The sequence below is a fragment of the Lactobacillus sp. ESL0246 genome (genome assembly GCF_003692965.1).
GTDB lineage: Bacteria > Bacillota > Bacilli > Lactobacillales > Lactobacillaceae > Lactobacillus.
In genome coordinates this window covers 230,685-346,027 of the sequence record NZ_REHC01000006.1, presented here as the reverse complement: position 1 = coordinate 346,027, position 115,343 = coordinate 230,685, and the positions used below count along the sequence as shown (strand labels likewise).

Annotated in this window: 110 protein-coding genes, 2 tRNA genes and 4 pseudogenes (2 of these 116 cut by a window edge); 22 read left to right on the top strand and 94 right to left on the bottom strand. The window is 34.2% G+C overall.

Annotation, left to right across the window (positions count from 1 at the left end):
• The 8 genes and pseudogenes from F5ESL0246_RS03465 to typA all read right to left on the bottom strand — a co-directional run.
• Positions 1-1,678, bottom strand: the 5' portion of a protein-coding gene (locus F5ESL0246_RS03465; protein WP_122018122.1) for a DNA internalization-related competence protein ComEC/Rec2. The gene continues 614 nt to the left of window position 1, outside the view; 1,678 of the gene's 2,292 nt are visible here — the first part of the coding sequence; the start codon lies at positions 1,676-1,678; its stop codon lies off the left edge, out of view.
• Positions 1,647-2,341 (bottom strand): annotated as a pseudogene (locus F5ESL0246_RS03460) (helix-hairpin-helix domain-containing protein). The gene F5ESL0246_RS03465 and the pseudogene F5ESL0246_RS03460 overlap by 32 nt, the downstream one beginning before the upstream one ends.
• Positions 2,342-2,401: 60 nt before the next feature.
• Complete coding sequence (locus F5ESL0246_RS03455) at positions 2,402-3,445, bottom strand: SepM family pheromone-processing serine protease (RefSeq protein ID WP_122018121.1); 1,044 nt, start codon at positions 3,443-3,445, stop codon at positions 2,402-2,404.
• The gene (gene coaD / locus F5ESL0246_RS03450; protein ID WP_122018120.1) at positions 3,435-3,929 is read right to left on the bottom strand and encodes a pantetheine-phosphate adenylyltransferase; all 495 of its coding nucleotides are present in this window, start codon (positions 3,927-3,929) and stop codon (positions 3,435-3,437) included. The genes F5ESL0246_RS03455 and coaD overlap by 11 nt, the downstream gene beginning before the upstream one ends.
• Positions 3,929-4,480 (bottom strand): 16S rRNA (guanine(966)-N(2))-methyltransferase RsmD, encoded by a 552-nt coding sequence (rsmD, locus tag F5ESL0246_RS03445; protein WP_122018119.1) that lies wholly within the window; start codon positions 4,478-4,480, stop codon positions 3,929-3,931. The genes coaD and rsmD overlap by 1 nt, the downstream gene beginning before the upstream one ends.
• Positions 4,477-4,821, bottom strand: coding sequence for a YlbG family protein (locus tag F5ESL0246_RS03440; protein WP_122018118.1), 345 nt, complete (start codon positions 4,819-4,821; stop codon positions 4,477-4,479). Before F5ESL0246_RS03440 ends, rsmD begins: the two co-directional genes overlap by 4 nt.
• Entirely contained in the window at positions 4,818-5,996 is a 1,179-nt protein-coding gene (locus tag F5ESL0246_RS03435) for an FtsW/RodA/SpoVE family cell cycle protein (protein WP_122018117.1), read from the bottom strand. Before F5ESL0246_RS03435 ends, F5ESL0246_RS03440 begins: the two co-directional genes overlap by 4 nt.
• A 93-nt stretch (positions 5,997-6,089) precedes the next feature.
• Entirely contained in the window at positions 6,090-7,931 is a 1,842-nt protein-coding gene (typA, locus tag F5ESL0246_RS03430; protein ID WP_122018116.1) for a translational GTPase TypA, read from the bottom strand.
• A 255-nt stretch (positions 7,932-8,186) separates the two neighbouring features.
• On the opposite strand from typA, the gene def reads away from it, so the two are divergent.
• From def to F5ESL0246_RS03405, 5 genes are all read left to right on the top strand, one after another.
• Positions 8,187-8,741, top strand: coding sequence for a peptide deformylase (gene def, locus F5ESL0246_RS03425; RefSeq protein WP_122018115.1), 555 nt, complete (start codon positions 8,187-8,189; stop codon positions 8,739-8,741).
• Between the two features lie 170 nt (positions 8,742-8,911).
• Positions 8,912-9,136 carry a DNA-dependent RNA polymerase subunit epsilon gene (locus tag F5ESL0246_RS03420; protein WP_122018114.1) on the top strand — a complete coding sequence of 75 codons (225 nt, stop codon included), beginning with the start codon at positions 8,912-8,914 and terminating at the stop codon, positions 9,134-9,136.
• A 5-nt stretch (positions 9,137-9,141) separates the two neighbouring features.
• The gene (rnjA, locus tag F5ESL0246_RS03415) at positions 9,142-10,821 is read left to right on the top strand and encodes a ribonuclease J1 (RefSeq protein ID WP_122018113.1); all 1,680 of its coding nucleotides are present in this window, start codon (positions 9,142-9,144) and stop codon (positions 10,819-10,821) included.
• Positions 10,822-10,860: 39 nt separating this feature from the next.
• Entirely contained in the window at positions 10,861-11,808 is a 948-nt protein-coding gene (locus tag F5ESL0246_RS03410) for a diacylglycerol kinase family protein (RefSeq protein ID WP_122018112.1), read from the top strand.
• 185 nt (positions 11,809-11,993) lie between these two features.
• Positions 11,994-12,686: an alpha/beta hydrolase gene (locus F5ESL0246_RS03405; protein WP_255409496.1), complete on the top strand. Its 693-nt coding sequence runs from the start codon at positions 11,994-11,996 to the stop codon at positions 12,684-12,686.
• A gap of 153 nt (positions 12,687-12,839) precedes the next feature.
• On the opposite strand, the gene F5ESL0246_RS03400 is transcribed toward F5ESL0246_RS03405, so the two are convergent.
• The 29 genes from F5ESL0246_RS03400 to F5ESL0246_RS03260 all read right to left on the bottom strand — a co-directional run bounded on the left by F5ESL0246_RS03400 (position 12,840) and on the right by F5ESL0246_RS03260 (position 40,873).
• The gene (locus tag F5ESL0246_RS03400; protein ID WP_122018110.1) at positions 12,840-13,307 is read right to left on the bottom strand and encodes a GNAT family N-acetyltransferase; all 468 of its coding nucleotides are present in this window, start codon (positions 13,305-13,307) and stop codon (positions 12,840-12,842) included.
• Positions 13,308-13,599: 292 nt separating this feature from the next.
• Positions 13,600-14,823, bottom strand: a complete 1,224-nt coding sequence (locus tag F5ESL0246_RS03395) for an MFS transporter (protein ID WP_122018109.1) — start codon at positions 14,821-14,823, stop codon at positions 13,600-13,602.
• Between the two features lie 286 nt (positions 14,824-15,109).
• A complete protein-coding gene (locus F5ESL0246_RS03390; RefSeq protein ID WP_122018108.1) occupies positions 15,110-15,499 on the bottom strand; it encodes a DUF1828 domain-containing protein in 390 nt (129 codons plus the stop codon).
• 13 nt (positions 15,500-15,512) lie between these two features.
• The gene (locus tag F5ESL0246_RS03385; protein WP_122018107.1) at positions 15,513-17,864 is read right to left on the bottom strand and encodes an ATP-dependent RecD-like DNA helicase; all 2,352 of its coding nucleotides are present in this window, start codon (positions 17,862-17,864) and stop codon (positions 15,513-15,515) included.
• Complete coding sequence (locus tag F5ESL0246_RS03380; RefSeq protein ID WP_122018106.1) at positions 17,857-18,507, bottom strand: lipopolysaccharide assembly protein LapB; 651 nt, start codon at positions 18,505-18,507, stop codon at positions 17,857-17,859. Before F5ESL0246_RS03380 ends, F5ESL0246_RS03385 begins: the two co-directional genes overlap by 8 nt.
• A complete protein-coding gene (locus tag F5ESL0246_RS03375) occupies positions 18,504-19,163 on the bottom strand; it encodes a histidine phosphatase family protein (RefSeq protein WP_122018105.1) in 660 nt (219 codons plus the stop codon). Before F5ESL0246_RS03375 ends, F5ESL0246_RS03380 begins: the two co-directional genes overlap by 4 nt.
• A 167-nt stretch (positions 19,164-19,330) precedes the next feature.
• Positions 19,331-20,458 (bottom strand): tRNA 2-thiouridine(34) synthase MnmA, encoded by a 1,128-nt coding sequence (mnmA, locus tag F5ESL0246_RS03370; RefSeq protein ID WP_122018104.1) that lies wholly within the window; start codon positions 20,456-20,458, stop codon positions 19,331-19,333.
• The gene (locus tag F5ESL0246_RS03365) at positions 20,459-20,800 is read right to left on the bottom strand and encodes a DUF1831 domain-containing protein (RefSeq protein WP_122018103.1); all 342 of its coding nucleotides are present in this window, start codon (positions 20,798-20,800) and stop codon (positions 20,459-20,461) included.
• 49 nt (positions 20,801-20,849) lie between these two features.
• A complete protein-coding gene (locus F5ESL0246_RS03360; protein WP_122018102.1) occupies positions 20,850-22,007 on the bottom strand; it encodes a cysteine desulfurase family protein in 1,158 nt (385 codons plus the stop codon).
• 3 nt (positions 22,008-22,010) lie between these two features.
• On the bottom strand, positions 22,011-22,706 hold the full coding sequence (locus F5ESL0246_RS03355; RefSeq protein ID WP_122018101.1) for a 5'-methylthioadenosine/adenosylhomocysteine nucleosidase: 696 nt from the start codon (positions 22,704-22,706) through the stop codon (positions 22,011-22,013).
• 16 nt (positions 22,707-22,722) lie between these two features.
• Positions 22,723-23,034 carry a hypothetical protein gene (locus F5ESL0246_RS03350; RefSeq protein WP_122018100.1) on the bottom strand — a complete coding sequence of 104 codons (312 nt, stop codon included), beginning with the start codon at positions 23,032-23,034 and terminating at the stop codon, positions 22,723-22,725.
• Position 23,035: 1 nt separating this feature from the next.
• Entirely contained in the window at positions 23,036-23,599 is a 564-nt protein-coding gene (locus F5ESL0246_RS03345; protein ID WP_122018099.1) for an NUDIX hydrolase, read from the bottom strand.
• Positions 23,600-23,611: 12 nt separating this feature from the next.
• A complete protein-coding gene (locus F5ESL0246_RS03340; RefSeq protein ID WP_122018098.1) occupies positions 23,612-23,821 on the bottom strand; it encodes a cold-shock protein in 210 nt (69 codons plus the stop codon).
• A complete protein-coding gene (gene ileS, locus F5ESL0246_RS03335; protein ID WP_122018097.1) occupies positions 23,821-26,610 on the bottom strand; it encodes an isoleucine--tRNA ligase in 2,790 nt (929 codons plus the stop codon). The genes F5ESL0246_RS03340 and ileS overlap by 1 nt, the downstream gene beginning before the upstream one ends.
• 216 nt (positions 26,611-26,826) lie before the next feature.
• On the bottom strand, positions 26,827-27,603 hold the full coding sequence (locus tag F5ESL0246_RS03330; protein WP_122018096.1) for a DivIVA domain-containing protein: 777 nt from the start codon (positions 27,601-27,603) through the stop codon (positions 26,827-26,829).
• Entirely contained in the window at positions 27,573-28,286 is a 714-nt protein-coding gene (locus tag F5ESL0246_RS03325) for an RNA-binding protein (protein ID WP_233559206.1), read from the bottom strand. The genes F5ESL0246_RS03330 and F5ESL0246_RS03325 overlap by 31 nt, the downstream gene beginning before the upstream one ends.
• 261 nt (positions 28,287-28,547) lie before the next feature.
• Positions 28,548-28,850, bottom strand: coding sequence for a YggT family protein (locus F5ESL0246_RS03320; RefSeq protein ID WP_122018094.1), 303 nt, complete (start codon positions 28,848-28,850; stop codon positions 28,548-28,550).
• On the bottom strand, positions 28,850-29,287 hold the full coding sequence (locus F5ESL0246_RS03315; protein ID WP_122018093.1) for a cell division protein SepF: 438 nt from the start codon (positions 29,285-29,287) through the stop codon (positions 28,850-28,852). Before F5ESL0246_RS03315 ends, F5ESL0246_RS03320 begins: the two co-directional genes overlap by 1 nt.
• 14 nt (positions 29,288-29,301) lie before the next feature.
• The gene (ftsZ, locus tag F5ESL0246_RS03310) at positions 29,302-30,618 is read right to left on the bottom strand and encodes a cell division protein FtsZ (RefSeq protein WP_122018092.1); all 1,317 of its coding nucleotides are present in this window, start codon (positions 30,616-30,618) and stop codon (positions 29,302-29,304) included.
• Positions 30,619-30,633: 15 nt separating this feature from the next.
• Complete coding sequence (gene ftsA, locus F5ESL0246_RS03305) at positions 30,634-31,992, bottom strand: cell division protein FtsA (protein ID WP_122018091.1); 1,359 nt, start codon at positions 31,990-31,992, stop codon at positions 30,634-30,636.
• Between the two features lie 62 nt (positions 31,993-32,054).
• A complete protein-coding gene (locus F5ESL0246_RS03300; protein WP_122018090.1) occupies positions 32,055-32,906 on the bottom strand; it encodes a cell division protein FtsQ/DivIB in 852 nt (283 codons plus the stop codon).
• Positions 32,907-32,928: 22 nt separating this feature from the next.
• On the bottom strand, positions 32,929-34,029 hold the full coding sequence (gene murG / locus F5ESL0246_RS03295; protein ID WP_122018089.1) for an undecaprenyldiphospho-muramoylpentapeptide beta-N-acetylglucosaminyltransferase: 1,101 nt from the start codon (positions 34,027-34,029) through the stop codon (positions 32,929-32,931).
• 1 nt (position 34,030) lies between these two features.
• Positions 34,031-35,410, bottom strand: a complete 1,380-nt coding sequence (gene murD / locus F5ESL0246_RS03290; protein WP_122018088.1) for a UDP-N-acetylmuramoyl-L-alanine--D-glutamate ligase — start codon at positions 35,408-35,410, stop codon at positions 34,031-34,033.
• A 5-nt stretch (positions 35,411-35,415) separates the two neighbouring features.
• Entirely contained in the window at positions 35,416-36,375 is a 960-nt protein-coding gene (gene mraY / locus F5ESL0246_RS03285; RefSeq protein WP_122018087.1) for a phospho-N-acetylmuramoyl-pentapeptide-transferase, read from the bottom strand.
• A 6-nt stretch (positions 36,376-36,381) separates the two neighbouring features.
• Complete coding sequence (locus tag F5ESL0246_RS03280; protein WP_122018086.1) at positions 36,382-38,547, bottom strand: penicillin-binding transpeptidase domain-containing protein; 2,166 nt, start codon at positions 38,545-38,547, stop codon at positions 36,382-36,384.
• Positions 38,547-38,909 carry a cell division protein FtsL gene (gene ftsL, locus F5ESL0246_RS03275; RefSeq protein ID WP_122018085.1) on the bottom strand — a complete coding sequence of 121 codons (363 nt, stop codon included), beginning with the start codon at positions 38,907-38,909 and terminating at the stop codon, positions 38,547-38,549. Before ftsL ends, F5ESL0246_RS03280 begins: the two co-directional genes overlap by 1 nt.
• Before the next feature lie 13 nt (positions 38,910-38,922).
• Positions 38,923-39,870, bottom strand: coding sequence for a 16S rRNA (cytosine(1402)-N(4))-methyltransferase RsmH (gene rsmH, locus F5ESL0246_RS03270; RefSeq protein ID WP_122018084.1), 948 nt, complete (start codon positions 39,868-39,870; stop codon positions 38,923-38,925).
• A gap of 3 nt (positions 39,871-39,873) precedes the next feature.
• Positions 39,874-40,305: a division/cell wall cluster transcriptional repressor MraZ gene (gene mraZ / locus F5ESL0246_RS03265; RefSeq protein ID WP_122018083.1), complete on the bottom strand. Its 432-nt coding sequence runs from the start codon at positions 40,303-40,305 to the stop codon at positions 39,874-39,876.
• A gap of 241 nt (positions 40,306-40,546) precedes the next feature.
• The gene (locus F5ESL0246_RS03260) at positions 40,547-40,873 is read right to left on the bottom strand and encodes a DUF3397 domain-containing protein (RefSeq protein WP_122018082.1); all 327 of its coding nucleotides are present in this window, start codon (positions 40,871-40,873) and stop codon (positions 40,547-40,549) included.
• Between the two features lie 99 nt (positions 40,874-40,972).
• Between F5ESL0246_RS03260 and F5ESL0246_RS03255 the strand changes: the two genes are divergently transcribed.
• Positions 40,973-41,113, top strand: a complete 141-nt coding sequence (locus tag F5ESL0246_RS03255; protein ID WP_122018081.1) for a DUF4044 domain-containing protein — start codon at positions 40,973-40,975, stop codon at positions 41,111-41,113.
• 27 nt (positions 41,114-41,140) lie between these two features.
• Here F5ESL0246_RS03255 and mreD read toward each other — a convergent pair whose 3' ends face one another.
• From mreD to ezrA, 10 genes are all read right to left on the bottom strand, one after another.
• Positions 41,141-41,674 carry a rod shape-determining protein MreD gene (gene mreD, locus F5ESL0246_RS03250; RefSeq protein ID WP_122018080.1) on the bottom strand — a complete coding sequence of 178 codons (534 nt, stop codon included), beginning with the start codon at positions 41,672-41,674 and terminating at the stop codon, positions 41,141-41,143.
• Positions 41,674-42,525, bottom strand: a complete 852-nt coding sequence (gene mreC, locus F5ESL0246_RS03245) for a rod shape-determining protein MreC (RefSeq protein ID WP_122018079.1) — start codon at positions 42,523-42,525, stop codon at positions 41,674-41,676. The genes mreD and mreC overlap by 1 nt, the downstream gene beginning before the upstream one ends.
• A 50-nt stretch (positions 42,526-42,575) precedes the next feature.
• On the bottom strand, positions 42,576-43,580 hold the full coding sequence (locus F5ESL0246_RS03240; protein ID WP_122018078.1) for a rod shape-determining protein: 1,005 nt from the start codon (positions 43,578-43,580) through the stop codon (positions 42,576-42,578).
• 97 nt (positions 43,581-43,677) lie between these two features.
• On the bottom strand, positions 43,678-44,301 hold the full coding sequence (locus F5ESL0246_RS03235) for a RadC family protein (protein ID WP_122018077.1): 624 nt from the start codon (positions 44,299-44,301) through the stop codon (positions 43,678-43,680).
• Positions 44,302-44,339: 38 nt separating this feature from the next.
• Positions 44,340-45,017: an HAD family phosphatase gene (locus F5ESL0246_RS03230; protein ID WP_122018076.1), complete on the bottom strand. Its 678-nt coding sequence runs from the start codon at positions 45,015-45,017 to the stop codon at positions 44,340-44,342.
• Positions 44,998-46,275, bottom strand: a complete 1,278-nt coding sequence (locus tag F5ESL0246_RS03225) for a folylpolyglutamate synthase/dihydrofolate synthase family protein (RefSeq protein ID WP_122018075.1) — start codon at positions 46,273-46,275, stop codon at positions 44,998-45,000. The genes F5ESL0246_RS03230 and F5ESL0246_RS03225 overlap by 20 nt, the downstream gene beginning before the upstream one ends.
• Before the next feature lies 1 nt (position 46,276).
• Entirely contained in the window at positions 46,277-48,916 is a 2,640-nt protein-coding gene (locus F5ESL0246_RS03220) for a valine--tRNA ligase (protein WP_122018074.1), read from the bottom strand.
• A gap of 271 nt (positions 48,917-49,187) precedes the next feature.
• Positions 49,188-50,405 (bottom strand): tRNA uracil 4-sulfurtransferase ThiI, encoded by a 1,218-nt coding sequence (gene thiI, locus F5ESL0246_RS03215; RefSeq protein WP_122018073.1) that lies wholly within the window; start codon positions 50,403-50,405, stop codon positions 49,188-49,190.
• A gap of 6 nt (positions 50,406-50,411) precedes the next feature.
• Complete coding sequence (locus tag F5ESL0246_RS03210) at positions 50,412-51,569, bottom strand: cysteine desulfurase family protein (protein ID WP_122018072.1); 1,158 nt, start codon at positions 51,567-51,569, stop codon at positions 50,412-50,414.
• Between the two features lie 936 nt (positions 51,570-52,505).
• Positions 52,506-54,221: a septation ring formation regulator EzrA gene (gene ezrA, locus F5ESL0246_RS03205; RefSeq protein ID WP_122018071.1), complete on the bottom strand. Its 1,716-nt coding sequence runs from the start codon at positions 54,219-54,221 to the stop codon at positions 52,506-52,508.
• Between the two features lie 423 nt (positions 54,222-54,644).
• Between ezrA and rpsD the strand changes: the two genes are divergently transcribed.
• From rpsD to F5ESL0246_RS03190, 3 genes are all read left to right on the top strand, one after another.
• On the top strand, positions 54,645-55,256 hold the full coding sequence (gene rpsD, locus F5ESL0246_RS03200) for a 30S ribosomal protein S4 (protein WP_122018070.1): 612 nt from the start codon (positions 54,645-54,647) through the stop codon (positions 55,254-55,256).
• 65 nt (positions 55,257-55,321) lie between these two features.
• Positions 55,322-55,792, top strand: a complete 471-nt coding sequence (locus tag F5ESL0246_RS03195; protein ID WP_122018069.1) for a YueI family protein — start codon at positions 55,322-55,324, stop codon at positions 55,790-55,792.
• Positions 55,789-57,099 carry a replication-associated recombination protein A gene (locus tag F5ESL0246_RS03190; protein WP_122018068.1) on the top strand — a complete coding sequence of 437 codons (1,311 nt, stop codon included), beginning with the start codon at positions 55,789-55,791 and terminating at the stop codon, positions 57,097-57,099. Before F5ESL0246_RS03195 ends, F5ESL0246_RS03190 begins: the two co-directional genes overlap by 4 nt.
• A gap of 571 nt (positions 57,100-57,670) precedes the next feature.
• Here F5ESL0246_RS03190 and F5ESL0246_RS03185 read toward each other — a convergent pair.
• The gene (locus tag F5ESL0246_RS03185) at positions 57,671-61,816 is read right to left on the bottom strand and encodes an SLAP domain-containing protein (protein WP_122018067.1); all 4,146 of its coding nucleotides are present in this window, start codon (positions 61,814-61,816) and stop codon (positions 57,671-57,673) included.
• Entirely contained in the window at positions 61,743-62,243 is a 501-nt protein-coding gene (locus F5ESL0246_RS03180; protein ID WP_122018066.1) for a YSIRK-type signal peptide-containing protein, read from the bottom strand. The genes F5ESL0246_RS03185 and F5ESL0246_RS03180 overlap by 74 nt, the downstream gene beginning before the upstream one ends.
• A 670-nt stretch (positions 62,244-62,913) precedes the next feature.
• On the opposite strand from F5ESL0246_RS03180, the gene F5ESL0246_RS03175 reads away from it, so the two are divergent.
• Positions 62,914-63,192, top strand: a complete 279-nt coding sequence (locus F5ESL0246_RS03175; RefSeq protein WP_233551577.1) for a hypothetical protein — start codon at positions 62,914-62,916, stop codon at positions 63,190-63,192.
• Positions 63,193-63,237: 45 nt separating this feature from the next.
• On the top strand, positions 63,238-63,699 hold the full coding sequence (locus tag F5ESL0246_RS03170; RefSeq protein WP_122018065.1) for a universal stress protein: 462 nt from the start codon (positions 63,238-63,240) through the stop codon (positions 63,697-63,699).
• 413 nt (positions 63,700-64,112) lie between these two features.
• Here the strand turns inward: F5ESL0246_RS03170 and F5ESL0246_RS03165 are convergent, their stop codons facing one another.
• The 18 genes from F5ESL0246_RS03165 to F5ESL0246_RS03080 all read right to left on the bottom strand — a co-directional run bounded on the left by F5ESL0246_RS03165 (position 64,113) and on the right by F5ESL0246_RS03080 (position 78,093).
• Positions 64,113-65,306 carry an FtsW/RodA/SpoVE family cell cycle protein gene (locus F5ESL0246_RS03165; protein WP_122018064.1) on the bottom strand — a complete coding sequence of 398 codons (1,194 nt, stop codon included), beginning with the start codon at positions 65,304-65,306 and terminating at the stop codon, positions 64,113-64,115.
• 16 nt (positions 65,307-65,322) lie between these two features.
• A complete protein-coding gene (locus tag F5ESL0246_RS03160; protein WP_122018063.1) occupies positions 65,323-65,550 on the bottom strand; it encodes a DUF2969 family protein in 228 nt (75 codons plus the stop codon).
• A gap of 8 nt (positions 65,551-65,558) precedes the next feature.
• A complete protein-coding gene (gene yidD, locus F5ESL0246_RS03155; RefSeq protein WP_122018062.1) occupies positions 65,559-65,852 on the bottom strand; it encodes a membrane protein insertion efficiency factor YidD in 294 nt (97 codons plus the stop codon).
• Between the two features lie 14 nt (positions 65,853-65,866).
• On the bottom strand, positions 65,867-66,856 hold the full coding sequence (locus F5ESL0246_RS03150) for a rod shape-determining protein (RefSeq protein ID WP_122018061.1): 990 nt from the start codon (positions 66,854-66,856) through the stop codon (positions 65,867-65,869).
• Positions 66,857-66,938: 82 nt separating this feature from the next.
• A complete protein-coding gene (locus tag F5ESL0246_RS03145) occupies positions 66,939-67,169 on the bottom strand; it encodes a DUF1146 family protein (protein WP_122018060.1) in 231 nt (76 codons plus the stop codon).
• Between the two features lie 70 nt (positions 67,170-67,239).
• Positions 67,240-67,677 (bottom strand): F0F1 ATP synthase subunit epsilon, encoded by a 438-nt coding sequence (locus F5ESL0246_RS03140; protein WP_122018059.1) that lies wholly within the window; start codon positions 67,675-67,677, stop codon positions 67,240-67,242.
• Between the two features lie 11 nt (positions 67,678-67,688).
• On the bottom strand, positions 67,689-69,128 hold the full coding sequence (gene atpD / locus F5ESL0246_RS03135) for a F0F1 ATP synthase subunit beta (RefSeq protein ID WP_122018058.1): 1,440 nt from the start codon (positions 69,126-69,128) through the stop codon (positions 67,689-67,691).
• 22 nt (positions 69,129-69,150) lie between these two features.
• Positions 69,151-70,113, bottom strand: a complete 963-nt coding sequence (locus tag F5ESL0246_RS03130; protein ID WP_122018057.1) for a F0F1 ATP synthase subunit gamma — start codon at positions 70,111-70,113, stop codon at positions 69,151-69,153.
• Between the two features lie 10 nt (positions 70,114-70,123).
• Positions 70,124-71,635: a F0F1 ATP synthase subunit alpha gene (atpA, locus tag F5ESL0246_RS03125; RefSeq protein WP_122018056.1), complete on the bottom strand. Its 1,512-nt coding sequence runs from the start codon at positions 71,633-71,635 to the stop codon at positions 70,124-70,126.
• A gap of 14 nt (positions 71,636-71,649) precedes the next feature.
• Complete coding sequence (atpH, locus tag F5ESL0246_RS03120; protein WP_122018055.1) at positions 71,650-72,198, bottom strand: ATP synthase F1 subunit delta; 549 nt, start codon at positions 72,196-72,198, stop codon at positions 71,650-71,652.
• On the bottom strand, positions 72,198-72,710 hold the full coding sequence (atpF, locus tag F5ESL0246_RS03115) for a F0F1 ATP synthase subunit B (RefSeq protein ID WP_122018054.1): 513 nt from the start codon (positions 72,708-72,710) through the stop codon (positions 72,198-72,200). The genes atpH and atpF overlap by 1 nt, the downstream gene beginning before the upstream one ends.
• Before the next feature lie 41 nt (positions 72,711-72,751).
• Positions 72,752-72,982 (bottom strand): F0F1 ATP synthase subunit C, encoded by a 231-nt coding sequence (gene atpE, locus F5ESL0246_RS03110; RefSeq protein ID WP_122018053.1) that lies wholly within the window; start codon positions 72,980-72,982, stop codon positions 72,752-72,754.
• A gap of 19 nt (positions 72,983-73,001) precedes the next feature.
• Entirely contained in the window at positions 73,002-73,715 is a 714-nt protein-coding gene (gene atpB / locus F5ESL0246_RS03105) for a F0F1 ATP synthase subunit A (RefSeq protein ID WP_122018052.1), read from the bottom strand.
• A gap of 115 nt (positions 73,716-73,830) precedes the next feature.
• A complete protein-coding gene (gene upp, locus F5ESL0246_RS03100; RefSeq protein ID WP_122018051.1) occupies positions 73,831-74,460 on the bottom strand; it encodes a uracil phosphoribosyltransferase in 630 nt (209 codons plus the stop codon).
• An 85-nt stretch (positions 74,461-74,545) separates the two neighbouring features.
• A complete protein-coding gene (locus F5ESL0246_RS03095; protein ID WP_122018050.1) occupies positions 74,546-75,550 on the bottom strand; it encodes an L-threonylcarbamoyladenylate synthase in 1,005 nt (334 codons plus the stop codon).
• Positions 75,550-76,398: a peptide chain release factor N(5)-glutamine methyltransferase gene (prmC, locus tag F5ESL0246_RS03090; RefSeq protein WP_122018049.1), complete on the bottom strand. Its 849-nt coding sequence runs from the start codon at positions 76,396-76,398 to the stop codon at positions 75,550-75,552. The genes F5ESL0246_RS03095 and prmC overlap by 1 nt, the downstream gene beginning before the upstream one ends.
• The gene (gene prfA, locus F5ESL0246_RS03085; RefSeq protein ID WP_122018048.1) at positions 76,391-77,479 is read right to left on the bottom strand and encodes a peptide chain release factor 1; all 1,089 of its coding nucleotides are present in this window, start codon (positions 77,477-77,479) and stop codon (positions 76,391-76,393) included. The genes prmC and prfA overlap by 8 nt, the downstream gene beginning before the upstream one ends.
• Before the next feature lie 14 nt (positions 77,480-77,493).
• Positions 77,494-78,093 (bottom strand): thymidine kinase, encoded by a 600-nt coding sequence (locus F5ESL0246_RS03080; protein ID WP_122018047.1) that lies wholly within the window; start codon positions 78,091-78,093, stop codon positions 77,494-77,496.
• A 145-nt stretch (positions 78,094-78,238) separates the two neighbouring features.
• Between F5ESL0246_RS03080 and F5ESL0246_RS03075 the strand changes: the two genes are divergently transcribed.
• The 4 genes from F5ESL0246_RS03075 (at position 78,239) to F5ESL0246_RS08130 (ending at position 80,548) form a co-directional block, all read left to right on the top strand.
• Positions 78,239-79,591, top strand: a complete 1,353-nt coding sequence (locus tag F5ESL0246_RS03075; RefSeq protein WP_122018046.1) for a Mur ligase family protein — start codon at positions 78,239-78,241, stop codon at positions 79,589-79,591.
• Between the two features lie 202 nt (positions 79,592-79,793).
• Entirely contained in the window at positions 79,794-80,015 is a 222-nt protein-coding gene (locus tag F5ESL0246_RS08510) for a helix-turn-helix domain-containing protein (RefSeq protein ID WP_122018027.1), read from the top strand.
• A gap of 108 nt (positions 80,016-80,123) precedes the next feature.
• Positions 80,124-80,327 (top strand): hypothetical protein, encoded by a 204-nt coding sequence (locus F5ESL0246_RS03065; RefSeq protein WP_122018045.1) that lies wholly within the window; start codon positions 80,124-80,126, stop codon positions 80,325-80,327.
• Positions 80,328-80,368: 41 nt separating this feature from the next.
• A complete protein-coding gene (locus F5ESL0246_RS08130; protein WP_147441058.1) occupies positions 80,369-80,548 on the top strand; it encodes a hypothetical protein in 180 nt (59 codons plus the stop codon).
• A gap of 300 nt (positions 80,549-80,848) precedes the next feature.
• Here the strand turns inward: F5ESL0246_RS08130 and F5ESL0246_RS03060 are convergent, their stop codons facing one another.
• The 9 genes and pseudogenes from F5ESL0246_RS03060 to F5ESL0246_RS03025 form a co-directional block, all read right to left on the bottom strand.
• Complete coding sequence (locus tag F5ESL0246_RS03060) at positions 80,849-82,210, bottom strand: MFS transporter (protein WP_369916902.1); 1,362 nt, start codon at positions 82,208-82,210, stop codon at positions 80,849-80,851.
• 130 nt (positions 82,211-82,340) lie between these two features.
• Positions 82,341-82,514 (bottom strand): annotated as a pseudogene (locus F5ESL0246_RS08505) (hypothetical protein); the annotation flags it as partial.
• Positions 82,515-82,960: 446 nt separating this feature from the next.
• Positions 82,961-83,131, bottom strand: a complete 171-nt coding sequence (locus tag F5ESL0246_RS08195) for a hypothetical protein (protein ID WP_158592786.1) — start codon at positions 83,129-83,131, stop codon at positions 82,961-82,963.
• 324 nt (positions 83,132-83,455) lie between these two features.
• Positions 83,456-83,737: a type II toxin-antitoxin system YafQ family toxin gene (locus tag F5ESL0246_RS03050; RefSeq protein ID WP_122018043.1), complete on the bottom strand. Its 282-nt coding sequence runs from the start codon at positions 83,735-83,737 to the stop codon at positions 83,456-83,458.
• Entirely contained in the window at positions 83,734-84,003 is a 270-nt protein-coding gene (locus tag F5ESL0246_RS03045) for a type II toxin-antitoxin system RelB/DinJ family antitoxin (protein ID WP_122018042.1), read from the bottom strand. Before F5ESL0246_RS03045 ends, F5ESL0246_RS03050 begins: the two co-directional genes overlap by 4 nt.
• Positions 84,004-84,101: 98 nt before the next feature.
• On the bottom strand, positions 84,102-84,314 hold the full coding sequence (locus F5ESL0246_RS03040) for a hypothetical protein (protein ID WP_122018041.1): 213 nt from the start codon (positions 84,312-84,314) through the stop codon (positions 84,102-84,104).
• Between the two features lie 565 nt (positions 84,315-84,879).
• A pseudogene (locus F5ESL0246_RS03035) lies at positions 84,880-85,011 on the bottom strand (site-specific integrase); the annotation flags it as partial.
• Between the two features lie 305 nt (positions 85,012-85,316).
• Positions 85,317-85,388, bottom strand: a tRNA-Gln gene (locus F5ESL0246_RS03030).
• 8 nt (positions 85,389-85,396) lie between these two features.
• A tRNA-Glu gene (locus F5ESL0246_RS03025) sits at positions 85,397-85,468 on the bottom strand.
• A 207-nt stretch (positions 85,469-85,675) separates the two neighbouring features.
• Between F5ESL0246_RS03025 and F5ESL0246_RS03020 the strand changes: the two genes are divergently transcribed.
• The 3 genes from F5ESL0246_RS03020 to F5ESL0246_RS03010 all read left to right on the top strand — a co-directional run bounded on the left by F5ESL0246_RS03020 (position 85,676) and on the right by F5ESL0246_RS03010 (position 87,654).
• Positions 85,676-86,119 carry a LytTR family DNA-binding domain-containing protein gene (locus F5ESL0246_RS03020; RefSeq protein WP_122018040.1) on the top strand — a complete coding sequence of 148 codons (444 nt, stop codon included), beginning with the start codon at positions 85,676-85,678 and terminating at the stop codon, positions 86,117-86,119.
• Complete coding sequence (locus tag F5ESL0246_RS08500) at positions 86,116-86,559, top strand: DUF3021 domain-containing protein (protein ID WP_122018039.1); 444 nt, start codon at positions 86,116-86,118, stop codon at positions 86,557-86,559. Before F5ESL0246_RS03020 ends, F5ESL0246_RS08500 begins: the two co-directional genes overlap by 4 nt.
• An 84-nt stretch (positions 86,560-86,643) precedes the next feature.
• Positions 86,644-87,654, top strand: coding sequence for a serine hydrolase (locus tag F5ESL0246_RS03010; protein ID WP_122018038.1), 1,011 nt, complete (start codon positions 86,644-86,646; stop codon positions 87,652-87,654).
• A 38-nt stretch (positions 87,655-87,692) separates the two neighbouring features.
• Here F5ESL0246_RS03010 and F5ESL0246_RS08290 read toward each other — a convergent pair whose 3' ends face one another.
• The 6 genes from F5ESL0246_RS08290 to F5ESL0246_RS02985 form a co-directional block, all read right to left on the bottom strand.
• Entirely contained in the window at positions 87,693-87,860 is a 168-nt protein-coding gene (locus F5ESL0246_RS08290) for a hypothetical protein (protein WP_199688554.1), read from the bottom strand.
• A 273-nt stretch (positions 87,861-88,133) separates the two neighbouring features.
• Entirely contained in the window at positions 88,134-88,787 is a 654-nt protein-coding gene (locus tag F5ESL0246_RS03005) for a hypothetical protein (protein WP_255409427.1), read from the bottom strand.
• 114 nt (positions 88,788-88,901) lie between these two features.
• Positions 88,902-89,204: a PTS sugar transporter subunit IIB gene (locus F5ESL0246_RS03000; protein ID WP_122018036.1), complete on the bottom strand. Its 303-nt coding sequence runs from the start codon at positions 89,202-89,204 to the stop codon at positions 88,902-88,904.
• A 19-nt stretch (positions 89,205-89,223) separates the two neighbouring features.
• Entirely contained in the window at positions 89,224-90,657 is a 1,434-nt protein-coding gene (locus tag F5ESL0246_RS02995) for a glycoside hydrolase family 1 protein (protein ID WP_122018035.1), read from the bottom strand.
• Positions 90,650-91,933: a PTS sugar transporter subunit IIC gene (locus F5ESL0246_RS02990; RefSeq protein WP_122018034.1), complete on the bottom strand. Its 1,284-nt coding sequence runs from the start codon at positions 91,931-91,933 to the stop codon at positions 90,650-90,652. The genes F5ESL0246_RS02995 and F5ESL0246_RS02990 overlap by 8 nt, the downstream gene beginning before the upstream one ends.
• Positions 91,934-92,097: 164 nt before the next feature.
• Positions 92,098-93,108 carry an AraC family transcriptional regulator gene (locus F5ESL0246_RS02985; RefSeq protein WP_122018033.1) on the bottom strand — a complete coding sequence of 337 codons (1,011 nt, stop codon included), beginning with the start codon at positions 93,106-93,108 and terminating at the stop codon, positions 92,098-92,100.
• A 179-nt stretch (positions 93,109-93,287) separates the two neighbouring features.
• Between F5ESL0246_RS02985 and F5ESL0246_RS02980 the strand changes: the two genes are divergently transcribed.
• From F5ESL0246_RS02980 to pgmB, 3 genes are read left to right on the top strand one after another with little or no spacing between them, the layout of a single operon-like run.
• On the top strand, positions 93,288-94,991 hold the full coding sequence (locus F5ESL0246_RS02980) for a glycoside hydrolase family 3 protein (RefSeq protein ID WP_122018032.1): 1,704 nt from the start codon (positions 93,288-93,290) through the stop codon (positions 94,989-94,991).
• An 18-nt stretch (positions 94,992-95,009) separates the two neighbouring features.
• Positions 95,010-97,826, top strand: a complete 2,817-nt coding sequence (locus tag F5ESL0246_RS02975) for an alpha-L-rhamnosidase (RefSeq protein ID WP_122018174.1) — start codon at positions 95,010-95,012, stop codon at positions 97,824-97,826.
• The gene (pgmB, locus tag F5ESL0246_RS02970; RefSeq protein ID WP_122018031.1) at positions 97,807-98,466 is read left to right on the top strand and encodes a beta-phosphoglucomutase; all 660 of its coding nucleotides are present in this window, start codon (positions 97,807-97,809) and stop codon (positions 98,464-98,466) included. Before F5ESL0246_RS02975 ends, pgmB begins: the two co-directional genes overlap by 20 nt.
• Positions 98,467-98,553: 87 nt before the next feature.
• Here the strand turns inward: pgmB and F5ESL0246_RS02965 are convergent.
• The 9 genes and pseudogenes from F5ESL0246_RS02965 to F5ESL0246_RS02925 all read right to left on the bottom strand — a co-directional run bounded on the left by F5ESL0246_RS02965 (position 98,554) and on the right by F5ESL0246_RS02925 (position 110,485).
• Positions 98,554-99,922, bottom strand: a pseudogene (locus tag F5ESL0246_RS02965) (IS3 family transposase).
• Positions 99,923-100,031: 109 nt separating this feature from the next.
• A complete protein-coding gene (locus tag F5ESL0246_RS02960; RefSeq protein WP_122018030.1) occupies positions 100,032-101,627 on the bottom strand; it encodes an ABC transporter ATP-binding protein in 1,596 nt (531 codons plus the stop codon).
• 16 nt (positions 101,628-101,643) lie between these two features.
• The gene (locus F5ESL0246_RS02955; RefSeq protein WP_158592785.1) at positions 101,644-103,893 is read right to left on the bottom strand and encodes a lanthionine synthetase LanC family protein; all 2,250 of its coding nucleotides are present in this window, start codon (positions 103,891-103,893) and stop codon (positions 101,644-101,646) included.
• Between the two features lie 991 nt (positions 103,894-104,884).
• Positions 104,885-105,112 carry a hypothetical protein gene (locus F5ESL0246_RS02950; RefSeq protein ID WP_122018028.1) on the bottom strand — a complete coding sequence of 76 codons (228 nt, stop codon included), beginning with the start codon at positions 105,110-105,112 and terminating at the stop codon, positions 104,885-104,887.
• 108 nt (positions 105,113-105,220) lie between these two features.
• Positions 105,221-105,427 (bottom strand): helix-turn-helix domain-containing protein, encoded by a 207-nt coding sequence (locus F5ESL0246_RS08495; protein ID WP_369916906.1) that lies wholly within the window; start codon positions 105,425-105,427, stop codon positions 105,221-105,223.
• A gap of 230 nt (positions 105,428-105,657) precedes the next feature.
• Complete coding sequence (locus F5ESL0246_RS02940; protein ID WP_122018026.1) at positions 105,658-106,743, bottom strand: PTS sugar transporter subunit IIC; 1,086 nt, start codon at positions 106,741-106,743, stop codon at positions 105,658-105,660.
• 192 nt (positions 106,744-106,935) lie between these two features.
• Positions 106,936-108,321 carry an MFS transporter gene (locus F5ESL0246_RS02935; RefSeq protein WP_122018025.1) on the bottom strand — a complete coding sequence of 462 codons (1,386 nt, stop codon included), beginning with the start codon at positions 108,319-108,321 and terminating at the stop codon, positions 106,936-106,938.
• 110 nt (positions 108,322-108,431) lie between these two features.
• Positions 108,432-109,781: a glucose-6-phosphate isomerase gene (locus F5ESL0246_RS02930; RefSeq protein WP_122018024.1), complete on the bottom strand. Its 1,350-nt coding sequence runs from the start codon at positions 109,779-109,781 to the stop codon at positions 108,432-108,434.
• 80 nt (positions 109,782-109,861) lie between these two features.
• A complete protein-coding gene (locus F5ESL0246_RS02925; RefSeq protein ID WP_122018023.1) occupies positions 109,862-110,485 on the bottom strand; it encodes a VanZ family protein in 624 nt (207 codons plus the stop codon).
• Positions 110,486-110,628: 143 nt separating this feature from the next.
• Here F5ESL0246_RS02925 and F5ESL0246_RS02920 point away from each other — a divergent pair, with 143 nt between their 5' ends.
• Positions 110,629-112,824: a sulfatase-like hydrolase/transferase gene (locus tag F5ESL0246_RS02920; RefSeq protein ID WP_122018022.1), complete on the top strand. Its 2,196-nt coding sequence runs from the start codon at positions 110,629-110,631 to the stop codon at positions 112,822-112,824.
• 122 nt (positions 112,825-112,946) lie between these two features.
• On the opposite strand, the gene F5ESL0246_RS02915 is transcribed toward F5ESL0246_RS02920, so the two are convergent.
• The 3 genes in view from F5ESL0246_RS02915 to F5ESL0246_RS02905 are tightly spaced (each overlapping or abutting the next) and all read right to left on the bottom strand, a layout consistent with a single transcriptional unit that may run on beyond the window.
• Positions 112,947-114,401, bottom strand: a complete 1,455-nt coding sequence (locus tag F5ESL0246_RS02915) for a HAMP domain-containing sensor histidine kinase (RefSeq protein ID WP_122018021.1) — start codon at positions 114,399-114,401, stop codon at positions 112,947-112,949.
• Positions 114,398-115,144 carry a response regulator transcription factor gene (locus F5ESL0246_RS02910; RefSeq protein ID WP_122018020.1) on the bottom strand — a complete coding sequence of 249 codons (747 nt, stop codon included), beginning with the start codon at positions 115,142-115,144 and terminating at the stop codon, positions 114,398-114,400. The genes F5ESL0246_RS02915 and F5ESL0246_RS02910 overlap by 4 nt, the downstream gene beginning before the upstream one ends.
• On the bottom strand, positions 115,141-115,343 hold the 3' portion of the coding sequence (locus F5ESL0246_RS02905; protein ID WP_122018019.1) for an SdpI family protein. The gene runs 193 nt beyond the window's last position; the window shows 203 of its 396 coding nt (coding positions 194-396); its start codon lies beyond the right edge, outside the window; its stop codon occupies positions 115,141-115,143. Before F5ESL0246_RS02905 ends, F5ESL0246_RS02910 begins: the two co-directional genes overlap by 4 nt.

The following is a 115,343-nucleotide window of genomic DNA, read 5'->3' as shown; positions in this document are numbered from 1 at the left end:
CATTAAGATGGGTAATTCCTTGAGCTTTCAATAATGGAATTGTAATCTTGTTAACCTGTGGTATTACTTTTCGACCACTAAAATTTAGTTTACCACCAGTATCAATTAAATAAACACGTCTAGGAAAGGGTGTAGTAATCAAAATACTGTCACCTTGTCCAACATCAATGAATGTCACTTGTCCTGTTAATGGAAAATGAATCAAAATAAACAATGCAAAATAAAGCCATCCAATCGTTTTCAATAATTTTTTTTGATTAATTTTTTTAAGCCACGGTTCATTTAAATCTGCTATTAAAACTGTCGTTAAAATGAGCAAAAGTAAACATTGCCACCAATTAATTTTCCCAAAGGTTAGCAAACCTAATTTCGTAGATGATATGGTACTAATTACTCTTTCCCCTGATTCTAGAATCATTTCCAAAAAACCACTTAAAGCTGGATCAATTTTGTATATAACCAAATTAAAAAATGTCAATGGCATAATAACCAAATTAAAATAAGGTACAATTAAAAGGTTAAAAATAACAGTTAATAAATTAAACTGAAAAAAGAAGCATAGCAAAAGGGGAGCTAACAAAATATTTAACGCTACAGATTGTTTAAAATTAGATAACTTACCAGTAACTACTAATCCCAAACTAAGTACGTAGCTTAGTAAAGCACCTACTTTCATCATTAATCTCGGATCAATTAATAAATGCAATAAACAGGTTAGACCTAATAAGTCAAACTGACTAATTGGTATCCGTTTAAATTTAAAAAGTTTACTTAAAATAAATGTTAAACTAGCACGAACAAACCCAGCTTGACCGTTACTAAGAAAAACTCCAATCGCTAATATTATCAGGCAACACGAGAAAGCTTCGTCTTCTGTTAACTTAAAGATGTAGCAAAGAGTACTAATTATCATCGTATAGATGCCCACATGTAATCCCGATATGCTTAGAATATGAATAACTCCTAAATCACGATAATTATCTAAAATTTCTTGATTATCAGAATTGGGATTTTCTCCCAAAATTAACTCACTACTAAAAAAATTTAATATTTGGGGCATCTCTTTAAAATAAGACTGTAGTTCAAAGCGAAAATGATGTAAACAATCTTCTAATCCACCCTTTTCTACTACAAAATGGCAGCTCTTTAACTTGACTTGCTGTGTAATATTTTTGCTCAAATAATATTTTTTTAAATCAAATTGTCCATAATTAGTAGCCGATTCAATTGGTTTTACCTCACCATCTAATCTTGATAAAACAACCCGATGTCCCCATTTTAATTGCTTTTTTTCATTATCTGAAATCGTTGCCGTAACAAGAACGTGACCCCCTTTTATTTGGCCAGTTCCAGAGAGCCAATTATCATTGATTTTAATTTGATCGGGATACAGTTTAATTTCTGAATTATCATTAATTGAAAAATTAGTTTGCTTTTTGTTTAATCCTATACATAAAATAGCTAAGGTCAAAAAGATTTCAAGTATTCCCATTAATGTTGGATATTTTTTTAAAAGCAAATAAATTAAGTATAATCCAATTAAGCAACAAACTACCTTTTGCGTTATTTGCGAACATTGATATATTAAAAAACTTAAATCAATAAAAAGTAAGGAAGTAATAAATAGGAACCCAGGAATTAAAATATCAGACTTCCAATTGGTTTTTAAGAGCCGCAAAAGTCTTATCTCCAATTCCTGACACTTTTTTTAAATCCTCAATTCTTTTAAATTGACCGTTTTTTTGGCGATAAGCAATTATTTGCGCTGCTTTTTTTTCGCCAATTCCATTTAATTTTTGTAAGTCCTGAGCGCCTGCAGTATTTATATTCACTTTACTATTTTTTCCACCACTATAGTATCAACTGATTCTGTAGTTTGTGCACCATCTTGTCCCCCAACAGAAGTAACAATTTCACCCTGCTTAATTTTTTCACCAGTATAAGGAATATGAATTTTATCTTGGTCTTTTAGAATTAAAGCACGATTTACATTATTTAATTGAGCCCGTTTAGTTGTTCCACCTGCTACTTCAATTAAGTCTTCTAATCGTGCTCCTTTTTTTAACGTGTAAACTCCTTGATGCCGAATAGCACCAGAAATATCGCAGGTTACTTCCTGGGATTTTGCTGTTGCTTGTGACTCGGTAGAAGTTTTGGTATTTGCCTTTTCTAATTTAGCGTTCTGCTCAGCTCTTTTCGTTTGGCCGATTAAATCAGACTGATTATTATTTTGTATACTGATATCATGCTGATACCATAAAAAAAATCCAAGCACAATAATACCAACAAATACATACATCTTGTACTCAATTAAAAGGTTTTCGATTTTTTTCCAATCCATTATCCTATCCTCCATAAATTAAGTACGAAAAAAAGCTCAGATATTTTCTGAACTTTTTTATCAATAATGTTTTTTTAAATAATTTAAAGCATCGTCAACTGTTCTAATTGGAACAATCTTCATTTTAGTACCGATTTTTTGCGCTGTTTTTTTTGCTACAACATAATTACTCTCTGATTTTTTAACTATAGAAGTATCAGTTGGGGCAAAAAAGACTTCTGCACCAGCTTTATCAGCTGCAACCACTTTTTTATCAACGCCACCAATGACTCCAACCTTTCCGCTTGGGCTTACGGTTCCAGTTCCGGCAATTTTATGTCTTGTAGCTAGTTTCTTTTGAGTAAAAACCTCATAACTAGTCAAAGTGAACATTAATCCAGCTGAAGGTCCTCCAATTGCCCCAGCATTTATATTCAGCTTAGGTTTAGTACTAACTTTAACATGTTCTACCAGTTGAATACCAATTCCTGGTTTATTCGTTCCAGCAACTTTGACAATTTTTCCACTAATATTATATGGCTTGTGTTCACGCAAAATCATAACATTAACGTTTGAACCTATTTTTTGCCTTTTAAAATAAGCCAACATTTCCTCAGTCGACAGAAACTTATGACCATTAGCACCAAGAACTGTATCACCAATCTGTAATTTACCCTTAAAGCTGGAATTTTTTTGAACCTCCATTACATAAACGCCTTCATACTGCAGTTTAGGCTTTAATCCTGCCTTTTTAGCGGCACAATAAATAGCATTTTGTTGGCTTGTTTCCATATACCACTTTTGTAATTCCTGATATTGACTGCTAGTTGTGTCACCCAGCACTTCAGCTTTTGGAACGCGACTTGCAAACTTTTGTGTATAGCTCAAAAGGTATTCTAAAACGGTGGCGGGATCACTCGTTTCACTAATAGTTACTAAATAAAAATTATTTGGTACCGGCTTTTTGCTTTTAACAAATTGACTAATTTGAATAGTTTCTCCTGGCATTTGAATATAGTAGTTAGTTGGCCAACTTAAGCCAATTATTGCAATAACTATGATTAAAATCGTTAGTAACCAATTACGAATCCGATGTTTTTTTGGCTTTTTGTAGTTATAATTCATCAATATTTTTCATCTTTTCCTTGAGTGCTTTAGCAGCCTTATTGGGTAAAAAAGCAGTAACATCTCCACCAAATCTTGCTACTTCCTTAATAATGCTGGAAGCAACAAAACTTTCCTGAGGTTTAGTAAACAGTAAAATTGTTTCAATATTAGGTGCTAACATTTTATTCATTGCCGCAATTTGCTGTTCATACAAAAAATCAGTACTATTTCTAACGCCTCGAACAATTACCGTGGCATTTAATTCTTGTGCTGCATTAATCGTTAACTCATCTGGTTTTTTTAAAATTCTAACATTCGCAATTGTTCCTACAGCATCCTGAACAAATTCCATTCGTTCATCAACAGAAAATAGATAGTGCTTAGTTGAATTGGTCATTATCAAAACAGCAACTCTATCAAATAAATTAGCAGCTTGCTTAATAATATCAACGTGACCATTAGTAATCGGGTCAAAACTACCCGGTAAAAGAGCCGTTTTCATTAGTTCTCCTTCCGATAAAACCGCACAAATGTCTTCCCTAAATGGTGTTCTTTTAGTAAAGCAAATTCCGAAATAGGTTCTAAAAATGTTGCATCATCGGTTTCTGCAACAATAAGTGCATTGTCATTTAACAACTGCAATTTAAGTATTTTTTTCATGTCAGCAATAATGTGTTGCTTTGCATAGGGGGGATCCAAAAAAACCAAATCAAACTTTAGTTGATCATGAGCAAATTTTTTTAGTGCTGCTTGACTTGACATTTTATAAACAGAAAACCTATCTTCTTCTTTAGTTAATGTAATATTTTTTCGAATAATCTCAACAGCCTGATAATTAATATCAACAATTTGAGCGTGATCCATACCACGTGAAACAGCTTCGATCGCTAGTGCCCCGCTCCCAGCGTAAAGATCTAACACTTGTCCTCCATTAAAAAATTGGCCTAAAGTATTAAAAAGGGATTCTTTAACCTTGTCACTTGTTGGTCTAGTTTTTTGGCTTTTTAAAGTAAATAAATTACGTTTGGCATATTTGCCCGAAATAATTCTCATAATAATTGATCCAAACTTTTCTTTTCTTTTGCTTGTAACTTTTCCTCAGCCTCATGTGCCAATTCAACGATTTGCTGCTCAATATGTGGGGTGTCCAAATTAACACTATCACTCAAAGCTTTTTCAACTCGTTTAACAAAATCAAGATTTACTAGTGTAGCAATTACTTCATCACACTCTTTTCGATTAACGTATAAAATACAGTAACCCATTTGAGAAGAAAAATAAACAATGTCTCCATACCGTCTCAGTTTATATTGCTTGCTTGCAGAATTAAAATAAACTATCAACCCTTGTCTTTGAGCTATAGAAGTATTACTTAAATCCTTGCATATACTCATCTAATCGCCTCCTCTTGCTTAATCTTCTCGTTAGCCGAGATATTAAGTACTAATCCAATTGCAATAGATAAAACAATTAATGACGAACCACCATAGGAAATAAATGGTAATGTTACTCCAGTAATTGGCAGCAACCCCAAAACAGCTCCAACATTAAATAAAGTTTCAGTAAAAATAATTGTCGTAATCCCAAAACAAATTAAAGAATTAAATTGAGAACTGGAATGAATTCCAACTTCCATAATTCGCCACATTAAATAAAAAAGTAATCCTAAAACAACCAATGCGCCTACTACCCCAAGTTCTTCAGCAATGATAGATAATATGAAGTCAGTATACGGCTCAGGTAAATAACCTCTTTTTTGCATGCTATTGCCTAACCCTACACCGAATAATCCCCCATTATGAATAGCATAATATGAATTAACTAACTGAGCACCACCTTTTTGTTCTAATTCAAACGGATGCAAAAATGACATTAGTCTTTGATATTGATAATTTGCTTGTAAAAATTTGGGATTCCACGTAATAATTAAATACACAAGTATGAAAACCGTGATACCAATAATGATTAACCAGAATACTACTTTTTTAGCTGAAATTCCAGATAGTGAAAACATCACTATCACAATCATTGCTAAGATAGCGGTACCACCAAGATCGGGTTCAATCAAAACCAAAAACATCATCACAGCAGCTAAAATTGCTGGTCTAGATAATGTATTCATAATATTTCCTTGGTTAAAAGTTCCATCATGACGATCTAAAAAATATGCCAAATAAATAACCAAAGCTAATTTAGCAATTTCTAATGGCTGAATTTTAATAATCTTCAAATCAATCCAACCAACAGCACCATTAACTGCTACTGCTGATCCTTTGAAAATTTTCAATAAAATTAGATAAAGCAACATCACAATGCTAAGTGCTACGAACCAAATAACAAACTTCTGGCTTTTAAAGATATCTAACCGTAAAGCAAAAGTTGCATTTGCAAAAATGAAAATCGCAAAAAATGCATAGTACATTTGGCGAATTCCGTAAGTTGACGGCTTAAAACCATTTACAAGCAAAATATCAGAGCTTGCAGAGTAAACCATAATTATTCCAAAAGCGACTAACAATAAATATGGTAGCAAAATTTGATAATCTATATGAAGTAATTTTTTTCGCACAAGTTGCTCTCCCTTTATAATAAAAACTTGTCCTTATTATAAAACAAAAAAAGCACCACTTCATCAGTGATTACTTTTTTGGAATAAATTAAATTATTTACGATTGCGTTTTTTATCAGCTTTTTGACGCTCCGATGTATTCAAAATTTTCTTTCGTAAGCGAATTGATTCAGGTGTTACCTCACAATACTCATCATCATTTAAGAATTCTATTGCTTCTTCCAAAGTTAACGTTTTTGGTGTTCTAATTGCTGCGGCATGATCTTTACCAGCTGCACGAGTGTTCGTTAAATTTTTACCCTTGATTACATTTACTGCAATATCCCGGTCACGAGAAGATTGACCAACTATCATTCCCTCATAAACTTCAACACCAGCACCAATAAAGAGTTCTCCACGTTGTTCTACTGTTTGTAAAGAATAGGTTGTCGATTTACCTTGACTAATTGATACCAAAGCACCATTTTGTCGACCGGGTTCCCAATTCTTAACAACGGGTTTATAAGAATCAAAACTGTGGTTTAAAATTCCATATCCACCAGTTTGCGACATAAATTCATTGTTATACCCAATTAGGCCACGTGAAGGAACTAAAAAGTCTAAGCGAGTTTGATTATTACCTGTTGACTCCATATTCTTCATTTCACCTTTTCTTTGTGAAAGAGAATCGATAACGGAACCAACATATTCGTCAGGAGTATCAACTTGAACAGCTTCAAACGGCTCAGACATAACACCATCAATTTCACGGTAAATTACTTTTGGACGAGACAATTGTAATTCAAAGCCCTCACGACGTAATTCTTCAACCAAAATTGATAAGTGTAATTCACCACGGCCTGAAACAGTCCAAGCATTGATTTGATCTGTTGGCTCAACTTTGAGTGAAACATCAGTTCTAGTTTGCCTAATCAAGCGGTCTTCTAACTTTTTAGGTGTAACCTTATCACCTTCGCGACCAGCAAATGGAGAATCACTAGCCACGAAATCCATTTGTAAAGTTGGTGGATCTATTTTTAGAAGTGGCAATGCCTCTGGTTCTTCAGCAGAAGCAATAGTTTCGCCTACAAAAATATCGTTAATTCCACTAATAGCAATAATATCGCCAGCAGTAGCTTCTTTGATTTCGTTTCGTTTTAAGCCAAAGAAACCAAATAGTTTAGTCACACGGAAATTTTGTGTTGAACCATCCCGCTTCATAACGGTAATATTATCACCAACTTTAACACGCCCACGGTAAACACGACCAACGCCTATCCGGCCAACATAATCATCCCAATCAAGCATAGTAATTTGAAATTGCAATGGTTCATCTGCATTATCAAGTGGTGCTGGAATCGATTTTATGATAGTTTCAAAAATGGGATCCATAGTTTCTTTTTGTGTTGCAAGATCCTCATCATATGAAGAAGTTCCATTTAATGCAGAAGCATAAACAACAGGAAAATCAAGTTGTTCATCATTTGCACCTAATTCGATAAATAATTCAAGGACTTCATCAAGAACTTCCTTAGGACGAGCACCTGGACGATCAATTTTATTAATGACAACAACTGGCTTAACTCCAGCTTCAAGAGCCTTTTTAAGGACAAAACGAGTTTGTGGCATTGTACCTTCGTATGCGTCAACCAAAAGCAAAGCTCCATCAACCATGTGCATAATCCGTTCAACTTCACCGCCAAAGTCAGCGTGTCCTGGAGTATCTAAAATATTAATGGTCGTATCACCAAACTTAACCGCAGTATTTTTTGACAAAATAGTAATACCACGCTCACGCTCAATATCATTTGAATCCATTGCACGATCTTCCAGAGCCATATGTTCAGGGAGAGTGTCGGATTGTTTTAATAGTTGATTAACTAACGTTGTTTTACCATGGTCAACGTGAGCTATAATTGCTATATTTCTAATATCGTTTCTTCTTTTTTCTGACAAAAGTATTCCTCCTCCACTCCTCAATAAAAAAACTGTGACGCTGTCACAGTTTCGGTGGCACGTCAAAAACATGCTTATCGAAGTGTTTCATATCTGTATAGTTACGCTCATTGATTTTAACACCTAACTGTAATACTGGTCAACGTTTATCCCCTCTTTTTCAAAGTGAAAATTTAGTATAGAATAAAAAGCAGACAAATTAATCTAAATTATGTTAAAAATATATGTATAAATTTTATGAAAGAGTGATGACAATTGATTTTAATGAAAAATATTACCCGAGATGGTAATCCAGTACTGCGCAAAGTGGCACAACCACTAACATTTCCATTAAACGAGCATTATCGCAAATTAGCAGATGACATGATGGAGTATTTAATTAATTCTCAAGATCCAAAAATTGCCGAAAAACATCAACTACGTGCAGGTGTTGGTCTTGCAGCACCACAAGTTGGTGAAAGTGTACAAATGGCTTCATTACTTGTACCAAATGACAAAGGTGAAATTGTATTTAAAGAAACTTTTGTCAATCCAGAAATTCTGTCGGAATCGGTTAGACAAGCTTGTTTGAGTGAAGGTGAAGGTTGTCTGAGTGTCGACCGTGTAATTGATGGTTATGTACTTCGCCCAGATAAGCTTAAAATTCGTTATTATACGGTTGATGGAGAAGAAAAAACAATTCGTTTAAAAGATTACCCTGCTATTGTTGCTTCTCATGAAATTGAACATCTACGCGGTCATTTATTTTATGATCGAATTAATAAAAAGCAACCATTTAAACTAGATGATGATACTGTTGTAATTTATTGATAAATTAACCGTCGCCAATTAGTTGGCGACTTTTTAGTTAAAGGACAACAACTTATTTCTATACTTGAAATAACAATTATGTTAAAATTTTTATTAACTATTGGGTTTTTAGTTTCTTACTACATGCCCAAATATGAACGTTTTAACAATTTAATAAGGAGAATACAAATATGATCTACAAAGTTTTGTATCAAAAAGACAAGGTTGTCAATCCAAGAAGAGAAACAACCAAGACTCTTTACTTAGAGGCTGAAAATATGGTCAACGCTAGAACTTTAGTTGAAGATAATACCCCCTACAATATCGAATTAATCCAAGAACTAGCTGGAAACTCATTAAAATACGAAAAAGAGCACGCTGATTTTAAATTAACGTCCTTTGAAAGTAAGAAGTAATCTAATTGCGTATAAAAAATAATGAAGTTGCCATTGTTGCAATCGGGGGGTTGCATGAAATTGGCAAGAATATGTATTGTGTTCAGTATCAAGATGAAATTATTATCATGGATTGCGGAATTAAATTCCCAGAAGATGATTTACTTGGTATTAACTATGTTATTTCTGATTATTCTTATTTAGTAAAAAATCGAAAGAAAATTAAAGCATTGGTTGTCAGTCACGGCCATGAAGACCATATTGGTGGAATTCCTTTCTTACTTGAAAAAATACCAGAAATTCCCGTTTATGCTACGCCATTTGCGCTTGCTTTAATTAAGGGCAAACTTGAAGAACATGGTCTTTTAAGAACTACCGAATTACATGAAGAACATGAAGATACAGTTCTAAAATTCAAAAAACTTAGTGTTACTTTTTTTAGGACTACTCACTCAATTCCAGATACATTAGGAATTGCTATCCATACTCCACTAGGGGCTGTTGTTTTTACCGGTGACTTTAAGTTTGATTTAACTCCTGTCATGAATCAACCAGCTCCAGACTTTCAAACAATGGCTAAACTCGGTAACGAAGGAGTTTTAGCACTTTTGTCAGATTCTACAAATGCTGAAGTTTCACAATTCACGAAATCAGAACGATTCGTTGCTAAATCATTGCATGATATCATTACTGGTATTCATGGACGAATAATTTTTGCTACATTTGCCTCAAATTTATATCGAGTTTCAACAGCAATTCAAGCTGCAATCGATACTGGAAGAAAAGTTGCGATTTTTGGTCGTAGTATGGAAAATGGTGTACAAAATGGAATTGATCTTGGTTACCTCAACGTTCCAGAAGGATTAATTGTTGATGCAAATGAAATTAATCACACTCCTGCTGATGAAGTTATGATTCTGTGTACTGGTTCTCAAGGCGAACCACTCGCTGCTCTGTCTCGAATTGCTAATGGTACTCATCGGCAGATCAGCCTTCAACCTGGTGATACGGTTATTTTTTCATCCAACCCTATCCCTGGAAACACCTTAAGTGTCAATCACTTGATCAATAAATTAATGGAGGGTGGAGCAAATGTCGTTCATGGCCGCATTAACAATGTTCACACTTCTGGTCATGGCGGACAAGAAGAGTTAAAGATGATGGTTCGTTTAACAAAACCTAAATATATGATCCCAGTTCATGGTGAATATCGTATGCAAGTTATTCATACTGAACTAGCACAAGCAGCAGGTGTACCTGCTGAAAATACCTTTGTCTTGGAAAATGGCGAAGTAATTTGCTTTGGTCCTGAAGGATCTCGAATTGCTGGTCATGTTCCTGCTGGAGATGTTTATGTTGATACATCCGGAACTGCCGATGTTGGCAACGTTGTGGTTCACGATCGACAAGTTTTATCAGAAGATGGCATTGTGATCGTAGTAGCAACTGTTGATTATAAACATAAACGTGTTTTAGCTGGTCCAGACGTTTTAAGTCGTGGTTTTGTTTACATGCGTGAATCAACCGAGTTAATTAATCAAGCTCAAAAGCATATTTACCACATATTAAAAACTGAAATGGATAAAACTGATAATCCAAAAGATAGTATCATTCGTAAGGCAATTGTTGAAAATCTTTCTGATTTTTTATATTCAAAGACTAAAAGAAGACCAATGATTTTGCCAATGTTAGTTGAAAAGAAATAAAAAAGCCCTAAGGGGCTTTTTATTTAAAGAACAAAATTGATGAATAACAAATTAAAAATACATCTCTTAGTGAATGAAACAGCCGGTAACGGTCATGCCAAAAAAATAATGGATCAAGTTGTCTTGCTCTTAGTTAACGAAAATATACATTTTGATATAAAAAAAAGCACTTATGCTGGTGAGTTAATCAAACTTGCTCAAGTTTACGGTGAGCACAAACACCAAAAAAATGAAGTTTTGTTAATAATTGGCGGCGATGGGTCGCTTAATGAAGCACTTAATGGCATTAAACGATCAAATAATCCTCAAACACCTTTTGCATATTTGCCTGCTGGTACAGGAAATGACTTTGGACGTGCAGCCAATTTAACGTCTAATCCCAAAAAACTACTTAAGCATTTCAAAAACGGTTTAACAGCTGATCGTATTGACTGTGGTTCATTTAAATTATCTCCTTCTAGTCACCAAAATTATTATTTTGCTAATAGTTTTGGTATTGGTTTCGATGCTTGTGTAAATCATTTTAGCAATATCTCTGAGTTCAAAAAGATTTTAAATCGAATTAATGAAGGCAAGCTAATTTACAGTCTTAATATTTTATCTAGTTTGCGTAAGCAGGACACATTTAGTGTTGAAGTCGTAGGCGATGGTAAGAAACGATATTATAATAAAGCCTTTTTAGTAACTACAACAAATCATCCATATTTGGGTGGTGGTATTTCTCTTTTGCCCTCTGCAAGAATTGACAGCCACAAACTCGATACAGTTGTAATTGAAAAGTTCACAATACGTAAATTAGCTAAGTTGTTTATCAAACTTTTAAAGGATGGTTCACATGTGCATGACCCACAATTTCATTACATTGAAGCTGACAAAATAACAGTAAAAACCAATAAAAAAGAATTTGCTCAGCTTGATGGTGAGGAAATACAATTGAGTTCTTTTGAACTAGAATTTGCAATTGATCACTTTAATTTATTACGATAAATAAATGCACTGAAACAGTTTAATAATTATGAACCCCTAAGATAAATTAATCTTGGGGTATTTTTGTTTACCTAAACATTTAAATAGTGATTTTTACATAAAATTTTTTATGAATTTAAAAAATCATAATTATATATAACCACCGCAATTAGCATGATGGCTTAAATTTAGCAGCTAAACTTTCAATCCCAAAGACAAATAAATATAATGCAGCAATTTTGGCTTATGGATTTGTAGGAATGATGGACCCTAAAGTTAATGACTTATTACCAGTTTTAGCAAAAAAATTACAAAACAAAGGAATTGCGACTATCAGGTTTGACTTTAACGGTCATGGGTTGAGTGATGGTGCACTGGACAATATGACTATTTATAATGAACTAGAGGATTTTCATGCAATTTTACAATACGTTTTTGATAACCTTCAAGGGTTAAACAAATTATTTCTTATTGGTCATTCTCAAGGTGGTGTCATAGCATCAATGATGGCAGGATTTTACCCAGACAAAATTGATAAATTAGTACTTATGTCACCCGCAGCTACTCTGGTTGATGATGCAAGAATAGGTACTTGTATGGGGATTAATTATGATCCCGAGAACATTCCTAAAAAACTGAAGTTTGACGGTTTCAGTATAAATGACTGGTATTTTAGAACTGCCAAGTTTATTAATATTTATAAAATAGCTCAAGCTTTTCATGGACCTGTTTTAATTCTGCATGGTGAAAATGATAAGATTGTCAATAATTACGCTGCAATTCATTATCAAGCAGTACTTGATAATTCTAAATACTATCTAATTCCTGGTAGCGATCACGGTTTGCATATAAACAGAAATGAAGTTTACAAACATACAATAGCATTTTTAGATGAATAATTAAGGTTATTTGGATTTTGTCAGTTAAAAAAATTATTTTCCTATTGTAAACAATGTTTACACGCATTAATCAAAATTTTCTATGACTTGTATTTTTATTCATTTATTTCTAACTTCAAAATCTTAAAATTATTTGTCATCCTTTACTTGAGTTTATTCAATTTTAAATTTATATAAATTAAACCCCATATAATTCAATAATTGACTAAGTGCATTTTTATCAAAATTTCCATCACTAGTCAAAATAGTAAACCTGCCACCATCATCTTTTAGCGTTCTCCGTGTAACACTAAATCCATTTCTCTCATAGAAATGCAGTCGCATAACACGCTGCTCATAATTAGGTGCAGTTTTGATCACAGGTTCAATATCTAAAATTATTTGTTTACCAATAAATCGCTTACGTAATATTTGCAAAACCTGTGAACCATAGCCATGTCCATGTTGATTGGATGTGATCGCCAAAAATCCCAAATACACAGCTATTTTACCTTCAACTACAAAAATCAAACCTATGAATTGATCATCATTATAAATTGCTTGAAAGTAAATGTTTTCTCTCAATGATTTGATAACTAATTGAATTGTCGGAATACGTTCCTCTTTAGGAAAAGCTGTCACATACAATTCTTCAGCTTGGAAATAATCTTTACTTCCCCATTTGATATTCTTAAAATGTAAAATAGTATCCTAGCTTTCTTTTTAATATTTAACTTTACTACGCTATTAGTATAGCAGAGATTAGTTGAACAGTAACAAATAATTTAATAAATCATTCATCGCAATTAATATTGTATATATTAAAAGTGACGATGAGTTGTATAAAGGTTTAAATAAAATTAATTATAAAAGTCCCGAATCACTTGACGCTAAAAATGCGATTTGGGAACTTTTTATATTTTTTTATGCTTTATCACCGTGATAACCTCTTTAATCCTGGCAAGTTGATCATCACTATAAAACTAATAATATACAAGGCTGATAGAAAACCCATTACAACTGTTAAATTATAATGATCCATCAAAATACCAATTACAACAGATGAAAATCCACCGATTGCTCGCCCAATGTTAACAATAATATTATTGGCACTGGATCTAACTTCAGTTGGATAGAGTCGACTAATTACAGCACCATAGCCACCAAACATCCCATTAGAGAAAAAGCCAACTACTGCACCAATTAGCAGTAAAGTGATCATATTAGTAGCTAAGCTAAGGGTATAAACCATAACTGCAGAGCCAATTAAGAAAATGCCAAAAGCCCTTCTAGGTCCAAAATAATCAAAAATTGAACCAAATGTCATCATCCCAATACTCATCCCAACAATTGTAGCAATCATCCATAAACTAGAATTAGCAATATTTAAATGTAATTGCTTTTGCACAATGGTTGGCAACCAGTTCATTAATCCAAAATAGCCAGCAATCTGCACTGTCATCATCAACATTAAACCTAAACTTTGAAAAGTTAACTGTGTTGTAGCAAACATTTCTTTAAAAACGTTCGACAATAAAGAACCTTTTCTCTCAGTTTTTGCTGATAAAAACTGTTCGCTTTCATGAAGATGTTTCCTAATAAAAATTGTTAAAATTACTGGTACAATACCAATTAAAAAGAGCATATGCCAACCGACTGCCGGTATAATCACAGCTGCAATTAATGCAGCTAAAATCGCTCCTATTTGTCCTCCAATTGCCGCAACGGAAGTCATTTTCCCTATTTGTGATTTTGGAAAATTTTCAGCAATCAGCGCAATGCCAACTCCGTATTCACCCCCAGCTCCAATTCCAGCCAAGAAACGCAAAGCATAGATCAAATATAAATTATTGGCAAATGCCATACAAGCTGTTGCAACAGCAAATATAATAACTGTATGGCTGAAAGTTTTCACTCGCCCTATTTTGTCGCCCAGAATTCCGAATACAATTCCACCAACTAGCATACCCAAATTAGTGATTGAGGAAATCAATCCTGCTGCCCCACCGGATAAATGTAGATCAACAATCATCGAACTCATTGCAAAAGATAAAAAAAGCACATCCATATTTTCTAAAGCAAATCCTGAAGAGGTCGATGCAATCGTCCACTTTTGATTTTTAGTTAGACCTTGACTGTGCTGTTTTGATAAATCCATATTTAATTCCTCCAAAACGAACGCTCTCTGTCGTTCAATTATTTCTTTAAAAGACAATTTTACTCTTTTTTTAACTTTTTACAAATTTAATTAATAAAATGACACATAATTTTAAAATAGAAGAAAAAAGATACATTTATTTTCTAATTGTACTAACGTCAATTTTACTAAACTTGCTTAAATAATTTAGCCATAATAATAATTTATCTTTATATTTTTTAGTTATCTTTTTCCTAAAATCACAATATATATAGTTATAACAATTTTTGAGTTTTTAAAGTAAAAGTTACACTAAATATGAAATAGCTGCCTGTATATATGCCAATCTCATGATTGTTTCCATCAGATTCTTCTCGTCTGTCAAAGTACTAATTATCCAATTATCAATATTTATCTTAAATTTTGCATTTGCTACAACTTCTGCTGCTTCTTCAAACAGTTCACTATTGCTTGCACTTGGATCTAACTTAAAAAGGCATCTTCCATCATCGCTAACCTGATAGCCTTTTGTTTTTTTGGTAACAAAACAATAAATGTCATCTTTTAATGCGTCCTTTACAGGTGTCATAATTTCTATAGTTTCATCATCGAACTGAATAACTTGCGTGTTAGCCGCCAGCCAGTCAACCAACTTTGTTTTTAAATTATCATATCCTAAAAATATTTTTGCTGCCATTTTTCTCCTCTGCTTACGAATTTGATTGCAACGTAATTTTTTGCATCCCAATCATTGGATCAATCTGTCCTGAATAAATCATTTCTGCTGTTAGAATATATTCATTTTTCTCCTGTTTTAGAATTGTTTGCTCAGATACAGAATTGGTTTGTAATTCTTTTTTTGAGATATTTGCACCAAGAAATTCCCGTAACTTTATACTTAGTCCTGTTTGTCTATCATTACCTGATGTTTGTAATGCCAGAGTATACGCACGCGGGTCACCAATTAAAACCAAATTTTTTTCAGCCCGAGTGACGGCTGTATATAATAAGTTCCGCTTAAGCATGACGTAATTTTGCATTGTTAAACTTAAAATCACTAGTGGAAATTCTGATCCCTGCGCTTTATGTATGGTAATTGCATATGCACGGGTTACATCAAGCAAATCTTTTTTACTAAAAATAATCTCACGTCCGTCAAAATCAGCAGTCATACATTTTTTTGAATTTTTATCATCAATTGATAGTATTTTACCAATTTGCCCATTGTAAATATCTTTTTCAGGATTATTTTGTAACTGCAAAATGCGATCACCAATGCGAAAAGTTTCATCATGTATATCAAGAGTTTTACTACTGGGCTTAGCAGGATTCATTATTTCCTGAATCACATTATTTAAATTGATAACACCACCATCACCTTGATACATTGCGCCCAATATTTGCACATCATCTTGCTTAAAACCGCGCGCAAGTGCACGTTCAACTATTTGACTAACCACATGGTCAACCTCATGTGGAGGGCAAGAAATAAATGAATAATTTTGAGTTTTGGTAAATAAAACTTGTTGATCTTGCCCTTCATTAATTGCATGTGCCAAAGTAATAATACTTGAATCATCACCTTGACGATGAATTTGTTTCAAAACAGTTGTTGGAAAGACATCAGCCTTAATTAGATCACCAAAAACGTTTCCCGGTCCTACAGAAGGTAATTGGTCTTTATCTCCCACAAATACCACATGCTTAGTTTCGTTGATACTTGATACTAATTGCTTAAACAAAAACATATCAACCATTGACATTTCATCAATAATTAAAATTTCACCATTTAACTCATTTAAATCCATAGCTTCGTTTTCACCGATTCCTAGCCCCAGCAAGCGATGAATTGTTTTGGCAGTAATCCCGGTAATTTCCTCCATGCGCTTTGCAGCTCTTCCCGTTGGTGCTGCTAATAAAAATGGTGGATCACTACTATAAAGTGTTGAGGCAGGAATTTCTGCCAAATTTCGTAATGCCAACAAAATTCCATTAATAATTGTTGTTTTACCAGTTCCTGGTCCCCCTGTTAAAATTGAAATTGGATTAGTTAAAGCGTTAATAATCGCAACTCGTTGTATATCATCATAGTGAATATTAAGTTGTTTTTCAGCTTTTTTGATTGCTTTTTGAACATCTTTTACAGAATAATTATCTGTTTTTTGTTTTTCAAGTAAATTTTTCATTGTTAAGGCAATGTCATTTTCTGTTTGAAAAATATTTTGTAATGCTGCATTTTCACCTGCGACAACAATTTTACCTTCATGCTGCAGATCATTGACACATGTTGCAATTACATCATAGTTATCAAATGATAATAATTTACCAGCATTTGTCAAAAGTAATTTTAGTTTAATAAATGTATTACCAGCTTGACTTAATTCATCAGTTAAAATCTGAAAAAGAGCACCCTTAATTCTACGAGGATCATCATTTGCTAGACCTAATTCCATACCCATTCGATCAGCACTTTTAAAACCGTATCCAGTCACTTCCGCTATCATAGCATATGGGTCTTTTTGAAGTTTACTCAAAGTTTCACCATGGTAAATCTGATATATCTTATTTGAAACCTTTCTGTTTAAACCAAATTGAGCCAATTTCAGAATAATTTCAGAATAGGAGTCCATTGCATTGATACCATTTAACAAGCTATCCTTTTGCTTTTTAGTCAGTGATAATGTAGCAATCTTAGTGGGATTATCCTTTAAAATACTTAAAGCATTAATTCCTAATGAAGCAACAATTTTATTTGCGGTTTTTTTGCCAATACCTAGAAATTGTTTAGAACTCAAATAATTAACCAAACTGCCCTTTTCGTGTGGTAAAGCTTGCTTATAACTTTCACACTTAAATTGTTGTCCAAACTTATTATGAATAATTAAACTACCGTGAAATCGATAAGTGCCACCAATTTGAATATCACCGAAATTACCTGTTACCTTGATTTCTTCACGATCATAACCATCTATTGAATCAATAATTGTTACATCAAGAATTTTGTACAAATCCTGATCATTTTCAAAGATGGTACGATTTATTTTTCCAGTGAACTCAACCATTAAACTTGTCCTTATCCCCGATTATTTTTAAAAGTGCATCATACTTTTTTTGAGCTTGCTCAAAATATTTAATATCTTGCTTTTGAGAGATGGTAAAATATTTTTCTGCTAAATCACGATTTTTAGTTAAAATCGTGATTCCTAACATAAAGTTAACCTTAGCACTGCGCTGGTCCTGCGAAATTGTTGTATAACTCTTTTCCGCCTGGTCAAATTCTCCCAAACCAAGCCAAATATCTCCTAGTAATTCTAGGACGCGATCATCAGTTTCACTAATTGTCAAAGCATAGGCAAGAGCCTTTTGTAGTTGTCCCATTTTCATTAAAACTAATGATTTTTGGTATAAAACCAGATCATCATTTGGAATATGATCGAGTAGCTTCAGTGCTTGATCATATTTTCCCTGCATGTAATAACACACTGCCAAATCATAATCTAAATCTTGTGGATTCTTAACTGCATTTTTAGCTTGCTCAAGCAGCTGCGTAGCTTGGTCAAAGCTACCTTCTTCGATCAAAATTGTTGCTAATTTTAAATAATTTTCTGATTCCTGTGGATGGTTATCAATTTCACTAATTAAATTATCTATCCGTTTTTTGATCATTTTATTGTCATCTTTTTTTGGAAATTTATTACTTTTCATAATGAATCTGAATCCACCAATTTTCTTTCTAAAAAACTAGTTTCATTCCATACAATTAAGTGAAAGTTTTTTCCTTGGTCTATTGTTTCCAGGATTGTTAAACTAGTATTACTCAGCCCACCATGTTGACGAAGATTATTTAGAGAATATCCTAACAACCCGCCTAAAATTGCCGCAAGTGCAGCTCCATGACTAATTACCAAAACTTTCTGATCTTTTTTAGGATATTTTTGGACAATTTCTTGGGTAAAATTTTTGCCTCGCTTGATTACATCACTATAATTTTCTCCACCAATACTTTTGCCATCATAATTTTGAGGGTGATGCCATAAATTATTTATTTGTTCAGGGTATTTAGCTAACGCGTTTGAAAAATGTAACCCTTCAAGTTGGCCTAAATCAAATTCTCGTAAACGCTCATCAGTTTTTATAATCAAATTTGTTTCCAATTCTTGTTGAAGTCCCTTTGCTGTTGTAACTGCTCGTTTTAAAGGACTAGTATAAATTGCAGAAAAGTCTGTTCCTTTTAAGTAATTTCCTAATTTTTTTATATCAATTAAACTTTGAAGCAATAATGAAGAATCACCGTGTGCTCCTTGAAATATCTGTGCTTGGTTCCATTGTGTTTTCCCGTGACGAACAAAATAAATCTGCATTTAAAACTATCTCTCCTGTATTAGTTACTGTTTTAGTTTATCATTTTATCAAATTAAAATAAAAAGACTTAATTAAAGAAAAAAGAGCAGTACTCTTAAGAAATTTCAAAAGTTAAAAAACATTTTAAAACCCCATTTAGACACACTACTCTTTTTATTCATTTAAATTAAACTAATTGAAGCTTACACCCATTTTGATAGGCACAATCAATGTTGCCACCGCCTAAACATTCTTCGCCATCATATAGTACCAAGGCTTGTCCTGGAGTAACCGCCCGTGCAGGCTCATCAAAATAGACAGTTATTGTATTAGTCTTAGAGTGATAATGAACATTTACACTGACATCAGGCTGACGATAACGAAATTTTGCAGTACAGCGCATCTTAAAGTCGTGGTTTGGTTGACCTGTAAAAAATGACATTTGACTTGCTTCAAGCTGAGTCGCATATAACAGCTCACTGTCATAGCCCTGCTCAACAATCAGTTCATTGTTTTTCAAGTCTTTACCAACAACAAACCAAGGAGCTGTTGATTCTTTAGTTGAACCAAGACCTAAACCCGAACGCTGACCGATTGTATAGTACATTAAACCTGCATGTTCTCCGACAATTTTGCCTTCAGGAGTAACCATCTTACCAGATTGTGCTGGTAAAAATTCACTCAAAAATTTACGGAAATTCCTTTCACCAATAAAGCAAATTCCAGTAGAATCTTTTTTCTTAGCTGTAGCTAACCCACTCTTGATTGCAATCTCACGAACTTGAGGTTTAGTTAAATTAGCTAAAGGAAAAATCACCCGACTAATTTGTTGTTGACTAAGTTGACTCAAAAAATATGTTTGATCTTTGTTGCCATCTTTAGGTCTCATCATATGAGTAATACCGTTTTGATCTGTTGCCGTTTTGGCATAGTGCCCCATTGCAATGTAGTCAGCATCCAAGTTCATAGCAAATTCTAAAAAAGACTTAAACTTGATTTGGCTATTACACATTATATCTGGATTGGGAGTTCTTCCACGCTTATATTCCTTTAAAAAATACTCGAATACACGTTGCCAGTATTCTTTTTCAAAGTTAATTGAATAGTAGGGAATGCCAATTTGATCCGCCACTTTTTTAACATCTTCATAATCTTCTGTTACTGTACATACTCCAGCATCATCGGTATCGTCCCAATTTTTCATAAAGACTCCGATAACATCATACCCCTGCTCTTTAAGGAGCAAAGCTGAAACGGAAGAATCCACTCCGCCACTCATTCCGACAACTACTCTGGCTTTTTTTGCCACTTTCAATCAATCCTTTACTGGAATAATAATTTTGCGTTCTTCCAAATCTTTAAGAATATAATTCAACAGTTCAACTGTAGGCGCTAATTGTTTATTCTTAAAAATATTAACTTTCTTTAAACCATTACGATCAGTCACAACCATTGTTAAATGCATCATGTCTTTATCAATCGTCATTTTCAACTTAGTGGGCGCATTGTATGGAGAATCATTGTATAACGGATGCTCATAATTGAAATTACCCCGTTTAGTCTTCACAAATCCTACATCAATCAACGCATAAAGTTTTAAATCAGGACTAAGTGTAAACTTACGATTATCACCATTAATTATCGCTATATTTGCCATAATTTATCTCCCTCTTACAAATAATAAGTGATTTTAAAAAATAAAGCAATCATTTTTCTCTTGTTTGTAACTTGCAAGCAATTTTTGCTAACTGAAGTGCAAAAGACTTAATCTCTTTCGCAGTATTATATCGTCCAAATGATATTCGAATTGATTCATCTATTCGTGGTGAGTTTGAACCAAACATAGCTTGCAAAACATGTGATGGCTCAAGTGAGCCAGCAGTACAAGCAGAACCTCCCGAAATTGCAAAACCAGCTAAATCAAGACTAGTCAGAAGTAAAATTGTAGAAACTCCATTAATGTGCAAATTCAGAATATGATGTGAGCAATATTCTTTAACGCCACCGTTAATTTCATAACTAACTCCAGCTTGGTCAAGCTCAAACAAAACCAATTTTTGAAAATATCGGTATTTAGCCTGTAATTCAGCCTTATCAATTGTTGTAATTTCTTCGACTGCTTCGCCAAATCCAGCAATCCCTGGAACATTTTCGGTACCGGCTCGCCTCTTAGTTTCCTGTTCACCACCAAGAATTAAAGGAGGTAATTCAACTTGCGAATTTTCATATAAAAATCCTAAGAACTTCGGACCATTAATCTTATGAGCTGATGTTGACAATAAATCTATCTTCATCTGTTTAACATCGATCTCTATATTTCCGAGTCCTTGTACAGCGTCAACGTGGAAGTACGCATTGCTTTTAGCTACGATAGAACCAATTTTAATAAGTGGATTAATTGTTCCGATTTCATTATTAACTGCCATCACAGAAACCAAAATTGTTTCAGGTGTTAACGCTGTTTGCAATTGATCAAGTGAAATACGCCCATCAGAATCAACGTCCAAATAAGTAACGTCATATCCTTCTTTTTCAAGTTGTTTCATTGGTTCTAAAACAGAAGGATGCTCAATTTTAGTAGTAATAATTCGGCTCCCATTGTTTTTTTTGCTGTGTGCAATACCTAATATGGCAGTATTATTGCTTTCTGACCCCCCTGATGTAAACACAATTTCATTATCTGCAGCATTAATTGAAGCCGCAATTTTTGATCGTGCCTGATCAATTGTATGTCTCGCCTTACGACCTATTTCATAGGTACTAGAAGCATTACCAAAATTATTCTTCATTTCAGTAGTGATTTTCTCAATTACTTTGGGAGACATTGGTGTCGTTGCGGCATTATCTAAATAGATTTCTTTCATGAACTATTTCATCTTCTCCAGGTATTTACAAATTATCTTGGCTGCCTTGGCGGCAGATTTTTGGGCAAATAAATCAAAATCATCATTTGCACCATCATCACCATTATCTGAGATTGCCCGAATAGCAATGAGCGGTTTCTTGAAATGATGACAGACTTGGGCAAAGGCTGCACCCTCCATTTCTACACCTAAAGCATTTGGAAAATTACTTTTAATTTGATCTTTTTGCTCTTGAGAACCAATAAATGAATCACCTGTTACAATTAGCCCCTCTTGATAGGATAAATTTTGTTCATGGATAAACTGAATAAAATTATTTCGTTCACATGAATCTAGATCAAAAACAGCTGGCTCTCCAGGAATTTGACCTTCAACATAATCTCCAGCAAGTGTATTATGCGCGTCATGATAAGAAAAAGTTTTAGCAATAACCAAATCTCCTTGATGAACTTCTTGCTGTAATGACCCAGCGGTTCCAGTCATTAATATTAAATCTATATTTACTTGGCTCAGTAAGCAAGTTAAATTGATAGCCGCTTGAACCTTACCAATACCACTAAGTCCCAGATAAATATCATTCTGATTAACGTAAAAATGCTCGAATACTGTCGATCCGAACATTTTCCTGCTACCAGAGTGAAAATATTTACGATAATATTCTGCCTCAATTTCCATTGGGACAACTATTGCTATTTTCATTTTCCCCTCGCATCTATTATAAGTGAAATAACGCAAATAATACCAAAATTATCAGAGTCAACACAATTAAAATTGCATGATTTAATTTTCGCTTAAGTCGTAATCCTTTTTCTTCAGAAAGTTGATTAATATCCTGAGTCCTACTGTATTGCTGACTTTCGCGTCGTCCCACAGATTCGCTTACTGAAGAGTCTTTTTCTGTTTCTCTTGTAAATGCAGGATTAACATCAACTTCATTATCCTCAAATGCGGTCTTAATTGAATTTAAAAATTGTTTATTTTTCTTGTGTTTGATTTTTTTACGGTAATCAGAACGCTTTTCAGTCATCTTATTCCTTTGTGTTAGCACCAGTTAACAGCATGTTTTCCCATACACTCATTGCATATAAGGTTTTAGCATCAACAATCTTTCCTTGAGAGATTAACCGCTTTAATTCTTCTAAATTATACCAATGTCCTGTTAAAAACTCATCGTCGTCAAGAGGTAATTTGTCAGTTACTTTTGTCAATGTATCACAATAAAATAGATATAACTTTTCATCAGTAAATCCAGGTGAAGAATAAAATTCGGTGATTGGCTCCCAATAGTCTGCATGATAGCCTCCCTCTTCATTTAATTCCCGTTTCATTGCATCCAAAGGACTTGCATCCTTTTTATCAATTAAGCCTGCTGGAATTTCTAAAGTTAATTCCTTTATCGGTTCTCGCCATTGCTCAACTAGAAGCATTTCCTGCTTGTTATTAACTGCAATAGCCGCTGCTGCTGGCTGATGTTTTACCACTTCTCTAGTAGCAGTCTCACCATTAGGTAATCTAATTGTCTTAACTGAAAGGTCAACAATTCGACCCGAAAAAATTTGTTTTGTAGAAATTTCGGTTTCTGTTAAATCCATTTATTCTCTTTCCTAAACATCGGCTAAATATACATTAACACATTGTAATCCGTTTTTACCTTGCGCAAGTTGGTATTTGACCTTTTGTCCCACTTGAAGCCTGCGATAACCCTCTTCTTTAATCGCAGTATAAAAAACAAAATAGGATTTATGATTCTGTTCGTCTTCAATAAAACCAAAACTGCTATTTTGATCAAACTGTTTGACTATTCCTAAACGCATTATTCTTCTAATCCTTCTTGAATTGCTTCTGGAAACTCAGACTTAACAATTGCAGCACACCGACCACAAATCATTGACAAATCGTTATCTTTACCAATATCTGTTCTAATCATTCGACAACGTGGACATACTTCTCCATCAGCACGTTTAACAATTATTGAGGCACTTGAAAATTGTTCTGCTTCTGTAGGTGCATTATCCTGAGCAATTATTAATTTAGAAACAATTAATATCTGTCTAAAATCTGCATCCAATTGTTTTAGGGCATTCATAACTTTTTCAGTTGGATATATTGTTACAGCAGCTTCAAATGACTTTCCAATCAATTTTTTATTACGTGCTTCTTCAAGCGCTTTGAGAACATCATCGCGCAAGTCCATAAAAATATTCCAATATGATAATAGTTTATCACGATTATCATATTGTTCAACAACTGGCATTTCAGAAAGTTGAATGTAGTCTTCTTTTTCTTTTAAAAATGTCCAAATTTCTTCCATAGTGTGTGGCAAAATTGGAGTTAAAATTTTTGCTAATTTAACTGCTGCATCATAAATTACAGTTTGCATTGAACGTCTAGCATGACTATTTTTACCTTCAATGTATAAGACGTCCTTAGCAAAATCTAAATAAAAAGCCGATAAATCGTTCGAAATAAATGCAAAGACACGTTTATATACCATGTTAAAATCGTATAATTCATAACTTTTTAAACAACTCTCAACTAAATCATTTAATCTAACCTCTAGATATTGATCAATTGAATTTAATTCTTGATAATCAACTCGGTCTTTTATAGGATCAAAATCATTTGTATTTGCAAGTAAATAACGAAAGGTGTTTCTAATTTTACGGTAACTTTCAGAAGTTTGACTCAAAATTTCTTGTGAAACGGCTACGTCAGAGGTAGCATCAACTGAAGCAACCCAAAGCCTGATAATTTCTGCGCCCATTTTTTTAATGATATCACTAGGCGCAATAACATTGCCTAAAGACTTAGACATTTTATGTCCCTTGTCATCTAGTACGAATCCTTGAGATAAAATTGAATGATACGGAGCTTTTCCAGTTGTTGCAACCGAAGTAATTAAACTTGAATTAAACCAACCACGGTATTGATCACTACCTTCAAGATATAAATCCGCTGGAAAGTGCAAATCTGGTCTTTTAGCCATCACTGCTTGATGAGATGACCCTGAATCAAACCAAACGTCAAGGATATCAGTTTCCTTTCTAAATTCTCCATGGGGAGAATGTTCAGATGTGAAGCCTTCTGGTAACAAGTCTTTAGCACTATATTTGTACCAGGCATTCGATCCCTCTTTTTCAAAGATTTGTGCAATATGTTCAATCGTTTGAGGTGTAACAATTGGTGTATCATCCTCTGCATAAAATATAGGTAGTGGTACTCCCCATGCACGTTGCCTAGAAATTACCCAGTCGCCACGATCCTTAATCATATTATGCAAACGTAATTTACCCCATGAAGGCTTAAAATCAACTTGATTAATTTGACTGAGAATTTGTTCACGACATTTATCAATTGAAGCAAACCATTGTGTTGTTGCTCGATAAATCACTGGCTTTTTTGTCCGCCAATCATGTGGATAAGAGTGAGTAAAGTAACTTAATTTTAATAAATTACCAGATTTTTTTAGCTTTTCACTAACAATTTTATTAGCATCAGCATAAAAAATACCAACTAAATCAGGATCAGGAATCTCATCAGTAAAGCATCCTTTATTGTTCATCGGACTAAATACCGGTAACCCATATTTTTGGGCAACATTATAATCATCTTCACCAAACCCAGATGCTGTATGGACTAATCCTGTTCCATCATCTGCAGTTACATGCATAGCATTCATTAGTAACACATCTTGACCATAAAGAGGATGTGTTGCTAACATTCGATCCATATCGCTTCCCTTCAGATGTTGAACAATTTGGTAATCTTTCCAACCAAGTATTTCAGCAACGGTACTTAGCCGTTGGGTACCAATGACATATTTTTTATTGTCAACCTTAACAACTGAATAATCAAAAGCTGGATTAACAGTAATACCTTGATTAGAAGGGATGGTCCATGGAGTCGTCGTCCAAATTACAAAATAAGTATCTTTTTCGCTTAGAATTCCTTTACCATCTTTGACAGGAAATGAAATATAAATCGAGGGAGATTCGATGTCATGATATTCGACTTCTGCTTCAGCCAAGGTAGATTCACTCGATGGTGACCAATAAACTGGCTTTTTACCCTTATAAATAAAGCCTTTTTCATACATTTTACCAAATAGGCGAATTTCTGTTGCTTCATATTCTGGTTGTAAAGTAATATATGGATGATCCCAATCAGCCATGACTCCTAAACGCTTAAAGTCAGCCATTTGCTTTTTAATTTCCTTATTTGCGTAGTCTTGACACAATTGGCGATACTTTGAACGACTCATTTTTTCACGTTTTATGCCCTGTTTTGCCAATTGTTGTTCAATTGGTAGACCATGAGTATCCCATCCTGGCACAAACGGAGCATAATGTCCACTCATGTTTTTGAAACGAACAATAATATCTTTGGAAACTTTATTTAGAGCGTGTCCCATATGAATATTGCCATTAGCAAATGGTGGGCCATCATGCAAGTCAAATCTTGGCTTGCCCGCATTTAGTTTTAATCGTTGCTCGTATAACCTGTTTTCGTCCCAACTCTTTTGCCACTCTACTTCACGAACCGGAAGATTTCCCCGCATCTTAAATTTGGTTTTACCTAAATTTAATGTATCTTTTACTTTCATTTGGATTCCTTTCTATATAAAAAACTCACCCTAAAAATTAGGGCGAGCTTTTAATCGTGGTACCACCTAAATTGAGCTTATTAAGCTCCACTTATAATTGCATATCGTGCAATGACGCAATAAACCAATAAGACAGCTGATCAATCTATGGTATCTTTGACTAGCCTCCCACCATCGCTAATTCGCTGAGTCTACCTCAATTTTACTATCGGTCTATTAATTGTGATTCTTATAATCATCAGGAAAAATAAATGAATTTGCTCCTGAATCATTATCGTGCACATCGATCGTTGTATTATTAGAACTATCGCCCTCCATTGGGCGCGGCTCATCATTATCAATGTCTTCACCAAAGTTTACTTCATTTGGGTTATCATTGTCAACCTCATCATCTTCGTCATCAACATCTTCCTCAGCAGAAGTTAAAGTTAACGGTTCCCCACCATCTTGTGGATAGAAGCGCTCAGTTCCAAAATATTTATCAAGTGCTTTTTGCCACTGTTCATCGTTTAAATTATCAATTGCTTGCTGCAATAACTTTTGAATGTAGCTTCGATAACTTGCCACTTCTTCTTTAACATGTTTATAATCGGCCTTAATTGTTTGAAGTTGCTGTTTTTGATAATCAGTGTCGACCTTAGCTTGAGCAATTTGATCGTTAGCATTTTGCGTAGCTTCATCAACAATTTGTCGCGCCCTTACCTGGGCCTGGGCAATTGTTTCTTGTGCAGCTCGTTGAACTCTTTGGTAGTCTGCTACTTGTTTATTCAAACTATCAATTTGTTGCTGTGCCTCACTTTGTTTTTGCTTCAATTGCAATATTTCATTTTTTAAATCTACAGTTTGATCAAGAGTATCACCATAATCATCAACAATTTGATCTAGAAACTGATCAACATCATGTCTATCATAACCACTTAATCCTCTTTTTTTAAATTCCACATCATGAATATCCATTGGAGTTAATTTCTTCTGTGTTTCTTTGTTTGCCAAAGTTTCAGCACCACCTTGTATTTACCTTTTCGAGTTATTAAAATATCTAAAATTTGACTTCTACCAAAAAATCTCAAACTTAGAATATCATCTTTTTTTACTATTATATTAGAATCAATCACATAATGCCAATTTAATTTAATTAAATTATTTGCAAAAGCATCCTTCATTTGTCTTCGACTATGACCACTAATTCCAGAAAGAACTGCATCAATCCTAAGAGAAGATGTGATAATTACTACTTCCTTACTATTATCTTTTGGCAATAACACTTGAGAAAGTTTAACTGACTTAATTTCCACTTTGGTTTGGCCAATTCTATTAATTTCCTTCTCAAAAAAAGGCAATAGCTCTTTTTTAACCATAAATTGCCAATTTCCGTTACCATCCGTGATTATATCACCAAAAGTATCAGTTTCAACACCGGCATTGGCTAGAGTCCCTAATATCATGCTATGATTTAATTGAGCAAATTTTGATGGATAATTAATTTGACAAATCGCAATTTGAAAATCGAAAATTGATCGTTTAGACTTTTTTGGAGTTAAATAGAGCCTCCTTTTTTCAGCTCTATTGTAACCACCATATTCTTGAACATAAATTTCAGTCCCTGCTATTGCTTTTAGCATTGCAATTTGTCCAGGATCAAGAAAATCAGTCAAAATGATTTCATTCCTAAACACAACATTATTAAAAAAACTAATTATCTTGTTATTAAACTTGTGATCAGACTGTTCATATTGACTTAAAATATTTTTAGCATACTGTTGCTGTCTCTTTAATTTTTCTAAATTCGTTATAATTCACCAACTTTAATTCAATCTTTGAACTTTTATTTGTCAACAATCTACCTGAATTTAAAATTCTTTTTATAAAAAAAAGTCACCCCAGTAACAACTGAAAAGACTTCTTTAACTTTATTAAGTTTATAAAATAGTATGTTCCTAATTAACTAGTCTTAGTAAAATATTGGCTATCCAAATGATAACATGATCTTGTACAAAATAAAGTAGTAATAGTCCTAATATGAAAGATAAATCTAACCCAGTTGAGCTAGATAAGCTTTCAATTGGTCCTTTACGAAAAATACTCAAATATGGTTCAATCAAACGATCAATTAACCGACCTACAGTTGAATTCCTCATAGCTGGAACCCAACTCATAATCGCATCAATTACCATTATAATACTATATATCCAGATTAGTTGCCGAATTAGGGTTATTACACTATAAATTACTGTTGTCATTAACTTAGGTTATCTTTCTTGTCAACTAAATCGCTAATTTTACCATTAGTCACAAATTTAGGTGGTGTAGCTAAAAAAATCTTATCTCCAATGCGTTGAATTTCACCACTAAGAGCATAAACAGTACCCGTAATAAAATCAACAATTCTTCGCGCTGAAGCATCTTCCATGCGACTAAAGTTAATAATCACAGCTCTATTATTCAAAAGATTTTGAGCAACATCTTTTGCATCAGAATACACACGCGGTTCATAAAGAACAATCTTACTTTTAGTAGAACTTATCCCAGATTTAATTGAGACAACTTTATCATGATCAACTCCGTTAGTAATAGCCGTATTCTCTTCATCAACAGATTGATCTTCAAGATAATCTTCGTCATTAATCATCTCATCATCAGAAACGCCAAAAAATTTACCTATTTTACTGAAAGCCATTCTTCTGCCTCCTATTAATTTTCACCACGGTGTTTAAAAAAAGGTATATCATCTGTATCATCATCCATCGCACTTGTTTCAATTTGTGAGATACTACTTTGATCATCTACATCAAAAGGACTTTGATTTTCATCTTGATCAAGATTTAATGGGGTTGTTCTTCTGCTTTCCTGATCCTCACTGTTTAACCCCCATACGCTTGTAGGATCAACCATTGACTTATGCTTAGGCGCAGTCTTGACTTGCTCTGAAGGTGGCATTCTAGTTGGTTGTGGGACTGCTGAAACATTATCACCTGAACTTTTTGTTTGTTCAGCTTCCGCTTTAATTTGATGACTCCGTCCAGGCAACTGTTTAGATGCTTCTTCTTCCGCTTGAGAACTAATTCCTGTTGCAATTACAGTCACAACAACTTCATCACCTAGGTTGGGGTTAATAGATGTTCCGAAAATGATATTAACATCGTCACCCGCAGCTTTAGAAACTATTTCCGAAGCGTCTTGAGCTTCAAATAAAGTTAAATCAGGACCACCAGTAATATTAAGTAATACTTGTTTAGCACCGTCAATTGAAACTTCTAATAGAGGTGAAGAAATAGCCAATTTAGTAGCTTCTACCGTTCTATTTTCACCACTAGCACGACCAATTCCCATCAAAGCAGCACCTTGGTTAGCCATAACTGTCTTTACATCTGCGAAGTCCAAGTTAACATAATCAGTTGAAGTAATCAAATCTGAAATACCTTGAACACCTTGTTTTAAAACATTATCTGCTTCTTTAAAGGCATCCATCATCGGAGTCTTCTTATCAACCATTTCAAGTAATCGGTTATTTGCAATAATAACTAATGTATCAACATATTGTTTTAATTGTGAAATTCCTTCAGCAGCGTTCTTTGACCGTTTAGGGCCTTCAAAAGTAAAAGGACGTGTCACAACACCCACGGTTAACGCTCCGGTTTCACGTGCAATTTTGGCAACAACTGGCGCTGCGCCTGTACCAGTTCCACCACCCATTCCAGCTGTAATAAAAATCATATCTGCACCCTTTAGTGCATCTTCAATTGTTTGTTCACTTTCTTCAGCTGCCTTTTGACCAACTTCTGGATGCGAACCAGCTCCCAAACCTCTCGTTAATTTTGGCCCCAATTGAATTTTGGTTTCAGCTTTATTACTATTAAGAGCTTGTACATCAGTATTGGCAGCCACAAAGGATACCCCTTGAACACCATCATCAATCATCCGATTGACTGCATTACCACCTGCGCCGCCAACACCAATGACTTTGATGACAGCATTTTTATTGTCGTCTGAGTCAAATGTAAAATCCATCTATATTAACCACCTTTAATCAAAGAACTTCTTGAAGAAACTCTTAATGCCTTTTTCTTTATTATCTGTATTATTTTTTTTCTTGCTTTGCGACTTATGTTCTCGCTTCAACAACTCACGTCTATTATATTCTTCTTTTACTTTTGTTTCATCTGTAGTATTCACTCTTTTTAAATTTTTAGTCAGTTGTGAGTCGGATTCAGTAACTTGGCCTAGAGAGTTTTTACCATAAATTGCATCAATAACTAAAAAATCAATATCAGACATTTTATAAGCATAGTTGACAATACCATATGCTGCTGAATAAACAGGATTACGCATTCCAATTTGATCTGGCTGATAAATGCGCGTTTTTACATTAAGTGTATCGGAAATTATTTTATCTGTTCCCTGTAATAAACTATTACCACCAGTAATTACAACTCCTCCAGGTAACTTCAATGCATCATGCTTGACCAAACCTTTTTTGATTCTATCAACCATTTGAATAATCCTAGCATTAATAATTTTACTTAAATAAACTTCGTCAACCATTTGTTGCCCATTAGTGCCAACACTATTAACAGCAAACTTATTCTTAACAGAGGCAAGATTGGGATCAGCATAACCATAATCTAACTTTAATTGATCGGCATCTTTTTTCGAAGTACTTAAAACAGTAGAAATATCATTACTAATATCACCACCGCCCTCAAAGTCAATATTGGCATACTTAATCTGACCATTGTGTATGACAGTGGCTGTGGTTACACCTCCACCTAATTCAAGGATAATAGATCCGAAAGTACGCTCACTTTCGTCAAGGGCTACACTAGAAATAGCAAGAGGGGTTGGTATAAAGAAATTGTTTTGATAACCTGCACGTTCAATTGCCTTTTTTATATTGTGCAGAGGACTAGCTGGTGCAGTTAGCATAATACCTTGAACTGATAGTGAGTGAGCAATCATTTTACGCGGATCATCAACTTCTGTTTTGCCATCAATCAAGAAACGACTTGGTAAAAAAGCAATTGGTTCCCGTTCATTCTTAACGGCGGATCGAATTGATGCACGAATAACACGCCTAACATCATTATTGCCAACTTCTTGGCCATTATCACTAACGTTAATCAAATCACTTGCTGCTTCTAACTGTAACATTCCTACTGGAATACCAGTTACAACACGATAAATATTTGCATTAGTTTTTTTGGCGATTTCTTTTAAGGCTTTATTAATTGCACTTGCAGTTTCATCGATGTCAACAATGTTTCCATGTCGCATACCTTTATTTGGTACCGCTACTGCACCAATCACTTTTCCTGACTCAGCAACTACAGCCTTCACACTTGTAGTTCCTAAATCTAAGCCCACCAAAAGATTTGTATTGTCCAAAAATTAACCCCCCGTCGATAATCTTTTCAAAAATTTTACCATAAAATAAACATAATTTCAGCCTACAAAATACCGTAAACTCTCTTTTCATTTGTAGTTAAAGGACGACTATATGCCCCTACTTCTAAATCGATTAAACTTTCTTTTCCAGCTTTATCTTTTATATCATTATAATACTTTAGTTTGCTTTTGAGTGTGTCAATATTACCAATAATAACATTATTGTCTTTCATGACGAAAATAACTTGTGACTTTCTTCTAGTCTTTCCACTTAAAAGTTTAATCTGATCACGAAATTCTTTTGGTAAACTATTAAATAAATGTAAATTGTTTTTCAAAGACACTTCGTGATTATAACCAATAAAAATTGGCTGATTTCGACTGATTTTATTCCAAGGCAATAACTGGGATCCTAAATTTCCATTAATTAAAATTTTACGATATCCCGCCTCTTTTTTTATGTAACCTATTGTTTGGTATTCGTTAATTTTTAAAGTTAACTGGTTAAAATTACTAATATTTATCTGTATGCTCTTAATCTCAGGATAATGGCGCATCAATTTATATTTGATATTGCTTTGATGTAAAAGATAATCAATTACCTTATCACTTGCTTTGATTTCTGATGTCTGTACTACATCTTTTACAGGAAGATCAGTTTCACCAATAATTTTCACACTATTAACATTTGCTAGAGGCGAAATATAGTAACCAAGCATAATTAGTGCAATAAGTGAAATAACAAAAATCAACCCCAATTTTCTGACCAGAGCTGTCTTACGTTCATTGCGCAATTTAGAAAGCGAGGCAGAAACCTTGGTTCTTTGTTTATTCTTAGTTTGATTAGACTGATAGTTTAAATAGCGTGATAATTTTTCTTGAGGGTCAATTTTTGTTACACGTTTTTTTTTCAACTACCTCACCTTCTTATTCCAGTTATTTAGAGATTTCTTTCATAACTTTAATTACTTGATCTGAAGCATCTGGGACGCCCAATTTTTTAGAAGCATCACTCATTGCATTAGCATATTTGCCGTCAAGTAAAATATGATCAATTGAAGAAATAAAATTATTAGGATTCAAGTCATTTTCAGCAATGACAATGGCAGCTCCAGCTTTTTCTAAATCCAGTGCATTTTGCATCTGATGGTTATGTGTTACATTAGGACTTGGTATGAGAATTGCAGGTACTCCGAGAGCAGTAAATTCAGCAATACTTGTTGCTCCAGACCGTGAAACAACACACGTCATTTTTGGTAATAATGCAGGCATATCATTGACGTACGGTAAGATTTTTATATTATCTCCATAATCAATGCCGGTCAATTTTGCTCTAACTTTATCATAATAAAGCATCCCAGTTACCCAGATAGTTTGATATGGCTTATGTTTTAACTTTATTATGGACTTTAGCATTATTTTATTAATAGCCAAGGCTCCTCGTGAACCTCCAAAAATCAACACCGTTGGTCTTGGAGAATTTAGTGACGAGCGAATATTATAATCTTCGGAAAATAAACTTAGTACCTGTTGAGAGCGCGGATTCCCAGTTTTCACCAACTTTTTCTTTTCAGTGAATTGTTTAGCAGCATCATCAAAAGTGTAGCAAATTTTATCAACATAATGGCCCAAAAATTTGTTAGCAATACCAACCACTGAATTTGATTCATGAATCATTGTTGGGATATTCATTTTTGCAGCTGCAAAGACAAGCGCGCCACTGACATAGCCACCTGTCCCCATAACAACATCTGGTTTAAATTCACTAATGATTTTTTTGGCAGTTTTAGTTGCCCTAACAAACATTTTAAGTGTTGAAAAGTTAGTCATTATATGTTTGCGACTGAACCCTTGAATTTCAATTGTTTTAAAATTAACACCAGCATCTGGAACAATCTTAGCTTCTAAACCGTTTTTTGTTCCAACAAACAAAATTTCATCATTTGTTGCTAATTTACGCTCCTTTAACCTTTCAATAATTGCCATAATCGGATAAATGTGGCCACCAGTTCCACCACCTGTAAAAATAACTCTCATTTTATTTAGTCTTCAGTTCCTTAATAAATTTTATAAAATAATCGCCGCGTTCTTCGAATGTTCTAAATTGATCCCAAGAGGCACAAGCTGGAGAAAATAACAAGACATCACCAGATTCACTAACCTGATATGCTTCAGGTACTGCTTCTTGTAAAGTATCTTTAATAATAATTTGTTCAACGCCAGCTTTACGAGCAGCATCTGCCAATAAATACCTAGTTTCACCATACAAAACAGCAACTCTAACATGTTTTTTTATAAGTGGAACAAGTTCATCAAAATCAAAACCTCTATCTAGCCCTCCAGCTATCCAAACTTCTGGTTCATTAAAAGAAGGAATTGCTACTGATGCGGCTTCGATATTGGTTGATTTAGAATCATTATAAACCTGGCGCCCTTCAAGAGTCATCACATATTGTAAACGATGTTTAGCACCTGCAAAAGATGCTAATGTAGTACGAATATCATCAAGGTTAGCACCCATTATCAAAGAAATTGCACTAGCAACTAAAGCATTCTGCTGATTATGAAGTCCTGGTAACTTCATGTCACTCGTCTTTATAATTTTTTCTTTTTTGCTTTGCAAATAACCATCTGCAATAAAGAAATCGGCTGCATCTTCTTTTTCTGAAAAAGTCAAAATATGTGCTTTAGAAGCATCTTTTTCCTGAATCAAAATATCTTTTTGATCATAATTTGCCAAAAAATATTGCTCAGAAGTTTGAGTTTTGGTGATGTTTAACTTAGCATTCACGTAGTTGCTAAATGATCTATGATAATCAAGATGTACATTATTATAAATATCAACAATTGCTGCCACTTTGGGTTTAATATCTCTTACACCTAATAGTTGAAAACTAGATAATTCAACTACTAGAATATCATCTTTAGTTGAATAAAGAACAACTTCAGAAATTGGGACACCGATATTTCCAACGGCATATGCATGGTGCCCGTACTTTTTCAAATGATGGTCAAGGATTTGCTGTGTAAGCATTACAGTCGTTGTTTTACCATTTGACCCCGTGACTCCGACATATGGTGTATCGCTTACATTTAAAGCAATCTGTGGTTCTGTAATAATTGGTATCGCAACTTCTTGCGCCTTTTTTACCATCGGATTATCATACGAAATTCCAGGGTTTTTAACCAAAAAATCAAACTGCTCATGGTCAAACAAATTAACAGGATGAGTTCCGCTAATAATGCGAACCCCAAGATCACGTAATTTTTTTGCATGTTCGTTATTTGTCAGATCCGCTTGATCATTTAATGTTAATTTAGCCCCAAGTTTAAGGAGTAGCTTACTAACTGCAAAACCACTTTTTCCTAATCCAAGAACCAGAATATTTTTATTTTCATAAGTTTTGATTTGCTTCATTTTGTTTACCCCCAAATCATAAGATACAAGATACTTCCTAGTAATCCAACTATCCAGAAAATAAAATCAACTTTCCATTCTGAATATCCCAGCATTTCAAAATGATGATGAATTGGAGTCATTTTGAAGATTCGTTTTCCAGTAGTTTGAAAAGAAATGACTTGCAAAATTACACTTGCAGTTTCACAAACAAAGACAATTCCTATTAGTAACAATGACCATGGGCGATGTAAGAATATGCTGACAGCAGCTAGGCCTCCACCAAGAGCTAATGAACCAACATCTCCCATAAAAATCTTGGCTGGCTTATGATTGAAAACGAAAAATGCTAGTAGGCCGCCTAATACGCTCATACAAAATATTAAAACTGCTAAATTTTGTTGTTTAAACGCTAAAACTGCATAAGTTCCATAAGCAATTACTGACAATCCGGTGGCTAATCCATCTAATCCGTCTGATAAGTTCACTGCATTTGAAAAACCAACCAACCAAAAGACAATAAACACAATAAATAAAAAAATATTGCTGACAACACCAAAAAATGGCAAATAAAGACTAAATTTGAAATGATCAGCAGTCGCAAGTACAACTATCAGTAATGCAATTAAAATCTGAAGAGTAAATTTTTGCCAAGCTTTTAATCCTAAATTACGCTTATAAACAAGTTTTATACCATCATCAAGAAATCCAATTAAGCCATAACCTAATAAACTTAACACCAATATTAAAATCAATTTACTAAATTCATGCTGCCATAATACAACCCATAACGTTGAAACGACAGAAGCAAGTACAAAAACAATACCACCCATTGTTGGTGTTCCTGATTTTTTCTGATGCCACTTAGGACCTTCATCACGTATTTCCTGTCCTTCATGGTGTGATCGCATCAAAATGATCATCCATGGTAAAAGAAGACTTGTAATTACTAATGAACTGACTAATGCTATGATGCTAATAAGCATAAGGTGCTACTCCTTTAATTTTATCTTTATTTTATCTTTTGACTTAATCGGTAATTTTGGCAAAATACTCTGATCTTGAACCCTGCCTGACCCACTAATAATTAGATTTAGATCAGTTAATTCAGAAAATTGATGAAGATCATCAAGTGTCCAACCTTTCATATTTGGACAAATCATTTGCCCTGAAGTTTTAACAAATAGCCGTGACCCAGGCAATTCTTTTTTACCAGGAAGATAAGCCTGTGCCGTTATTTTATCACCCTTACCAATTTTTTCTAGTTCAAGGCCAACCTGATTCGCTTTTTTTACAGCATCAGAATAATTCAGCCCTTTAAAATTGGGTACCTTAACATATAGTGAACTATTCAGTCCACTTTGCGACATTAAAATAATTCTCTTCATTAGGGGCTTGAAAATAGATGCCAAAATCACTTCAGCGGGTTTACTCATTCTGCGTGGTTGTTTCATTGTAATATAGATACAATAACGCGGATTTTTGGCTGGCGTAACACCAACCACCGAAAAAATATAATTACTATCACCTTTTAAATAGCCTCCGCCTTTAAGATTGGCGATCTGAGCTGTACCAGTTTTAGCTGCAATACTTTCATGATCAATTCTATAAATTGATCCAGTACCAATGCGCTTATTCAAAACCTGCTTCATGTTAGACAAGACTACTTGCGCAGTTTCAGGAGAAAATACAGGCTGGCCAACTTTTTTAATTTGATAATTAGTGATTGTTTTCCCTGTTGGATCGCATGTTTTATCAACAAATTGTGGTTTAACCATTTGTCCATTATTTGCCAAACTACTGAATGCCTGCATCATTTGCATTACATTAACATTTACACCTTGACCAAAACTAGTTACTGCCTGATCAATTGGTGAATTAAAAGTCAAAAAGCCTGGTTGCTCGCCCGGCAAAGTTACTCCTGTTTTTTGACCAATACGGAATTTTTTCAAATAGCTATACCAAGTCTTGGCCCCCATTTGTTGTTCAATATGAACAAATCCTGTATTGCTGGATCGCGCAAATGCTTGTGAAAATGGTATACTTCCCCAGCCATGCGCCTGCCAGTCATGAATAGCTGAACCTTTAACTAGCACAGAGCCAGAATTGTAATATTGATTAGGATGATAATTACCACTATTAGTAGCGGCTGCTAGTGTTAAAACCTTAAATACTGATCCAGGTTCAAAAGTGTCCTGAATCAAGATATCACGATATGAGTGACTTAAATTTTTTTTCGTTTGCGGATTGAATGTTGGTCTTTGTGATGCAGCTAATACTTTACCAGTTTTTAAATCTTCTACTACTGCTGTCATTGATACAGGGTCGTAGTTTTTTTGAACATAAGTTAACCTACTTTCCAGATAAGTTTGTAGCTGTGAGTCAATAGTTAAGTAAATATTATTTCCATCAACTGGTGCTTTGTATGTTTGAACACTGTTTGGCGCTTGATAATTTGCAGCATCAACCGATGAAATTTGATAACCATCCCTACCAGACAGAGTATTATCATACCATGCCTCAAGTCCCATAGTTCCTACCAAATTTTCTTTTTTGGTCTTCTTATTATATTCTGGAGTTGCTAATCCAATCACATGAGAAGCAAAATTACCATTTAAATAGAGTCGAGACTGTGTCTCAAAAAATTTGATTCCTGGCAATTTCATCTTTTCAATTTTATCCTTTTGTTTCTTATTTAAACCAATACCAGCATTACCAAATTGTACTTGAAAAGCTGGATGTATTGGAGACAAATAATGTAAAATTTGATTTTTGGATAAAGGCAGAACTTGAGCTAATTTTTCAGCTGTTATTTCTTTATTTACAACATATTCCGGTTTGTTTTTGTAATTAATTGACGACTTATCCAAAATGGCATAAACAGTATACAATTGAGAATCTTGCGCAACTGCTAATCCATTGCGATCATAAATCGTTCCACGATTTGCTTTTAATACTTGATTGCGCATATACAACTGTTCAGTTTTCTGGTTTAAATTTTGACCATTAACAGTTTTAGATATTCCAATATATAAAAATCTACCCATAAATACAAGAAAAACCAAAGCTACAGTTACCTGAAAATATCTTCCAACTGTAAAACGGTATCTGTGAGCTTTGGATTTTTGTGATTCTAAATTTATAACGCGTTTTTTCATTAGCGAATAGTCCTAATATTTTTATCGATTAAAGTCAACCCATTGTTACGAGCAATCCTGTTCATTCTACTAGTCGAAGTTAACTCTCCCATTTCCTGACGTAAATCGCTAACTTGACTCTGCTTTTTTTCAACTAAACGCTGTACACTGGTAAGTTCATGCTGGGCTGATGTTGCAGAAATACTAGAAGAAACTAAAATAGCCATTAAAACAACTGTAATAATTGCTCCCACAGTCAATAAAGTCTTCTCGAAAACAGACCAAGAAACTTGATGATAATCAAGAACTTGCCGCTGCCTATTTTGTGGTTTTGGCTTTTCATTAGGATTAAATTCTATTTTTCTTGCTAAACTATCAGCCATTGCTTTTCCCTCTTCACAATTTTTCTGCTACCCGCAACTTGGCACTGTGTGAGCGGTTATTATTTTTTAATTCTTCATCTGAAGCAACAATTGGTTTTCGATTAACCAAACGCATTCTTGCTTTTAAAGTATCTGGTATCATTGGCATTCCCCTTGGAACTTCAACTTCAGAATACTTTTTAAAAATACTTTTGACGATTCGATCTTCGTCGGATTGGAAAGTAATTACACTAATTCTGCCACCCGGCTTTAGTAAATCAATTGCCTCTTCAAGTGATTCATTTAATACTTCGAGTTCATGATTTACAGCTACACGTAAGGCTTGAAAAGTTTTCTTTGCAGGATGTCCACCGCTACGACGAACATACGCCGGAATAGCTTCTTTAATTATTTCCACTAGCTCAAAAGTTGTTTCAATCGGCTTTTTTTGTCTGCTTTCAATGATTTTGTGAGCAATTTGACGTGAAAATTTCTCATTACCATATTTATATAAAATATTTGCTAAGTCTTTTTGACTTGTTTCATTTACCAGTTGATATGCATCGAGGCTTTGCCTCTGATCCATTCGCATATCCAGTCTGGCATCAAAGCGATACGAAAATCCACGTTCAGCTTGATCAAATTGTGGAGAAGAAACTCCTAAGTCATAATAGATACCATCAATACCATCTTGATAACCTAGCTTAACCAGATTCACATTCAGATGGCTAAAATTATCGTGTACCAATTTTAATTGCGGTCCGGTTTTCGAAGCTAATAAATTAGCAAAGTTTAACTTTGCTGAATCTATTGCATATTGATCTTGATCAAAACCGATTAACGTTCCTCTATCAAGTTTACTTAACAAGTACTTTGCATGTCCGCCTCCACCAAAGGTTGCATCCACATAAAGCCCATCATTTTTTGGTTTTAATTCATTAATTGTTTCGTGTAAGAGTACACTGGTGTGTTTGAATTTCATAATTTATAGTTCAATATTATCAAAATCTTCAGCAATGTCATCATAATCTTCGTTAGCCTGTATGCTAAAATCTTCCCAACGATTTTTTGACCAAATTTCTATTCGATCTGAAACGCCAACAATGACACATTCTTTAACCAAGGAAGCGTGATTCTTTAATGTTGTGGTCAGATTGACACGCCCTTGTTTATCGAATTCACACTCCATCGCACCAGAATAAAACAAACGTGTAAAACTACGTGCATTTCTCTTAGTCAAAGGAAGTTGTGCTAATTTGGCTTCAATTTTCTCCCATGCCTCAGTGGTATAGCCGAATATACAGCCCTCCATTCCACGCGTAAAAATCATCTTGTCACCAATCTGACTTCGTAAACGAGCAGGTATAATTAAGCGTCCTTTACTGTCAAGATTGTGATGATATTCACCCATGAACATGGCTTAGCCTCCTTCCTAAGAATAATTTACCACAATTCACCACTTCCTACCACTTTTTTAGTAATAAAAGATGAATTATTTAATTTTTTATTTTGAAATAAGTAAATTACCTTTATTTTTCAACTTTTTTATTTAAGAAAAATGTGGGGGTCTCATTGTTTCCAAATAAAAAACTGCTAAACTAATACTTTTAAAAAGCAAAATTTAGCAGTTTTTTATTTTATGTTCGAATTACTTAGAGTTAGATCATCATAAATAACAAGCCAAGATACCAAAATATTGTATTGACAGTAAGATAATCCCAAATTTGACGGATTAATTTAATTAAAGAAATATTTTTATTTTTAATTGCTTCAACAGCAGCTAAAATCACAATCAGAATAAAAAAAGTGAAAAAGCCATAAGGCAAGAATTCTGGCTTATCTTGCTGAACCGAAATTAAGTGACATGCCATAATAAAAAATAAAGGTAAAACATCATATCCTCTAAATTTTGCTTTTGGAAAAAAATGAGCTAGTCCAAAAGCAATAATTAATCCAATTAGCGGTAGTAAAAAAATATAAAGCATATTGCACCTCGATAATTTAATTATGCCTCTTATTGCTTTTCCTAATTGAAAAAAATAATCAAGTAGAATAAAATATTGTTCAAATAGGAGGACGAATTTATGGCACGTAGACATAAAAAGAAAAGATCAAAATTTCAAAGACTAACAATTGTAATGGCTTGGTTAATGGCACTCATTACCTTGGTAGGCATTATTATGCAGGCAGTTAGTTCATTAGCTAGCATGGGAATGCTAGGATAAAAACGTGAAGGCAGTGGCTTCACGTTTTTATTGTTTGTAATTATCAAGATTAACCATAAAGGGATAATTACTAGCCAAAACGTCCCAAAGTTTGTAAGTAATTATTGTAAATAAAAGCGACCAACAAAGAGTAGGTATGATGCTTGTAAGTAGTTTGGTAACCGAAATACTACTAATGCCGACCAAATTTATAATCATCCAAGTATAAGAATCAAGCAAAATTACAGTTAACAAAACAACCAGAATCCTAACCCAAAAAACTTCTGGCAAAAAACGAGCTATCCGTTGTAATCCCCAGCAAATAATTGGTAAAGAAATAGTATAAATGCCAATGATTCCAAAATAATACAAATCAGCAATAATTCCACTACATAGGGAGAGCCAAATTTCATTTTTATTTGTATCATCAAATAATGCAATCAGCATAATACCAATTGGCATCAACAAATTAGAACCACCTGTATTGGCAAAAAATTGATGCAAGAAAAAAGAGAGACTCGCATTAGTAACTAAGGCAACATATAAAGCAAATGCCAAGGTGAATTTCTTGAAGACATGCATTACTCGGCTACCTTTCTTTTTATCACAGTAACAATAGACGGATCATTTAATTCACCAGCTGGATTAATTTTTATCAAATTAGACAAACCAAAAGTATCATGTGTTGTAGTAGCAATTGAACCAATTAATAATCCTTTTGGTGAATTCCCCCCCATACCACTTGTATATACTTTGATTCCTGCTTTAAGCTTATGAGCGTCAATTGCTTGAGTAAAGGCTAAAGTATTAGATCCAATTACAGTGATAACTCCATGAACTTTTTTTCCATTAGTCGCTTCCGCTTCAACCGCAAAACGATTTGCTGATTTATCACTAGTTGTAATTAATTCAACTTTAGCAGAAGCAGCATTAGTTTCAACAATTCGTCCAATCACACCACCACCTGACATGACTGCCATGTTTTTTTGTAAACCTGAAGTAGTACCTTTATTGATCACCAGCAAATCAAGCCAGCTATCTGGTGAACGTGAGATAACTGAAGCCTGTACCGTGTCATAGTCGGTCATTGTTTGTTTTACTTTTAATGCTGCCTTTAATTGTTGGTTCTCCGCTTCAAGCGCTTGATTGCGGGTTTTAGTCTGTTGTAATTCAGTTACACGACTCTTTAAATAATTGTTTTCATCTTGCGTTTTTAATAAATCATAAACACTGTTTAAATTACCTGAAACTATGCTAATCGGAAAATTAACTATTCTGGTACCAACTGCTACAATATCATTTCCAAAGCTTTGTATAAGTAGTGGTGTATTTCGATTATTACGTAAACTTACGCTACCACCTATGATGGAAAAAGCAATAATAATAACTATACAGACTGATAATAATTTTTTATTTTGTAAAAACTTCTTCATATGGAATTTATCCCTAAAGAAAAGTCGGCAAAAATAGCCGACTTTCAAGATTATCTGCGACTTTTGCGCATTAGTTCAATGTTTTTAAGAGATTTGCCAGTCCCTAACGCAACACAATCAAGTGGATCCTGAGCAATAAAAACTGGGACTTTAGTTGCTTCTGAAATAACATCTGGCAAATTCTTCAGCAATGCTCCACCACCGGTTAAAACAATCCCATGGTCAATAACATCTGCCGCAATTTCTGGAGATGTTTGTTCAAGTGTCTCTTTAATTGCCACAATGATATCCTGAACAACATCTTGAATAGCATTAGCAACATCAACAGCTTTTACATCAACAGATTTTGGTAAACCACTAACTAAATCACGACCACGAATATTAATCGATTCAATATTCGTGGCTTTTTCAACTGAAGCCGAACCAATTTGAATCTTAATATCTTCAGCAGTACGCTCTCCAATTAATAAATTAAAATTAGAGTGCACATAGTTTATAATTGCAGAATTAAACTTATCTCCAGCCTGCCGAATTGATGTAGAGGAAACAATGCCACCAAGTGAAATTGTGGCAACATCTGTTGTACCTCCACCAATATCAACAACCATGGATCCAGTAGGATCCATGACTGGAAGCCCAGCACCAATAGCAGCAGCAAAGGGCTCTTCAATTACAAAAGCTTCACGAGCACCAGCAACCCTCGCGGCGTCAATGACAGCACGCTTTTCTACCTCGGTTACACCCGATGGCACACAAATCATTGCTGAAGGCTTAGCATTTCCCACTGTTTTCTCAATAAAGTATTTTAACATGGCAGCTGTAGTATCGTAATCCGCAATCACTCCATCTTTCATTGGTCGAATGGCAGCAATATTAGCTGGCGTTCTGCCGATCATTTCACGAGCTTCTGAACCAACTGCGATCACTTTATCAGTTTGAGTGTTTTTTGCCACAACAGAAGGTTCTCTAAGAACAATTCCTTTTCCTTCCATATAAACAAGAGTATTGGCTGTACCCAAATCGATACCAATATTTTTAGCTCCTAATCCAAACACGAAAATCTCTCCTTAATAACTGCAGTCTCTAAATCTTGAATAATTATAGCATAAAGTACGGCTTAAAATAGATTTCCGAGTTAAGTTTTAGATGATTTTAAAATAATTGTTTCTCTTTCAAGCTGAGATATTTGCCTTTACCGACAATAAAATGATCTAAAAAATCAATGTGCATTACTTGAGAAATTGATATTAAGCTCTTAGTTAATTCAATATCACTCTTAGATGGTAACAAATTACCACTAGGATGATTATGAACAACAAAAATTCCTGCACAAGCATATATCACGGCCCAACGAAAAATTTCCCGTGGATGCGCAATTGACTTATCCAAGGTTCCACGAAATAGGCACTTTTCTGCAATAATATGATTACTGTTATCAATATACAGAACCCATAATTCCTCCTGTTGGTGACCTGCCAACTTATCCATTAAATACATCCCTACTTCATTGCTGGAGGTCAAAATAGCCTCACGATCAGGCACAGCTAATCTCAATCTTTCAAGCAAATCTTCACAAATAATTGCAAGATCATCATCACAATTAGCGCCAGAAAGATAAGCAAACAGATCACTAAAACTATTCACTTGAAGTTCTGTAAGTTTTTTAATTAACTCATCAAATCGACTAATTCCATTATCATTCAGTCGATTAAATAAGTTACACAACAATTCCATATCTGTGTCTACGCAAAAGTGACTGGATTTGATATACTTCATTAAATCATTCCTTTCACTAATTAGATACGTAGAAAAGACTAAATTTTTTCTAAAAACTCAGCAAAACTTGAACAAACATCCACTGCACTATCCTTATCTTGATTATTTGCAGGCAATAAATTAGGAATCATTACACACTTTATTCCAGCACTAGTAGCAGATTTCACTCCAGAAGAAGAATCTTCAAAAACAAGTAAATTACGTTTGGGTAATCCCATTCTTTCGACAGCTAAAAGATAAATATCTGGTTCTGGTTTTGGCTTGATATGATTTCTATAAATGTCAGCAGAATTCAAATGAAAATCAAAGTAATTTCGAATACCAGTTACCCACAAATTATGTTCAACTACTTCCTCTGTATTACTTGTCACGATTGCCATCGAAAGTGCAAGATGCTGAAAGCAATCCAAAGCTCGCTGAACTCCGGGAAGTAACTTTAATTTACCCTCATCAGTCCATTGCCAAACCAATTCATTTGTACGTTTAATAAAACGATTCCGTTGCTCATCGCTACTAAAATAGCGATGATAAAAATGATTCATTTCATCTTCTGATGACCCAACAAGTTTTAAATAAAGATCATCTGGAACATTAATATGAGCTTCTTTAGCAGCCACTATATTAGCTTGCCAATACAGCTTTTCAGAGTTCATCAATAATCCATCCATATCGAACAGAATTCCCCTAACACGCTCGTTAATCCCTTGAACTTTCATTTGATTCCTCCAGCCGCAAAATATTACCAACTAGGTAAAATGATCCCGTTACTACTAGTATATCATTTGATTTACTCTCATGTTTTAAGGAAGCATATGCAACTTTCCAATCTAGCCAATAAGGATATTTATTTTTGATTTTTTTCGGAAAATCTTCCAATTTAGCGGCACGTGGATAATCAATCGTTGTTAGATTTACCCGATCCGTTTCTTTGAACAAAGAAAAAATAGGATCCAGATCTTTATCCCGCATTATCATAATTAAAATTCTCACTGTAGCTTTACGCAAATTTTGCTGTTGATGAACAAAATTCAGCAAATTTTTCATTGCTTGCTGATTATGCGCCCCATCTAAGATAATTAAAGGTTGGGCCTGTAATATTTGATAACGTCCTGGAATTACAGTTTGATTAATCGTATCTATAATTTGCCTATCTGATAGTTGTAGCTGCAATAAAAAAAAGGCCTTAAGTGCAACAGCAATATCATAACTTTCTACCTTAGGTCGTGGTAAAAAACTAAGATGATGCTCATTATCTTGATAGATCAACTTTTTATTAAGAAAAATTTTAAAATTTTGCCCCATTTTATAGCATGCAGCATGTTGTTTAACCGCCCTTTTATTAATTATAGGCATAACTTCTCGTGGAATATTCCCCACAACTAACGGGCGATTTTTTTTAATTATGCCACTTTTTTCATAAGCAATATCTTGAATAGTCGGACCGATAATTTTCTCATGATCCAATCCAATTGTAGTAATAATGCTGACCTCTGGAATAATTACATTCGTTTTATCATGTTGACCACCAATGCCAACTTCAATAACCGCAAAATCACATTTTTCCTTGGCAAAGTATACAAAGCTCATAGCAACTTCATATTCAAAAGTTACTAATGAAAAATCCGGGTCAAGTTTTCTTATTTTGTATAGAGCATTTTCAATTTGATTAGCTGTTTTAAGCATGGCAGAATCTGTCATGTTTTTACCATCAATTTGCATTCGTTCACCAAACTCAAACACATAAGGTGAAACAAAAAGACCAGTCTTTTGACCGGCCTTTTCTAGCAAATGGCTTAAATAATACGATGTCGACCCTTTACCATTAGTCCCTGTTACGTGGATTGTTTTAACCCGGTCTTGTGGATCACCAAGGACATGTAAAATTTTTTGAATGTAACTTAAATCGGATTTAGAGTGTTTTTTAGGTAGAGCATATAAATATGACAAAAAGGTTTTCGTATTATTAAAAATCACTTTATTCACTCTTCTTCAATTCTTTAATTCTTTGCCGTACACCATCAAGTTGACTTTCATAATCGGACAACTTTTCTTTTTCCTTGTCGATAACAGCTGCTGGTGCATGTACCACAAAGCCCTGATTACTCAACTTCTTTGTAGCCCGTTCCACCTCAGCTTCAAGATCTGTTTCTTCTTTTCTCATCTTCTTAATTTCATCTTCAACATTAACTAAATCAGCTAATGGTATAAAAATTTGCGCTCCCGAAACAACGGCGGTCTTAGCCAATTTAGGCGCTGAAATTTTAGTTGCAATAGTTAATTCTTTTGGATGCAAAAAGTTTTTAACATAGTCAGAATTATCTATTAAAATGTGTTCATTTTTTGCATCTTCTAATTGAATCATGATATCAATAGAAGATGATAACGGTGCATTAACTTCCATTCTAATATTACGAACAGCCTTAATAATTTCAATTAAGAAAGCCATATCATGCTGAGCAGTATCATTAACAAATTCATTATGTTGTTCAGGGTACTTAGCAACCATAATTGACTTACCATCGTGTGGCATTGACAACCATAATTTTTCAGTTACAAACGGCATGATTGGATGAAGTAAACGTAAAATCTGATCAAGAATCCAAATTAAATTATCTTGCTTTCTAGCCTTTAATTCCGCATTATCTCCATTTAATGCAACTTTGGAAATCTCAATGTACCAGTCACAAAAATCATTCCAAATAAAGTTATACAATTCTCGGCCAGCTTCACCAAACTTGTATTCATCAAATAGCCGAATGACTTCACTAACAGTGTGATTCAATCGATCAAAAATCCAACTATCCGATAAATCAAACTGCTTAGTATCAGGTAAATGTGCCGGCTGCGAATCTTCTGGTAAATTCATGATTACAAATCGGGCAGCATTCCAAATTTTATTTATGAAGTTCCAAGCAGCAGATAATTTTTTCGGATTATAACGTGTATCTTGGCCTGGTGCTGTTCCATTAAGTAAAAACCAGCGTAAAGCATCGGCACCGTACTCATCAACCACATCCATTGGATCAACACCATTACCCAGAGATTTACTCATCTTTCTACCTTGTTCATCACGAATTAAACCATGTAAAACAACATCCTTAAATGGACGCTCATGGGTAAAGTGCAAGCTTTGAAAAATCATTCGTGATACCCAGAAGAAAATAATATCATAACCAGTAACCAAAGTATTAGTTGGAAAATAGCGTTTAAAATCGGCAGCATCTTCATCTGGCCAACCCAGTGTCGAAAATGGCCACAAAGCACTTGAAAACCATGTATCTAAAACATCAGAATCTTGATTCCAGTTTTTTTCATCCTTTGGTGCTTCCTCACCAACATACATTTCACCAGTCTTTTTATTATACCAAGCAGGAATTCGGTGACCCCACCATAGCTGACGAGAAATTACCCAATCATGAACATCTTCCATCCAATGCTCAAGTGTTTGCTCAAAGCGTTCAGGAACAAAATTGACCTTATTTTCAGTTTTTTGATTTTCTAGAACTTTCTCAGCCAACGGCTTCATCTTTACAAACCATTGTGTTGATAAACGTGGTTCAACTTGAACACCAGAACGTTCAGAATGACCAACGGAGTGAACAATTGGTCTAACTTTAATCAAATAGCCTTGATCCTTTAATTCATTAACCAGGGCCTCACGGCAGTCAAAACGATCCATTCCTGCAAATTTTCCAGCATTTTCATTCATCGTACCATCATCATTCATTACGTTAATCCGTTCTAAATGATGACGATTTCCTACTGCAAAATCATTTGGATCATGTGCTGGGGTAATTTTAACTAGTCCAGTCCCAAATTCAGGATCAACATGTTGATCTTCAATAATCGGAATTTTACGACCTACTAGTGGCAATACCAATTCTTTACCAACAATATTTTTGTAACGTTCATCACCATGTGCAACAGCAACGGCTGTATCTCCAAACATGGTTTCTGGCCTAGTTGTCGCAATTTCTACAAAGCCCGAACCATCAGCGAATGGATATTTAATATGATAAAAAGCTCCTTTATCATCCTGATGAATAACCTCAATATCACTCAAAGCCGTTTGCAGTTGTGGATCCCAATTAATAATATATTCACCACGATAAATCAAGCCTTCATTATATAACTGTACAAATACCCGTTTTACAGCTTTCGATAGTCCCTTATCTAAAGTAAAGCGTTCACGCGAATAATCAAGGGATAGCCCCATCTTGGCCCACTGGCCTTTAATAATATTTGCGTATTCATCCTTCCAGTCCCAAACTTGTTTTACAAAAGCTTCACGGCCCATTTGGTGACGATCTTTTCCTTGCTTACGCAATTTTGCTTCAACTTTAGCTTGTGTCGCAATTCCAGCATGATCCATGCCTGGTAAATATAAGGTATCATAGCCCTGCATCCGTTTTAAGCGGATTAATGTATCTTGAATTGCGGTATCCCAGGCATGCCCCAAATGAAGTTTTCCTGTAACATTTGGCGGTGGAATAACAATGGAATATGGATGTGCTTTTTTATCACCCGATGGTTTAAAAAGATCCTGATCAAGCCATTCTTGATACCGACCTTCTTCAACTTCATGGGGATCATATTTAGGTGCTAGATCTGTCATAATTTTTCTCCCAATAAAAAAATCCTAGACAAATTGTCTAGGACGATTTAATTTAACCGCGGTACCACCTAAGGTTAAGCAGGTTAAAACCTGCTTCTCTTAACAGTGATAACGGTTAACTTACCGAATTAGCTTACTATTAGTTCAGCCAATCAGCTTAATCAAGCTACCAATTAACCTTCATTCGGCTTTTCACCAACAATGAGCCTTTCTCTATTTATAAAGTTAATACCCTCTTGATTATTGCTTTGCATGTATTATAGCATTTTTTTTATAGCAATGCAGTATCTTCCTTAGCTTTATTAGCTAAGAATTTATCGCCAGGATAAATAGTAGTTATTTTCATACCATCGAGAGCTCGGTTGACCAATGCTGCAATGTCAAGGCGAGATTCATATTCACGAACCTTATCAATTCTTGGCTTGGTCTTTGGACGAGGTGGCGCAAAAATTGTGCAACAATCCTCAAACGGCTGGATCGATAAATCAAAAGTTCCGATCTGTTCAGCTAAACGAATAATTTCAGTTTTATCCATCGTTGCCACTGGGCGCACAACAGGAGTAGTTGTTATATCATTAATTGCTGCCATCGATTCCAATGTCTGAGATGCAACTTGCCCGATAGATTCACCATTAAAAATCGCTAAACCTCTTCTTTTTGCACGGATTTGATCGGCTAAGCGCAACATAAATCTGCGTTGAACCGTCATTAGATAACCTTCTGGTAATTTTTCTTTAATAGTTTCTTGAATTTCAGCAAATGGTACAGCAATAAAATTAATTCGCCCAGAATAATTGGCTAAAATTCCAGTCAATTCCTTAGCTTTATTTAGTGCTTTTTCAGTAGTGTATGGTGGACTATAAAAATGGATCATATCAATGTCTACACCACGTTTTAAAGCAAGATATGATGCAACTGGCGAATCAATTCCCCCAGATAGCATCATAACTGCGTGACCACCAGTACCTACAGGCATACCACCGGCACCATGAAGCAACTGGTTAGAAATATATACCGCATCTTGGCGCACCTCAATACGTAATACCAAATCTGGATGCTTCATTTCTACTTTCAAGCCAGTCATATTTTTAAATAAATAATCACCAATCATTAGGTTTAATTCATTAGTGTCATAAGTAAAATGATGATCACTTCTACGGGTATTAACTTTAAAACTCATGCCAGCTTTAAAAGTTTCTTTCATTAATGCAAGTGAAGTTTCCCTAATGGCATCTAGCGTCTTTTCTACTTTAATAGTTGGTGAATACGTTTGAATTCCAAAAACTCTTTTTAGCCGTTGATCTATTTCAGTAAAAGGTGCGTCATTTAATACAATATGCATTCTATCGTGACGTGGATGAATTTCAACTTGCGGAAAGTCACGTAGAACTTTAGTTACATTTCCAGCAAGCCGTCCGATAAAATCCTTCCTATTTTTTCCTTTTGTTGAAAGCTCACCATAGCGAACCATAATTTCAGTATATTTCATTACTTTTTATTCTCCTAAATGATTAATTGGGGCGAAATGTTGGTAAATTTTATCAAAAACTTTAATAAATTCATCAGCTTCTTCAATAGTGTTTGTCTCATCAAAACTCAACCGAATTGCACTTGTAGCATCCTTATCATCGACATGCATAGCAACTAATGTACTAGCTTCTTCACTTTTGGTAGAAGCACAAGCTGAAGTAGTAGAAGTATAGATATCATGCTCTTCTAATGTATGAACTAAAGTTTCACCGCGAATACCTTCAAGCGCAAAACAAAGAATATGTGGAGCAAAGTCAACTGAACTCTGTGAAAAAATCTTAATCCCAGGTTTGTTTTGTAGATAATCAACTATTCTTTGTTTGATTGTTACCTCGAGGTTGGCCTTCTGTACCTCATTTTCTAAAAGTAACCGTATAGCCTTAGCCATACCAGCGATTGCAGGCAAGTTTTCAGTTCCTGAACGTAAACCCTTTTCTTGTCCACCACCATCATGTAGTGGAAAAATCATCTTACCACGTTTTTTATAAAGAATTCCTGTTCCACGAGGGGCATGAAACTTATGCCCTGACAAGCTAAATAAATCTACGCGTGGTGTAAAAACTCGCGACCAAATATTTTTACCAAGAGCCTGAACATTGTCAACATGAAAGCTAATAGTCGGGTAATTATCTAACAAGTCACTAATTTCTGCAATTGGTTGAATCGTTCCAATTTCATTATTAACTCCCATGACTGACACTAGCGTAGTATTTGAATCAATAGCGTTACGAAGATCCGTAACACTAACGCAACCTCGTTTATCAACTGGCAAACGCGTAACCTGAAAGCCAAGACTTTCTAAAGTTGTAAACGTATTGGCCACTGAAGCATGTTCAACACTTGACGTGATGATATGTTTACCAAATTCGCGTTTTTGCAATGCGGTTCCTTTAATTGCCCAGTTATTTGATTCCGTCCCGCCAGAAGTAAAGAAAATTTCATCGGGTTTAGTTCCTAAAAGATTAGCAATTTGGTTACGCGAACTTTCCAACAATTGAAATGCACGGTCTCCAAGTTTATGTAAGCTAGACGGATTGCCCCAAATAGTCTGTACTACCTGCTCATAAGTTTCTAAAACCTTTGAATCAATCTTAGTTGTTGCGCTATTATCAAAATATATCATGTAATAAAATCATCCCTATGTATTTCTGTATTTTTCGCTCAACAGCGATGTTTTGCAACATAATTAGCTTCGTATAAATTCACTTTAATTCGTGAAAAATCGATATTTTTGTCCCTTTTGTGTCCCCAAAATTATCTGCATCAGTATAATTAACATTTGGGGCCATCAGAATTCTTTGCCAATAGTTATTCTAACATCTTAACAGTCTTTTACAAATCGGAAAATCTTTATATAAATTCGCATAAAAATAAGCCACCACAGCCTAATGTCCATAGTGTCTTATTTATTTGTTGAAACTTGAAAAAGATATCATGTAATATTACCTATCTCCATCAGCAACAAAAATTACCCTAATGTAACAAGTTTTGTGGGCATTTTTATTGCACTTTGACTAAATAAAATTTATTTTCTAAAATGACACGTTTAAAATTGTAGCACAAGTTTAGTATATCGTAACCATTGAACATCCCTAAAAGCAAGCAAATAACAAATAAACCTTTTTTAGCATAAATTTTATATCTTAATAACAACTTATTTATTAATGCTTTACACAATTTTATTTTTTAAATTTCATCTAGCTTTTTAAGAAAAACAATTGGTCTTTGCTTAAAGATATTAACTATTTTTACATCTTGAAAAGATAAATGTTTTATAGCTTTGCAAAGACTATTAAAACTATACTGAGTAGTAATAAATTATCAGCAATATATATATATATATATCGTACTATAATAAAAAATAAAAACCAAATTAAAAGGACTGATCACACAGAATATCGAAAATCAGTCCCTAATTAAAATTTGTTAAACTTTCCTAGTTAGAGCACACTACAAGCTGCCTAATTAATGCTTTTTCTATTACTATTTTAAATCATGATAATTTTATTACTTTTAAAAGAGTTTCTAATCTAAATAAAAAATTCTCAACATCTTAGAATTAATTATTTTTCTTTTCAGAATAATAAAGGTTTTCAAGTCGTTGATATGAGCCGGGCTCCGCTTTTTCAATTGCAGTAGCAATCGTATCAAGAGCTTCCTTGTAGTTATATTCTTGACTATATAATTTCATTGTCTTTTGTTGAGCGCTTTTAACTATAGCGTTAGTCGAATACTTATTAGCATACTGCAGAGTTAATTCAACTAGATCTGCAGAGTTAATTATGTCATCTGCTTCACGTTTTAATCGTTCAACATCATCTGAAATTTGAATTAGTTCATTTGAAATTTTTTCCATATTAAGTCTAACTTGACTTAATTCTTTAGCAACATGACCAATTTCATTAACAACTAACGTATACATCTGGATAAAAGAATCTGGATTACCCGGTAATTTTTTTCGTTCTAAACGCCGATAAACCAATGACACTTCCTGTTTAAAGCGATTAATCGAATCATTGGCAACATTCTCAGAATCAAACAGGCCATCAACATCTTTCGACATCGTTTGTTGTTCCGCAGAAATTTCACGCAATCTTTCAATAACGCTTAACCATGATGCTTTAATACTAGAATAAACACCTTTACCATCAGCCAAGTTTTGTGTATCCACTGTATATTGACGATTCATATCATTAATTTCTTGCTCGAGTTTGCGACTAGTTGCTAGTTCACCATGTGTCAACTCATAACTTTCATCAATATGGCGCAACTTTTCAACTAGTTTTTTAGACTCAACCTGTTCATGTGCTAAGAGCCGTTGAATTTTATCTTGATTTTCTTCAACAAAAGGACGAGCCTTATATTCTTTAGTCAAAATATCATATAAGTTAGATATTCGCGATTTGATTTGTAAAACTTGCTGATTTAATTCATCAATTTTTAAATTCGCCAAAAGTTTGTCTGCAGCATCGACTTGTTTACGAATTTGCTTAACTTCATCTAACACATCAATTTCAGTAATATAATATTTAGATGATACCATTTTTTTATATGAGTCAGCTAATTCACTTAGTTGATCTTGAAAAACAGTATCCAACAAATGACGATTAGATCTTATTTTAGGTAACAGCGAATTAATTGAGCTTAAACTCATCTTGATCTTAGACAGAACACGTTTTGCCTCAACTTGATCTCCTTGAGCAGTTAAACTCTTAGCTTCAGAAAAATCATTTTCTAAATTTGTTAGTTCATTTTCAAGTTGATCAAGAGCTACGCCATATTCAAACGAATCTGCCAAAACAAGTTTCCGGATCTCTTGATAATTTTTGATCAGATCATCATATTGCATCTTATTTTCGCGATTAGATTCAAGTAGCTCTGTAAAAACTTCTTTTGTATTTTTGGCATCATCATATGTAGGCTGCATAATCTCTTGTGCCTGCTTAATTTGTTTGTGAGCTTTTATTAAATGATAATGCGCATTTTGCTCTGCAGACTGTTCCACCAATTTTTGAACATGTGGAATTTTGTTATTAGCTGCTTGCTGATAATTTTTACGCCACGTTGTTAATGTCGTCAGACTCTCACCTGCTAGATCCATTTTATCAAGGTTGATAATATCGGTTTCTAAATGCATTTCGGCAATTCTGTTAATCAGCTCATCAAGCTCAATAATTTCGTGTAGTTGCCTACGATTAACAATAAGCATAAATGCTATAATGACAATAATGATTAAAATTGCAATTATTACAACTATCGATTGGGTTGGTGACATAATCTTCCTCCAAAACTATCCCAATTATACCAAATTTATCTAATAGAGTGGTATACAGTTTTGTAAAAAAATTAAGATTAAGTTAGACCTTTAAAATAATACCGATAATCAAAATTATAGCACTTATTCTTAGCTTGATACTAACACTTTATAATTGTAGCTATGAAATAAACGATTAATTAATGCTCTATTTCAATAAAAATCGGTATATTTCCTTGCTTTACAAAGATTCAATCGTTATAATTGATAACGTGTAAAATATTTGCAGCCATAAGTGACAAGAACGTCAACATCTTAATACGTTTTAGTGAACGAGTAACCGACGCTGCAACAGGCGAAAATGAAAATTAAGATGCACGAATGTTGAACTTATATGTGATATTTTACTCCAAAAATTATTAATAGATTTTATTGGAGGATTTTATGTCAAGATATACAGGCCCAAGCTGGAAACGTTCAAGAAGATTGGGGATTTCACTTTCAGGTACTGGTAAAGAGCTTAGTCGTCGTAACTATGCGCCAGGTCAACATGGACCTAACTCACGTGGTCGCCTATCAGAATATGGTGAACAATTACACGAAAAGCAAAAGTTACGTTGGATGTACGGTTTAAACGAGCGCCAATTTAGAACTTTGTTTACACGTGCAGGTAAGATTCGTCAAGGTGAACATGGTACTAACTTCATGATTTTGCTTGAATCTCGCTTAGATAGTATTGTTTACCGTTTGGGTTTAGCTACTACTAGAGAACAAGCTAGACAATTAGTTAACCACGGTCACATCACTGTCGATGGTAATCGTGTTGATATCCCTTCATATGAGGTTAAAGTTGGTCAAACCATTGGTTTGAGAGAAAAAGCAAAAGGTATGCAACAAGTTAAAGATGCTCTTGAAGCTGTCGTAAATCGCCCATCATTTGTTTCATTTGATGACAATAAGATGGAAGGTTCACTTGTACGTTTACCAGAACGTGACGAGCTAGAACCAGAGATCAACGAAGCCCTTGTTGTTGAATACTACAACAAGTTACTTTAATTTCTTATTTAAAAGCCCTTTCCTTTTGGAAGGGGTTTTTTTACTATTTAAAAGGTGGTTTATCAATGGCTGAAGATTTAAATAAAAGAGTTAGTAACGCGGCTCAAGGAGTTACCCCTCAGACAAAACCCGACGAGCGGAGACGATTTTTGGGATCACTTCGAGAACGTGTGTTTGTCAGGATGTCTAATTCTGAAGTCCAGAATCCTAAGTTAAGAAAATTATTCTTGGATAATTTCAGTAATTATCTTAATTACGAAGTTTTAATTAATGGAAATATTGATGACGCTTTTTTAAATCAAATTGAAGCAAGTTGTGGCAAATACGATATCGCATTTACCTTGATAAATAATGAAACTGCAAGAACGGGCCTTGATGAGACTGCCGTTGTCGTGGTTAGTAAAACGGCCATTAACCGCCTACGCATTGAAATTAGTCAAGTTTACCCACCTGAAATAAGCAAAGAGGCGCTTCCAGGAACAAAAACGGCTAAAGGTGGCTTTTGGCATCGACTCTTTCATAGGTATAGGCAATGAAACCATTAGCATACAGAATGCGTCCCCAGACACTCGACGAAGTTGTCGGACAAACTCATTTAATTGGTCCTGGTAAAATAATTCGCCGGATGGTAGAAGCCAAGTTATTAGCTTCCATGATTCTTTATGGCCCACCAGGCATTGGCAAAACCAGTATTGCCAGCGCTATTGCTGGTTCCACCCAATACGCCTTTCGTCAATTAAATGCCGCTACCGATACTAAAAGGCAATTGGAACAAGTAGCAGCAGAGGGAAAAATGAGTGGTACTGTTGTTTTATTACTAGATGAAATTCATCGTTTAGATAAAGCTAAACAAGATTTCTTGTTACCATTACTTGAATCAGGACAAATTATTTTAATTGGTGCTACAACTGAAAATCCTTATATTTCAATCTCACCTGCAATTCGTTCTCGTTGCCAAATCTTTGAATTAAAACAATTAACTGAAACTGATATTAGTAAAGCAATTGACCGAGCTCTTACTGATAAAACAAACGGTTTAGGCAAATTTAGAGTTAAGCTGACTTCTGCTGCCCAAAAATTATTGGTTGAAAAAGGTAATGGAGATTTAAGATCAACCTTAAATGGACTAGAGCTTGCTGTTATTTCTACTCAGCAAGAATTAATTTCAGCGGGTAAAAAAACTGAAGATGGCTTTACAATTGACCAACAAGAAATGGCAAATTCAATTCAAATGCGAACGCAAAATTTTGATGCAAAAGGCGATGGCCACTATGATCTTATTTCCGCCTTTCAAAAATCAATTCGTGGTTCTGATACGGACGCTGCATTACATTATTTAGCCCGTTTAATTGAATCAGGAGATTTAATTGCAATTTGCCGACGATTAAGCGTAATCGCATATGAAGATATTGGACTTGCTAATCCAGCTGCTTGTCAACACACAATTCAGGCTATCACTGCTGCTCAAAATTTAGGGTTTCCAGAAGCCAGGATCCCCTTAGCAAATGCCGTAATTGAATTATCTCTATCACCTAAAAGTAACAGTGCAATTTGTGCAATTGATTCTGCTTTAGCCGATATACATAATAAAAATTATGGAAATATACCCAATAATTTAAAAGATACACACTACCGTGGTGCCAAAAATCTAGGACATGGAACTGGATACATTTATCCCCATTCATATTCAGGAGATTGGATACCACAACAATATATGCCTGATTTGTTATTAGGAAAGCAATATTTTTCTCCTAAAGGAAATTCTAAAATAGAAAAAGCTTTTAAACAGCAATATCAAATATTACATGAAATGCAAAATAAAGGTCTACACCAAAAATATTAAATCTATAAATTGCATCTGTCTCTAAAGTAAGCTAAGTCAATTTTAGAGTTTTTTTATAAAAACTTTGCAAGAAACGACTAAAAAGTCAAGAGATCGCTTTAGTATTTATAGTCTTTTTGGTTAAAACAAGAAATTTTCAAATATCTTTCTAATAATTAATATACTAGCATTTAAAACTAACTATATTTAACATTATTCAAAATTAAAAAACGCCACAACTGTCTGTTGTGACGTTTTTAATATTGTAAACTAATCATTTAAAATTAACTCTCTTAATATATTTACCTGTTCTGTCAATGTAATGCTTTGTTTGATTAATCCTAACATGGGCTACAATATGTTCTAATTAACTTACGCTTTCTCAGATTATCATATTGACTATATAAGTTTGCTTTATGCGCGGCATTGGGGGACCCCTTTACCTGAGCTTACGGCGCCACTTACTCCAGACGCATCTGCCACTTGATCTATCTTGGAATTCATCACTTCTTGAGTTTTATTAAACAAAAAAGAAGCTCCCCATTGCTATGAGAGCTTCTTTTATTATTTCAAAATAATTAAATTATCCTCCTTAAAAATTTCTCTTTTTAATATATTGGTTATGTCCAATTTTGTAGTACGCTTTACCATGAATTTTGACTGCATTGCCATAGGTTCTAATCGTCCTATGCTTCTTTAATTGCTTACCAGCCAAACGCTTACCATCTTTGTTATAAATATGACTAGCTACTTTTAACCGCCGTTTTGTACCAATAACATTCCCACTTGCCACATACTGGTTAGGAGCAATTTCTAGCAATTCACGACCGCTCACTACTTTTCTTTGTCCAATGGTAAATCTAGAACCGACCTGAAGAACAACTTGATTAATTCGTTTGCCTTCATCATTGTAAACATAAGAATTATGAACAATCACTGCATTGGCCGTTACACCATCTGCTACTTCTCTATTTGGTCTAGTAATAGATGGGGCAAAGTTAGCGACTTTGACATAGTGATTATTAATTGTTAGGTAATATGCTTTACCATGAATCTTAACAGGATCTCCATAAGTAATAACTGCTGTATTCTTCTTAAGCAATTTAGAACTAATTCGCTTGCCGTAGTGGTTATAAACAAAAGCATTATGAACCAAATTCCGCTTTTGTCCGACAACGTTGTAAATATCAACATATAAGCCATTATCAGTCAAGTAGAAATCATGACCATTAATCTTTTCTGTGCCATAAGTGGCAATGATTGAACCCTTCTTAGCAATTAACAGATTAGCTCGTTTGCCTTCTTTATTATAGAAGTAAGCATTGTGTTTTAAAGTCTTCTCTACGGCATTCGGAGTAGGTTTAGGACTAGGTTCCGGCACTTTACTGTCACCTGGATTTGAGTTTGAACTTGAGTTGCCATTTCCAGCATTAGGGAGAGGAATATTATTCGAATTACCATTATTATCCTTGCCTTCAGCTACCTTATTGATATCCGCAATACCCTGATTCTTACTGCTATTAATTATTGCTTGATCCTGAGCATTGTCGATCTTATCCTTAGCATCTTGGGCAATTTTATCAATCTGATCCTTAGCCTTTTGCTTATCCGTTATATCTTTATTGCTATCTACCTTGTCTTTAGCATCCTTAGCTGCTTCATCTACGGCATCCTTGGCTTTCTCTTTTACTTCAGCCTGATCATCTTTATTATCCTTGCCATCGGCTATCTTATTGATATCCGCAATACCCTGATTCTTACTGCTATTAATTATTGCTTGATCCTGAGCATTGTCGATCTTATCCTTAGCATCTTGGGCAATTTTATCAATCTGATCCTTAGCCTTTTGCTTATCCGTTATATCTTTATTGCTATCTACCTTGTCTTTAGCATCATTAGCTGCTTCATCTACGGCATCTTTGGCTTTCTCTTTTGCTTCAGCCTGATCATCTTTATTATCCTTGCCATCGGCTATCTTATTGATATCCGCAATACCCTGATTCTTACTGCTATTAATTATTGCTTGATCCTGAGCATTGTCGATCTTATCCTTAGCATCTTGGGCAATTTTATCAATCTGATCCTTAGCCTTTTGCTTATCCGTTATATCTTTATTGCTATCTACCTTGTCTTTGGCATTCTTAGCTGCCTGATCTATCTCAGCTTTAGCTTGGCTCTTTTGCTCATCTACACCGGTGCCTGCTTGATGCGCCTGATCAATGGCAGCTTTACCATCCTTTACGGCTGTATTTACTTCATCCGCATTTGTCGCCTTGTTTATCTGGTCATCAGCGGCTTGGGCGGCGGCGTCGACAGCCTTCGTTTGCTGCGTCTTTTCTTCCGCGGTCAAGCTCTGATCTTCCTGGATCTTTTGCTTGGTAGTTGCGGCTTCCTCCTTGATCGCTTGATGCGCGGCGCTCTTTTGCTCATCTACACTCAATATTTGTAAATCATAACTATGATCATCCTTATTTTCTGGATCATAACTGATAAAGTTCGCATATGGTACTAATTCTATCTTATCTCCAGGTTTAAGCTGGTTAACTTTATCTGCTGGAATTTCAAATTCAAAATAGCCATTCCCATCTACTTGAGCAGCAAATTCGTTTTGTGCTTCGATAACGTTTGTTTCACCATAAGGATTTGGATTTTTAATCGTACCAATATAGTTCTTATCATTCAATAAACTATTTGCTGACTCAAATTTGGCTCCAACATAGGCATATGTTCCTCCTGGTAAAATTTTACTAAAAATACCATCACTATCAGGACCCTCATTTTTATCATTATAATTTGTTATATGCCCTTTAATAATACGGCTACCATTCGCACCAGTAGTTACTGACACATTTTCAATATCTAAAAAGCCATCAGGATTGGCAGATTTAAAATGAATATTATTATAACCATCACTAAAGAATGTCTTATCACCAAAAGCAGCAATAATAATGTTTTTAAAGGCATCGTCAAAGGTCATATTGGCACCGATCAACCCCTTCGACACTAATAAGTTAATTAGAGCCTTATACTTAGTATCGGTAATGCTACTAAGCAATTCTGAAGTTATTTTTCTTTGACCATTGAGCAGGTTTAAGGCTGAAACCCCAATTATTGTACCCTTGTCAGTAACTTTTCCTCTATTTAGTTGTAATTTTGCAAACGGCGGTAGATTAAGTTCTTGATTGCTTATTCGCAAAACCTGACTAACGTTACTTAATGTGATCGTGTTTTGACCAATAATTGTAGTCCCCACTGCTTTATTATTCTGAGCATTCAAAATCAAGGACTGAGGATTATTAACGTTTAGGGTCCCTTGGATATCAACTAAAGTAATTACACCTGTTCCAGCGCCATCATCATTTGCATCACCATCTAATTTGATTTCAAAGGTACCATTATTGACATCAGCACTTCCTTTAATCATGAACAAGGTACCGCTATATTTTCTCATGTTGGTACCAGTTACTTTGAGACTACCCTTCGGATCAATCTTAAAGTTACCACCATTGTAGATTAAGTTACCGCTATTAGAGTCAGTGTTAATTGTCGAGATGTCACCGTTAGTTTGCACCTCAACCTGCCCACCAGTCTTAATATTAAAATTATTGGAACCCTTACTGATATAGATACCAGAAGCTTGCCGATTATCAGCCGTAGTCTGCTTAAAGCCAGCTTGACCAACATTAATTTGTAAAGTCCCATTAACATTAACGTTTAGATTCGAGCCATACATGTAGATACCATATTGGGCACCAGTATATTCGGCACTCCCTGCTGTAACTAAGTTATCTGCATTTTTTCCCGGATTTAAAACAACTTTAGCGCCAGCAGCAATATTTACCTTATTATATGATGAGAGACTATAACGACTACCTAATTCGATTACAGTTCCATTGTATGTAGAACCAGTAAAAGTACCATCATCAAAATCAATACTATTATCTGAATTCATTAACTCAAGCAATTGTTGATTATTAGCCAGAATAACAGTAGTTCCTGGATATGGCATTCGAACGGTTTCAGCATTGTTGGTTCCTTTAAAATGATAGTGCGTATGAGACGTTGCATGAGCCATCTGACTGCCATGAAAATCAATGTCTTTAAAGGTGACAGTTGCAACAGGAGTATTATCCGTATCAATCACACCATAATAATTAGCACACCAAAGTTCTAAATTGTCATAAGTGATATTGATCTTAGATGTACAAGTTAAACTTGTACCTTTATAATCAACCTTATGCTTACCGCCCTTTGATGTAATAAATAAATCACGTGGACGCGAGTTGCTGCTTGCAATTGGTATAAGATTGTAACCATCTGGAGCAGCAAAGTCATTCATGATATCAATTTCGGTAACGGTAGAGTCGCTTAAGGCTACAAGATAATCTTTCCAATTAGTTACCTCGCTGATCTTACCACCGTTATCATCTTGCGCATTAATACCCGACTTGTTGTTCTGATCCTGGTCAGTTGGGGTCAGTGGCTTGGTCCCATTATGATCCTGAGATGGACCAGTCATTTGTTTCCCCCGCGGATCTTTATTAGTTGGGATCTGCGACTTGGTAGTTTCGGTTGGCTGATCATCAGTAACCGTTAGTTGATTAACTGGTTGCGCAGACAAAGAACCAGTCTGCGCATTCGTATCTGTTCTTACACGCTGTGCTTTAATAGCACGAGGTGCTTTTTGAGCTGGCTGAGCGCTTGCTGTGGATCGGTCTTCTTTTTCTTTTACCTGCAAAAAAAGACTTTAAGCCTCGATAAGTACTCAAATCAGTTTGTGAGCGTTTTGCCCAAGTCTCAATGCTTTTCTTAGGGGCAATGGCTTGTTCATTTACATTAGCTGGCGTTCCAGTTGTTGGTTTATTAGACTTAGTTGGCGCTTGTTCTGTAACTGGTGCAGCAGGAGAGTCATTAATGTTATCTGCTACCAAAGGCACTCTCGTATCACTAGGCGCCCGCGTCTCAGCTGCCGGAGTATTGGTTCTAGCGTCTTCTGTTGGAGCAACTGTTTCAGCCTTTACTGCTTGACTATTCAAGCCGAAGAAAGTGAAACCTAACAACACCGAAGCAACACCAACATTCAATTTACGAATTGAAAAGTGATCTTGCTTCGCTTGCATTTCCATTTTTCTTAGACGTTCATTATAGTTATTTTTTCCTAACATAAAAAATCTCTTTCCTATTTAACTAAACCTATACAAAGAATTATTTTAAAGTCATGTACAAAAAATAGCAATATTAAAATTGTTTTTTTATGTATAATTTAAATAACTATTTGATTAGTTATTATTAAGAATAATACGCTAATAAATTTTTCATTTAAGCAGCGACTATTAGTTGGCAAGCTTAGTCTAAAATCAAAAATAACATTAAATAAAAATAACAGTAATTCACTTAAAATAATTAGACTAAGTTTCGTATATTGTTTTTTTAAGATAAATATTTTTCAGTTTTAGCTTAAACATTTGAAGATGAAATAAACATCATTACCTAACTATTTGAATAGCATTTTTTCATTCAGAGGGCTAATTAGTCATCTTCAGTTGCGGCCATTCTTGACAAATACCAGCAGATTGACTACTATAATATTGGTCTGAGTTGGCGACTAGGCTTAATTAGATAAAGTTGACCGGTCAAACTATCAACGTGCGAGTAAGTAAATAACTGTCGAATCGGAAAACTATCAATGTATAGGATCCATATTCGTTGCGCTACTGCTCATTTTTTGAACACTGCGGGTTCAACAGCACTTGTTTTGCCAAACTGCTTGTCAACTCAGGTTTTTTTGAAAGTTAGGAAACGGTCAAAGGACCGTTTTTTTATGGAGTAATTAAAATGCTTAAAGTTGTTATATCAATCTATCTTGTTGTATTACTCATAGCTGCTTGGTACCTCTGGCAGAAACGCAACGATCACTTTTTAATTTATAATAATCAGAACAAGACCAATTTTACTTCAATAATGGCCATCACGGCGATTGCCCTTGTTGTGGATAGCCTAATTGGCTTCGTTATATTGTTGCAAGATGACAAGTACCTGAACTTTATCACCTTAATTTTGAGCTGTTTAACAATTTTATTTTTTGGTTTAGCAATTAATCAATGGGATGAATAATCTAAGCAAAATTTGATAAAATGGGAGTAAGAAGAGGTATTAAAAATGATGAAACAATATCACCGAATTCAAGTTGCCGTTGATGGTTCAAAAGAAGCCGACTTTGCGTTTTACAAGGCGGTCAAGGTAGCTAAACGCAGTGACGCAAGCTTAGAAATTTTACACGTCATAGATACGCGCTCATTCCAGAATGTTTCTAGTTTTGACTCCAAAATGGTAGAACAAGTATCAGATAGTGCCCTGAAAAAATTAAAAGAATATTATCAGAAAGCGCAAGATGAGGGCGTCAAAGAAGTACACTACGCCATTGAATTTGGCTCTCCCAAGGCAATCATTTCTCACAAATTTCCGCTAAAACATCAGATTGATCTAATTGTATTAGGAGCAACGGGTCTCAACACCGTGGAACGCATTTTGATTGGTAGTGTAACTGATTACGTTACTCGCACAGCTAAATGCGATGTGCTGGTTTGTCGCTCACAAGAATATGCTCGGGTAGCAAAATAAAATAACGGAAGATAACCCTCTGCTACGACGGAAATTCTAAAATAGCATGAAAAAAGCTCAACTTCTCAGAATGAGGAATTGAGCTTTTTGTATGCTATTATTCTTCGCCAGCAGTTTTTAAAGGTACTTTATTTAATAGACTGGCTGTGACTAATTGCGCGTATACCTTTAATCAGCGAGAACAAGCAACTATTGATCATTAACAAGGTATCTGCAATGATTTCTTCTTCCTTTTATGTAGTAAGATCAGTCCCAACAATCACATTGCCATAATTGGCCAGTACCTTAACCGGTAGGGCTTATTCTTTAGTATTTATGCATTTTCGCCCTGCACCGATATGCACCTTGTATTTGATATTTGTAATTTGCTTAGTCTTGTCTTAAAGTGTAAATGTTTATTTAAATTATAATTTCTAAAAGTCACCAGCTTGACTAAACATGTAGTCCTTATTATGAAATTTCATTGATAAAATCATGCCGATACCGACCATATTCCCAATTAATGCAGAACCACCTTGCGAAATAAAAGGTAAAGGAATTCCTGTTAATGGTAATAAATCAATACTCATACCAATGTTTTCAAAAACATGGAAAAGAATCATCATAATGACTCCGGTTGAAACATAAGAATAAAAAGCATTCTTAGTATCAAACGTAATCTTAACCATTTGAATAATTAAGTAAAGATACAATAAGATAATTGCTACACTACCTATAAAACCAAAAGATTCACCGATAACAGAATATACCATATCTGAACCGCGAACAGGAACATATACATTTAATTTTCCAAAACCGTTACCAAATATCTGACCAGAACCGATAGCTTGCATACTTAGCCACAACTGATATGCAGCTTTGGAAGTGTCAGATGAAGGATCGCGCCAAGACATAATTCTCTTAAACTGATATGGTTCAAAAAAGTGGCTCAAAACTACCTGACCTTGAGGCGTTGTTACCATAAAAATAACTGTAATTCCTAATATTCCAAATGCTATAAACATTGGAATAATAATTTTCCAAGAAATCCCTGAAACTAAGATTACTCCACCTGCAATAGCAATAAAGACGAGCATTGTCCCAAAATCTTTTTGTAATTTCAATAATATTGCAATTGGTACCAAACAGGCAATGATTTTGCCAATTAAAATCCAATCATTTTTAATAGTATGCATTAACTTTTGATTATGCTGATGAACAACTCGTGCCAACATCAAGATAAATGCTGGCTTCATTACTTCGGAAGGCTGAAAAGAAATTGGACCAAGCTTGAACCAATTCTTTGATCCTGTATCTACTGCTAAACTTCGATTGTAGAAAAAAAGAACAGCAATTAAAAGCAAAATCCCAAAGCCATATACATATGGAGCAATGCGAAAAAGCTGTTCTGCATCAAATTGAATTACAACCAACACAATTGCAACTGAAACAATATACCATAAGGCTTGCATCAAGACTGCCTTTATTGGATTTCCCATATGGCTTGGATCATCAATGGCTGCAAAGTAAATTGAATAGAGTCCAACTGCAGCCAATAACAACACCGGTATAGCAACATTCCATGCAATACGATCAAACAAATCAGTTTTGTTTTCAACTTTTACCATTAATTATCACTGTCCACTATTTTTCATGTAATGCAAAATAAGAAAGCAAATCATTAATACTACTTTCCAAACTTTTAGAATACAAAATGTTGTTAGTTTTATTAGTAATGGCACGATAACGTCCTGCCATTTTTTCAATCCTTCCAATTTCCTTTTTATGAGGTATAATTACCTCCCAAGTTGGAGTTTTATTTCCCTTTATTTCATTGATCTCAATATTTATATTTTCTGGTTTTTTAGACATAATATCTCCTACTTTACAGATGGATGAAATTTTTGGGCTATAATTTCATCTTCATATTTTTCTGGGTGAGGATTACGAAAAATAGTAAACTTATCTGATACAGGGTCCACACCACCCCGAATAAAGGGATTACAACGCAAAATTCGACAAATACCCATAATTAATCCCAAAACTGGACCAAACTTTTTTAAAGCATCAATCATATAGGTTGAACAAGTTGGGTAATACCGGCAACTTTTAGGTAAAGCAGGTGAAATAAATTTCTGGTACAATCTTACTAAAGAAATTAAGAGCCTACGCAAGTCAACCTCCTAAACTAATGCCTTTGATGCTTTTCAATATTTTTTAATAATATCCCTGTTCCCAAAGCTACAGCTTCTAACGGATGATCCGCGGTTAAAACTGGAACTTTTAAGTAATAAGATATTAATTTATCAATATTCTTAAGCAGAGCACCTCCACCAGTTAGCATGATCCCGCGGTCAATAATATCAGCTGAGAGCTCAGGTGGAGTTTTTTCTAAAACTTCTTTGGTTGCAGAAATAATTGTCATTAATCCATCATGCAATGCTTCTTGAATTTCTACAGCTGAGACCGTGGCTTGTTTGGGTAAGCCATCAACCACATCACGACCCCGAACAGTAATTGTTCCTTCGGGATCAGGTTCAAATGCACTACCAATCTCTATTTTTATCTGCTCAGCGGTTCTCGAACCAATCAATAAATTATGCTTATTTTTGATATAAGCAACTACAGCTTGATTCATATGATCTCCGGCATACCTAAGTGATTGGCTAGTAACGATTTCTCCCATGGACAAAACAGCAATATCAGTCGTTCCACCACCAATGTCAATAACAATATTACCTTGCGGTTTAAAAATATCAAGACCTGCGCCAACTGCAGCAACCTTAGGTTCAAAGTCAAGATAAACCTTGCCACCACCAGATTTTTCTGCTGCTTGAATAATTGCCTTTTGTTCTATTGAAGTAACACCAGTTGGTGCACAAATTAAGATACTTGGCTTTGACATAAAGCCTTTAACATTTAACTTTTCAATAAAATATGACAGCATTGCTTCAGTAATGTCAAAATCAGCAATCACACCATTTTTTAATGGACGAATTACCCGAATATTTCCAGGTGTTCGGCCTACCATTTTATATGCCTCAGTGCCAACAGCCACTACTTTATTTGTACTTGTATTAACAGCTACCACTGATGGCTCATTTAACACAATTCCTTTTCCAGAGACGTTGATAAGCACATTGGCTGTCCCTAAATCAATTCCTATATCTCGTGCCACAATAATCCTCCATAAATATTCAATGTACATTTTACCATAAAGATAGCGATTTTTCCTTTTCTCTTGTTCACTTTATGAAGTTTTAAAATAAATTACTTAATTGCAATGACGTATCTATTAGTGTTATAAAAAAAGTACCCACTAAATAACCAAGACCAATTGACAAAAAAACTAGTAAAAGTTGCGCTTCAAAAGTTCGATTTATCCGAATAATCTTTTCAATCTGAATACTTTTCATAATTTGAAATGATAAGCCAATTGTTAATAAATAAATAAAGATACTGATCAAAGCATGTACCCCAAGTTGAAACATTTTTCCTCTCTTTTTCTAATTTAAACTAAGCAAAAACGGATACACTTTTGTGCATCCGTTATAAAGAATACTATTTATTTGAATTATAAACACTAATTCTATTAATTGCTCTTCTTAATGCAACTTGTGCACGCTCTAAAGATCGCTGATCATGTACAGACTTAGCTTTTTCCATTGCACGTTGTGCACGTTCTCTAGCTGCCTCTGCACGCGAAACATCGATTTTAGTTGAACGCTCAGCACTGTCAGCAATAAACGTAGCAACATTGTCAGAAAATTCAAAATAGCCACCGCTAATTGCAATATGATTAATTACACTATTCATTTCCCGGCTTCGCTTTACTTTGATCTCACCAATTACCAATGGCGTCAAAATCGGTAAGTGATTGTACATAATCGAACGCTGCCCGTCAACTGCTCGCATTTCAACAAAACTGGCATGGTGAGAAAAAATCAATCCATCCGGAGTTACAACATTTACCATAAAAAGTTTTTCTGGATCAGCCATATGACATCACCCTACTTTTCTAATAAAACTTTTGCTTCTGGATCACTAGCAGTTACACCCATTTGTTGCGCTTTTTTCAAAACATCTTCAATTGGTCCAACACCACGGAAAGCATCTTCTGGAAGATCATCTAAATGACCATCTAAGATCATCTTAAATCCCTTAATAGTTTCTTTAATTGGCACATATGAACCAGCAACACCCGTAAATTGTTCAGCAACAAAGAAATTTTGCGACAAGAAAAATTGGATTTTTCTTGCACGACTTACAATGACTTTCTCTTCATCAGATAATTCGTCCATACCTAAAACAGAGATAATATCTTGCAATTCATGATAGCGCTGGAGAATATGCTGAACCCGAGTTGCAACTTTGTAATGCTCATCACCAACAATTTCAGGATCTAAAGCGCTCGAGGTCGACTCTAATGGATCAACAGCTGGATAAATTCCTTGTTCAACTAAGCTTCGTTCCAAATTAGTAGTAGCATCAAGGTGTGCAAAAGTTGTTGCAGGCGCAGGGTCAGTATAATCATCGGCTGGAACATAGACAGCTTGAATAGAGGTAATTGATCCCTTTTTAGTTGAGGTAATTCTTTCTTGCAGTTGCCCCATCTCTGTAGCCAAAGTTGGTTGATAACCAACGGCACTTGGCATCCGACCGAGCAACGCAGAAACTTCTGATCCTGCTTGAGTAAAACGAAATATGTTGTCAATAAACAACAAAACGTCTTGACCCTCAACATCTCTGAAGTACTCAGCTAATGTCAAACCAGTTAACGCAACCCTCATTCTGGCACCAGGCGGCTCATTCATTTGTCCAAAAACCATTGCAGTTTTACTTAAAACTCCAGATGCTTTCATTTCAAAATAAAGATCGTTACCTTCACGAGTTCTCTCTCCAACACCAGTGAAAACAGAAATACCACCGTGTTCTTGAGCAATGTTATGAATCAACTCTTGAATAATAGTTGTCTTACCAACACCGGCACCACCAAACAGACCAACTTTACCACCGCGTACGTATGGTTCAAGTAAATCAATAACCTTGATCCCAGTTTCGAGAATTTCCTGACTAGTCGTTAATTCATCATACTTGGGAGCTTTTTTATGAATTCCCTCACGCTTATGATCTTCACCGAATTTAGGACCATTGTCAATCGGCTGACCCAAAACATTAAATACTCTTCCTAAAGTATCATTACCAACTGGAACAGAAATTGGGCTACCAGTATCTTCTACCTTCATTCCACGCTTAAGACCATTGGTAGATTCCATTGCAATTGTTCGTAAAACCCCATCACCAAGTTCAAGCGTTACTTCAAGAACGATTGCTTCATCTTCCGATTTAACTACACGTAAGGCATTGTTAATATCAGGTAGGTTTTTATTAAGTGGAAATTTAACATCAACAACAGGGCCGATTACTTGAACAACTTCACCTTCACTCAAAACATCTACCTCCTTTTCTAAATTATTTCAAAGCATTTGCACCACTAACAATTTCAGTAATTTCAGTAGTGATTTCTGCTTGTCTAGCACGATTTAATTTAGTTGTCAGATTAGAAACCAAATCATTTACATTATCTGTTGCACTTTGCATAGCCGTCATTGAACTCGCATGCTCTGCAGTCTTAGCATCCAGGATTGCCCCATAAATAGCAGAGCGAACAAATTGGGGAATTAAAGTGGTCAAAACAGCATTCACATCCGGTTCTATATCATATTCTAAATCTTTATGTGCCTTAGCTTCTTTTACACCAATATCAATATTAATAATTGGCAACATTTGTTCAATTCGAAATGCTGAAGATAATGTATTTACATGATGTGTATAACATACATATAATTCATCATAAACACCGTTTAAATACATTTTAACCGCTGTCGAAACAATTGGTAAAACTTCTTCAAAAGTTGGCACATCAGAAATACCATTATTTTCGTAAACAACATTTAGATTGTTTTTTTTGAAAAATTCAGCTCCAACTGAACCGATAGCCAAAATTTTAACATCTTTGTGTTCTGCCTTTGAATCTTCAACTAGCCCCATCATATTTTTAATAACTGAACTATTGTAAGAACCAACTAGTCCACGATCGCCTGTAACTACAAGATAACCTGCTGATTTAACTTCTTTGCGAGCCTGAATCATGTTAGACACTATTCCTAGTCCAAAAACATTTTCATAATCAAGCTTGGCAATGCTATCCTCATCGACAGTAATATTTTCTTTATTCAAATGTTTAACAACTTCAGCACTCATTAAGCGAGAAAGTGTTTTTCTAACTCGATCATTATAAATGGTATAACCCAAATCATGCTTTTCAGTTTGATTTAATTTTGATGCCGAGACCATTCTCATAGCTTCAGTTATTTTACCAGTTTGTTTGACAGAAGCAATTTTTCTTTTCAACTCAAGTAAAGATGCAGGCATAGACTACCTCCTAATTCTTACTTGGTAAAAAACTATCTGCAAAACTAGAAATTGCAGTTTGCAACTCTTTTTCATTTGGTAGTTCACCTGTCTTGCGAATATGCTCTAACAAGTCAGCGTGAACACTATCAAAGTTATCGTACATTTCTTTTTCAAAACGACCAATATCTTCAACAGGAACAGAGTCAATATACCCATGAGTCAAGGCATACAGAATTAAAACTTGCTTTTCAACAGGAATTGGTTCATGAAGAGGTTGTTTTAATACCTCAACGATCCTACGACCACGATTCAACTTAGATTGAGTCGCTTGATCTAAATCACTACCAAATTGTGCAAAGCTTTCTAATTCATGAAAGGCTGCTAAATCTGTACGTAAAGTACCTGCAACCTTTTTCATAGCTTTGATTTGTGCACTACCACCAACACGAGAAACCGAATTACCTGCATCGATTGCTGGCCTAGTTCCTGCAAAGAACAAATCACTTTGTAAAAAGATTTGTCCATCTGTAATTGAAATTACATTAGTTGGAATATATGCAGAAATATCTCCCGCTTCAGTCTGAATAAACGGTAACGCAGTCATTGACCCGCCACCTAATTTATCACTTAATTTTGCACTACGCTCTAACAGACGTGAATGCAAATAAAAAACATCTCCAGGATAAGCTTCACGACCAGGTGGACGACGAAGTAATAACGAAAGTTCACGATAGGCAACGGCCTGCTTGGATAAATCATCAAAGACGACCAACACATCCTTGCCATTATACATGAATTCTTCACCCATCGCAGTTCCAGCATATGGTGCTATATATAGCATTGGCGCCGGTTCACTTGGACCAGCTTCAACAACAATAGTATAGTCCATCGCACCGAATCGTTTTAATGTTTCCACTTGAGTTCTAACAGTTGATTCCTTTTGTCCTATGAAGACATAGATACAAATAACATCTTGACCTTTTTGGTTCAAAATTGTATCAATTGCCAAACTGGTTTTACCAGTTTTACGATCACCAATGATCAATTCACGCTGACCTCTACCAATGGGTACTAATGCATCAATTGCCTTAATACCTGTTTGAAGGGGCTGATTAACAGACTGACGCTCCATGACACCAGGCGCTGAAGTCTCAATTGGACGGGTTTTAGTGGTTTTTATTTCCCCCAAACCATCTACAGGCTGACCAAGCGGATTAACTACACGACCGATTAATTCATTACCAACCGGTACGCGCATAATTTCACCAGTTCTTTTAACCTGGTCCCCTTCGCGAATATCATCAAAACTACCTAAAATAATGATACCTACATCATTTGATTCAAGGTTTTGAGCAATACCATACGAACCATTGTCAAACTCCAATAGTTCATTAGCCAAAACATTGTTCAAGCCGTGAGCTCGGGCGATCCCATCACCTATGTATGTCACAACCCCAACTTCATTAATGTCGAGTTTGTTATCATAGTGTTCAAGCTGTTGCTTAATCAAAGAGCTAATCTCTTCTGCTTTAATGCTCAATGGTTTCACCTCTTTTAATCTTTTCTAACTAATTGCGCACGAATCTTGTTAAGTTTTCTTTTAATAGATCCATCAACCACACAATCACCAATTTTCAAAATCACTCCACCGATAATGCTCTCATCTACTTTATTTGTCAAAGTTACATTGTTAAGACTATATTTTTGAGCAAAGCTATCACTAATTGCTTTAAGCTGCTTATCGTCTAGCTTAACTGCACTAATGGCAATTCCAGTAACTACTTTCCTATTTTGATTGAACAAGTCACTGAAGCAATCAATAATAGCGGGCAATTCCATAAAATGATTGTAATCTAATAGTAAATCAAGAAAATTTTGCACTTCTTTAACTAGCCCAGCCTTAATACAATCTAAGGACTCTTTCTTTTCTTCACTATCAAAAATTGGGTCACTAAAGACATTTAAGATCTGCGGATAATTTAAAATTGCCTGACGTAACTCTTGCAAATCAGCATAAACATCATCTAAGGCACCCATATCATGCGCATAATCAAACAATGCAGTGCCGTAACGTGCAGCAATTTCTTCTTTACTTAAGGTCATTATTCATTCAGCCCCTTAACAAATTGATCAACTAAATCTTTTTGATCATCAGCAGATAAATTTTTGGTAATTACCTTTTCGGCAATTGCAACAGAAATATCTGCGACTTGCGCACGTGCTTCATTGAGTGCATCAACCTTGGCCTGTGCAGCATCAGCTTTAGCTTTTTCGTGAATCGATGCAGCCTCATTATTAGCATTAGCCACTATCTGACTACTTGTTTTTTGGGCATTAGTCTTAGCTTCAGAAATAATCTGAGTTGCTTCCTGCTTTGAATTTTTCAATGCAGCTTCACGCTCATTGGCAAGAATTTCAGCTTTCTTACGATTATCTTCAGCTGAATCCAAATCATTAATTACTTTCTGACGCCTTTTTTCCATCATATCGGAAACTGGTCCCCAAGCATAATGCTTAACCAAAATAAGCAAAATTATAAAAACAATTAAATACCAAAGAGTGTTTCCAACATAAAGATGACCTGCAGAGGCTGCAAATAAAGTTTGAAATGTCATTTACTGCCCTTCTATCTTTTAACCTAAATTCTTTTAAATAACTAAGATTTTACGAAAAGAATTAAGAAAGCAATGACAATTGCCAAAATAGGAACGGCTTCAATCAAACCAACACCAATAAACATTGTTGATCTCAAGTTTCCGGCACTTTCAGGTTGACGGGCCATACTTTCGATTGTCTTAGTAATAACCTTACCATTACCCCAAGATGCAGCTAAAGCAGCTAAACCAGCTACAAGAGCTGCAGAAATATATTTAAAAGCTTGTGACATATTTAAACCTCCAAAAAAATTATTCTTTTGTAACTTTTTTACCAATGTATACCATTGAAAGTGTTACAAAAACATATGCCTGGATAGAGCCAATGAAGACAGAGAAACCTTGCCAAATCATTGCGAGTGGAGCTGCTAAAATCATTGTTGGAATACCTAGACTAGGAGCTAAATTATTACCAATCAATGTTAATAATACTTCGCCTGCGTAAATATTACCATACAAACGTAAAGACAGCGTCAAAAAGTTAGTAATTTCCTCAATCATATTAATTGGGAATAAAAAGCTAACTGGTTCAGCGTAATTTCGCCAGTACCCACCGATACCAAATTTTTGAATTCCAAATGTAAATGATAAAAGCAAGGTCATCATTGCAAATGACATTGTTGTGACCGGGTCAGCTGTCGGTGATTTAACAAGCATAGTATCACCGACTTTGACCTCTAAGAACATGCCTAATTGGTTCATAGACCAGATGAAGAGAAACAGAACAAAAGCATAAAGTGACAGATGTTTTTGTGCATCTTTATCGCCGACATTATCCTTAACAATATTGTCAGTAAAATCAAGTATATACTCAATAATGTTTTGCTTTTTGTTTGGCTTCATTTCAATCTTGCGTGAGAGCCAAATACAGACTAGTAAAATAACGGCAGCCATTAAGGTCGAGCCAATAATTCCAGCGAGATCAAAACTCAAGCCCAAGAAATTAAATACAAATGGTTTCTCCATTACTTCGTGACCTCCCTTCTCGTGCCCAGTTTATAGAACACTCCTACAATATTAACACCATTCAAACTTTTTGTGAAAAAATGTAAGCAATTTCTATAAATATTTTTCTAAACCCTTATTTGGTACCAAATAAGCGGTCACCCGCATCACCTAGTCCAGGAAAAATATAGCCGCTCTCAAGTAATTCATCATCTTGTGCAGCAGCATAAATATCAACATCTGGATTTTCGGCTTGAATTGCCTTCACTCCTTCAGGAGCTGCTACTAAAACAGCTAATTTAATATCTTTAACTCCCCGCTTTTTTAAGGCACTGATTGCCATGTTAGCCGATCCACCAGTGGCAAGCATTGGGTCAACAACTAAGCATTCTCTTTCAGCAATGTCTTTAGGCATCTTACAGAAATATTCATGCGGCTTTAATGTTTCTTCATCGCGATACATCCCGATTACACCAACTTTTGCAGAAGGAATCATGTCCAATACACCGTTGAGCATCCCAATTCCCGCACGCAAAATTGGAACAATTGTCATTTTTTTACCAGCAATTTCTTTTTGCGTTGTTTTACCCATCGGAGTCTCAATTTCAACATCTTTTAGTGGTAAATCCCTAGTAATTTCATAAGTCATGAGACCACCAATTTCTCCGACAATTCTTCGAAATTCATTTGAACTGGTCTCCTTACGCCTAATAATAGTTAACTTGTGCTGAATTAATGGATGATTTAAAACCGTAAATTTACCCATCATTGTCCTCCTAAAACATATATCATATTTATCACTTATTTTAATCAAAAAAGCAAAGGGTTTAAAGCCCTTTGCTAATAATTTTTTATTTTACCTGAAAATGATGTCCGCCAGCAGCCTTGTTTAGTCGATTCATATATGCCAGCGTGGCTTCACTACCATGAAATCCCTGTACAAAAATCTGGTTAATCTCTTGATGATCATCAAAATAACGCAAACCTGCAAACAAATTATGATCTGCATCACTTAAATTATTACCTAAATCAAATTTATTTTCAGCAGTTAATCTTATCTTCTTTAAGACTGCTCCTAATGCCATTACTCCTATATTTTTATCATAAGTAATTTTAGAGAAATCTTGTTCATCGTCAACAACAACGACAGAAGCACTTGGAGCATAATGACGATACTTCATACCTGGAGCCTTAGGAATTTCCTGTTCAGAAGTCTTTCCACTGTTAATCAGAACTTTTTCCCCTAAAACACGACTTAATTCATCAGGAGTGATCTCGCCTGGTCTTAAAACAACAGGAGCATCAACAGATAAGTCAATAATTGTAGATTCTAGCCCCACTTTAGTAGGACCACCATCAATAATACCAGCAATTTTACCATTTAAATCATGATAAACATGCTGAGCCGTAGTGGGACTCGGTTTAGTTGAAGTATTAGCAGAAGGACCCACAATTGGTCTACCTAATTTAGCAATTAATTCATGTGTCAGTCTATCATCTGGGCAGCGAAAGGCCACGGTATCAAGCCCCCCAGTTACAGCACGAGGTAAACTTTTGGGCTTAACATATAACAAAATTGTTAAAGGTCCTGGCCAAAAGTAATTAATTAACTTAGTTGCTCTTTCAGGAATACTCTTAGCATATTTTGCCATCATTTTTTTATCCGAAACCGTGACAATCAACGGATTGTCACTCGGTCGACCCTTGGCTTGATATACTTTTTTCACAGATTCTTCATTAGTAGCCAACGCCCCTAATCCATAAACCGTTTCAGTTGGAAAAGCAACTAAATTCCCATTATCAAGCAGTTTTACGGCATCATCTATCTGACTTGGCAAAAAAATTTTTGTTTGCATTACTTATTCCACTTTCCCCATACTATTCGTGGCTTACCTGACATGTCATTCCTAAATTCAGTTGTAAAGTCAGGTAATTCACGCTTAAACAAATTTTGGAGTTCCTGCTTCTCACTAAAACCATACTCTAAGAAAAATTCACCGCCATTATTGAGATGATCTCTAATCTGGTTAACAAATTTTTGGTAGAAGTCAAGACCACTATTACCACCGAATAATGCTTCTTTTGGTTCATTATGCAAAACATTCTGATCCATTATCTTTTTTTCTGATTCTTTAATATAAGGTGGATTTGAGATGATCTTATCGAACTTTTCTAAACCAATCAGTACATTTGCCTTTCTTACAGTAACATCGATATTATACTTTAAAAAGTTTACTTCACTAATTCTAAGTGCTGCATCAGTCACATCAGAAGCATACAAATCAAGATTAATAATATCTTTTTTAATTGCTTCTTTTGCCAGCATAACAGTAATACAACCCGATCCTGTTCCTAAATCAAGAACTTTATCACCTGAATTAAGCTTGGAAAGTGCCCAGTTAACTAATTCTTCTGTTTCAAAACGTGGTATTAACACACCACGTTGAACCAAAATTTTATATCCCCCAAACCAAGAATATCCTAAGATATACTGCGCAGGAATTCCCTGCGCTAATTTACGTATATCTTGTTGAGCTTTTTTTAATTGCACTGGCTCCAATTTCATATCTTGTTTTAATTGAAATTGACTTGGACTTAACAGTAAACGCTCGGCAAGTAGAAATTCAATATCTTCCGGTCGCTGATCTGATGCAAAGTTAATTGCCCATAATCGTAAATCATTTAATGTTTGAATTTTAGGCATTTTGGTCTGTCAATTCCTCCAATTGCTTGGTTTGATTATATACAATCAAAGCACTAATAATATCATCTAATTCACCATTCATTACACGATCCAATTTATTAAGAGTTAAGCCAATTCTATGATCAGTTACTCGATTTTGTGGGTAGTTATAGGTTCTAATTCTCTCTGAACGATCGCCGGTTCCAACTGCATTTTTACGTTTAGCATCATATTGATCACGGTTTTGACTTTCATAATAATCATAAACTCGGGAGGTTAAAATCTGCATTGCCTTTTCCCTGTTTTGCTGTTGGCTTCGTTGATCCTGCATCGCTACAACTATTCCTGTTGGCAAGTGTGTCATTCGTACCGCACTTGACGTTTTGTTAATATGCTGACCACCAGCACCACTAGAACGATAGACGTCAACTCTTATATCTTTAGGATCTAGTTCGAGGTCAACTTGTTCATATTCTGGCATTACAGCAACAGTAGCAGTTGACGTATGAACACGTCCCTGAGATTCGGTAACAGGGATACGCTGCACTCGATGAGCGCCATTTTCATATTTAAGTTTCGAATAAACCTTATCACCTGTGATCATAATAGCTATCCGTTTATAGCCGCCAACTTCAGTTGGCTCACTATCAACTACTGACACTTGCCAATTTTGTCTTTCAGCATATTTTTCATACATTCTAAGTAAATCACCAGCAAATAACGAAGCTTCATCGCCTCCAGCCGCGCCTCGAATTTCCATGATAATATCTTTATCATCATTAGGATCTTTCGGTAGCATTAAAATCTTGATCTGCTCTTCTAAATCAACAATTTCCTGCTCTAGATCGTTATTTTCTGCCTTGGCCATTTCAACCAAATCGTTATCACTTTCATCAGTAATTATTTCTTTATTATCTGATATTTCCTGCTTGTCATTTTTATATTTTTTGTATTTTTGTACGACTTCGCGCAAGTCAGCTTCTTCCTTAGAAATTTCCATATAGCGCTTTGTATCACCAATAACTTCTGGATCTGCCATCATTTCTTGTAATTCATCGTAATGAGCTACTAGGCCTTCAAGCTGTGCCATAATTTTGTCCATATTTTAATCCCTCTCTATCTTGATTGTTCAGGGTGAAAATAATGAAAGCGACATACAGGATAATAGCTCTCATCCCCGCCAATTTGAACTTGTTCACCTTTATAAACCGGCTTACCATTATGAATTCGTAAGTTCATTGTAGCTTTTCGACCACAGTAGTGACAAATTGTTTTGATTTCTGTAATTTTATCAGCGAAAATTAGTAAATTTTGTGTACCTTCAAACAAGTTATTTTGAAAGTCATTTTTCAAGCCAAATGCCATCACCGGAATCTTAAGTTCATCAACAATTCTAGCGCATTCAATGACATGATGCCGAGTTAAGAATTGTGCTTCGTCTACAAATACACAAGCAATGGTACCATCTCCTTGCTTCTGGTTCTGATCATTGAGCATTTTAATATATTCAAAGATATTCATATCATGATCAATTGGAATAGCTTCACGTTTCATACCTATTCGTGAAGCTATTACGCCTACGCCACTACGATCATCAATGACGCTTGTCATAAGCACGATTTTCCTGCCCTGGTTTTCATAATTATGGGCATCCTTTAAAATTTCAATGGTTTTACCGCTACTCATTGCACCATAGTGAAAAAATAATTGTGCCATTTTTGCTCCTTTGTCTAATTTAATACATCTAACTTAATTAGTATAATTGAAAATTTAAATCTGTGCAGATAAATCGTCATTAAAAACTCGTTTTCATATCTTTGCTATGCTATAGTTGATAATGATTTTAAAGTGAGGGATAAATATGAAATTAAAATCTTTATTAGCTAAATTTGTTGGCAAATCTAGTTATTGGTTTCTCCATAATTTTCTTAAAGGCGGAACTAGCTTTCCTGGCAAGTTAGCAATGAAAATTGATCCTAAAGTACTTAATACATTAGCAAGTAATTATGAAACAATTATTGTTACCGGAACAAATGGAAAAACGATGACTACTGCTTTAATTGTGGAATCCTTGAGAGAAAAATATGGTAATGTTTTAACTAATCCATCTGGTTCTAACATGCAACAAGGAATTGTAACAGCCTTTTTAGCTCATAAAAAAAATAAATCTGCACGCAAGATTGCTGTTCTAGAGGTTGACGAAGCCAACGTTAAAATGGTAACTGAATTACTCCATCCGAGTTGTTTTGTTTTGACCAATATTTTTCGTGATCAAATGGATCGCTACGGAGAAATTTATACTACTTATGAAAAAATTATTGATGGAATTAAACTTGCACCACAAGCAACAGTAATTGCAAATGGGGATGCTAGTATTTTTTCTTCAGTAGAATTACCCAATCCTAAAGTTTTCTTTGGTTTTAATTTGCCCAGTGATCAACAAGAACATGACATAAAGGCTCCAGTTAACACAGACGGCGTTTTATGCCCCAAGTGTAATCACATTTTACACTATCATGATCGTATCTATGCCAATTTGGGTGACTTCTTCTGTCCTAACTGTAATTACCACCGTCCTAATTTGGACTACTCAGTTAATGAAATTACTTCTCAAACGCCAAATAGCCTTAATTTTAAAATGGGTAGTAAAAGTTACAACATTAATATTGGTGGTACTTACAACATATATAATGCCTTAGCAGCCTATTCCGTTGCTCGCTACTTTAAGCTAACAGATGCTGAAGTAGCGAATGCTTTCGCTAAAAACAAGCGTGTTTTTGGTCGACAAGAACTTATCAACTATTACGGTAAAGAAATTGACTTAATTTTAGTTAAAAATCCTGTTGGTCTTGATGAAGTATTACATATGCTGAATACGGAAAACAAAGATTATACTTTAGTTACTCTTTTAAACGCTAATCATGCAGATGGAATTGACACTTCATGGATTTGGGATGGTCAGTTTGAAGATTTAAATTGTGACCAAATTAAAAAAGTTATAGTTGGTGGCGACCGCTGGCATGATATGGGATTTAGATTAGAAGTTGCTGGCTTTGATCCAGCAAAAATGCTTACCTGCACTAATAATGAAGAAGTAATCGATCAATTAAGTAAGGCACCTACCCAAAAAATTTATATTTTATCAACATACACCGCCTTACTATCATTACGTAAAACAATGGCCGAAAAGAAAATTATTGAAGCTGGAATGTAAAGCATTATATTTTAAAAAATTATATGATAATTTGAGGTTAACCCTCTAGATTGGACCGAAAATTCATCTGGAGGGTTTTACTGTGGTTAAATTTACTATTGCACAAAAATTACAGGAGCTTAACTTAATTAAAATAGGTTACAATAGCCGTTATGCGGCTCAAATAATTGAGGCTGGGTAACATCAAATAATCGACAATGGGTTGCAATACCAGTATTTGGGAGTACAAGGCTTAAACTGGAGAAAAGAACATAATGAGACCTATCAAAGTACTGCCATTCACTTCAAAATTGCCACGCCTAGCTTAATTGCGCATTGGCAAAAAAGTTTTGATAAAGGCCGACTTGATGCACTCTTTACCAAACGAGGTCGATCACCGGTGAAAAAATCAGTTAATATACTAGCAGCGAGTTATCTGAATTAGAGCACCTACGCATAGAAAATCACTAGCTCCACATTGAGAACGACTACCTAAAAAAGTCGCAGCCTTAGCTCGGCGCAAAGACGTTCAACGTAAGAAGAACGGACCATCATGCAAAAGCTAAAGCATGAGCATGATTATCAACTACAGGAGCTGTTGCGTTATAGCTTTCTAGCCAAGAGTACCTATGAGTATCACCCGCGTAGCCGGCAGAAAAGATACAGTGACCAGGCTTTATTGTCACTGATCAAAGTAGCCAAAAAGCGTAATCCTAGCCTTTGGCTACCTGCCCATGACCGCTATGTTAAAAATTAAATATGGTCTGCTGATAAACCATAAACGTGTTTACCGGCTTAATGAAAGAACATAATCTGCTAGCGCGTAAATATAATCTGCGAGCAGGCAAGTATGGATTCATCAAAAGGTCCTCAAGTCAAAAAGGTCAAGAATCGCTTCCACCAAAAGTTTATAACCAATCGGCATCCTGGACATACTTACCTTCTATTGAGAGTGGTAATGAACATCAATATTTTTAGAATAGGACATATGTTGAATAATATTAAAAATCATGTCTTTATTTTCTTGAGATACTTTTTGACTGATTAATAATGAATTAATTTCTTGAAGTGACTTAGTTATATTAGAAGATAGCCTTTCGTCAATCACATCATGTAAATAACCCGTAGCTTCAATAATAAAAAGACTAGTTTTATTATTGCCGTAGTTACATACATTTTTTAGCCAGAATAGCTACTCTAGACGCATGTTAAAAATCATGTCCTGTTGCATCATCATACATTTTTTCTTTTGCAAATTTTATTATATTTTCTATTTAGTCATTTTTTATCTCTTAAAATTATTGTTGTACAAAATATTAAAACTATTATCGATAAAAAGAACAAAACTTTAAAGTTAATCTTTAGACCAGCTAATGTTCCATTTATAAAATTAAAATAATCGTTTTGTGTAAATGTTAAAATTGAGGCTGCTATTGCTGTTCCCATTGCTCCAGAATATGATTGTGCAGTCATATAGATTACATTGCCATCATTGGTTGATTGAATAGGTAAATTTGCTAAGCTTCTTGTCATAATATTACTATACGACAAACCCAATCCAAACATAAAAATTGAATAAATTATAATCAGATTAATTGGTGCAATTGATATAATATTTGCTAATAGAAAAGAGACACAAATAAGTCCTTCTCCTAACAAGATTGGAAAATCATGATTTAATTTATCATAAATTATTCCAGCAACTGCTGACATTATGGCATCAATTACTGCTGCTGGTAATACAAGCAAGCCCGTTTTTGCCGTTGATAAATGAAATATTATTTCTAAAACATTCGGCATTAAATATGACATGCTTAATGACATTAACTGTAGTAGAAAAAAAGAAATCAGAAATATATCAAATTGTCGATTTTTAAGCAAAGATATATCAATAATATAATTTTTATTATTTTTTTCAAAATAAATAAAGAGAATACAACAAATAATAGCAGTTATCAATAAAACAATACGATAATTACTTTTACTTGCTGTACTAACTATTAATAATAGTGTAGTTATTAATAAACCAGTTAAAGTAATACCACCACGATAGTCAAAAGAAATACTAAAAACATTAAATTTTTGCGTAATACTAAATTCACCTAATAGCCAAATAACTAATATTATAGGTATTATTAGTATAAATAAAGTTTGCCAACTATAATACTTTAAAACAATTCCACCATAAACTGGACCAATTGCAGGGGCAAAAGCAATTACTAAACTTCCTAGTCCCATAAAAAAGCCTACTTTCTTTTTAGGAGATTGCTCTAAAATAATTGAAAACATTAATGGTAAGCCAATACCATCAGCAATTCCTTGGATAATTCGACCACATAGAAGCAAGAAAAAGCTTGAAGTAACTCCCGCTAAAACTGTTCCAATTAAAAAACTAATTATTGCTACTCTAAACAACGTAATTGCACGAAAGCGTTTTCTTAGATATGCTCCGAAAGGTATAATTACAGTAGAAACTAACATATAACTAGTTGTTAACCACTGGACTGTGCTAGCGGGAATTTTAAATTTTACCATTAATTTTGGAAAAGCAATATTAAGCGCTGTTTCAATTACAATACCCAAAAAACTTAGTGTTCCAATTGCAACAATTGACATAATTAATTTTTGATTTTTTTTCAATAAAGTCTACTCTCCTTTTTATCACTTATACTCCGCAACATATTGTACTTTAATTATATTCAAAACACAATATGTTGAAAAAGTTATTGCTCTTAGGCTTTAGCATGATTATCAATCCGGTTTCTTTTTTTCAGCACAAAAAAGCAAAAAAATAGATCAAGGCTTTTCCAAAAGAAATACTTGATTTATCTTTTTGTCTAAAAATTAATTTTTTTACATTTTCTACTATAACAATACCGTGCAAAGTATAGGTTTTTCCAGGAATTGATTCCTTATAAGAAACTGTATCTTGGATAATTTTCCCATCTGTTGGTTGTAATTACTTACCACCAGTTTCATTTTTATTGTTCAATGATCTCAATTATATCGTTCGGACATACTTCAATAATATGTAATCCTGTACTTAATTGAAAGTTTGATGGACTTTCTTTCATAATGGTTAATATGTTTTGATTCTAGTTTTATCTTTAAGAACATAGCTGATACATAAAGCAACACTTACCTCATTACGACTGCTAGTAGTTTCAATTAAAGATAGGAATTCTTTATCCATTTTAAGTACAAGTGCTTTAAATAAAACTAAATCACTTATTGTATGCTGCTTTTTAAAGGGATAGGTATACTTTAATATTTAAATTAAAAGTTTTACTTGTTATTGTAAATTTAATTATTAAGTTATTATTTTTAATTACTTTTTCTTGTAAAATTTCAGTTTGTCCATTCCAAGAGCGATAATAGTGATCTGGAAGTTTAGAAATTACCAACATTCTTATCACCTTTCTGTACAATTTTATAGCTTTTATTAATTCCTTTTCTTTTAGCAATAGGATCATTAAGAGTAGCTTTTAAGATTAATGTCAAAGCCATCTTGAGCAAAAAGACGATAACCAGATATTGAGGAGCATCAATATGAATTAACATGTAAGGCATAGAAGACATGTTCAAAAGCAGATAATTTTAATTTACATCGGGCTTGAATCATAGTAGATGAGATAATACCCTACAGTAAAGAATTATCAAGTGTCTGGGAAAAAACTTAATTAAAAAAGAACGTTGGTTTTCAATGCTAACGTTCTTTTTTAATATAAATAATTTAATCGGATTATACTGCAGAAACTTTGTCTAAACGAAAAATGCTTTCGATAAAGTTCGAGTTTTGCAGATTCTTTTAAAATACATTTCTTAAAATTTTGTTTTTTTCCCAGGAACTCTTTATTCACTATATTTATTAGAATACTTTATAGATTATTTTCCAAACAACTGGGAAAGGCTACCAAGTCGAACAGTTACTAGCACAAATTCTTGTTCAAAAATCTCATAGACTAACAACCAATCTGGTTCAATATGGCATTCTCTAGTACCTTTAAAATTTCCTGTTAAAGCATGGTCATGTAAACTTGTTGCAAGATCCTCACCATCAGCAATTTTCTCAATTACCTTATATAGTTCATTTAAGCTTTTGCCTTGCTTTTTAGCAAGTTTAATATCCTTTTTGAATTGTGAGGTAAATTTAATTTGATATTTCATTTTTCAAGTGCGTTTTTCAGGTCTGCAATATTACTATACGATTCAACAGTAGGATCATTTGCAATTTTTGAAGCTTCTTTAATAGCTGCTAAAGTTATATCGCCTTGACTTAATTTTAAATCAAAAGGTAGACCATTATCTCTTATACTTTTTCTAAGAAATAGGTTCACTGCAGTTGTCATATTTAAACCTAATTCGCTAAATATTCTTTCTGCTTCCCCTTTGATTTCTTTATCAATACGAATATTTAAATTCACAGAACTCATAATAAAACCTCTCTTCCATTTCATTGCAATATATGTCTAATTACTATATATTGTAATGCTTTTTGCTAATAAATGTAATTAATTTGATTTTTATGCATTTATATTATTTTTGTTTTAAGGTAATCATTTAAATAACTATCTTCCGATAAATCCACTGCTATTTGTTCGTAATCTATAACTTCATAGTAAAATATACCACCTTTATGCCATGCATCTCTAACTACATATGAAATAAAAACATTCTGAACACCTCTTCTAATTTTGTTAAGCGTAAAATTATCTTTTACTAGAGGAATTATCCCATCAGTCATTAAATCAATAAAGTTAATAGGATTTAATGGTAGCTGTCAATGGACTATTTTTTCGTTGAATTTTTTATAAATATCTTTATTTATTTCATTAACAATAGAATGTCCTGGTCTTTTATACAAAAAACGTCGACCCATCCTTTTTTTAATTATCACCTTTTTACTAAATCTATTAGGCTTTAGTTTTTAATAGTTAGAGAACTCGACTATTCGGTATCATAGGTTATATTTCCACTTCTTAGATATATAATTTCACCTTTCTGTACAATTTTATGGCTTTTATTAATTCCTTCTCTTTTAAATTAGTTCATATGTTAAATGTATCAAGTCGAACTAATTAATTCAGGAAAACTATAGAAAGGCAAGATTCCGAATTAACGCTTTTTAATCAAGCCGTTGAGATCATCGATGATAAATGACTTAGTAAAAAGGAAGTTGTAAAAAATGTTATTCGTGATGATGTAATGCTGAGAGGACGATTCTTAATGAGCTTTTTGCTCACTTGCATTGATATTTTTTAACCGCACATGTTTTTAAATCGCAATTTTATATTTTTAAGTAAAAATTTTTAGTCAAAATCTACTAAATAAAGAATATTTTCACGTTCTTCTTGATCAAGTCCAAGATAAGCTAGAATCATTTGTTCTGACGAATGATTCAATAGTTTCATTACTAAGGCGATATTATGATTTAATCTCTTGCATCATTATTTAATTGGCTCCTTTTATGTATCATAATTTAAAAATAAAAGAAAGCGTTATTTAGAAGCTTTTTTTAATACTGTCGAAAAATACGACTGAACAATTCAATACCATTTAGTTATTAGTAAGGTTTACGGCAATTTAACTTAAACAAATAGGCTATAAACAATTTAACACCTTAAAGGGATGCACTAAATTTTGCACCGACTTATGCTTTTTCGACTGATTTCAGTTAATTTCAAAAAATAAAAATGCCTTAGTATCAACGTTTTAAGCTAGTTGAAACTAAGACAAATCACAATTATTGGGATATCCGGGCTCGAACCGAAACATGCAGGAACCAGAAACCTGTGCCTTACCATTTGGCTATATCCCAGTGTTAAATCACCCGTACGAGAATTGAACTCGTAACTCCACCTTGAGAGGGTGGCGTCTTAACCATTTGACCAACGGGCAAAATCAACATTAATTATTATGCTTGAAGCTAGAAGTAAAGTCAAGCACTTTTTATCGTGAAAAAGTATTTTTTAATTAACTTGGCAGGTAATTGCTTTTCTAATAGTTTATCCTACCACTTATCCTAAAAAAATGACCATTTATCTTTAAATTATTGTTAACCACGTTTACTTTTGCTATCTTAAAAAACAGAAAGGAGATGCATTTATGCTCGTTAATCAAAAAATTGATCCCAATGCATACGATCTATCAATCACTGTTAATACACCCAAAATTGATAAAAGCAGTACTACTTTACAAGATAATTTGTCTTACTTTGTCAATGATCAAAATTTAATCGGTTATCAAGATGGACGCCAAAAGGTAATTGCCCTTTATGATGTAATTTCTATTCATACACAAGATAAGAAAGTTATCTGCGAGACTAATCAAGGAAATTATCGCTTAAAAAAGCGACTATATGAAATTAAATCAATTCTACCTCAACGAGTCTTCATTCAAGTTTCAAGTTCTGAAATTGTTAATTTTAGTTGCATTCAAGAATTTGCTCTTACACGTAATGGCATTTATCAAATTATTTTTAAAAATGGCCATACAACCTATAGTTCACGCCGTTATATGCAAAAAATCAAAAAGGAGTTTTTATCATGAACCTTTGCAAAAAAATTTTTAAGTTAGCTCTTTGGTCCGCTCCAATTGGAGTCAATATTGGCATACTCTCATACCTTATTTTTAGTCCCTCTTTCAATCCTTTCTCTTCATTATCAAACTTTGAACACTTTTTTCAGAATTCTGTTTCGGTAAATTTGGTTGACTTATTTATTTGGGCGTTAATTGGAATCATCTTTGGTTGCAGCAGTCTTATTTATCAAGTAGAGACTTGGAGCATTACTAAACAAACCTTAGTCCATTTCTGTATTACTTATTCTTCACTAAGTATCATGAGTATTTTTGCTAATTGGTATAAACTGCTTGACTTTACCATTAATTTTTGTATTATTTATTTAATTGTTTGGTCTGTAAGTATAATTAGGGCAAAGATGACTGTTAGATCATTAAATCGAAAATTGCACCAAAAAAATCAAAATTAAACTATAGAATAATTTTGGCCATTAAGATACCAAATTAGATATAATAGACTGAGTATCCAAACATAATTAAGAAAGAATTTTTCAATGATTGATTATTCAGCCACACAAACTTTAATTGAATCAATGGTCTCAGAACGTGTAGTTCCCGGTGTTAACTACGCTTTTATTAATAATGAACAAATTTTTACATCAACAATTGGTTTTGCAAGTATTTACCCCACCGTAACTCAACTCAGTCCATTTGCAGAATATGATTTAGCAAGTTTAACCAAAGTATTAATTACAGAAAATATTTTATTAAAACTTTATCAAGAAAATGAACTCAATTTTTCCGAACCACTTCACCAATTTATTCCTGAATTCACCGATGAGCGAGTGAGACTTTTTCACTTAATGACTCATACAAGTGGGATTCGTGGATGGATAGAACACCGAGATGAACTTAGCCATGATAAACTTTTAGACGCAATTATTCACCTTCCAGTTACAAATGAATTTGAACATAAAATGCGTTACGCTGACACTAATTTTATTTTATTGGGCTTAGTAATTAAAAAGATTTTTGGTAAACCCGTCCAAGAAGTTGGTCAAGCAGAAATAATTGATGTTATGAAATTAACAAATACTACTTTTCATCCTACAAAAAGTGCTTGCGTACCAACAGCTTTATTTAATGGAGAAGTTTTACAAGGAATACCTCATGATCCTAAAGCACAGCAATTGGGAAGCGACTGTGGATCTGCCGGCCTTTTTTCAACTCTAAATGATATAGTAAAAATTTGTAAAGGCTATCTTGGTATCGATCGTGATATCCTACCCTTTAGTCAAGATATCGTTGCTCAACTTTTCGATAACAAAAATAAAGTAGGATTAAAACCACGCTCTTGGGGTTGGGACCTTCGTTTCGATCCCCTATACCATTATCCAATTATTCTTCATACTGGTTTTACTGGTGTCTTAATTTTACTTGATCGTGTGCGCAAATCAGGATTGATTTTACTGACCAACAGAGTTCATCCCACTGGTCATAATCAAATTTTTCTAACTATTCGCGAAAAAATAATTCAAAGTTTTTTAAAAGAAAATGACCAATAAAAAAGGCAGTCTTCAGACTGTCTTTTTTAGTATTTAAGCTATTTTCTTGGCCAAAAATGATAAATAAGATCAACAACGGCTTGAGCAAACATTCCCCCAGCCATCCAGTACATTGCCATCATCATCTTGTCGGTAAAAGTAAAGTAAGCAGTAATACCATAGACAATTACCCAAACAATCTTAAAAAACAAATTATCACACATCATTAGTAAAAAACTCCTTTCTCTTCTTTGCCAATTATACCGTTTTTCAAGTGAAAAATGATTGAGTTTCAGGTTATTTAATCCCCAAATTTGCCTCTTTCTGAATTTAATGTGAAAATTTGTTGTTATTGTTAAGTGTTTACAAACGTAAGCATTAGCAAACTTTTTTCTAAACTTATCAGCTAGATTTGTCAATTTTAATTAAATTTATTGTTGTGTAATTTAATTATGATTAAAGCCACAAAATATTACACTTAAAAAGCAATTTATCTTTTTCTAGGCAAAATAATTGTGGATAATGGTAAAGGCGCATGAATGCGGTGGCATTTCCAAAATAATCTGGCCTTTTCCAATTTCGATTTCTTGATCTTGAAGCTCGAAAGATTTACGTAGCTCATCAACCTCTGCTTGCTTAAGATATTCTGGCTCACCTATTTCTTGCCATTTTCCAAATGAATTAGCATGATTTTGATCTATTCTTTGTAAAATAGCTTTATAGTTCTTCTTTTTAGCAATATTTATTACCACTTTTTCTGACGCTATTTTTCTACTAGGTACATTATGGTTATATACAAGTACCTGCAAATCTTTTTGCTTTTGAACTGCCAATACCTCAGCTGTTCCCTGATTCTTATCTATAACTTTCAGTCGTTGCATACCCAATTGATGGTAAATTTCAAAAATACGATATACAGGTTTTTCAATGCCCTGAACAGTTTGCAAGCCATAGCCGCCATGAAATACCCCCGGTTTTTGATATTGTTCTTCAAAAATATCAGTGAAAGTAAAGAATGAATAGCCCTCAACTAGACCATCATTATCGGCTAATGTTTTAGCTACCATTGCAGCAGCGTATGGTTCATCATGAATTTGATCACCTACCATTGCAGAAACATTCCATTCAGTATAATAAAGGGGATAGGATTTGATATGATCTCCGAAATTAAGACAATTTCGGGGGGCATATCATTATGCTTAAATCACAGTTTTTCAAAATAAAAAAGCCAGCCTAATAGGCATGACTTTTTTAATACTTAACTATTGTTATTCACCCATTATTTGGTATGCTTGCGCAAGAACTTTAGATCCATCCATTAAACCATACGCTTGCATGTCAATAACGGCTAAACCAATATTTTTACCTTCTACTTTTTGCTTAAATTCATTTTCCATATAACGAACTTGTGGTCCAAGCAAAATGCAATTGATATTGTCTTGCGTAAGTTTGTCATCTGCTTCAGCTGCTGGAACAGCAAATATTTCGACATCCTTACCTTGCTCTTCTGCAGTTTTTTTCATTTTAGTTACTAATAAACTCGTACTCATTCCTGCAGAACAGCACAGCATAATAGTTTTTTAGCCATTTTTAAATCTCCTTTTTATCTTCATCAATGTTTAACTTCACAACATTTTGTGCATTGGTTGCAATTACCTTTTGATAAAAGTAATAGCTATCTTTAGGGTAGCGTGCCAAATCTTTTTCAGCATGATTATCTTGATTAACAAAAACTAAACCGTAACGCTTGTCCATCCCATCATTTACACTTAATAAGTCTAAAAATGACCATGGATTAAATGAAATAATGTTTACTCCATCTTTAATTGCTTCACGCAATTCATAAATATGGCCATTTAAATATTTAATTCGTTTTACATCGTGAACTTTACCATCTTCTAGTTTTTCACGTTCGGGCCAGCCACACTCAGTAATAATAATTGGAATATTGGGATAACGATCATTAACTTTTTGTAAGGCAAACCGTAATCCAACTGGATCATATGAAAAATCCCATTCAGAATTCATCAAGCGATCATCCCTGACTTTTTCAACATTTGAAATGACTCCATCAAGCATTTTAGGGCTTTGCTTTTGACTCAACTTAAATACTGAAGTTGTGTACCAATTCAATCCTAAAAAGTTAGCCTTACCTTTTTGTAAAATTTCCTTGTCTCCATCTTGCAAGTCAAGCTCAATATCACTGTCCTTCAGGTAGCGCTTATAATATGATGGTAATTCGCCCCGTAGTGCCACATCCATATCAATAAAAGAAATCATATCTTCCATTGATTTACTTTTTAATACATTGGCAGAAGTATGATCATAGGGGAAATTAGTCATATAAGAAACTGCTGGTCCGATTTTACTATCTGGATACAATTCATGACATAGCGCATAAACTTTAGCCTGAGCCAAAAACATGTAATAATTGGAATTCTCCCCTTTTTGCCGAAGCTGATGTTTATCTGCATCCATTATGCCGTTCATTGCTGGGACATTAGCAATAAGAGATTGTTCATTAATTGTAAGCCAGTACTTAACACGGTCACCAAATAATTCTAGAATGGTTTTGGCATAACAATAATAATCAAAAATCGCCCGTCTATTGGACCAGCCTCCATATTCCTTAATTATGCCAACCGGGCAATCAAAATGAAATAAAGTCACTATCGGTTCAATATTATTTTCAACTAAAAGGTTAATTAACTTATTATAAAAAGCAATCCCCTTTTGATTAGGCTCTTGATCATTACCATTGGGAAAAATTCGTGCCCATGAAATAGAAAAACGGTAGCTCTTAAGACCAAGCTTTGCCATTAATTCCACATCTTCTTCAACATGATGATAGTGATCCACACCGACTGAGGTATCCAAATACTTACTTTTTTGTGAACGAAGATCGGCAACTGTAAGTCCTTTACCATCCTCATTAGCAGCACCTTCTACTTGAAAGGCAGATGTGCTTGCACCCCACAAAAAATCTTGCGGAAAATCTTCTTTAAGGTGAAACTGATTAGTCATTTTTGCTATTTTCCTCCTCTAAGGCCTGCTTGTCAGCAACTCTAAAGAATGGAAGATAAATGACAAACATTAAGGCAAAATTGATTAGCCAAACGACAGCACCTTGCCAGCCCATAATCATTGCATCCGCAATTAACTTAGGCATTGTCCAAGGCATTCCCATTCCAAGGCTAGGATTATAGTTGGTAATAAAGCCTATTTTGACAGCTAATAAAGCTACCCCACTTGAAACAAAGCTTGATAAAATAAATGGAATAAACATTAATGGGTTTAAAACAATTGGCATCCCAAAAATGATTGGTTCGTTAATATTAAAGATGTTTGGTAAAGCTGAAACTTTAAAAAACTCTTTATAACGCTTAGATTTACCAAAGATTAAGGCAATTAATACTAAACTCAAAGTAGCGCCAGCCGCATCATTATTTGAAAAGGCAAACACAACTAAGTTACTCAAAAACGGGATCGTTTTACCGGCTTGATAAGCGGGCGTGCTGCTGACCATCATTGAGATCACAATCGGAATAATGACAGACTGAATAGCAGCTGGGTGAATACCAAAAGTAAACAGTACATTTGATAAAACCATAATTAAAATTAGAGTAATTGGAGAACCGCCGACATGCAATAAAGGTGCCGTGATCAATTTATTAATAAAATCAAAAACGTTTCCAAAAGATGAATAATCAAAAATTGCTCTAATAATAAATACAATAGTAAATATAATAATTCCAATAATTAACGGTTCAATTGACGAACTAACCATACTTGGGACTGAATCAGGTAATTTTATAGTTAGTTTTTTATTTCTATACAGCTTAACGTATAACACGCCAATAAATATTGATAATAAAATTGCTACAATAATTCCTTGGCTACCCAAGTAAGTAATTTGAAAAGCATTGATTGGTTTCTTCCCCGGCAATGTTTGTGGCATTAAGATAAAGAAACTTGCTAAACTAAATAATCCCCCAACTGTACCATTTGCTTCACATTTTTGTGCATAACTATATGCTATAGTAAAAGCAATAAACATTGCCAGAATATTCATAGTACCATTAACAATTGATGCCATTGACGGTGTAATACCTACTATAGCAAACCAGTTTGCCACTGACTTAATAGGAAAACTAGCAAAAATTGAAAAAACAGATGCTCCAATTGTTACTGGTAAAGTCATGATCATACCCGAAGAAATACTTTGTAAGACTTTATTCTGTCCTAGTTTGTTTGAAAATGGAACTAGATATTTTTCTAGCCATGCTTGAAAAGTTTTCATTCCTATACTCCTTATTTATTAATATCTTTCATTTTTAATTAAGTATATTAGCCGAAATATAGAAATGCCATATTCAAAAAACAGAGAAACTATATCCATTTCCCAGTTTTTAATGAATAACAAAAAATAAAAATGACCAGTATGTTGCCTTACTAGTCATTTTTTTAACTATTTTTTTGACGATATTCAGCTGGTGAAATCCCAAAATACTTTTTGAAAATTTTATAAAAATACGAAGGATTTTCGTAACCTACCCTAGTAGCAATCCTTTCAATTGGCGCTGTCGTATAAGTTAGATATTCGGCTGCAACATTGATTCGTTGCAAATGCACTAATTGGATAAAGGTCTTACCAGTATGCTTTTTTAGATAGTCCGATAAATAATTCTGATTAAAGCCAAAGTGGGTGGCCATTTTTTGCAATGTAATGTTACTGTAGTGTTTTTCAATATATAAAAGAAGTGATAGTAAGTTATTGTTTTTCTTTCGAAAATCTTTTACCTTGATTTCAGCGTTAGCTGCTTGCCTAATTAATAGCGAAAATAACGTTAACATTTCCAACCGAATCAACTGATCGGACTGGATATCAGGGTGATAGTATTCTGAAATAATATCATAGATTAAATTAGTAATTTTAACATCATGGTTAACTTCAAATAGACTATAACGACCCTCACCATATTCCTCATTGGATAAAAGTGAAAATAAGATATTAGAAATGTTAGAGCCATTTTCGCGATGGTTTAAATAGTCAAGCTCGTTTAAAGAAAAAGCTGAACTTCGTAATGCAATATTAACAACCACTCCTTTTTTACTAATTGGCTTAACTTTATGAATAGTTCTGTTTCCCATAAAAATCAAGTTATTTTGTTTAACTTTAATTTCGGAATGCTCTAAAACCACCACACAGTCTTCAATTAGTGGGATCATTATTTCAACATAATCATGAATATGATATGGAATAAAAGAGTTAGTCGGTTGTACTGCAATCGAAATAGAACTGCTATTAAGTGTTAGATCATCCGAATAGGTATCAAAGAAACGGTAGATTGGTTCATTCTCGATTTGTCCAACTTTTTTTGTCAGATTACCGTTTTTTTCAACCGTAGCAAGAACATCTGACCAATTTCGAGGTGAATTATTTTTTCGTAATAGGCGCAATACTTCTTCTTTCAAAATGCTTACTCCTTTCTTTCGTTGGTAGTGTGCTGTTTATTTAAACTTTACTCTCTGTTTCAAAATAAAATCTGTGAAATCAATACAATATTTATGATTTTTGGCAATAGCAGAACCGCTAACACTAGATTAAAATAAATCTTAAATCAATTTATATTTATAGCACACGGAGGAAAAATATGACAGACCTATCTAAAAAACCTTATAACTTGTCTGCTGCGCAAATTGACTTTGTTAAGCAAAAAGTAGCAAGCATGTCAACCGATGCCAAAATTGGTCAACTTTTCTTTGTCATCGGCGAAGACGAAGAAAACACGGACTTGAAAGCATTTGTCGAAAAATATCAACCAGGTGGAATTATGTACCGTCCTGATGATGCCAAAAAACTGCAACACGAAATTGCAACTTCACAAAAGGCAAGTGATATTCCTCTTTTAATCGCAGCTAATCTTGAAGCCGGTGGTAATGGGCTTGTAAATGCTGGTACGTGGTTTGGCCGCCCATTGCAGATTGCTGCAACCGATAACGCTCAAAACGCTTATAATTTAGGAGATGTCTCCGGTTACGAAGCAAAACAAGTTGGTGGCAACATGTCATTTGCACCAATCGTCGACTTGGACCAAAACTTTCGTAATCCAATTATGAATGTCCGAACTTATGGCAGTAATAAAGAACGAGTAATTAGAATGTCTGACGCTCAAATTGCCGGACTAAATGCTAACCACGTTATTCCTGTTGCCAAACACTTCCCTGGTGATGGTGTCGATGAACGTGACCAGCACTTATTAAGTTCGATTAATTCGCTTTCCGCTGATGAATGGATGAAATCCTACGGAGAAATTTATCACCACTTAATTGATAATGGTTTGCCAAGTATCATGATTGCTCATATTATGCAGCCTGCTTGGGAACGCCGACTTGAGCCAGGAATTGAAGATAAAGATTTAAGACCTGCTTCAACTTCTAAGCTTTTAATTAACGGCTTACTTCGGAAAGTTTTGAACTTCAACGGCTTAACCATTACTGATGCAACGCCAATGATTGGTTATAACGCAACAATGAAGCGATCAGAAGCCTTACCTGCAACAATCAATGCCGGTATTGACATGATTCTCTTTAATAAAGACATTGACGAAGATTATCAATTTATTACTGATGCCGTAGCTAACGGAACCATTCCAATGTCACGCGTTGATGAGGCTGTTACTAGAATTATCGCAACTAAGGTAGCACAAGGCGTGATGAATACCGCAGGTGAACTTTGTGAACCTTCATCAAGTAATTTTGATTTAAAGCTGGCAGAACACGAAAAGCTTGCTGCTAAGGTTGCTGAAGAATCAGTCACTCTTGTTAAGGATCGTGATCAATTACTGCCAATAACACCGAAGAAATATCCACGAGTTCGGCTTGTCGTTTTAGGTGATACAGATGATGGTGGCTTTAAAGAAGGCGGTAAAGTAACGGCCAAATTTAAAGAAAAACTTGAAGAAAAAGGATTCCAGGTTTCCGTCTTTGATCGAAAGCACTTAGATTTCCAAGAAGTTTTTGAAGGTGGCGTCCAATTTGAAAAGAAGCGTTTTGACCTTGCCTTTTACGTTGCCAACGTTGAAACTGCAAGTAACCAAACTACCACTAGATTAGATTGGATTCACTTGATGGCCGCAGATGCACCATGGTTCATGAAAGACATCCCAACTGTCTTTGTTTCCACTTGCAATCCTTACCACCTCTTTGATATTCCGATGGTTTCAACTTACGTTAATGCTTATACTGGCAACGATGTTACTATTGATGCCTTATTGAAGAAAATGATGGGTCAAGAAAAATTTCTCGGTAAAAACCCAGTAGATCCTTTCTGCGGTCGTTTCGATACCCGTCTATAGAAAGAGAGTAAAATAATGATTGAAATTAATCAGATTACAATTAATCATATGACCGAGCCACTTGGTTATGATTTAGATAATCATTTACGGGTTGAATTTAATCTTACTAGTTCTGCCGCTATGCAAAACACAAAGAAAAGAATCGTTGTTAAAGCTGATAAAGAAATTTACGATTCAGACTGGCAAGATTATAATAATAACTTTTTTGATTTTGCGATTAACTTGCAGCCTAGAACGCGCTACGAATTAACCGTTTCTGTAAAAAATGCTAACGATGAAAGCAGTAAAAATAGTTTCTTTGAAACAGGTAAAATGGTTGAGCCGTTCACTGCTAGTTGGATTGGCAATTCTAATAAAGATCTTCAAAATACTTTGCTTGCAAAGAACTTTGCGTTAAAAAAGCCGGTAAAAAGTGCTCGTCTTTACATTACTGGCCTGGGAGTTTATGAAGTCTATTTGAATAAGGAGAAAGTTAGCAATGAATTATTAGCCCCAGGTGTAACCGCTTATGACCGATTAGTTCAAGTGCAAACTTATGACGTAACTAGATTTCTCCAAAAATCCTCTGATCAAGAATTACTGATTTCTCTTGGTGATGGTTGGTATAAAGGCAACTTTGGTTTTGATGGCGGACAAGACAACATCTATGGCGATCGCCAAATGGCTATTGCCGAATTACATGTTCAATACACTAATAATTCAACGGAAACAATTTTAAGTGATGCTTCCTGGAAAACTACTTCAGGTAAAATCACTAAGTCGACTATCTATTACGGTGAAGATTATGATGATACTCATGTAATAGCTGACTGGCAGCCAGTAACCGTGCTCGATCACTCTAAGGAAATTCTACATGATCGTTTAAGTTTACCTCTTAAGGTCAATGAATATCTTCCAGTTAAAGAAATAATTACGACACCTGCTGGTGAAACGGTCTTAGATTTTGGTCAAAATCATGCTGGATGGCCAGAATTCTTTAACCGGGAAAATGCCGGCGCTTCGCTTAAATTACAGGTTGGCGAAATCCTGCAAAATGGTAATTTTTACCGTGACAATTTAAGAGAGGCTCGGGCAGCATTTCACTACACTTCAAATGGTGATCAAAAATGGGTTCGTCCCCACTTCACTTATTACGGCTACCGCTATGTCAAAGTTACCGGCAATACTAAACCACTAACTAAGGAAGATTTTAGATCAGCGGTGATCTATTCAGACATGAAAACTACCGGGGCCATTAAGACAGATAATACCAAGGTTAATCGCCTGTTAGCTAACGTAATGTGGAGTCAAAAGAGCAACTTCTTTGACGTTCCAACAGATTGTCCACAGCGTGATGAACGCCTCGGTTGGTCTGGGGATGCGGACATTTTTTCAGGCACTGCCATCTTGAACATGGACGCATACGCATTCTTTAAGAAGTATGCCCGTGACATGCAAATCGAGCAAAATAATCATGATGGAATGCTTACCATGTATGCCCCAGCAATGGGTAACGACAGTGGTGGAGCCGCTATTTGGGGCGATGCTGCGACTGTCATTCCGTGGACAGTTTATGAAGCATACGGTGATCCAGCAATTTTAAGGCAAAACTATTCTAGTATGAAAGCTTGGGTTGACTGGATTAGTCAATCGACCTCAAAGCCAAATCTTTGGACAGGTTGCTTCCAATTTGGTGATTGGCTATCACTTGATGGTGAAAATCCGGCAATGCCTACTGGTAAAACTGATGAAGACTTCATTGCCTCCGTTTACTATTACTACTCAAGTTCAATCGTTTCTGCCGCCGCTAAAGTTTTAGGTCATCAAGAAGATGCCCACAAATACGCTGAACAGGCTAAAGCTATCAAGCAGGCTATTAGATCTGAATATATCACGCATAATGGGCGCTTAGCAATCGACACACAAACTGCTTATGCATTAGCACTGCGCTTTAATCTGATCCCTGAAGAACAGAAAAAGCGTGTCGTAAGTGATTTGGTGACGCGCCTTGGCAAAGATAATAATCATCTAAAGACTGGCTTTGTGGGTACCCCATTGATTTGTCAAGTATTGTCAGAAAACGGTGAGCATAAACTGGCTACACAAATTTTCTTAAACGAAGATTTTCCAAGTTGGCTTTATGCCGTTAACCTTGGGGCTACTACCATCTGGGAACGTTGGAACTCAGTTTTACCTGACGGTTCAATGAATCCTGAAGGAATGAATTCATTAAATCATTACTCTATCGGAGCAATCATGCAGTGGGTTTATCAACAAGTTCTTGGACTCCATAAACAACAAAACGGCTATCAAAAAGTTGAGTTTGCACCACGATTTGATTATCGTCTCAAACATGTTCAAGGCCATTATGAAAGTTCATATGGTGATCTCCAAGTTGAATATCAACTTGAAAAAGACGAAAAGCATACAATTGAAATTAACTTAACAATTCCATTTGGACAAACAGTAACGGTTAAATTGCCTCGGAATAACGGTCAAGTGCAAGTCAATGGCGTTAGCGAAAGCTTACCATTGACCCTCACCGGCGGAAAATACACTATTAGCTACCAACCAGTAACTAGTTACATTGAATATTACAATTTGGCAATGCCAGCTAAACAAATTATGGCTGATCAAGAATTAGTTAAAAAATTAGAACCAATCAACGATGTATTTGGCTTTTTGAAAGATCCTAAGAATCTGGAGACTTTTGGTGGCAGTTCTTTAACCGAGATGAACGTAATGCTCCCATTTATCAATATTTCAGATGATGATTTTGCAAAAATCAAAGAAATCATGGTACAAACACCATTAGCAAGTGAAAGGAAGTTCTTAAATGAAAGGCGTACTGTTTGATCTTGACGGCGTAATTGCCGATACATCCGTTTACCACTTTCAGGCATGGCGCAAGTTAATTAAAGATCATTTTAACCGTGATTTGCCTGACGAATTAGAAAAACAAACTAAAGGAGTTAGTCGTAAGGACTCTTTAACAGCAATCTTAAACTATCTTGATATTAAAGTTAGTGATGCGAATTTTCAAGAAATGACTGACGAAAAGAATAACGTCTTTCGTAAATTACTTGCTAGTTTAACACCACAAAATATTCTTCCGGGAATATCTGATTTAATCTCCCAATTTAAACAACATAATGTTAAATTATCACTAGCTTCAGCCAGTCTTAATGGCCCTTATATTTTAGAAAAACTGCAATTAAATTCTGTTTTTGATGCAATTGCTGATCCAAGCAAAGTAATGTCTGGAAAACCTGCCCCAGATATTTTTCTAGCAGCTGCATCTGCTATCAATGTAGAGCCCAAAGATTGTGTTGGAATTGAAGATTCGATCGCCGGTATTAAAGCAATAAATAGTGCAGGTGCACTTTCTGTTGGCGTTGGTGCCAAAAATGAGCTGAATGAAGCAAAACTGCTATTTCCAAATACTTCAGCCTTAACCTATAACCAAATAGAAACTGCCTGGAAAAAATTTAATTAGCTTAAGCTCAACTATTTGAAATTTAAAAAATTTAAATAAAAAAGGATTCAATCTGAAGTACAACAAAAAAGTTAGACATTTTTAAATTTACATTATTGCTAATACACGATTCCGGTATTTTACCAGGGTCGTGTATTTTAGTTTGTTTAATCTTCTGATGTTGTTATACCAATAGACATATTTATGCAAAACTTCTTTCATTTCTGTTAAGGTTTCAATTTTTAGTCGGTTAATTGCTTAGCGCTTCATTAAGTTAAAGATTGTCTCACCTGGGACATTGTCATGGCAGGTACCCTTACGTGACATGCTTTGCGTAATGTTCATTTGCTTTAATCTAAGTTGATAACTCGGGCTTTGAGATTGTATTCCTTGGTCAGTATGTAAATCAACTGCTGAGCTTGCTTAGGGTTTGGTAAGTTGCTCTTAAGTTCAGTACATATCTAAAACTAAAGGTGGATTAGGTGAATAATTTACCTGACAAGCTAGAATTTCTAAACTGGCTTCATCAACTACTGGTAAAATATAAACTTTCTGGCCAGTAGGCAGTTTATATTCTGTAATATCTGTATATAAGACATGATAAGGTTTGGTTTCAGTGAATTTTTGTTTAAGGATATTAGGCGGAATTTTACCAACAGTGCCATGATAAGAACTATAACGAGCCGTCTGTTTATGATAAATCTTAGTTTTAAGACCCATTTGACGCATGATTCTTCTAACTATTCCTTGCGTTAAATGATAGCCTAAATCTGCTAGTGCTTTCCAAACTCGTCGATAGCCCATATGTTTCATGACTCTCTTCATAATAGAGCTGCTTAATTCTATTTTTCAAGTTATCATAGTAAGTTGGTCGTTTCAGGTTTAATTTTTTCAATAAGGTATTTAGTTTAATATCTTGATATTGCGCCCGAATATCTAAAATTATTTCTGTTTTTTGGCAGTTGGATATTTTGGATACCGAGCAGCCACTTTTTTTAGATCAAATTATCAATTTCTAAATTCTTAATCTTGGCATCACGTTCTAGAATAGCTTGTTCGTATTGTTCTCGCTCTGATAATGGTAATGACTTATGCTTATTTTCTTACGTTCTTTGGACATTTTAGCCGGCCGTCCTTTTGCCTTAGGCTTAAGTCTAGCTATTCCTTCATCATTAAACTTTCTATTCCATCTGAGAACCTGGGAGCGATTAATTTTAAAATGGGTCGCTACAGCTGCAAGATTATCTTGTTTTGTTAGATAGTATCTTACCACAGCCAGCTTAAATTCCAGAGGATAACTCTGATGTCTACGCTTAACTTTTAAACTAGATAAACCATTAGCTTGAGCAGCTTTAATCCACTGAGTAATAATGGATAAACTTATCTAATAATTTTTTGCTAGTGCAGTAGTAGATTCTCTACCATTAAGATACTTAATAACAATTTCTATTTTTAGTTCAGTGTAATATTTAATCATACAAAAAGTGCTCCTAATTGTTATTGTTAGTTCTATGTCTAACAATTATGGAGCACTTCAAAGTTATTCTAGAATTTTTTAGCTTTATTATTACGATTAGATACTATTACTATTTGTTGCTTGTAAGATGAATCTCGCGATCAAATATTTTATGCATCTTAGGAGTTAAATTATGAGCAATAAAAATGATGGTTGCACTACTTTTAAGTAAATTTTGTAAAATTACTTGTGTTGCAGTCGAATCAATCGCAGATGTACCTTCATCAATTAACACTATCTTGCTATTGTAAACTTCAGTTCTAGCAAGCACTATTTTTTGACACTGTCCTCCTGAAAGATTGCCTTTATCTAAGTCAACTACAGTATCAATTCCAGCTGGAAACTTTGCTAGATCACTTGTTAACTGTACACGCTTTGCCCAAATATTGGCCGATTTATTTAATTGAGAATCAAACATAGTTATATTCTCAATTATAGTTCCTGGAAAAAGTTTAGGATTTTGTGGTATATAACCTATTTGAGTTAAGTCAGGATTAATTACTTTACCGACTCCATTTTTAAAAACAATTTCACCATTCGATGGAGAAATTTCACCAAGAATCAATTTAAATAAGGTAGATTTCCCAGTCCCGCTATCACCAGAAAGCAGAATTTTCTCACCCGCTTTAATTTTTATATTCGGATAGCAAATATTTTCACCATTATCAAAATGTACTGCTAAATCTTTAATCGATAAGCTGTCAAAGAAATTTAAGTTCTCAACATTTTTTGTTTTTGCTAGTAAGAAAGAACAACTTTTTAGTACACGTTTATTTAGTTTCTTCGATGATTGTACTTTAGAAATAAACGTTGTCAATGATAACAGTTGACTAAAAATAAGACTAGTTAAATCTAGAATACTAAAAAAGGCTCCAAATTCAATTTGCTTATTTAGTACTAAAATACCAGAGGTCATTGCAACTAATCCCTGGGCCAACATATTTACCGCAGTGTTAATTGAATATAAAATATCTGACTTTGCTTCTTTATTAACAGTTGCCTGTTCCAACTGGTGTGAATTAAAGCTTAAAGTTGCTATCATTCGTTTGGAAGCATGATAACGCTGCAAAGTTGCAAGCCCACTTAGCCATTTATCAATAATGTCAAGATACCTACTATTTTTTAGTGAAACCTCATTAGTAGCTTTTTGTAAAGGCTCAGAAATCAATTTTGGAATGAATAAGACCATACTAGCTAGACCTAAAATTAGAAATACCAAATAAAAGTTAAACTTTATAATTACAACCGAAGAAAATACAATATCTAAAACTGTTACAAGAATATTAATCAAGGAATCTAAATAAGAGTCACTTAACATATTAATATCATTGGTCAACCTGTTTTGCATTTCAGAAACTGGAGTTGTATTATACTTGGTTAAAAAGTATTTATTTGTAATTTTATTTCTTATCTGATGTATGTATCCTTGAGATTGTTTAACAAATAAATAACCTAATAAGTATCTTAACAAATAGCCCAAAGCTGCCATTAGAACATTCATAAAGACGAAGTAAATAAATGAATTAAGCATTGAGTTACGCAATGAATTTGTCATTGGTGATATTAGGTAGTTTTCGTAAGCTTGGCAAGAACATGCCAAAACTGCAATTGTACTTACTAGTATTGATAGCCATACATTCGATTTAATAAAGTCTTTTAGTCTCATAATTTCCCTCCTAGAATCAAAACATCACTTTTGCAAAATCTAAAGCAAATAAAATACCTTCATTGCCATTTTCAAAGTCAAGTGTTCCTTGGGTATAAGTAGGAGAAATTATGTAAGTGTTATCATCATATTCTATGGCATAATATTCCAAGTTACTTATCATTTGTTTAATTTTACAATCTAACGATGTATCTGAAAATCCTTTTCTATATTTTACTAATGATAAAATTATTCCTCCAAGTCCATGATATAGAGAAGCATTCTTAGGAATTGTATTTTTGCTTAAGCTTCTTGCTAGTTTTAATATTAATTTATTATATGTATTAATATTAAAGTATTTTTTTATATTCAAGAGTACATAAAGAATACCTGCCGTGCCATCACTTAGATACGGTGATAAATATTTTGATAAATAGGTAACTTTATAGCCTATATTTCCATACGCCGATACTTGATACTCTTTAATAACCAAATTAATTACATTTTCCAACTTCAAAAGTTTCTCTTCAGAACAGCCATATTTATGTGCAATTTCTATAGAACAGGAAATTAAATTAATTATATTTTCTAAATAAAGATGCTCTACTTTTTCATTTTTCGCCAATAAATTAAGCTTTTCTTCAATGCAGTATAATGAATTCCAAACTTTACATCTTATTTCCTTTTTTTCAAAGTATTTCTCAACGTTTTGATTATTTCTTATTATGTTTAGCCAGACAAACTTTAATTTATCAGAATGGATGAAGTCATTATCCTTAGTAATATCTATCTTTTTATTTATATATAATTTGTCAAGTTTAGCACATTGAAGAGTCTTACTTAATTTTTTATACAGTTTGCCAGGAAATAGTGGCTGTTTAGTTTCTTTATAACAAATTTTACTATTACTATTTAGTTCATCTGTTATATTTTTCAAATCAATATTATGATATCTGATTAAATTTAATGACATATTAATAAAAAATTGTGGAATTTCGTTTTCTTTAGCAAATTTTTCAAAAAATCTAATTGTTGTATTTCCAGAAGTATCAACACCCAAAAACATGTTTGCTTTACAGAAAAAAGCAATAAGCAAATATCCAAGCTGTTCTAAGTCTTGCTCTTTTGGCATTAAATTTGAAATTTTATTATCAAAATATCCAAGAGTCCTGTAAAAAGCCTTATCCGTTAAATTGTTATTCCTAATAAAATGAGTTTGATCAAGATCTATAAATAATACCGTATCTGTATTCGGATTAACGATAATATTCTTGCTCGATATGTCACCAATAAAAATATTCATATCGTGTAGCTTGTTTACTTTATTAATTAAATCATTTATTATTTTTTTAAATTTAATTGTTACCTTCGATGATTTTTGAGTTTTAAAATTATTTTGTGGAAGTGCTCTAAAGTCGCCTACTTCCATTCCTTGCATATAACTCTCAACCAGAAAATAATCTTCTCCTTCGTAGAAGTCTTCAATGTACTCAGGAATAAAATTCAATTTCAGTTTTTTAATTATATGCTTCTCATTTTTTAGTTTTTCAATTGGAGTTGTTTCTCCATCAGAATATCCATAAGCAGCTGTCTTTAATACACAAAGTTTTCCATCTTTTGTTTTAGCAAAAAAAACAGAACCCGCTGCTTTTGAATTTAAAGCCTTAATAGGAATATATTTTTTATATACATATTTAGCATTAATCTTTACTTTATTTGTAGGGAATGGTTCATTTATAAATTGAGGTAACCTATAACTTAGAACTTGATAGTCTTCATAAAGTCGCTCTTTCTTTTGATTATAAATATATTTATCATTTCCTCTAATTACTCCATATCGATAAAAAATGTTATTTGAATTTTCATAGCGCTTATCAGTCAGAACATGTATCCCTTCCTCAACCTTTAAAGCATCAATGCAATATAACTGCTTTATAATGGAAACAAATTGATCATTTGTTTTGGGATACATTGTTATAAATTTGCCAGTAGACCATAGACTACTTATTCCAGAAAAGTTTTTACGTAATTCATTGAGATTAGATATGCATTTGAAACTAATCTTGTGCTTATTACAAAAATCAAAAATCAAATCAAGAACTTTTTGATAATTAAATATTGTTGCTGATATATGAATTTTAAATCCTTGATGTGGTAAATTATCAAATTTATTAAAATTAAATTGTAGATAATAATTATTGCTAGATCTTGAGATATTATAATTTTTTATGTCTTTAAGCTCTGTCGGTAATATAGATGTTTGATATTCTTTATTTCCAATGTCCAACTTGCTATTTATATACAGATACCTCATATTGATACACACTCGCTCTCTAATTAGTTTTATAAAAACATTTTAATAAATTATACATCTTTATTTTATTTTTAGTTGTAAAAGATGTATTTTTTATTCAGATAATGATCATTATCTGAATAATATTATTTTTTGAATCGAGGTTATACATCATGGAATTAATGACAAGTTTACAAGAATTGTCTACAAAAAATGTAGATTACATTTCTGGACCAGAATTGTTTAGTAAATTTTGTAGTAATAAATTTACTATATTTTGTGAAATTTAAACCGTATAGTATATTAAAAGCCCGTTAAAACGGACTTTTATTTTTGTTTATTTTTCAGCTTCACAATTAGACCAATTACTAAAAAAGCACAGTTTTAAACTGTGCTTTACCATACTTGCGTTTAACAGCTCTTTCTTATCAAAGAAATGCTTATCAATCACCTTGCATAGCACGTGTACAACGACTTGAAGAATCACCACAGTGATTACCAAACTTGCAATGGATGTTAACAAAGCTTTCTAGCTAAGGGCAATGAGATTAGTTATCTCATAATTGTTGATTGGTGTTAGACGATATTGCGTTTAACGCTATTTTTTTGCCTAATTTTTCAATTTGTTAGCGTTGCGGCTCACGTTTAATGAGTGCTGCAAAACGCTAGCGAGTTATTTTTAAGACTAATTGGAGCTACTACGACCCCCACAATCATTAATCAATAATCAAAATAAAGATCCTTGCTACACACTTTTACCTCCTCATTCATAATATATATCAGTTCACTTATGCTCTTGTTGCCATAGCGGAACTAACTAATATCAGTGACTACTTTTTGGTAAGGTTGATCGGTCTTAAACTTTTGTTGGAAGCGATTCTTGACCTTTTTGACTTGAGGACCTTTTGATGAATCCATACTTGCCTGCTCGCAGGTTATATTTACGCGCCAGCAGATTATGTTCTTTCATTAGCCGTATACACGTTTATGGTTTACCAGCAAGACCATATTTGATTTTTAACGTATCGGTCATGGCAGGTAGCCAAAGGCTAGGATTACGCTTTTTGACTACTTTTATCAGTGACAATAAAGCCTGGTCACTGTATCTTTTCTGCCGGCTACGCGGGTGATACTCATAGGTACTCTTGGCTAGAAAGCTATAACGCAACAGCTCCTGTAGTTGATAATCATGCTCATGCTTTAGCTTTTGCATGATGGTCCGTTCTTCTTACGTTGAACGTCTTTGCGCCGAGCTAAGGCTGCGACTTTTTTAGGTAGTCGTTCTCAATGTGGAGCTAGTGATTTTCTATGCGTAGGTGCTCTAATTCAGATAACTCGCTGCTAGTATATTAACTGATTTTTTCACCGGTGATCGACCTCGTTTGGTAAAGAGTGCATCAAGTCGGCCTTTATCAAAACTTTTTTGCCAATGCGCAATTAAGCTAGGCGTGGCAATTTTGAAGTGAATGGCAGTACTTTGATAGGTCTCATTATGTTCTTTTCTCCAGTTTAAGCCTTGTACTCCCAAATACTGGTATTGCAACCCATTGTCGATTATTTGATGTTACCCAGCCTCAATTATTTGAGCCGCATAACGGCTATTGTAACCTATTTTAATTAAGTTAAGCTCCTGTAATTTTTGTGCAATAGTAAATTTAACCACAGTAAAACCCTCCAGATGGATTTTCGCTCCAATCTAGAGGGTTAACTTCAGAAGTAAGTGAAGTGAGTCTTTTTTATTTACCTGATTACTTAGTATTATTCACCTAAATAAGCAAAAACTACCTTTTCATCATAAACTTTAAATAATTTTTCAAATACAAATTGACAAACAACTGCAACAACAGCTGGAATTATAATCCAAACAATAATTGCCATCACAATATTAATACTCAACTTACCAGCATCTAGTGAAGCTAACGGACCAACCAATCCTACTAACCCAAAGCCTGCTGAAGCGGGTGTTCCGCTAACATGGAACAAGGAAACAGGAATTGCAGAAATAATTGCAGTAATCAAAGTTGGTAATAAAATAATTGGATGGCGAAAAAGATTTGGCATCATCATTTTCATTGCTCCTAAGGCAATAGCAATCGTTACACCAGATTTATTCGTATGCCAAGAGTGAACAACTAATACGATGGTGGTAGCAGCAACCCCCATCGCAGCAGCACCAGCAGAAAGACCATGTAATTGAATTGCCATACCAATCGCAACTGTAGAAATTGGCGAAATAATCAAGACTGCAAACATGCAAGCAATTAAAATACACATTAAAATAGGTTGTAAATTTGTGAATGAATTGATAACATCACCTATCCAAGTTGTTAGCTTACTAACATATGGTAAAATTAACATACCAATATAGCTAGATCCACCCCCAATTAAAATTGGGGCAGCGACTATTTTGACTGAACCAAAATGTTGACCTACTGCTAACAATAGACCTACTGCAATTGCTGCTGTAATCATCGTATTAATTAAATCACCGGTACCTGCTGACACAAATAATCCTTGAGTCTTAGTAATTGGGTTTACAATTTGAGGAATAAATTTAGTTATTCCTGAACCAACATAAGCGGAAGCTGCAACTATTGCAACATCTAAAGGAATCATTTTAAACTGAATGGCAATTAGAGCACCAATTAGTAATGGGGTAGCACATTGAAACATCAACAATGCATGACCAATTTGAATTGTAATTGGATTTTGACCAAATAATTTTAAAATTGCGCTTATCACAGCGTTAGGAATTAAGCCAACAATGATCCCAGTCGCTGTACCGGATAAAATATTATTGAAAAAATTTTTAACAGTTAGTTTATTATTCCCTGTACTTGCCATAACATACTCCTTTATATTCTGATAAAGATTATCAATTGTATAAAAATACATTAATAATTATTAAATAATTGTTTATTATTTTATCATAATAAACAAAGAAGTCTATTACTTATATATATTTTGACAAAACAAAAAAAGAAGTATACTCTACTTCATTAACTTGAGATTTCAATTTTTAGGTAGCAATAAACATTATTCTGCCTGTTCTAGTCTAAACAGAGTTAGATAGCTCAATAATATTATTACACTAATAATCGCCATTACTACAAAAGCTATTTGAGTACCTTGCGCAGTCAACATCGCATAATTACCCGATTTTTTCTGCCAGGTTGAAACAATCGTAGCCATTACAGTCGTTCCCATTGAACCTGCATATTGCTGACCGGTTTGGAAAACGGCTGTTGCATCAGTATGTAATTCTTCAGGCTGCAATTTCGAGGCTTCAGCCATCGTATTATTAAAAGCCATTTGTCTTCCAATAATCATAATGCCATAAAAAATGCCAACCATTAAAGTTGAAATTTTTAATCCAAAAGCAGCAAACAATACACTTGCCGTAAAACAAAAGATCGTACCAGTTAATAACGGCACTTTAGCACCCTTTCTATCATAAATATCACCAAACCATGGGTTTAGAAGCCCGCTTAAAATACATCCGGGTAAAAGCACTAATCCACCAATAAGCGAATTTTCATGATTAACAATTTGAACATAATTTGGCAATATAAAACTAGTACCAATATTAATGAATTGTAAAAGCAAATATGAAATCATCGCAAAAATGAATGGTTTGTTTTTGAAAATCTTAAGATCAATTAACTTTTTATTACTTGTTTGCGAAAGTTTAATAAAAATCACAATTAAAATAGCAACAACTATCATGCTGACCCAGAACCCAGCATCGCCTAAACCATTACTAATTCGATTAAAACCTAGGTTGAAAATCACCATCGCCATAACGATAATTGCATAGTTTACCCAGTCAAAAGCCGGATCTGTTTTTTCATGATATTGCTCAATCACTGAAATACCTAATAACAAAATAATAAAAGCAAGACCAGCTACTATTTGAAAAATTAAGGGCCAGCCAAAATAATAAACAATTGAACCACCAAATGTCGGCCCTAATGATGGTGCCAAGATAATCACTAGACCAGTTATGCCCATATAAAAACCCCATTTTTCTTGTGGCATTAATTCAACTACAAGATTAAACATTAGTGGAATTGATAGCCCAGCACCAAATGAAGAAATTAAACGTCCCATCAACAAAATCCAAAAATTCGTAGCTATAGAAGCAATGAGTGAGCCACCAATAAAAGTAACTGCTGCTGTTAAAAACAATTGTCGTGCCGAGAAACGTTCATTTAAATATGAACTTGAAACCATAATTATGGCAATCATCAATAAATATCCAGTTGTAGTCCATTGTACTAATCCTAAACCAATGTGAAATTGTTTCATTAATGTTGGAAATGTAACATTAAGACTTGTTTCAGTTAAAATCGTAACGAAAGCCATTAGGGCACAACTAATGATTGCTAACACATGCTTAATTGAATTGCTTTTTTCGTTCATAAATCCTCCTTTGATAATCAAAAAAGAGTAAAAAGTTATCAACTTTTACCCTTTCCATAATTGAATTTACTTATAAAATTAAAATGTACAGGATGATTCTGTATCAATAGTTATTTTTTCTCGTTAAAGCGAGCTGAAAGATCATCATGTAATTCTTCATAACCAGGCTTATTTAAAAGACCGAACATATTTCGCTTATATGCCTCAACACCTGGTTGGTTAAATGGATTAATCCCATTTAAATATCCTGAAATCGCAATGGCAAGTTCAAAGAAGTAAATTAAATAGCCTAAAGTGTGTTCAGTTTGATCAGGAATATTAACAGTCATCACCGGAACACCACCATCAGTATGAGCTAAAACCACGCCTTCATAAGCGCGCTCATTAACAAAGTTCAAACTCTTACCGGCCAGGAAGTTTAACTGATCCAAGTTACGATCATCTGATGGAATTTCAACATCATTGGCAGGAGTTTCTACACGAATGACTGTTTCGAATAGATTACGTAAACCTTCTTGAATGTACTGACCCAAAGAGTGTAAATCAGTTGTAAAATTAGCACTTGCTGGCCAAATCCCCTTATTATCTTTGCCTTCTGATTCACCCATTAATTGTTTACACCATTCACTAAACATTCTCAAAGTTGGTTCATAGTTTTCAACAATTTCAGTAGTATATCCCTTACGATAAAGAATATTACGCAAAGCAGCATACTGGAATGGCGTTGCTTTAGTTAAGTCAGTATCATTGTAATCACTTCTTGCATCTGCAGCACCGTTCATTAATTGATCAATATCTGCACCTGAAACAGCAATTGGTAACAACCCAACAGCTGACAAAACACTATATCGACCACCAATATCATCTGGTACAACAAATTCCTCGTAGCCTTCAGCATCAGCTTCGGTCTTCAATGCACCCTTAGCTCGGTCTGTTGTAGCAAAAATTCTTCTAGTTGCTTCTTCTTGACCATATTTTGCAATTAACTTCTCTTTAAAGATTCTAAAAGCAACAGCTGGTTCAGTTGTTGTACCTGATTTTGAAATGACATTAATGCTAAAATCCTTATCACCAAGCCAAGCAATTAAGTCATGCAAATATGAGCCCGAAAGAGAATTACCACAGAAAACAACTGTTGGATATTTTTCCTTACTTTTGCCATAAAACGCACCGTTTAAAAATTCAATTGCCGCTTGGGCACCAAGATATGAGCCACCAATACCAATACAAACTAAAACTTCTGAGTCATTTTGAATTTTTTGGGCAGCTTTTTTAATCCTAGCAAATTCATCTTTATCATAATTAACTGGTAAATCAATCCAACCTAAGAAATCGCTTCCCGCACCAGTACCATCTTTCAATTCCTTACTTGCAGCGTCAACCATCGCCTGCATTTCACTTAACTCATTTTCATGAACAAATGGCTTTAATTTAGTGCTGTCAAATTTAACTAAACTCATAAAATACGCTTCCCTTACTGAATTAAATATTTATTTCACAAGAATATTTTAACAATCTTAAGCTTCAAATACCAGTGTTTTTAAATAGTTTTATAACTTTGCCATACTCGATTTATCAGCTTATAACACAAATATCCACCAGCTGCTCCACAAGCATTAAAGAAAACATCATCAATGTCACTGATACCTGTTGCAAGCAAGAATTGCATACTTTCAATAAATATTGAAAGTAAAACTCCTGCACCAAAAACCTTAGTAAAACTATTATTTTTTAAAAAGACAAATGGCATTAAGAACCCAAATGGAATGAAACAAAGTATATTCCCCAAAGAATTATAAATAAAATCGATTCTACTTTTTGCATAAATCATTTTCCAGGTTTTTTTAAAAAAGACAAGGTTAATGTCACTCAAGGAGCGATTAAAATTAAAGGTGAGCTCCCAAGGAAAATATGTATTACGAAAAGTTGTTAAAGACAATAATAAAATTAAATAAAAAGCAAATAACCAGACCATGAACTCAGATTTAATAGTTCTACGCTGTTTAATCAATAATAACCAGATTAAACGTAATATAATAAAAAGCAAAAAATAAAAAATTGTTTTATCAAGTGCTAGCATGGTTAGCTTAATCAGAGCAAAATGATTTACCCTAGTAGCTAAAAGTTGAGCAATAAAATTGTATAATGTTCCTAAAAAAATCATGTTTAATCAGTTCCTATAAAATAAAGTTCTTCTAAATTATATCTAAAATCAATTGATCATTTCTTAAAAAATGACTAACAATGCTGAAAAATTTGTCTAAAACTAGATAAACTTTTAAAATAGTCTGATAAGGAGCGTTCACTTTGAAAAAAAAGAATCTGATTAATTTTATTGAAACCCGAACTGGATTTTTTTCCCTCTTAGTCATTTTATTTACAATTAAATATATTTTTGCTGCTTATCATGACTTTAACTTAGGTATTTCGGATCCTTATCAACATATTATTATGTGGCTTAGTCCTATCGCCACCGCAATTTTACTTTTTAGTATTGGATTTTATTTTACTAAACCAATTATCTCATATTGTGTAATGATAATATTAGATATTGCAAATACAGGGCTACTTTTTGCAAATATATTGTATTATCGGCAGTTCTCGGATTTCATTACTGTCAAAACAATTACCAATGCCAGCAAGGTTGCTCCAGGTCTTGGTAAAAGCGCCGTTGCACTTTTGCAACCAACTGATCTATTATTATGGCTAGATTTACTAATTATAATTTTTTTGCTAATTAGTAAAAAAATTATAATTGAAGAAAAAGCATATGGATTACTCACTCCGTTTACAATCACAACTTTTGGCATCTTTATACTGATTTTAAACATCTTTTTAGCAGAATCATCTCGACCAAGACTTTTACGTACCACTTTTGACCGTTCTTATATTGTTAAATACTTGGGAATTGATACTTATACCATTTATGACGGCATTAAAAATGAACAAACAGAACAAGTTAATCGTAATGCCAATACCGCCGATTTAAATAAGATTATGACTTTTACTCGGCAAAACAAATCACCAGCTAATCAAAAATATTTTGGTGTAGCCAAAGGTAAAAATGTAATTATTATTCACCTTGAAAGTTTTCAGCAATTCTTAATTGACTTAAAAGTTAACGGGAAAGAGGTTACACCATTTCTTAATTCAATTTACCACAACCAACATTCTCTTAGTTTTGCTAACTTCTATCATCAGGTAGGAATTGGAAGAACAAGTGATGCAGAAACTATGCTTGAAACTGGGACTTACGGTATCTCTGATGGTTCACTTTTCACGGCTTTAGGTAGCACTAATACTTTTCAAGCTGCTCCACAAATTCTCAGGCAAAAAGGCAATTATACATCCGCAGTTTTTCATGGAAATGTAGGTACCTTTTGGAATAGAGATGATGTTTACAAGAACTTGGGCTATAATTATTTTTTTGATCAAAATTACTTTAGTCATGACAAAAATGACCATATTGGCTATGGATTAAAAGACAAGCTAATGTTTGCTGAAAGCATAAAATATCTGGAACGAATGCAACAACCTTTTTATAGTAAGTTCATCACAGTTACTAACCATACCCCATTTGATATGGATAGTGAAGACTTAGATCCAGATTTTAAAACTGCACAAACCAGTGATAAATCAATTAATAATTACTTTGAAACTGCCCATTATTTAGATCAGGCTGTCCATGAATTCTTTAATTATCTCCAAAAATCTGGTCTTATTAAAAATAGTTTAATAGTAATTTATGGTGATCATTATGGCTTAACTAATTCCGAAAACGAAACTCTTGCTCCAATTGTTGGTGAAAGCTCTGATACATGGAACGTTTACAACAATGTTCAAATGCAGCGCGTACCATTTATGATCTACTCTCCGTCATTAAAAGGAAAAATTAAACAACAAGTAGCCGGAGAAATTGATGTTTTACCAACCCTTCTTCACTTACTTGGAATTTCTAATCGACCTTACCTACAATTCGGTAACGACTTACTATCTTCTAAGTATCAACCCTGGGTAGTTTTCAGAAATGGTACTATTGTTAGTCAAAAATATATTATCGTTGGGAACAAGGGAATACATGGTTTGGTTTACGATCGTAAAACTGGCAAGCAGATTATTAATTTTACCCACCAAGAAGAAGTCGAAATTAAATATCTTGCTCGTCAAGGAAAAAAATCGCTTAAATATTCTGATTTACTTAATAATCACAATTTATTACGCTTTTATACACCTTCAGGGCTTAAACCTGTTAATCCATCTGATTTTGATTATTTAACCAATTTTCAACAAATGGAAGATCTACTCAATAGTCTAAAACGGAAATCAACTGCCCTGATTAGTCAATACCATAAGTCCACCACAGCTTTATATAAAACTAATGCTCCGGAGCTTAAAAAACGACAAGAAGAAATTAAAAAAGTTCCTGACTCTGTTTTAGAAAATCAATTAACTAATAAGAAAAATCAAACTAACGTCAAAAAGAGTAGCAATAATTCTGAATAATCAATTTCACTAAAAGTAAAAACTCAGTTCATCTATTAAATATCCCAAAACGATTAGCTTCAGGATTCATGATGAACTGAGTTTTTACTTTTCTCAATACATATATTCAATTCTTGAAATTATTAGTTTTCGGGAAGATATTGTTCAAATCCCTTGTCAAAAATTGTAATGGTAAACGTAGCACCATTATTTATACTAGATTTGACACTGATTTTACCGCCATGTTGTTTAATTAATGACAAGACTATTGACAAACCTAACCCCGATTCTCCAATACCCAAACGAGTTCTTGAAGGATCTGCCTTAAAAAATCGTTCGAAAATATATTTCAGTTGCTCTTCATTCATCCCAATTCCAGTATCCTTAACTGTTATTTCAGTACTATGAGTTAATCTACGACCACCAAGTGTAATCATGCCATTTTGGGTAAACTGAATTGCATTTTGAACTAAATTAACAATAATTTGCTTGAAACGATCACGATCAGCATAAATCTGCAAATCACTAGGTGCAGTAATTTTAAGTTGGTCATTTTCTTCTTTTGCATTACGTTTAAGCTGAAGACATACATCTTCCAATATATTTCGAGCATTAAATTTGGTTTTAACTAAATTAATCTGATTATTTCTAATTTTTTCAAAGTCCAAATTTTCATTGACTAAACGAATTAGGCGTTCAGTTTCACGTCTCATCAATGAAATTGACTTTGGTTTTGCATCTTGGGGAATTGCATCATACTGTAAACCTTCTAAGATCCCATTAATTGTAGTAAGTGGCGTCCTCATTTCATGAGCAGCATCAGCCATAAATTGATCACGTCTTTTTTCTTGATTTTTTATTACATCATTTGATTTTTTTAATGCTTGAACCATTCGATTAAAGTTACCTGACAACTGATCAATTTCATCATTTCCTTTATAATCAAGGTGAACATCAAAATCACCCGCAGTAACCTTTTTGGTAGCTTGAGATAAACGTTTGATTTTACTTGAAGCATAATACGATAATCCAAAGCTCAATACTAAACCAACACTGAGAGCTGTAATCAAGGCATTGATAAGATTATGTTTAGACATATTAATTGGCTGCTCTACGTTCTCAATTTTTTCTCCCAACCAAATTGCGCCGATTAGCTTGTCTCCATTCATCCAAGGTAATAAAACTCCAGTATAAGATTTTTTCGTATGGCCAATGTAAGTATGCGTATCGTTATTATTCTTTATCCTAATTTCTTGTCCTTGCTTTAGAATTGCAAAAACATCACTTGCTAAATGCAAATTTTTTCCTGCTTTAGGATAAACCTGATCTCCGTGAGCGTTAAAAACCCTTAGATAAAGATCATCACTGTGCAAAACAAACTGTAACTGCGATAAAAACTCTGAATTAAGGATTAGCGTGCCACTTTTTTGATCAGTTATAGCTAATGAGCCTAAGGCAGACGCATAATCTTCCATTCTCTGATAATTTTGAGAATATGATTGATTAGTCACATAAGTTATCTCTGAACAACCAATAATCGTTATCGTTGTCAAAATGATTAACAGAAAATTAAGCATATATTGATATATTAGCTTCATTTTTGATCCTGTGTGTCATCAAACTTATAACCTACACCCCAAACAGTCTGAATAACATTGGCTCCAACTTTTTCAAGCTTTTGCCTGAGCTTTTTAATGTGGGCATCAACAGTCCGCTCTTCACCAAAATAGTCATAACCCCAAATCATTTCGAGCAATTGATTGCGTGAAAAAACTTGCTTCGGTTTTTTGGTCATTATATAGAGCATTTCAAATTCTTTGGGTGTAATATTTTCAACTACTTTTTCATCAAATAACACTTCTCGTCTAGCCTTAGAAATTTTAATATGGTTAGTAACAATGTCATAAGTATCTACATTATAATTTTCAAGATTTTTATCTAATTTTATCGGTTCTTGGTTGTCTTCTATTGAAACTCGACGTTGCAAAGCCTTAATTCGTGCAATTAGTGCTAATGGGCTGAATGGTTTAGAAATGTAATCATCAGCTCCTTCATCCAATCCCAAAATTTGGTCTGTTTCACTATTTCGTGCAGTTAACATGATAATAGGAATTTTCGCCGAAATTACTCGAATTTCCTTAACTACTTGAATTCCATCCTTTTTAGGTAAGTTAAGATCTAAGGTAATTAAATCATATCGATCCGGATGTTTCTTAAACATTTCAACAGCTTGTATACCATCAGTAGCGACACTACTAATCCAGTCTTCTTTTGCAAAAAACATTTCCATCATTTCTGCAACTGAAGTATCATCTTCAATTATTAAAATTCTTAGTTTCATTTTCGATTTTTAAATCCTTTAGTTCTACCTTGACGTACATCGTCAGGATCAATATAATCTGCAGGTAGTTCATGACGGTCAAGAAGAAATTTCTTTAGGCTCTTTTCAGTTGCCATAATTGGAAATATCAAGAATAAATAGAATGTTAATAACCATAAGAAAAAATATTTATCCCAATTTAAAAGTCGAATTCCAACCC

What these genes read in the sequence shown, in the direction of transcription:
- F5ESL0246_RS03455 (WP_122018121.1), bottom strand. Translation starts at nt 3,445, where the DNA reads ATGAATTATAACTACAAAAAGCCAAAAAAACATCGGATTCGTAATTGG.
- coaD (WP_122018120.1), bottom strand. Translation starts at nt 3,929, where the DNA reads ATGAAAACGGCTCTTTTACCGGGTAGTTTTGACCCGATTACTAATGGT.
- rsmD (WP_122018119.1), bottom strand. Translation starts at nt 4,480, where the DNA reads ATGAGAATTATTTCGGGCAAATATGCCAAACGTAATTTATTTACTTTA.
- F5ESL0246_RS03440 (WP_122018118.1), bottom strand. Translation starts at nt 4,821, where the DNA reads ATGAGTATATGCAAGGATTTAAGTAATACTTCTATAGCTCAAAGACAA.
- F5ESL0246_RS03420 (WP_122018114.1), top strand. Translation starts at nt 8,912, where the DNA reads ATGATCTACAAAGTTTTGTATCAAAAAGACAAGGTTGTCAATCCAAGA.
- F5ESL0246_RS03410 (WP_122018112.1), top strand. Translation starts at nt 10,861, where the DNA reads ATGAATAACAAATTAAAAATACATCTCTTAGTGAATGAAACAGCCGGT.
- F5ESL0246_RS03395 (WP_122018109.1), bottom strand. Translation starts at nt 14,823, where the DNA reads ATGGATTTATCAAAACAGCACAGTCAAGGTCTAACTAAAAATCAAAAG.
- F5ESL0246_RS03390 (WP_122018108.1), bottom strand. Translation starts at nt 15,499, where the DNA reads ATGGCAGCAAAAATATTTTTAGGATATGATAATTTAAAAACAAAGTTG.
- F5ESL0246_RS03385 (WP_122018107.1), bottom strand. Translation starts at nt 17,864, where the DNA reads ATGGTTGAGTTCACTGGAAAAATAAATCGTACCATCTTTGAAAATGAT.
- F5ESL0246_RS03380 (WP_122018106.1), bottom strand. Translation starts at nt 18,507, where the DNA reads ATGAAAAGTAATAAATTTCCAAAAAAAGATGACAATAAAATGATCAAA.
- F5ESL0246_RS03375 (WP_122018105.1), bottom strand. Translation starts at nt 19,163, where the DNA reads ATGCAGATTTATTTTGTTCGTCACGGGAAAACACAATGGAACCAAGCA.
- F5ESL0246_RS03365 (WP_122018103.1), bottom strand. Translation starts at nt 20,800, where the DNA reads ATGGCAAATATAGCGATAATTAATGGTGATAATCGTAAGTTTACACTT.
- F5ESL0246_RS03360 (WP_122018102.1), bottom strand. Translation starts at nt 22,007, where the DNA reads ATGAAAGAAATCTATTTAGATAATGCCGCAACGACACCAATGTCTCCC.
- F5ESL0246_RS03355 (WP_122018101.1), bottom strand. Translation starts at nt 22,706, where the DNA reads ATGAAAATAGCAATAGTTGTCCCAATGGAAATTGAGGCAGAATATTAT.
- F5ESL0246_RS03350 (WP_122018100.1), bottom strand. Translation starts at nt 23,034, where the DNA reads ATGACTGAAAAGCGTTCTGATTACCGTAAAAAAATCAAACACAAGAAA.
- F5ESL0246_RS03345 (WP_122018099.1), bottom strand. Translation starts at nt 23,599, where the DNA reads ATGGATTTAACAGAAACCGAAATTTCTACAAAACAAATTTTTTCGGGT.
- F5ESL0246_RS03340 (WP_122018098.1), bottom strand. Translation starts at nt 23,821, where the DNA reads ATGCGTTTAGGAATAGTCAAACAGTTTGATCAAAATAGCAGTTTTGGT.
- ileS (WP_122018097.1), bottom strand. Translation starts at nt 26,610, where the DNA reads ATGAAAGTAAAAGATACATTAAATTTAGGTAAAACCAAATTTAAGATG.
- F5ESL0246_RS03320 (WP_122018094.1), bottom strand. Translation starts at nt 28,850, where the DNA reads ATGACAACAGTAATTTATAGTGTAATAACCCTAATTCGGCAACTAATC.
- F5ESL0246_RS03315 (WP_122018093.1), bottom strand. Translation starts at nt 29,287, where the DNA reads ATGGCTTTCAGTAAAATAGGTAAATTTTTTGGCGTTTCTGATGATGAG.
- ftsZ (WP_122018092.1), bottom strand. Translation starts at nt 30,618, where the DNA reads ATGGATTTTACATTTGACTCAGACGACAATAAAAATGCTGTCATCAAA.
- murG (WP_122018089.1), bottom strand. Translation starts at nt 34,029, where the DNA reads ATGAGAGTTATTTTTACAGGTGGTGGAACTGGTGGCCACATTTATCCG.
- murD (WP_122018088.1), bottom strand. Translation starts at nt 35,410, where the DNA reads ATGAAGCAAATCAAAACTTATGAAAATAAAAATATTCTGGTTCTTGGA.
- mraY (WP_122018087.1), bottom strand. Translation starts at nt 36,375, where the DNA reads ATGCTTATTAGCATCATAGCATTAGTCAGTTCATTAGTAATTACAAGT.
- F5ESL0246_RS03280 (WP_122018086.1), bottom strand. Translation starts at nt 38,547, where the DNA reads ATGAAAAAACGCGTTATAAATTTAGAATCACAAAAATCCAAAGCTCAC.
- ftsL (WP_122018085.1), bottom strand. Translation starts at nt 38,909, where the DNA reads ATGGCTGATAGTTTAGCAAGAAAAATAGAATTTAATCCTAATGAAAAG.
- rsmH (WP_122018084.1), bottom strand. Translation starts at nt 39,870, where the DNA reads ATGAAATTCAAACACACCAGTGTACTCTTACACGAAACAATTAATGAA.
- mraZ (WP_122018083.1), bottom strand. Translation starts at nt 40,305, where the DNA reads ATGTTCATGGGTGAATATCATCACAATCTTGACAGTAAAGGACGCTTA.
- F5ESL0246_RS03260 (WP_122018082.1), bottom strand. Translation starts at nt 40,873, where the DNA reads ATGCTTTATATTTTTTTACTACCGCTAATTGGATTAATTATTGCTTTT.
- F5ESL0246_RS03255 (WP_122018081.1), top strand. Translation starts at nt 40,973, where the DNA reads ATGGCACGTAGACATAAAAAGAAAAGATCAAAATTTCAAAGACTAACA.
- mreD (WP_122018080.1), bottom strand. Translation starts at nt 41,674, where the DNA reads ATGCATGTCTTCAAGAAATTCACCTTGGCATTTGCTTTATATGTTGCC.
- mreC (WP_122018079.1), bottom strand. Translation starts at nt 42,525, where the DNA reads ATGAAGAAGTTTTTACAAAATAAAAAATTATTATCAGTCTGTATAGTT.
- F5ESL0246_RS03235 (WP_122018077.1), bottom strand. Translation starts at nt 44,301, where the DNA reads ATGAAGTATATCAAATCCAGTCACTTTTGCGTAGACACAGATATGGAA.
- F5ESL0246_RS03230 (WP_122018076.1), bottom strand. Translation starts at nt 45,017, where the DNA reads ATGAAAGTTCAAGGGATTAACGAGCGTGTTAGGGGAATTCTGTTCGAT.
- F5ESL0246_RS03220 (WP_122018074.1), bottom strand. Translation starts at nt 48,916, where the DNA reads ATGACAGATCTAGCACCTAAATATGATCCCCATGAAGTTGAAGAAGGT.
- thiI (WP_122018073.1), bottom strand. Translation starts at nt 50,405, where the DNA reads ATGAAATATACTGAAATTATGGTTCGCTATGGTGAGCTTTCAACAAAA.
- F5ESL0246_RS03210 (WP_122018072.1), bottom strand. Translation starts at nt 51,569, where the DNA reads ATGATATATTTTGATAATAGCGCAACAACTAAGATTGATTCAAAGGTT.
- ezrA (WP_122018071.1), bottom strand. Translation starts at nt 54,221, where the DNA reads ATGTCACCAACCCAATCGATAGTTGTAATAATTGCAATTTTAATCATT.
- rpsD (WP_122018070.1), top strand. Translation starts at nt 54,645, where the DNA reads ATGTCAAGATATACAGGCCCAAGCTGGAAACGTTCAAGAAGATTGGGG.
- F5ESL0246_RS03195 (WP_122018069.1), top strand. Translation starts at nt 55,322, where the DNA reads ATGGCTGAAGATTTAAATAAAAGAGTTAGTAACGCGGCTCAAGGAGTT.
- F5ESL0246_RS03190 (WP_122018068.1), top strand. Translation starts at nt 55,789, where the DNA reads ATGAAACCATTAGCATACAGAATGCGTCCCCAGACACTCGACGAAGTT.
- F5ESL0246_RS03180 (WP_122018066.1), bottom strand. Translation starts at nt 62,243, where the DNA reads ATGTTAGGAAAAAATAACTATAATGAACGTCTAAGAAAAATGGAAATG.
- F5ESL0246_RS03175 (WP_233551577.1), top strand. Translation starts at nt 62,914, where the DNA reads ATGCTTAAAGTTGTTATATCAATCTATCTTGTTGTATTACTCATAGCT.
- F5ESL0246_RS03170 (WP_122018065.1), top strand. Translation starts at nt 63,238, where the DNA reads ATGATGAAACAATATCACCGAATTCAAGTTGCCGTTGATGGTTCAAAA.
- F5ESL0246_RS03165 (WP_122018064.1), bottom strand. Translation starts at nt 65,306, where the DNA reads ATGGTAAAAGTTGAAAACAAAACTGATTTGTTTGATCGTATTGCATGG.
- F5ESL0246_RS03160 (WP_122018063.1), bottom strand. Translation starts at nt 65,550, where the DNA reads ATGTCTAAAAAACCAGAAAATATAAATATTGAGATCAATGAAATAAAG.
- F5ESL0246_RS03145 (WP_122018060.1), bottom strand. Translation starts at nt 67,169, where the DNA reads ATGTTTCAACTTGGGGTACATGCTTTGATCAGTATCTTTATTTATTTA.
- F5ESL0246_RS03140 (WP_122018059.1), bottom strand. Translation starts at nt 67,677, where the DNA reads ATGGCTGATCCAGAAAAACTTTTTATGGTAAATGTTGTAACTCCGGAT.
- F5ESL0246_RS03130 (WP_122018057.1), bottom strand. Translation starts at nt 70,113, where the DNA reads ATGCCTGCATCTTTACTTGAGTTGAAAAGAAAAATTGCTTCTGTCAAA.
- atpH (WP_122018055.1), bottom strand. Translation starts at nt 72,198, where the DNA reads ATGACCTTAAGTAAAGAAGAAATTGCTGCACGTTACGGCACTGCATTG.
- atpF (WP_122018054.1), bottom strand. Translation starts at nt 72,710, where the DNA reads ATGACATTTCAAACTTTATTTGCAGCCTCTGCAGGTCATCTTTATGTT.
- atpE (WP_122018053.1), bottom strand. Translation starts at nt 72,982, where the DNA reads ATGTCACAAGCTTTTAAATATATTTCTGCAGCTCTTGTAGCTGGTTTA.
- atpB (WP_122018052.1), bottom strand. Translation starts at nt 73,715, where the DNA reads ATGGAGAAACCATTTGTATTTAATTTCTTGGGCTTGAGTTTTGATCTC.
- upp (WP_122018051.1), bottom strand. Translation starts at nt 74,460, where the DNA reads ATGGGTAAATTTACGGTTTTAAATCATCCATTAATTCAGCACAAGTTA.
- F5ESL0246_RS03095 (WP_122018050.1), bottom strand. Translation starts at nt 75,550, where the DNA reads ATGCAAACAAAAATTTTTTTGCCAAGTCAGATAGATGATGCCGTAAAA.
- prmC (WP_122018049.1), bottom strand. Translation starts at nt 76,398, where the DNA reads ATGCCTAAAATTCAAACATTAAATGATTTACGATTATGGGCAATTAAC.
- prfA (WP_122018048.1), bottom strand. Translation starts at nt 77,479, where the DNA reads ATGGACAAAATTATGGCACAGCTTGAAGGCCTAGTAGCTCATTACGAT.
- F5ESL0246_RS03080 (WP_122018047.1), bottom strand. Translation starts at nt 78,093, where the DNA reads ATGGCACAATTATTTTTTCACTATGGTGCAATGAGTAGCGGTAAAACC.
- F5ESL0246_RS03075 (WP_122018046.1), top strand. Translation starts at nt 78,239, where the DNA reads ATGAAATTAAAATCTTTATTAGCTAAATTTGTTGGCAAATCTAGTTAT.
- F5ESL0246_RS03065 (WP_122018045.1), top strand. Translation starts at nt 80,124, where the DNA reads ATGCAAAAGCTAAAGCATGAGCATGATTATCAACTACAGGAGCTGTTG.
- F5ESL0246_RS08130 (WP_147441058.1), top strand. Translation starts at nt 80,369, where the DNA reads ATGAAAGAACATAATCTGCTAGCGCGTAAATATAATCTGCGAGCAGGC.
- F5ESL0246_RS08195 (WP_158592786.1), bottom strand. Translation starts at nt 83,131, where the DNA reads ATGTTAATTCATATTGATGCTCCTCAATATCTGGTTATCGTCTTTTTG.
- F5ESL0246_RS03050 (WP_122018043.1), bottom strand. Translation starts at nt 83,737, where the DNA reads ATGAAATATCAAATTAAATTTACCTCACAATTCAAAAAGGATATTAAA.
- F5ESL0246_RS03045 (WP_122018042.1), bottom strand. Translation starts at nt 84,003, where the DNA reads ATGAGTTCTGTGAATTTAAATATTCGTATTGATAAAGAAATCAAAGGG.
- F5ESL0246_RS03040 (WP_122018041.1), bottom strand. Translation starts at nt 84,314, where the DNA reads ATGACTGATGGGATAATTCCTCTAGTAAAAGATAATTTTACGCTTAAC.
- F5ESL0246_RS03020 (WP_122018040.1), top strand. Translation starts at nt 85,676, where the DNA reads ATGCTCGTTAATCAAAAAATTGATCCCAATGCATACGATCTATCAATC.
- F5ESL0246_RS08500 (WP_122018039.1), top strand. Translation starts at nt 86,116, where the DNA reads ATGAACCTTTGCAAAAAAATTTTTAAGTTAGCTCTTTGGTCCGCTCCA.
- F5ESL0246_RS03010 (WP_122018038.1), top strand. Translation starts at nt 86,644, where the DNA reads ATGATTGATTATTCAGCCACACAAACTTTAATTGAATCAATGGTCTCA.
- F5ESL0246_RS08290 (WP_199688554.1), bottom strand. Translation starts at nt 87,860, where the DNA reads ATGATGTGTGATAATTTGTTTTTTAAGATTGTTTGGGTAATTGTCTAT.
- F5ESL0246_RS03000 (WP_122018036.1), bottom strand. Translation starts at nt 89,204, where the DNA reads ATGCTGTGCTGTTCTGCAGGAATGAGTACGAGTTTATTAGTAACTAAA.
- F5ESL0246_RS02995 (WP_122018035.1), bottom strand. Translation starts at nt 90,657, where the DNA reads ATGACTAATCAGTTTCACCTTAAAGAAGATTTTCCGCAAGATTTTTTG.
- F5ESL0246_RS02990 (WP_122018034.1), bottom strand. Translation starts at nt 91,933, where the DNA reads ATGAAAACTTTTCAAGCATGGCTAGAAAAATATCTAGTTCCATTTTCA.
- F5ESL0246_RS02980 (WP_122018032.1), top strand. Translation starts at nt 93,288, where the DNA reads ATGACAGACCTATCTAAAAAACCTTATAACTTGTCTGCTGCGCAAATT.
- pgmB (WP_122018031.1), top strand. Translation starts at nt 97,807, where the DNA reads ATGAAAGGCGTACTGTTTGATCTTGACGGCGTAATTGCCGATACATCC.
- F5ESL0246_RS02960 (WP_122018030.1), bottom strand. Translation starts at nt 101,627, where the DNA reads ATGAGACTAAAAGACTTTATTAAATCGAATGTATGGCTATCAATACTA.
- F5ESL0246_RS02950 (WP_122018028.1), bottom strand. Translation starts at nt 105,112, where the DNA reads ATGCAAAAGCTAAAGCATGAGCATGATTATCAACTACAGGAGCTGTTG.
- F5ESL0246_RS02940 (WP_122018026.1), bottom strand. Translation starts at nt 106,743, where the DNA reads ATGGCAAGTACAGGGAATAATAAACTAACTGTTAAAAATTTTTTCAAT.
- F5ESL0246_RS02935 (WP_122018025.1), bottom strand. Translation starts at nt 108,321, where the DNA reads ATGAACGAAAAAAGCAATTCAATTAAGCATGTGTTAGCAATCATTAGT.
- F5ESL0246_RS02930 (WP_122018024.1), bottom strand. Translation starts at nt 109,781, where the DNA reads ATGAGTTTAGTTAAATTTGACAGCACTAAATTAAAGCCATTTGTTCAT.
- F5ESL0246_RS02925 (WP_122018023.1), bottom strand. Translation starts at nt 110,485, where the DNA reads ATGATTTTTTTAGGAACATTATACAATTTTATTGCTCAACTTTTAGCT.
- F5ESL0246_RS02915 (WP_122018021.1), bottom strand. Translation starts at nt 114,401, where the DNA reads ATGAAGCTAATATATCAATATATGCTTAATTTTCTGTTAATCATTTTG.
- F5ESL0246_RS02910 (WP_122018020.1), bottom strand. Translation starts at nt 115,144, where the DNA reads ATGAAACTAAGAATTTTAATAATTGAAGATGATACTTCAGTTGCAGAA.